The 115343-nt window shown below is 63.5% G+C and carries 99 protein-coding genes (1 of these 99 running past the window's edge); 59 read left to right on the forward strand and 40 right to left on the reverse strand.

The genetic code is table 11. The annotated features are described in order from the left end of the window. Positions 1–519: 519 nt before the first annotated feature. A complete protein-coding gene (locus C266_RS08810) occupies positions 520–1323 on the reverse strand; it encodes a basic amino acid ABC transporter substrate-binding protein (RefSeq protein ID WP_010808639.1) in 804 nt (267 codons plus the stop codon). 85 nt (positions 1324–1408) lie between these two features. Further along, positions 1409–2185 carry an enoyl-CoA hydratase gene (locus C266_RS08815; RefSeq protein WP_010808640.1) on the reverse strand — a complete coding sequence of 259 codons (777 nt, stop codon included), beginning with the start codon at positions 2183–2185 and terminating at the stop codon, positions 1409–1411. Positions 2186–2702: 517 nt separating this feature from the next. Between C266_RS08815 and paaN the strand changes: the two genes are divergently transcribed. The 5 genes from paaN (at position 2703) to paaK (ending at position 8520) form a co-directional block, all read left to right on the forward strand. Beyond that, positions 2703–4397, forward strand: a complete 1695-nt coding sequence (gene paaN, locus C266_RS08820; protein ID WP_010808641.1) for a phenylacetic acid degradation protein PaaN — start codon at positions 2703–2705, stop codon at positions 4395–4397. Positions 4398–4528: 131 nt separating this feature from the next. Further along, positions 4529–5731 carry a 3-oxoadipyl-CoA thiolase gene (gene pcaF, locus C266_RS08825; protein WP_010808642.1) on the forward strand — a complete coding sequence of 401 codons (1203 nt, stop codon included), beginning with the start codon at positions 4529–4531 and terminating at the stop codon, positions 5729–5731. Between the two features lie 48 nt (positions 5732–5779). After that, entirely contained in the window at positions 5780–6562 is a 783-nt protein-coding gene (gene paaG, locus C266_RS08830; RefSeq protein ID WP_010808643.1) for a 2-(1,2-epoxy-1,2-dihydrophenyl)acetyl-CoA isomerase PaaG, read from the forward strand. A 118-nt stretch (positions 6563–6680) separates the two neighbouring features. Then, positions 6681–7139, forward strand: coding sequence for a hydroxyphenylacetyl-CoA thioesterase PaaI (gene paaI / locus C266_RS08835; RefSeq protein WP_010808644.1), 459 nt, complete (start codon positions 6681–6683; stop codon positions 7137–7139). Positions 7140–7224: 85 nt separating this feature from the next. Further along, the gene (gene paaK, locus C266_RS08840) at positions 7225–8520 is read left to right on the forward strand and encodes a phenylacetate--CoA ligase PaaK (protein WP_010808645.1); all 1296 of its coding nucleotides are present in this window, start codon (positions 7225–7227) and stop codon (positions 8518–8520) included. Between the two features lie 102 nt (positions 8521–8622). On the opposite strand, the gene C266_RS08845 is transcribed toward paaK, so the two are convergent. Beyond that, the gene (locus C266_RS08845; RefSeq protein ID WP_010808646.1) at positions 8623–9765 is read right to left on the reverse strand and encodes a murein transglycosylase A; all 1143 of its coding nucleotides are present in this window, start codon (positions 9763–9765) and stop codon (positions 8623–8625) included. Between C266_RS08845 and C266_RS27330 the strand changes: the two genes are divergently transcribed. After that, entirely contained in the window at positions 9764–10015 is a 252-nt protein-coding gene (locus C266_RS27330) for a hypothetical protein (protein WP_010808647.1), read from the forward strand. The two genes, C266_RS08845 and C266_RS27330, sit on opposite strands and share 2 nt — an antisense overlap. Before the next feature lie 27 nt (positions 10016–10042). Here the strand turns inward: C266_RS27330 and apaG are convergent, their stop codons facing one another. Continuing rightward, positions 10043–10417 (reverse strand): Co2+/Mg2+ efflux protein ApaG, encoded by a 375-nt coding sequence (gene apaG, locus C266_RS08850; protein ID WP_010808648.1) that lies wholly within the window; start codon positions 10415–10417, stop codon positions 10043–10045. Positions 10418–10705: 288 nt separating this feature from the next. Here apaG and rpe point away from each other — a divergent pair, with 288 nt between their 5' ends. From rpe to C266_RS08890, 8 genes are all read left to right on the forward strand, one after another. After that, positions 10706–11386: a ribulose-phosphate 3-epimerase gene (rpe, locus tag C266_RS08855; protein ID WP_010808649.1), complete on the forward strand. Its 681-nt coding sequence runs from the start codon at positions 10706–10708 to the stop codon at positions 11384–11386. After that, a complete protein-coding gene (locus C266_RS08860; protein ID WP_010808650.1) occupies positions 11383–12099 on the forward strand; it encodes a phosphoglycolate phosphatase in 717 nt (238 codons plus the stop codon). The genes rpe and C266_RS08860 overlap by 4 nt, the downstream gene beginning before the upstream one ends. 386 nt (positions 12100–12485) lie before the next feature. Then, the gene (gene trpE / locus C266_RS08865) at positions 12486–13991 is read left to right on the forward strand and encodes an anthranilate synthase component I (protein ID WP_010808651.1); all 1506 of its coding nucleotides are present in this window, start codon (positions 12486–12488) and stop codon (positions 13989–13991) included. 357 nt (positions 13992–14348) lie between these two features. Beyond that, positions 14349–15821 (forward strand): efflux transporter outer membrane subunit, encoded by a 1473-nt coding sequence (locus C266_RS08870; RefSeq protein WP_370855842.1) that lies wholly within the window; start codon positions 14349–14351, stop codon positions 15819–15821. A 17-nt stretch (positions 15822–15838) separates the two neighbouring features. Further along, on the forward strand, positions 15839–16912 hold the full coding sequence (locus C266_RS08875) for an HlyD family secretion protein (RefSeq protein WP_010808653.1): 1074 nt from the start codon (positions 15839–15841) through the stop codon (positions 16910–16912). Between the two features lie 10 nt (positions 16913–16922). Further along, positions 16923–19700 carry a ribosome-associated ATPase/putative transporter RbbA gene (gene rbbA / locus C266_RS08880; RefSeq protein WP_010808654.1) on the forward strand — a complete coding sequence of 926 codons (2778 nt, stop codon included), beginning with the start codon at positions 16923–16925 and terminating at the stop codon, positions 19698–19700. After that, positions 19700–20914, forward strand: a complete 1215-nt coding sequence (locus C266_RS08885) for an ABC transporter permease (protein ID WP_010808655.1) — start codon at positions 19700–19702, stop codon at positions 20912–20914. Before rbbA ends, C266_RS08885 begins: the two co-directional genes overlap by 1 nt. 185 nt (positions 20915–21099) lie before the next feature. Next, positions 21100–23388, forward strand: a complete 2289-nt coding sequence (locus C266_RS08890) for a DUF3141 domain-containing protein (RefSeq protein WP_144265772.1) — start codon at positions 21100–21102, stop codon at positions 23386–23388. A 36-nt stretch (positions 23389–23424) separates the two neighbouring features. Here the strand turns inward: C266_RS08890 and C266_RS08895 are convergent, their stop codons facing one another. Then, entirely contained in the window at positions 23425–24837 is a 1413-nt protein-coding gene (locus C266_RS08895) for an ATP-binding protein (RefSeq protein WP_010808657.1), read from the reverse strand. Next, positions 24834–25499, reverse strand: coding sequence for a response regulator transcription factor (locus C266_RS08900; RefSeq protein WP_010808658.1), 666 nt, complete (start codon positions 25497–25499; stop codon positions 24834–24836). The genes C266_RS08895 and C266_RS08900 overlap by 4 nt, the downstream gene beginning before the upstream one ends. Before the next feature lie 182 nt (positions 25500–25681). Here C266_RS08900 and dsbD point away from each other — a divergent pair, with 182 nt between their 5' ends. The 11 genes from dsbD to C266_RS08955 all read left to right on the forward strand — a co-directional run bounded on the left by dsbD (position 25682) and on the right by C266_RS08955 (position 39222). Further along, entirely contained in the window at positions 25682–27496 is a 1815-nt protein-coding gene (gene dsbD / locus C266_RS08905; protein WP_010808659.1) for a protein-disulfide reductase DsbD, read from the forward strand. After that, a complete protein-coding gene (locus tag C266_RS08910; protein ID WP_010808660.1) occupies positions 27493–28323 on the forward strand; it encodes a TlpA disulfide reductase family protein in 831 nt (276 codons plus the stop codon). The genes dsbD and C266_RS08910 overlap by 4 nt, the downstream gene beginning before the upstream one ends. 9 nt (positions 28324–28332) lie before the next feature. After that, entirely contained in the window at positions 28333–29139 is an 807-nt protein-coding gene (gene dsbG, locus C266_RS08915; RefSeq protein ID WP_010808661.1) for a thiol:disulfide interchange protein DsbG, read from the forward strand. Between the two features lie 394 nt (positions 29140–29533). Next, on the forward strand, positions 29534–30121 hold the full coding sequence (locus C266_RS08920; RefSeq protein ID WP_010808662.1) for an aminodeoxychorismate/anthranilate synthase component II: 588 nt from the start codon (positions 29534–29536) through the stop codon (positions 30119–30121). Positions 30122–30174: 53 nt separating this feature from the next. Continuing rightward, positions 30175–31203, forward strand: a complete 1029-nt coding sequence (trpD, locus tag C266_RS08925) for an anthranilate phosphoribosyltransferase (protein ID WP_010808663.1) — start codon at positions 30175–30177, stop codon at positions 31201–31203. A 70-nt stretch (positions 31204–31273) separates the two neighbouring features. Beyond that, complete coding sequence (gene trpC / locus C266_RS08930; RefSeq protein ID WP_010808664.1) at positions 31274–32086, forward strand: indole-3-glycerol phosphate synthase TrpC; 813 nt, start codon at positions 31274–31276, stop codon at positions 32084–32086. Positions 32087–32227: 141 nt separating this feature from the next. Then, positions 32228–32923 (forward strand): CYTH domain-containing protein, encoded by a 696-nt coding sequence (locus tag C266_RS08935; protein WP_010808665.1) that lies wholly within the window; start codon positions 32228–32230, stop codon positions 32921–32923. Between the two features lie 75 nt (positions 32924–32998). Continuing rightward, on the forward strand, positions 32999–33937 hold the full coding sequence (locus C266_RS08940; RefSeq protein WP_010808666.1) for a uracil-DNA glycosylase: 939 nt from the start codon (positions 32999–33001) through the stop codon (positions 33935–33937). A gap of 335 nt (positions 33938–34272) precedes the next feature. Then, complete coding sequence (locus C266_RS08945) at positions 34273–36546, forward strand: TonB-dependent siderophore receptor (protein WP_010808667.1); 2274 nt, start codon at positions 34273–34275, stop codon at positions 36544–36546. Positions 36547–36886: 340 nt separating this feature from the next. Beyond that, entirely contained in the window at positions 36887–38005 is a 1119-nt protein-coding gene (locus tag C266_RS08950; protein WP_010808668.1) for a hypothetical protein, read from the forward strand. Next, positions 38002–39222, forward strand: a complete 1221-nt coding sequence (locus C266_RS08955) for a serine protease (RefSeq protein ID WP_010808669.1) — start codon at positions 38002–38004, stop codon at positions 39220–39222. The genes C266_RS08950 and C266_RS08955 overlap by 4 nt, the downstream gene beginning before the upstream one ends. On the opposite strand, the gene C266_RS08960 is transcribed toward C266_RS08955, so the two are convergent. Further along, positions 39212–40123: a pirin family protein gene (locus C266_RS08960; RefSeq protein ID WP_010808670.1), complete on the reverse strand. Its 912-nt coding sequence runs from the start codon at positions 40121–40123 to the stop codon at positions 39212–39214. The genes C266_RS08955 and C266_RS08960 overlap by 11 nt on opposite strands. Before the next feature lie 41 nt (positions 40124–40164). Further along, complete coding sequence (locus C266_RS08965; protein ID WP_010808671.1) at positions 40165–40764, reverse strand: FMN-dependent NADH-azoreductase; 600 nt, start codon at positions 40762–40764, stop codon at positions 40165–40167. A 215-nt stretch (positions 40765–40979) separates the two neighbouring features. Here C266_RS08965 and C266_RS08970 point away from each other — a divergent pair, with 215 nt between their 5' ends. Next, the gene (locus tag C266_RS08970; protein ID WP_010808672.1) at positions 40980–41918 is read left to right on the forward strand and encodes a LysR family transcriptional regulator; all 939 of its coding nucleotides are present in this window, start codon (positions 40980–40982) and stop codon (positions 41916–41918) included. Positions 41919–41958: 40 nt separating this feature from the next. On the opposite strand, the gene C266_RS08975 is transcribed toward C266_RS08970, so the two are convergent. From C266_RS08975 to C266_RS08985, 3 genes are all read right to left on the reverse strand, one after another. Beyond that, entirely contained in the window at positions 41959–43755 is a 1797-nt protein-coding gene (locus C266_RS08975) for a M61 family metallopeptidase (protein WP_010808673.1), read from the reverse strand. A gap of 66 nt (positions 43756–43821) precedes the next feature. Then, entirely contained in the window at positions 43822–44586 is a 765-nt protein-coding gene (locus C266_RS08980; RefSeq protein WP_010808674.1) for a DsbC family protein, read from the reverse strand. An 87-nt stretch (positions 44587–44673) separates the two neighbouring features. Beyond that, positions 44674–45873 (reverse strand): UbiH/UbiF family hydroxylase, encoded by a 1200-nt coding sequence (locus C266_RS08985; RefSeq protein WP_010808675.1) that lies wholly within the window; start codon positions 45871–45873, stop codon positions 44674–44676. 186 nt (positions 45874–46059) lie between these two features. Here C266_RS08985 and C266_RS08990 point away from each other — a divergent pair, with 186 nt between their 5' ends. Beyond that, positions 46060–46929, forward strand: a complete 870-nt coding sequence (locus C266_RS08990) for a neutral zinc metallopeptidase (RefSeq protein ID WP_010808676.1) — start codon at positions 46060–46062, stop codon at positions 46927–46929. A 161-nt stretch (positions 46930–47090) separates the two neighbouring features. Beyond that, positions 47091–48185 (forward strand): redox-regulated ATPase YchF, encoded by a 1095-nt coding sequence (ychF, locus tag C266_RS08995; protein WP_010808677.1) that lies wholly within the window; start codon positions 47091–47093, stop codon positions 48183–48185. 47 nt (positions 48186–48232) lie between these two features. On the opposite strand, the gene C266_RS09000 is transcribed toward ychF, so the two are convergent. After that, on the reverse strand, positions 48233–49156 hold the full coding sequence (locus C266_RS09000; RefSeq protein ID WP_010808678.1) for a LysR family transcriptional regulator: 924 nt from the start codon (positions 49154–49156) through the stop codon (positions 48233–48235). A 123-nt stretch (positions 49157–49279) separates the two neighbouring features. Here C266_RS09000 and C266_RS09005 point away from each other — a divergent pair, with 123 nt between their 5' ends. Together C266_RS09005 and C266_RS09010 are read left to right on the forward strand one after the other, a co-directional pair. Then, positions 49280–50563: an MFS transporter gene (locus C266_RS09005; RefSeq protein ID WP_010808679.1), complete on the forward strand. Its 1284-nt coding sequence runs from the start codon at positions 49280–49282 to the stop codon at positions 50561–50563. 49 nt (positions 50564–50612) lie between these two features. Continuing rightward, complete coding sequence (locus tag C266_RS09010) at positions 50613–52115, forward strand: M81 family metallopeptidase (protein WP_010808680.1); 1503 nt, start codon at positions 50613–50615, stop codon at positions 52113–52115. A 63-nt stretch (positions 52116–52178) separates the two neighbouring features. Here C266_RS09010 and C266_RS09015 read toward each other — a convergent pair whose 3' ends face one another. Then, positions 52179–52850 (reverse strand): GntR family transcriptional regulator, encoded by a 672-nt coding sequence (locus C266_RS09015; protein WP_010808681.1) that lies wholly within the window; start codon positions 52848–52850, stop codon positions 52179–52181. Positions 52851–52919: 69 nt separating this feature from the next. Between C266_RS09015 and C266_RS09020 the strand changes: the two genes are divergently transcribed. The 3 genes from C266_RS09020 to C266_RS09030 all read left to right on the forward strand — a co-directional run bounded on the left by C266_RS09020 (position 52920) and on the right by C266_RS09030 (position 57213). Continuing rightward, a complete protein-coding gene (locus C266_RS09020; protein ID WP_010808682.1) occupies positions 52920–54392 on the forward strand; it encodes an SLC13 family permease in 1473 nt (490 codons plus the stop codon). Positions 54393–54778: 386 nt separating this feature from the next. Further along, positions 54779–56092, forward strand: a complete 1314-nt coding sequence (locus tag C266_RS09025) for a glycosyltransferase family 87 protein (RefSeq protein WP_010808683.1) — start codon at positions 54779–54781, stop codon at positions 56090–56092. A 5-nt stretch (positions 56093–56097) separates the two neighbouring features. Continuing rightward, positions 56098–57213 carry a glycosyltransferase family 2 protein gene (locus C266_RS09030; RefSeq protein ID WP_010808684.1) on the forward strand — a complete coding sequence of 372 codons (1116 nt, stop codon included), beginning with the start codon at positions 56098–56100 and terminating at the stop codon, positions 57211–57213. Between the two features lie 27 nt (positions 57214–57240). Here C266_RS09030 and C266_RS09035 read toward each other — a convergent pair whose 3' ends face one another. Then, a complete protein-coding gene (locus C266_RS09035; RefSeq protein WP_010808685.1) occupies positions 57241–57690 on the reverse strand; it encodes a GtrA family protein in 450 nt (149 codons plus the stop codon). 238 nt (positions 57691–57928) lie between these two features. Between C266_RS09035 and C266_RS09040 the strand changes: the two genes are divergently transcribed. Beyond that, positions 57929–60367 (forward strand): penicillin acylase family protein, encoded by a 2439-nt coding sequence (locus tag C266_RS09040; protein WP_010808686.1) that lies wholly within the window; start codon positions 57929–57931, stop codon positions 60365–60367. A 91-nt stretch (positions 60368–60458) separates the two neighbouring features. Here the strand turns inward: C266_RS09040 and C266_RS09045 are convergent, their stop codons facing one another. The 3 genes from C266_RS09045 to C266_RS09055 all read right to left on the reverse strand — a co-directional run bounded on the left by C266_RS09045 (position 60459) and on the right by C266_RS09055 (position 62860). Beyond that, positions 60459–61958, reverse strand: coding sequence for an MDR family MFS transporter (locus tag C266_RS09045; RefSeq protein ID WP_036662271.1), 1500 nt, complete (start codon positions 61956–61958; stop codon positions 60459–60461). 387 nt (positions 61959–62345) lie between these two features. Beyond that, positions 62346–62585: a GlsB/YeaQ/YmgE family stress response membrane protein gene (locus C266_RS09050; protein WP_010808688.1), complete on the reverse strand. Its 240-nt coding sequence runs from the start codon at positions 62583–62585 to the stop codon at positions 62346–62348. Between the two features lie 20 nt (positions 62586–62605). Next, entirely contained in the window at positions 62606–62860 is a 255-nt protein-coding gene (locus C266_RS09055; RefSeq protein ID WP_010808689.1) for a GlsB/YeaQ/YmgE family stress response membrane protein, read from the reverse strand. 284 nt (positions 62861–63144) lie between these two features. Between C266_RS09055 and hemA the strand changes: the two genes are divergently transcribed. From hemA to C266_RS09080, 5 genes are all read left to right on the forward strand, one after another. Next, on the forward strand, positions 63145–64437 hold the full coding sequence (gene hemA, locus C266_RS09060) for a glutamyl-tRNA reductase (protein WP_010808690.1): 1293 nt from the start codon (positions 63145–63147) through the stop codon (positions 64435–64437). Then, a complete protein-coding gene (prfA, locus tag C266_RS09065; protein WP_010808691.1) occupies positions 64438–65520 on the forward strand; it encodes a peptide chain release factor 1 in 1083 nt (360 codons plus the stop codon). Next, complete coding sequence (prmC, locus tag C266_RS09070; protein WP_010808692.1) at positions 65520–66386, forward strand: peptide chain release factor N(5)-glutamine methyltransferase; 867 nt, start codon at positions 65520–65522, stop codon at positions 66384–66386. Before prfA ends, prmC begins: the two co-directional genes overlap by 1 nt. 81 nt (positions 66387–66467) lie before the next feature. Next, positions 66468–66782: a Grx4 family monothiol glutaredoxin gene (grxD, locus tag C266_RS09075; protein WP_010808693.1), complete on the forward strand. Its 315-nt coding sequence runs from the start codon at positions 66468–66470 to the stop codon at positions 66780–66782. Positions 66783–66792: 10 nt separating this feature from the next. Further along, the gene (locus C266_RS09080; protein WP_010808694.1) at positions 66793–67401 is read left to right on the forward strand and encodes a UbiX family flavin prenyltransferase; all 609 of its coding nucleotides are present in this window, start codon (positions 66793–66795) and stop codon (positions 67399–67401) included. Between the two features lie 38 nt (positions 67402–67439). On the opposite strand, the gene C266_RS27680 is transcribed toward C266_RS09080, so the two are convergent. After that, on the reverse strand, positions 67440–67595 hold the full coding sequence (locus C266_RS27680; protein WP_168162884.1) for a hypothetical protein: 156 nt from the start codon (positions 67593–67595) through the stop codon (positions 67440–67442). Positions 67596–67710: 115 nt separating this feature from the next. Here C266_RS27680 and C266_RS09085 point away from each other — a divergent pair, with 115 nt between their 5' ends. The 6 genes from C266_RS09085 (at position 67711) to C266_RS09110 (ending at position 74418) form a co-directional block, all read left to right on the forward strand. Then, complete coding sequence (locus C266_RS09085) at positions 67711–68004, forward strand: hypothetical protein (RefSeq protein WP_010808695.1); 294 nt, start codon at positions 67711–67713, stop codon at positions 68002–68004. 172 nt (positions 68005–68176) lie between these two features. Beyond that, complete coding sequence (locus C266_RS09090; protein WP_010808696.1) at positions 68177–68491, forward strand: hypothetical protein; 315 nt, start codon at positions 68177–68179, stop codon at positions 68489–68491. A gap of 1040 nt (positions 68492–69531) precedes the next feature. Then, entirely contained in the window at positions 69532–71229 is a 1698-nt protein-coding gene (locus C266_RS09095; protein ID WP_010808697.1) for a methyl-accepting chemotaxis protein, read from the forward strand. Positions 71230–71343: 114 nt separating this feature from the next. Continuing rightward, positions 71344–72192: a protein-glutamate O-methyltransferase CheR gene (locus C266_RS09100; protein WP_010808698.1), complete on the forward strand. Its 849-nt coding sequence runs from the start codon at positions 71344–71346 to the stop codon at positions 72190–72192. Further along, on the forward strand, positions 72176–72703 hold the full coding sequence (locus C266_RS09105; protein WP_010808699.1) for a chemotaxis protein CheD: 528 nt from the start codon (positions 72176–72178) through the stop codon (positions 72701–72703). The genes C266_RS09100 and C266_RS09105 overlap by 17 nt, the downstream gene beginning before the upstream one ends. Next, positions 72700–74418: a chemotaxis protein CheW gene (locus C266_RS09110; protein WP_010808700.1), complete on the forward strand. Its 1719-nt coding sequence runs from the start codon at positions 72700–72702 to the stop codon at positions 74416–74418. The genes C266_RS09105 and C266_RS09110 overlap by 4 nt, the downstream gene beginning before the upstream one ends. An 81-nt stretch (positions 74419–74499) precedes the next feature. Here the strand turns inward: C266_RS09110 and C266_RS09115 are convergent, their stop codons facing one another. The 4 genes from C266_RS09115 to C266_RS09130 form a co-directional block, all read right to left on the reverse strand. Beyond that, positions 74500–75681 (reverse strand): patatin-like phospholipase family protein, encoded by a 1182-nt coding sequence (locus C266_RS09115; RefSeq protein WP_010808701.1) that lies wholly within the window; start codon positions 75679–75681, stop codon positions 74500–74502. Between the two features lie 77 nt (positions 75682–75758). Continuing rightward, complete coding sequence (locus tag C266_RS09120) at positions 75759–76556, reverse strand: 3-hydroxybutyrate dehydrogenase (RefSeq protein ID WP_036662277.1); 798 nt, start codon at positions 76554–76556, stop codon at positions 75759–75761. A 156-nt stretch (positions 76557–76712) separates the two neighbouring features. Then, the gene (gene ettA, locus C266_RS09125; protein ID WP_010808703.1) at positions 76713–78380 is read right to left on the reverse strand and encodes an energy-dependent translational throttle protein EttA; all 1668 of its coding nucleotides are present in this window, start codon (positions 78378–78380) and stop codon (positions 76713–76715) included. 63 nt (positions 78381–78443) lie between these two features. After that, positions 78444–78794, reverse strand: a complete 351-nt coding sequence (locus C266_RS09130; RefSeq protein WP_306439169.1) for a 2Fe-2S iron-sulfur cluster-binding protein — start codon at positions 78792–78794, stop codon at positions 78444–78446. Positions 78795–78928: 134 nt separating this feature from the next. Between C266_RS09130 and C266_RS09135 the strand changes: the two genes are divergently transcribed. From C266_RS09135 to C266_RS09150, 4 genes are all read left to right on the forward strand, one after another. Then, positions 78929–79315, forward strand: a complete 387-nt coding sequence (locus C266_RS09135) for a nucleotide pyrophosphohydrolase (RefSeq protein WP_010808705.1) — start codon at positions 78929–78931, stop codon at positions 79313–79315. Positions 79316–79501: 186 nt separating this feature from the next. Beyond that, complete coding sequence (locus C266_RS09140) at positions 79502–80614, forward strand: metallophosphoesterase (RefSeq protein WP_010808706.1); 1113 nt, start codon at positions 79502–79504, stop codon at positions 80612–80614. A 121-nt stretch (positions 80615–80735) separates the two neighbouring features. Continuing rightward, on the forward strand, positions 80736–81032 hold the full coding sequence (locus C266_RS09145; protein WP_010808707.1) for an acylphosphatase: 297 nt from the start codon (positions 80736–80738) through the stop codon (positions 81030–81032). A 1-nt stretch (position 81033) separates the two neighbouring features. Next, the gene (locus C266_RS09150) at positions 81034–81492 is read left to right on the forward strand and encodes a GNAT family N-acetyltransferase (RefSeq protein ID WP_010808708.1); all 459 of its coding nucleotides are present in this window, start codon (positions 81034–81036) and stop codon (positions 81490–81492) included. Here the strand turns inward: C266_RS09150 and infA are convergent. Further along, entirely contained in the window at positions 81489–81710 is a 222-nt protein-coding gene (infA, locus tag C266_RS09155; RefSeq protein WP_010808709.1) for a translation initiation factor IF-1, read from the reverse strand. The genes C266_RS09150 and infA overlap by 4 nt on opposite strands. 575 nt (positions 81711–82285) lie before the next feature. Here infA and C266_RS09160 point away from each other — a divergent pair. Both C266_RS09160 and C266_RS27335 read left to right on the forward strand, forming a co-directional pair. Continuing rightward, positions 82286–82762, forward strand: coding sequence for a CBS domain-containing protein (locus C266_RS09160; RefSeq protein WP_010808710.1), 477 nt, complete (start codon positions 82286–82288; stop codon positions 82760–82762). Positions 82763–83034: 272 nt separating this feature from the next. Further along, on the forward strand, positions 83035–83751 hold the full coding sequence (locus C266_RS27335) for a hypothetical protein (protein ID WP_144265760.1): 717 nt from the start codon (positions 83035–83037) through the stop codon (positions 83749–83751). 100 nt (positions 83752–83851) lie between these two features. Here C266_RS27335 and C266_RS09170 read toward each other — a convergent pair whose 3' ends face one another. Beyond that, positions 83852–85339 (reverse strand): MFS transporter, encoded by a 1488-nt coding sequence (locus tag C266_RS09170; RefSeq protein WP_036662356.1) that lies wholly within the window; start codon positions 85337–85339, stop codon positions 83852–83854. Between the two features lie 455 nt (positions 85340–85794). Between C266_RS09170 and C266_RS09175 the strand changes: the two genes are divergently transcribed. Next, complete coding sequence (locus tag C266_RS09175; protein WP_010808713.1) at positions 85795–86310, forward strand: glycine zipper 2TM domain-containing protein; 516 nt, start codon at positions 85795–85797, stop codon at positions 86308–86310. Between the two features lie 240 nt (positions 86311–86550). Next, the gene (locus tag C266_RS09180) at positions 86551–87966 is read left to right on the forward strand and encodes an undecaprenyl-phosphate glucose phosphotransferase (RefSeq protein WP_010808714.1); all 1416 of its coding nucleotides are present in this window, start codon (positions 86551–86553) and stop codon (positions 87964–87966) included. A gap of 57 nt (positions 87967–88023) precedes the next feature. Here the strand turns inward: C266_RS09180 and C266_RS09185 are convergent, their stop codons facing one another. Beyond that, positions 88024–88854: a WecB/TagA/CpsF family glycosyltransferase gene (locus tag C266_RS09185; protein ID WP_010808715.1), complete on the reverse strand. Its 831-nt coding sequence runs from the start codon at positions 88852–88854 to the stop codon at positions 88024–88026. Between the two features lie 233 nt (positions 88855–89087). On the opposite strand from C266_RS09185, the gene C266_RS09190 reads away from it, so the two are divergent. Together C266_RS09190 and C266_RS09195 are read left to right on the forward strand one after the other, a co-directional pair. After that, a complete protein-coding gene (locus C266_RS09190) occupies positions 89088–90812 on the forward strand; it encodes an FAD-dependent oxidoreductase (protein ID WP_010808716.1) in 1725 nt (574 codons plus the stop codon). Positions 90813–90825: 13 nt separating this feature from the next. Further along, positions 90826–91755 (forward strand): NAD(P)-dependent oxidoreductase, encoded by a 930-nt coding sequence (locus C266_RS09195; RefSeq protein WP_010808717.1) that lies wholly within the window; start codon positions 90826–90828, stop codon positions 91753–91755. On the opposite strand, the gene C266_RS09200 is transcribed toward C266_RS09195, so the two are convergent. From C266_RS09200 to C266_RS09215, 4 genes are all read right to left on the reverse strand, one after another. Next, complete coding sequence (locus C266_RS09200) at positions 91756–93096, reverse strand: oligosaccharide flippase family protein (protein ID WP_010808718.1); 1341 nt, start codon at positions 93094–93096, stop codon at positions 91756–91758. It lies immediately after the preceding gene. A gap of 1 nt (position 93097) precedes the next feature. Further along, on the reverse strand, positions 93098–94765 hold the full coding sequence (locus tag C266_RS09205; RefSeq protein WP_010808719.1) for a glycoside hydrolase family 44 protein: 1668 nt from the start codon (positions 94763–94765) through the stop codon (positions 93098–93100). Next, positions 94740–96035: a hypothetical protein gene (locus tag C266_RS09210; RefSeq protein WP_010808720.1), complete on the reverse strand. Its 1296-nt coding sequence runs from the start codon at positions 96033–96035 to the stop codon at positions 94740–94742. Before C266_RS09210 ends, C266_RS09205 begins: the two co-directional genes overlap by 26 nt. Positions 96036–96141: 106 nt before the next feature. Further along, entirely contained in the window at positions 96142–96858 is a 717-nt protein-coding gene (locus tag C266_RS09215) for a polysaccharide biosynthesis/export family protein (RefSeq protein ID WP_010808721.1), read from the reverse strand. Between the two features lie 206 nt (positions 96859–97064). Between C266_RS09215 and C266_RS09220 the strand changes: the two genes are divergently transcribed. The 3 genes from C266_RS09220 to C266_RS09230 are packed head-to-tail and all read left to right on the forward strand — an operon-like array spanning position 97065 to position 101439. Beyond that, positions 97065–99284, forward strand: coding sequence for a hypothetical protein (locus tag C266_RS09220; RefSeq protein ID WP_081636226.1), 2220 nt, complete (start codon positions 97065–97067; stop codon positions 99282–99284). A 20-nt stretch (positions 99285–99304) separates the two neighbouring features. Further along, positions 99305–100294 (forward strand): DUF6492 family protein, encoded by a 990-nt coding sequence (locus C266_RS09225; protein WP_010808723.1) that lies wholly within the window; start codon positions 99305–99307, stop codon positions 100292–100294. A gap of 5 nt (positions 100295–100299) precedes the next feature. Next, on the forward strand, positions 100300–101439 hold the full coding sequence (locus tag C266_RS09230; RefSeq protein WP_010808724.1) for an acyltransferase: 1140 nt from the start codon (positions 100300–100302) through the stop codon (positions 101437–101439). A 121-nt stretch (positions 101440–101560) separates the two neighbouring features. Here the strand turns inward: C266_RS09230 and C266_RS09235 are convergent, their stop codons facing one another. Then, positions 101561–101785, reverse strand: a complete 225-nt coding sequence (locus tag C266_RS09235) for a hypothetical protein (RefSeq protein ID WP_010808725.1) — start codon at positions 101783–101785, stop codon at positions 101561–101563. A 216-nt stretch (positions 101786–102001) separates the two neighbouring features. Between C266_RS09235 and C266_RS09240 the strand changes: the two genes are divergently transcribed. Continuing rightward, positions 102002–102988: a DUF4434 domain-containing protein gene (locus tag C266_RS09240; protein ID WP_036662284.1), complete on the forward strand. Its 987-nt coding sequence runs from the start codon at positions 102002–102004 to the stop codon at positions 102986–102988. Positions 102989–103024: 36 nt separating this feature from the next. Here C266_RS09240 and C266_RS09245 read toward each other — a convergent pair whose 3' ends face one another. From C266_RS09245 to C266_RS09290, 10 genes are all read right to left on the reverse strand, one after another. After that, the gene (locus tag C266_RS09245) at positions 103025–103432 is read right to left on the reverse strand and encodes a VOC family protein (RefSeq protein ID WP_010808727.1); all 408 of its coding nucleotides are present in this window, start codon (positions 103430–103432) and stop codon (positions 103025–103027) included. Positions 103433–103441: 9 nt separating this feature from the next. Further along, entirely contained in the window at positions 103442–105034 is a 1593-nt protein-coding gene (locus C266_RS09250) for an MBOAT family protein (protein WP_010808728.1), read from the reverse strand. 50 nt (positions 105035–105084) lie between these two features. After that, positions 105085–105336 carry an acyl carrier protein gene (locus C266_RS09255; protein WP_010808729.1) on the reverse strand — a complete coding sequence of 84 codons (252 nt, stop codon included), beginning with the start codon at positions 105334–105336 and terminating at the stop codon, positions 105085–105087. Further along, positions 105333–107234, reverse strand: coding sequence for an HAD family hydrolase (locus tag C266_RS09260; protein WP_010808730.1), 1902 nt, complete (start codon positions 107232–107234; stop codon positions 105333–105335). The genes C266_RS09255 and C266_RS09260 overlap by 4 nt, the downstream gene beginning before the upstream one ends. 141 nt (positions 107235–107375) lie before the next feature. Next, entirely contained in the window at positions 107376–108488 is a 1113-nt protein-coding gene (locus tag C266_RS09265) for a cell morphology protein (protein ID WP_010808731.1), read from the reverse strand. A gap of 7 nt (positions 108489–108495) precedes the next feature. After that, positions 108496–109479, reverse strand: a complete 984-nt coding sequence (locus tag C266_RS09270; RefSeq protein WP_010808732.1) for a twin-arginine translocation pathway signal — start codon at positions 109477–109479, stop codon at positions 108496–108498. 88 nt (positions 109480–109567) lie between these two features. After that, positions 109568–110269: an alginate O-acetyltransferase AlgF gene (locus C266_RS09275; protein WP_168162885.1), complete on the reverse strand. Its 702-nt coding sequence runs from the start codon at positions 110267–110269 to the stop codon at positions 109568–109570. Between the two features lie 8 nt (positions 110270–110277). After that, positions 110278–112512: a tetratricopeptide repeat protein gene (locus tag C266_RS09280; RefSeq protein WP_010808734.1), complete on the reverse strand. Its 2235-nt coding sequence runs from the start codon at positions 112510–112512 to the stop codon at positions 110278–110280. Further along, positions 112509–114215, reverse strand: coding sequence for a glycosyl transferase family protein (locus C266_RS09285; protein WP_010808735.1), 1707 nt, complete (start codon positions 114213–114215; stop codon positions 112509–112511). The genes C266_RS09280 and C266_RS09285 overlap by 4 nt, the downstream gene beginning before the upstream one ends. A gap of 19 nt (positions 114216–114234) precedes the next feature. Then, a protein-coding gene (locus C266_RS09290) for a hypothetical protein (RefSeq protein ID WP_010808736.1) crosses the window boundary here: on the reverse strand, positions 114235–115343 show its 3' portion. It continues 1258 nt past the right edge of the window; only the last 1109 of its 2367 coding nucleotides appear in the window; the start codon falls outside the window, past its right edge — the gene reads right to left on this strand; the stop codon is at positions 114235–114237.

The raw sequence follows: 115343 nt of genomic DNA on the forward strand, positions 1-115343 counted from the left end.
CTTAACTTACCTATTACTATGTGAGCCTCAATAAATTTAAAGCTAATCTGCCGTAGCAGACGCACCATTCATCGAGTGCCCACACTTATCGGTTGTTTAATTTTTAAAGATCAATCGCATCCAACTTCGCTTCGTCGCACACTTACCGCGCCGTCGCTTCGTTTTCTGCGTCGCTGCATCAGCAGCAGAGAAGTGAGATTATGTCGCAGCTTCTCGTCGTCGTCAACAGTTTTTTTCGCTTTCTTCGCTCGCCGCCGTAGCAACTCACAAGCGCCAAACCCTCTGACCACCGGGCTTTCCAGCCCGTTGCTCCAATCCGCTTCGCCGCTTTCGCTGCGTCGCCGTCGTTGCGAGAGACGAGATATTAGTGAAAACCCCGAACCCTGGCAAGCCTTTTGTGAAAATAATTTGAAAACCTATAAAAAAGCGCCCCGAGAGGCTCCCTTTATGACGGGGCTTCTTTATCAAGCATCGGCACCTGCGGATGCCAATGCCCTATATCCAACGAGCAAGAGCATGTCAGGACTTCTTGCCGAAATAGCGCTCGAAGATGGCGTCGTACGTGCCATCCGCCTTGATCGCATCAATGCCCTTATTGATCTTGGCCAATAGCTCGACATCGCCCTTGCGTACCGCAATGCCGTAATACTCCTTCGGGAAGTTGCTATCGGCGACCGTACGCAACTTGGCATTCGGATTATTCGCAATGAAGTTCACCACGACGCCATTGTCGGCCACCACCGCATCGACACCGCCCGCCTCAAGCTCTTTCATCGCGAGCGGCGTGCCTTCGAAGCGTTTGACCGCCGGATTGTTCTTGCCCATGAGCTTTTGCACGACTTCATCGCCCGTGGTCGCCGTCTGCACGCCCACCTTCATGGCCTTCAGATCTTCAAACTTCTGCACAGTCGAGTTGGCCGGGACGGCAATCAACTGCGACGCCTCGAAGTAAGGCGTCGAGAAGTTCATCTGCTTGCGACGCTCGTTCGTAATCGTGATCGCCGAAATCAGAATGTCCCGATCCCCCTGCACCAGCGAATTGAAGATGCCCTCGAACGGCGTATTGATAAACCGGATGGAGATGCCCGCCTTGTCGGCGACGGCCTTCATCACATCGATATCGAAGCCGGCGACCTGCCGGGTATCGGTCTCATACTCGAACGGTGCATAGGCGGCATCCGAACCGACGACGTACACAGGTTGCGAGCCATCCGGCCCGACCGACCGGCCCGCGGCCGATTCTTCCTTCTTCCCGCAGGCGCTCAACAACAGCCCGGAGGCCGCAACCAAAGCCAGCGCAAATGCACGTCGTTTCATCGCCATCGATTCGTCCCTTGCTGAAAAAATCGGCAGCCTATCATAGGACGACCCCCGCATCCGGAGGTCATCCCGGTTTTCTGCAACAGGCTCAGCGATGCTTGAAAACCGGCTTTCGCTTCTCGACGAACGCCGCCATGCCTTCCTTCTGATCCTCGAGCGCGAACAGCGAATGGAATATGCGGCGCTCGAACTGCACCCCTTCGTCGAGCGTCGACTCGAATGCGCGATTGACGGCTTCCTTGGCAGCCATCACAACCGGCAGCGAATATTCGCAGATGGTGTTGGCGGCACCAATGGCCTCGTCGAGCAGCTTGTCGGCAGGCACCACGCGCGACACGAGACCCGCCCGCTCCGCTTCCGTCGCATCCATGAAACGTGCCGTCAGACACATGTCCATCGCCTTGGCCTTCGACACCGCGCGCGTGAGACGCTGCGTGCCGCCCGCGCCCGGAATCACGCCGAGCTTGATTTCCGGCTGGCCGAACTTTGCGGTGTCGGCCGCGATGATGAAGTCGCACATCATCGCCAGTTCACACCCGCCACCGAGGGCGAAACCCGACACGGCCGCGATCACCGGTTTTCGGATTCGACGCACGGTTTCCCAGTTGCGCGTGATGTAGTCGCCCTTGAATACGTCGGCAAAGGTGTACTTCGACATCATGCCGATGTCCGCCCCTGCCGCAAACGCCTTCTCGCTGCCGGTAATTACCATGCAACCGATGGCCTCGTCAGCGTCGAAGGCGGTCAGCGCGGCGCCCAGTTCGTCCATCAGCGCATCGTTCAGCGCGTTGAGCGCCTTGGGACGATTCAGCGTGATCAGACCGACGCGGCCACGCGTCTCCACCAGAATGTTCTCGTACGTCATCCTCTTCTTCCTCCAGTCAAAGTCGTCTTGTGGTTCGGGGGCAGCGCGGCTAAGGCGTCACACCTTCGCCGTCGCCGGAAACAGGCATAAGGCGATGGACACGCCGTTGATTTACAGCGGCGCTGCGGCGCACGCGGCAAACCGAGGTAAAAAGGGCTTGCCGGGCGTCGACTGCAGTGGTTAGGCATGATGCCATCGATCTCCCGGCCACGCACCTCTCGTTGCGCCAAGCAAACGTCCAACCGTCCGCGCCGCGCCGGCCGTAGCGCGAGGCATGCCGCCGCGCATACCCGGATGCCGCGCAATCCGTCGGGGAAAACCCGGCGTCATCGCGTGCCACGCCCGGAAGATTTGATGCTATATTAACAAACCAACCGGTCGGTCAATTAATGTTCATGAGACATGCCGACCACGACCCGGTGCCGTTTCCTGCGTCTTGCCGCGCGCCTGCACAAACGTGCCCGCCGGCAGACAGCGAATCCGCCAGCCGCATCCCGACACGGACAAACCCACAACCATGACTCATCCCCTCTTCGCCAAACACCAAGAGACTCTCGAGCGCGCCCTTCAGGCCATCGCCACGCGTGGTTACTGGAGCCCGTTCACGGAAATGCCGAGCCCGCGTGCGTATGGCGAGACGGCCGCAGCAGACGGCGAAGCCGCTTTCAAGCAGTACCTGAACGCGGCCTTCCCGCTGGAACAGCGCGGCAGCACGGGCAGCGTGGGCCAGGAGGCTTCGCCCTTCGGCTTCGCGCTCGGCACGACCTATCCCGGTTTCGAGATCGACGCCCTGCTCGCCCGCGTGAGCGACGCCCACAAGTCGTGGCGCGCCGCCACCCCGGACGCCTGGGTCGGTGTGTCGCTGGAAATCCTCAAGCGCCTGAACGCGCGCAGCTTCGAAATGGCCAACGCGGTGATGCACACGACGGGCCAGGCGTTCATGATGGCCTTCCAGGCCGGTGGCCCGCACGCACAGGATCGCGGCCTCGAAGCCGTGGCGTACGCCTGGGACGAACTGCGCCGCATCCCGGCGGATGCTTACTGGGAAAAGCCGCAAGGCAAGAACCCGCCGCTGGCGATGGAAAAGCGTTACACCGTCGTGCCGCGCGGCGTGGCACTGGTGCTCGGTTGCTGCACGTTCCCGACGTGGAACGGCTACCCGGGCCTGTTCGCCAGCCTCGCCACGGGCAACGCCGTGATCGTCAAACCGCACCCGGGCGCGATCCTTCCGCTCGCCATCACCGTCAAGATTGCTCGCGACGTTCTCAAGGAAGCCGGCTTCGATCCGGATGTCGTCACGCTCGCGGCCACCAACCCGAACGACGGCGCCATCGTCCAGCAACTGGCCAAGCGCAATGAAGTGCGCGTGATCGACTTCACCGGCAGCACCGCCAACGGCGACTGGCTGGAGACCCATGCCCGCCAGGCACAGGTCTACACCGAGAAGGCCGGCGTGAACCAGATCGTGATCGATTCGACGGACGACCTGAAGGGCATGGCCCGCAACATCGGCTTCTCGCTGGCGCTGTACTCGGGGCAGATGTGCACTGCGCCGCAGAACATCTACATTCCGCGCGACGGCATCCAGACGCCGGACGGCAAAGTGTCGTTCGATGAAGTGGTCGCCGCCATCGCCGGCAGCGTCCAGAAGACGTGCAGCGACCCGGCCAAGGCTGTCGAACTGCTCGGTGCGATTCAGAACGAAGGCGTGCTCGCCCGTATCGACGAAGCCCGCAAGGTCGGCCGCGTTGTGCTCGACAGCCAGACGCTCCAGCACCCGGCCTTCGCCGATGCCCGCGTGCGCACGCCGCTGATCGTCGCCCTCGACGTCGCCGACGAAGCGGCCTACACCCGCGAGTGGTTCGGCCCGATCGCCTTCGTGATTGCCGTCGACAACAGCGCGCAAGCTTTCGCACTGGCCGGCCGCACCGCAGCCGAACATGGCGCGCTCACGCTGTCGGCCTACACGACGACGGCCGAAGGTGAAGCCCAGGCGCTCGACGCCGCCATCGAAGGTCGCGTCGCGTTGTCGCTCAACCTGACCGGTGGCGTTTTCGTGAACCAGTCCGCCGCCTTCTCGGATTATCACGGCACGGGCGGCAATCCTGCCGCGAACGCGAGCCTCGCCGACGCCGCCTTCGTCGCGAATCGTTTCCGCGTCGTACAGAGCCGCCACCACGTGCCGGCCAAGTCCGACACCGGCGCCGCTTGAACACCGCGACCCATTTATATAGAGAGAGGGCGGCAAACACCTCACGGCATGTCAGCGCGACGCTCGGCCACTCACCGTCGCGCGGCCGCCGCCGTGCCCTCCGCCCCACGAAAAGACAGGAACGAGACATCATGACCGAAGCTTTCATCTGCGACGCGATCCGTACGCCCATCGGCCGCTACGGCGGCGCCCTGAAGGACGTTCGCGCCGACAACCTCGGTGCGATCCCCCTCAAGGCGCTCATGGCGCGTAACCCGAACGTCGACTGGACACTGATCGACGACGTCATCTACGGTTGCGCCAACCAGGCCGGCGAAGATAACCGTAACGTGGCCCGCATGGCCGCACTGCTCGCCGAACTACCGATCGAAGTGCCGGGCGCCACACTCAACCGCCTGTGCGGCTCGGGCATGGACGCCATCGGCAGCGCCGCGCGCGCCATCAAGGCAGGCGAAGCCGGACTGATGATCGCCGGCGGCGTCGAGTCGATGACCCGCGCACCGTTCGTCATGGGCAAGGCCGACAGCGCGTTCGCCCGTCAGGCCGCGATTTTCGACACGACCATCGGCTGGCGCTTCATCAACCCGCTGATGAAGGCGCAATACGGCGTGGACTCGATGCCGGAGACGGCCGAGAACGTGGCCGACGACTTCAAGATCAACCGCGAAGATCAGGACCGCTTCGCCCTGCGCAGCCAGGAGAAAGCCGCACGCGCGCAAGCCGACGGCACACTCGCCCAGGAGATCACGCCGGTATCGATCGCGCAGAAGAAGGGCGATCCGGTCGTCGTCGAGCGCGACGAGCACCCGCGCGCGACGAGCCTCGAATCGCTGGCCAAGCTCAAGGGCGTGGTGCGCCCGGACGGCACCGTCACCGCGGGCAACGCTTCGGGTGTGAACGACGGCGCCTGCGCCCTGCTGCTCGCGAGCGAAAGCGCCGCCAAGCTGCACGGTCTCACCCCGCGTGCGCGCGTGCTCGGCATGGCCACCGCCGGCGTCGCCCCGCGCATCATGGGCATCGGCCCGGCCCCAGCCACGGTCAAGCTGCTCAAGCAATTGAACATGACGCTGGATCAGTTCGACGTGATCGAGCTGAACGAAGCCTTCGCGAGCCAGGGTCTGGCGGTGTTGCGTCAACTCGGCGTTGCCGACGACGACGCCCGCGTGAACCCGAACGGCGGCGCCATTGCGCTGGGCCACCCGCTGGGCGCGTCGGGCGCGCGTCTGGTGACCACCGCGATGTACCAATTGCACCGGACCGGTGGACGCTTCGCGCTGTGCACGATGTGCATCGGCGTGGGCCAGGGCATTGCGATCGCCATCGAGCGCGTCTGAGCGCCCGGCACCGCCACGACATCACAAGACACCCGGAGGAAGACACCGATGACCGCCACGGTTCAACTGACGCTGAACGCCAACGTTGCAACGATCACGCTCAACCGTCCCGAGAAGCTGAACAGCTTCACGCGGCAGATGCATGCGGCGCTGCGCGACGCCCTCGATAGCGCGCAGGCGCAAGGGGCGCGAGCCATTGTGCTGACCGGTGCCGGACGCGGCTTTTGCGCCGGTCAGGATCTGGCGGATCTCGACTTCACCCCGGGCGCCTCGACCGATCTCGGGGCACTGATCGACGAGAACTTCAACCCGCTCGTGCGCAAGCTGCGCGCAATGCCGCTGCCGGTGATCGCTGCGGTGAACGGCATCGCCGCAGGCGCGGGGGCCAATCTGGCCCTCGCCTGCGACATCGTGCTTGCCGGTGCGTCGGCCAACTTCGTGCAGGCGTTCGTCAAGATCGGCCTGGTGCCCGACACGGGCGGCACGTGGTTCCTGCCGCAACGCGTCGGCATGGCCCGCGCGATGGGGCTTGCGATGCTCGGCGACAAGTTGTCGGCCGAACAAGCCGAGCATTGGGGACTGATCTGGCGCTGCGTCAACGACGACGTCTTGCTTGGCGAAGCGCAGAAGCTCGCCGCACAACTGGCGACGCAGCCGACCAAGGCCATCGCGAACATCAAGGAAGCGCTGTACGCCTCGGCGACCAACACGCTCGACCAGCAGCTCGATGTCGAGCGCGACGCACAGCGCGCACTGGGCGCGTCGTATGACTATGCCGAAGGCGTGAACGCGTTCCTCGAGAAACGCGCGCCGAAGTTCGAAGGCCGCTGAGCGCAGACGCTGCGCGGGCCAGGGAAAAGCCGAGACAAGCACAGTAACGACGCACGAAGCACGCCAAAACCACGCGCGCCGCACGAGAGACCGACACCATAACAAGACGAGAGACACGATGAGCCTGACCTCCCCCGCCGCCAAGGCAACCAGTGAGATGACCCCGGAAGAACTCGCCCGCGCCACGGGCGAGGCCATGTACCGCAGCGACCGTGCGAGCCAGTGGCTGGGCATGGAGTTGCAGGATGTGCGTCCGGGCTACGCGCGCATGACGATGCGCATTCGCGATGAATTCCTCAACGGTCACGCCATCTGCCACGGCGGCCTGATGTTCACGCTCGCCGACTCGACTTTTGCTTTCGCGTGCAACAGCTACAACATCAATACGGTCGCAGCCGGATGCAGCATCGAATTCCTGAAGCCGGTCTCGGGGGGCGACACGCTCACGGCCGAGGCACAGGAGCAGGTGCTCTCGGGGCGTCATGGCATTTACGACATTCGCCTGACGAATTCAGCGGGCGAAGTCGTCGCGATGTTCCGCGGCAAGTCCGCACAGATCAAGGGCAATGTCGTCTGACACGCCCGGCAACACGCGAGTCCGGGCACGGGTTCGCGAGACACATGCGTAACAGTGAGAAGTAGCAAGTCCCAAGGAGACAGTCATGACCACCGCCCTGCCGCTCGAGCCGATCGAGAAAGCGAGCCTCGACGAACTGCGCAGCCTTCAGCTCGACCGTCTGAAGACGACGTTGCGGCATGCTTATGAAAATTCGCCGGTGTATCGCCGGAAGTTCGACGAGGCCGGCGTCCATCCGGACGATCTGACCTCGCTGGCCGATCTGGCCAAGTTCCCATTCACAACGAAGCAGGATCTGCGCGACAGCTATCCGTTCGGCATGTTCGCCGTGCCGATGGAACAGGTCTCGCGCGTGCATGCGTCTTCGGGCACGACGGGCAAGCCGACGGTCGTGGGCTACACCGCCAACGACATCAGCACGTGGGCCGATCTGGTCGCACGCTCGATCCGTGCTTCGGGTGCGCGTCGCGGCGACAAGGTGCACATCAGCTACGGTTACGGCCTGTTCACGGGCGGCCTGGGTGCGCACTACGGCGCCGAGCGAGCCGGCCTGACGGTGATCCCGTTCGGCGGCGGGCAGACCGAGAAGCAGGTACAACTGATTCGGGACTTCAAGCCCGACATCATCATGGTCACGCCGAGCTACATGCTCGCGATTGCCGACGAACTCGAGCGCCAGGGCGTGGTGGCGGCCGACGCCTCGCTGCGTATCGGTATCTTCGGCGCGGAGCCGTGGACGAACGACATGCGCTCGGCCATCGAGAAGCGCATGGGCATCGATGCGGTCGACATCTACGGTCTGTCGGAAGTGATGGGCCCCGGTGTAGCTTGCGAATGTGCCGAGACGAAAGACGGCCCGACGATCTGGGAAGATCACTTCTTCCCCGAAATCATCGATCCGGAGACGGGCGAAGTGCTGCCCGACGGCGAGTTCGGCGAACTGGTGTTCACGTCGCTCACCAAGGAAGCGCTGCCGATCATCCGCTATCGCACGCGCGACCTCACGCGTCTGCTGCCGGGCACGGCGCGCACCATGCGCCGCATGGAGAAGATCACCGGCCGCTCGGACGACATGATGATCATTCGCGGGGTGAACGTTTTCCCGTCGCAAATCGAGGAACTGCTGCTGCGTCAGCCGGTGCTCTCGCCGCACTATCAGATCATTCTGGACAAGGAAGGTCCGATGGACACGATGGCGGTGGAAGTCGAAGCGGCCGTCGGCTGCGACGACGCCGCCGCGCTGCAATCGGCGGGCGGCGAACTCAAGCGCGACATCAAGACCCTCATCGGCGTGTCGTGCGCCGTGCGCGTGAAGCCGGTCGGCGCCATCGAGCGTTCGGTGGGCAAAGCGCGACGGGTTTTGGACAAGCGTCCGCGCTAATGCCACGCTAATGCCGCATTAATTCCGCATTCAGCGCTGCCAGCGTCCGTCGCCATGAAAAAAGCCCGCGAATTTCGCGGGCTTTTTCGTTGGCGCCAGACCTCACTGATTGGGCAGGAACACCCACATCCGGCCGCTCTGACGCATGCGTCCGGCCAAATCGCCGGCATCGTCGCCCAGGCCCCAGAAGAAGTCGGCACGCACACCGCCCTTGATCGCGCTGCCCGTGTCCTGCGCGAACATCAGCCGGTTGATCGGCGCGTTCGCCTGCGCGCCGAAGGGCGGGCGCGTCGTCGAGAGGAACACCGGGCTGCCCAGCGGGATCGACGCCGGATCGACGGCAATCGAGCGTTCGGCCGTGAGCGGCACGCCCAGCGCGCCAATCGGCCCCTCGATACCGCCCACGCCGTGGTTCGGCATTTCGCGGAAGAAGACGAAGCGCGGGTTCACGTCGAGCAAGGCGTCGACACGCGACGGATTGGCGCGCGCCCAGGCGCGAATGCCCTGCATCGTCGCCTGGGCGGCCGTAATTTCGCCACGATCGATCAGCCAGCGTCCGATCGACTTGTAAGGCTGGTCGTTGTTACCGCCATAGCCCACACGCATGATCGAGCCGTCGTCGAGCAGCACCTGGCCGGAGCCCTGCACTTGCAGGAAGAACGCCTCGATGGGGTCATCCACGTATACCAGTTCATAACCGCGCAGCATGCCGCTGCGCATGAGTTCGGCGCGCGCGGGCAGCGATCCGGCCTTACGGCCGGCGGGCCACTTGTAGAGCGGCGTCTGATAAACACCCCCGCGCACACGCGAGCCGTGCAGCAGCGGCTCGTAGTAACCGGTGATCAGGCCCGACTGCGTACCGTCGGAGTTCGCGATACGAAACGGCGTAAAGTACTGTTCGAAGAACAGCCTCACCGATGCCGGGTCCAGATCGTCGAGATGCTCGGCCGCGCGGCAGGCAGGCTGCCAGTTGTTCTGGCGGCCCAGCTTCATACAGCTCTGGGCAAGCGCGAGACGCGCGCCGATGAGTGAGTCGTCCTGCCAGCCGTCGACCTGCGACCACGACACGGGCTGCATGCGGCCCGCACCGGAAGGCGGTGTTGCGACGGTGGACGGCGGCGTGCCTGGACGATAGGTGCCGGAAGGAGGCACACTCGAACAACCGTAGAGCAATGCGGCAAACGCGGCGAGCGCCAGGCCCCGGCCGGCGCGCCACCGCCCGAACATAGTCAGGAAGAGCGTCATGGGTAATCTGTTCGATGAATATCCGGCCTTGCTGGTCTTGCCGGAAGTGTTGCTGGCGATCGTGATCGTCGCCGCTATTGTAGTGATGCGACGCAAGCCGTCGCCCAAACGCAGGGTTCGCCAGACGCGCGCGATCCGGCCGATGCCGAGCGATACCGTAGACCCGATCGATCCTTCGAGCCCGGACCCGGCCGCTCGCGCAGCCGACGATCCGCTCAAGCGGGAAGACTGGTCCGACGATCGTCGCTGAGGTTCGAACATCGCGCGCCTCCTCGGCTCAGTGCAGGGTACGCGGCATGGTGAGCGCGAACTCGGCGATGGGCGCTTCGAAGCGCGTGCCGTCTTCGGCGACGCAGAAGTACTCGCCGCGCATGGTGCCGACCGGCGTGGCGACCATCGCCCAGCTCGTGTACTCGAACTGCTCACCGGGTTGCAGGAACGGCTGATGGCCGATCACGCCCAGACCGTTGACTTCCTGCACATGGTTGTCGCCGTCGGTGATCACCCAGTGACGCGAGATCAGTTGGGCCGGCACTTCCCCGCTGTTGCGAATCGTGATCGTGTAGGCAAAGGCGAATTGCCGGCGGTCCGGTTCCGATTGCTCCGGGAGATATTGCGGGCGCACCGTGACGGTAAATTCATACTGGCTCATCGGGTGTTCCTGTTGCGCATGGTGCTCTCTGATGACGTTCTGGTCTGACAGCTCAGCGCTGCCTAAGGAGTAACGATGCCCGCTACCGGCATCGTGACGGACGTGCGGCACAGGCGCCATCCCGTTTTGCAAGGCATTCTGCGGCAAGTCGTCGCAGGTCGCAACCGGCAAACACGCTGGGACGGTGCCCGCTCAGGGCGCATTCACACCCGCACATTCGGTTCACTACGGGCAGGGGTCATGCGAAAGCTTTAAAATATCGCTTTTGACGCCATTCCCGGTCCCGCCATGACGCAATTCTGTATCGCCCCCAGCATCCTGTCCGCCGACTTTGCCCGGCTGGGCGAAGAAGTCCGTAACGTTGTGGCGGCTGGCGCCGACTGGATTCACTTCGACGTGATGGATAACCATTATGTTCCCAACCTGACCATCGGCCCGATGGTGTGCGAGGCGATCCGCCCGCACGTCGACGTGCCCATCGACGTACATCTGATGGTACGCCCGGTCGACCGCATCGTGCCCGACTTCGCCAAAGCCGGCGCCAACCTGATCACTTTCCACCCGGAAGCCTCGGAACACGTCGATCGCACGCTGAGCCTGATTCGTGACAACGGCTGCAAGGCTGGCCTTGTGTTCAACCCCGGTACGCCGCTGCACTATCTCGATCACGTGATGGATCGTCTCGACATGGTGCTCATCATGTCGGTGAACCCCGGCTTCGGCGGTCAGTCGTTCATTCCCGAGGCGCTCAACAAGCTGCGCGCCGTGCGCGCACGCATCGACGCCTACACGGCCGAGACCGGCCGCGAGATCCGTCTGGAAATCGATGGCGGCGTCAAGGTCGACAACATTGCCGAAATCGCCGCCGCCGGCGCCGACACGTTCGTCGCCGGTTCGGCGATCTTCGGCAAACCCGACTACAAGGCGGTGATCGACCAGATGCGCGCCCAACTGGCGAGCGTGGCATGACCCATACCGCCCCACTCCAACTGGACGGCATCCGCGCAGTGCTGATCGACCTCGACGGCACGCTCGTCGACACGGCAGGCGACTTCGGCGTGGCGCTCAACGCCATGCTGGCCGATCTGGGCGCAGCGCCCGTGCCGACAGCGCGTCTGATGACGTTTGTCGGCAAAGGCACGGCCAATCTGGTGCGCAAAACCCTCGCCGAGCGCTTCGCCGAGGCCGAAATCGACAGCCTGTTCGAGCGTGCGCAAGACAAGTACGAAGCCGTCTACACGTCGATCAACGGCAAGCACACGGCGCTCTACCCGGAAGTGCGCGAAGGACTGACGGCCTTGCGCGACGCCGGGCTGCCCGTGGCGTGCATCACCAACAAGCAGCACCGCTTCGCCGTGACGCTGCTTGAGCACTACGACCTGTCCGGCCAGTTCGACCTCGTGTACGGCGGCGATTCGTGGCCCAAGCGCAAGCCCGACCCGATGCCGCTCGTCAAAGCCTGCGAAGCGTTCGGCGTGTTGCCGGCGCAAGCCGTGCTGGTCGGCGACTCGGGCAACGACGCGCTAGCCGCCCGCGCAGCGGGTTGCCGGTCGCTCACGGTGCCGTATGGCTACAACCATGGCGAATCTGTACAAACGATCGACACGGATGGTATAGTCGCCTCAATTCTGGGCGCCGCCCGGGCCATTCTGCCCAAGGCAACGCCCGCGCTGGCGAGCTGAATTCGCCGTCTTCCACACTGCATTCAAGCGCATGTTCCTGAACAAGAAACGGAGTCTTAGCGTGATCGACCGGGGGGCCTGGCCCTGGCGACGCTGGTCCTGCTGAACCCTTCCAAGGGGTGGCCGGGACCGCTGAAGTTCGTCTTCAGTAACCCGTTTCTTGCATCGTTGTTGTTCCCAAGAAGTTACACATCGGCACGCCATGTCGCATGGCGCGCGGATTCACCGAGACACGGTAATCGCCGTCGCATCGCAGGTGCGCGCGCGTTCGCCGTGATCCGGTGTGGGTCAGCACATCCACCCCGACACGACTCAGGTATTCTCAACGCCAATCCACGCCGATTCCGCGGGACTACCCGCCGGCAAACTTGCAGGCAGAGTGCAACATGACCGAACTCGAATTCAAATCGCTGGCCAATCAAGGCTTCAATCGCATTCCGCTGATCGCCGAGGCTTTCGCCGATCTCGACACCCCACTCTCGCTGTATCTCAAGCTGGCGCTGGGCGACCGGCGTGGCGCGAACACCTTCCTGCTCGAATCGGTCGTCGGCGGCGAGCGCTTCGGCCGCTACTCGTTCATCGGCCTGTCCGCCCGCACGTTGCTGCGCAGCTTCGGTCCGAAGACCGAGGTCGTGCGCGACGGTGCCGTCGTCGAGACGCACCACGGCGATCCACTCGAATTCATCACCCAGTTCCAGGCGCGCTTCAAAGTGGCACTGCGCCCCGGCATGCCGCGTTTTTGCGGTGGCCTGGCCGGCTACTTCGGCTACGACGCCGTGCGCTACATCGAGAAGAAGCTCGCGCACACCACCCCGCGCGACGATCTGAATCTGCCCGACATCCAGTTGCTGCTCACGGAAGAACTCGCCGTGATCGACAACCTGACCGGCAAGCTCTACCTCATCATTTACGCGGACCCCACGCAGCCGGAAGCGTATTCGAAGGCGCGCCTGCGTCTGCGCGAGTTGCGCACTCGTCTGAAGGCGCCGGTCGATGCCCCCGTCACGTCCGGCAGCGTGCGCACCGACACCTTCCGCGAGTTCGCCAAGCCGGATTACCTCGCGGCCGTCGCGAAGGCCAAGGAAGCCATCGAAGCCGGCGAACTGATGCAAGTGCAAGTCGGCCAACGCCTCATCAAGCCGTATCGCGACGCCCCACTGTCGCTCTATCGCGCGTTGCGCTCGCTCAACCCGTCGCCGTACATGTATTTCTACAACTTCGGCGATTTTCAGGTCGTCGGCGCGTCGCCCGAAATCCTCGTGCGTCAGGAGCGTCGCCAGACACCGGACGGCGAGCACGAAATCGTCACGATTCGCCCGCTTGCCGGCACGCGCCCGCGTGGCGCCACGCCCGAGCGCGATGCGGAACTGGCCACCGAATTGCTTTGCGATCCAAAAGAAGTTGCCGAGCACGTCATGCTCATCGATCTGGCACGTAACGACGTGGGCCGCATTGCACAGACGGGCACCGTCGAAGTCACCGACAAGATGGTCATCGAGAAGTACTCGCATGTGCAGCACATCGTGAGTTCGGTGGAAGGCCGTCTGCAACCGGGGCTGTCCAACATCGACGTGCTGCGCGCCACGTTCCCGGCCGGCACGCTCACCGGCGCGCCGAAAGTTCGCGCCATGGAACTGATCGACGAACTCGAGCCGGTCAAGCGCGGCCTGTATGGCGGCGCCGTAGGCTATCTGTCGTTCGGCGGCGAAATGGATGTCGCCATCGCGATTCGCACCGGCGTCATCAAGGACGGCAATCTGTATGTGCAAGCCGCTGCCGGTATCGTGGCCGACTCGGTGCCCGAATCCGAATGGCAAGAGACGGAAAACAAGGCCCGCGCCGTGCTGCGTGCGGCCGAACAGGTGCAGGACGGTCTAGACGCCGAGTTCTGATCCGCACGGCGGCGCCATCCACGTCTCGCGCCGCCGCACCAATATGACGCACGCCGCGGTTTGAAACGCTCACGCGTTCCCTATATGGCATTGGCGTGACATCGATATTCGCAGGGCCCTGAATCGATCCTCTACTCGATTCGGGGCCCTTGTTGATTTAGCACAACCGTTCGCTTTTTTTAGCGCCTCCGGTATACGCCGATTGACGTCACCACGCTATAGTTAGGCGTCCGTCGGGAGGTCGAAGCTTTTATGGCGAAATCATGCATTTCACCTATGCGTTCCGGCGTCGCAAACTCCTTTGCGATTGCCACGATAGCCGCACTTGTTACTACCCTGCTTAGCGGTTGTCTTTCGATGGCGCCGACTTATGAGCGCCCTGCGGCCCCGGTGGCCGATGTGTGGACACCCGATGTCAGTACATCCCCCGCCACTGCGGCGGCGCAGCCTGCGTCCATGCTCGATTGGCGAGAGTATTTCGCCGATCCGCAGTTGCGCACGCTCATCGAAACCGCGTTGGCCAACAATCGCGATCTGCGCGTCGCACTTGCTCGTGTCGAACAGGCGCGGGCGGCCTATGGCATTCAACGCGCCGATCTGTTTCCGTCGCTGGGTGCCGGCGCGAGCGAGACACGTCAGCGGGTACCCGGCGATCTGAGCCTCACCGGCAAGCCCTATATCAGCAGCCAATATCAGGTCGGTCTCGGCCTGTCGACGTGGGAACTGGACTTCTGGGGCCGCATCCGCAACCTGAAGGACGCCGCGCTAGACGAATATTTGGCCTCCGATGCATCTCGCCGCGCCCTCGAGCTGAGCCTGATCTCGCAAGTCGCACAGACGTGGCTGAGCCTGCGCGAGTTGGACGAACGCATTGCCCTGGCGCAGCAAACGGTCGATAGCCGTGCAGAGTCGCTGCGCATCTTCACGCGTCGCGAGCAGGTCGGCTCGACGTCGAAGCTCGATCTCACCGAAGTCACCACCCTCTGGCAGCAAGCGCGTGCGCTCGTCACGCAACTCCAGCAACAACGCGCCACGCAGGCCCACACATTGCAAGTGCTGGTGGGCACACCGATCGACACCTCGCCGCTGGCGCTCGACCACACGGCCGACGACGCCCGCCTGATGCGCGATCTCCAACCCGGCCTGCCGTCGTCGTTGCTCGAAGACCGGCCGGACATCATGGCTGCCGAGTATCAATTGCGCGCCGCCCACGCGAACATCGGCGCAGCCCGCGCGGCCTTCTTCCCGCAGATCACGCTTACCGGCTCGGTCGGCACGGCGAGCAGCGCACTTGACGGCTTGTTCACCGCCGGCAGCGCCGCATGGACGTTCACGCCGAGCATCAATATCCCGATCTTCCAGGGCGGACGCCTCGTGAACAACCTCGATCTCGCCGAAGCCCGTCGCGTCGAATCCGTCGCGAACTACGAGAAGACGATTCAGGAGGCATTCCGCGATGTCGCCGACGCCCTGAGCGCGCGCCGCTGGCTGGCCGATCAGGTCACGATCCTGCAAGCCACGCAGGATGCCCAGGCCGAGCGCGCGCGGCTCGCGAAGCTGCGTTACGACCACGGCGCGGCCGCGTTCCTCGAAGTGCTCGACGCCCAGCGCGATCTTCTCGCCATCGAACAACAAACGGTGCAGACGCGCCGCGCACTGCTGTCCGCGCGCGTGGCGCTCTACACGGCGCTCGGGGGCGGCAGCCGCCTCATGCCCGCCGCCGACGCCCCCGGTGGACCGTTCGCCCGCACGCCTCGCGTCGTCGAGCCATCGCCGCCCGGCGCGGTTGGCGCAGCGAGTCCGGCGAACGCCGTACCGGCCGTCCAATAAAGTCAAAAAGGCTAAATATGACGCTTCCCAATGCCAAGAAGCTGGTTCCCGCACTGATCGTGCTAGCGGTCGTCGGGCTGGGTTGGTACGGATGGAAAACCTATAGCCACTCCGGCCCCGGCGCCGGTTTCGCAAGCGGCAACGGCCGCATCGAAGCCACTGAGGTCGACGTGGCCACCAAGCTCGCCGGACGTGTCGAAGCCATCTACGTCCGGGAGGGCGATTTCGTGAAGGCGGGTCAGGTACTCGCCAAGATGCAGATCGACACGCTCAACGCCCAGCGCGATGAAGCCCGCGCGCAGTACCAGCAGGCCGTGACCAACGTCGCGGCGATTCAGGCGCAGGCGGCAGCAAGGTTGTCCGACAAGGCGACGGCCGAAGCCAATGTCGCCGCACGCGAGGCCGAACTCGACGCGGCCCAGCGCCGACTGTCGCGCTCGGAGACGCTATCGAAGGAAGGCGCCTCGTCGGTGCAAGAGTTGGACGACGACCGAGCGCGGGTTCGCAGCACACGTGCCGCCGTCACTGCCGCGCGCGCGCAGGTGGCTGCCGCGCAGTCTGCGGTCGAGGCCGCCAACGCGCAGGTCACGGGCGCGAAGTCGACGGTGCAGGCCGTGCAGGCCACCGTCACTCGCATCGAAGCCGATATCGCGGACAGCGACCTCAAAGCGCCGCGCGACGGCCGGGTGCAATACCGCGTGGCCCAACCGGGTGAGGTGCTCGCGGCCGGCGGCAAGGTTCTCAATCTCGTCGACCTGTCGGATGTATACATGACGTTTTTCCTGCCCGAAACGGTGGCAGGGCGTCTGGCCATCGGCGCCGAAGCGCACATCATTCTCGACGCGGCGCCGCAGTATGTGATTCCCGCGAGCATCTCGTTCGTCTCCAGCACGGCGCAGTTCACGCCCAAGACGGTGGAGACCGAGAGCGAGCGCCAGAAGCTGATGTTCCGCGTGCGCGCTCAGATCGCGCCGGCGTTGCTGCAACAGCATTTGTCGCTCGTGAAGACGGGCCTGCCCGGTGTGACGTGGGTGAAGACCGATAGTCAGGCAGCCTGGCCCGCCCAGTTGCAGACCAAGCTGCCGCAGTGAGCCTCGCAACATGACGGCGCCCCCCTCGCTTTCGTCCCCGCCGGGCCACGACGTGCCGCCGGTCGTACACATGGCCGGCGTGACGCTGCGTTACGGCCGCAAGACCGTTGCTCTGAACGACGTCAGCATCGACATTCCGGCCAACGGCATGGTCGGCCTGATCGGGCCGGACGGTGTGGGCAAGTCCACGCTGCTCTCGCTCATTGCTGGCGCGCGCGCGGTGCAGACGGGCACGGTCGAAGCGCTCGGCGGCAATATGGCGAGCAAGGCGCACCGCGATCTCGTGTGCCCGCGCATCGCTTACATGCCGCAAGGACTCGGCAGGAATCTCTACCCGACGCTCTCTGTCGAAGAGAACCTGCAGTTCTTCGCACGCCTGTTCGGCCACGACACCGCCGAGCGTCGCCGCCGCATCGACGACCTTACGCGCAGCACCGGCCTGTATCCATTTCTCGATCGGCCGGCGGGCAAGCTCTCGGGCGGCATGAAGCAAAAGCTCGGCCTGTGCTGCGCGTTGATTCACGACCCGGATCTGTTGATTCTCGACGAGCCGACGACGGGCGTCGATCCGCTCGCCCGCGCGCAGTTCTGGGATCTGATCGCACGCATTCGCCGGGAGCGACCGGCCATGAGCGTGATCGTCGCCACCGCCTACATGGACGAAGCGCAGCGTTTCGACTGGCTCGTGGCGATGGATGCGGGCCATGTGCTCGCGACCGGCACGCCGGCCGAGTTGCTGGCGCGCACGCACTGCGCCACCCTCGAAGCCGCTTTTATCGCGCTGTTGCCGGACGAAGAGAAGACCGGCTATGAACCGGTCTCGATTCCGCCACTGCAGGTCGACGAGCACACGGAGATCGCCATCGAGGCCAAGCGTCTGACGATGCGTTTCGGCGATTTCGTGGCGGTGGATCACGTGGATTTTCGTATCCGTCGCGGCGAGATCTTCGGCTTTCTCGGCTCGAACGGCTGCGGCAAGTCGACCACGATGAAGATGCTCACCGGCTTGCTGCAAGCAAGCGAGGGGCAGGCGTGGCTGTTCGGCAACGAAGTCGATCCGAAGGACATCGACACCCGTCGCCGCGTGGGTTACATGTCGCAAGCGTTCTCGCTCTATACCGAGCTGACGGTGCATCAGAACCTCGTGCTGCACGCGCGGCTGTTCCACGTGCCCGAGGCAGACGTCGACGCCCGCGTGGCGGAGATGGTGCAACGCTTCGGCCTCGCCGATGAGCTTGACGCCCTGCCCGACAGCATTCCGCTGGGCATGCGCCAGCGTCTGTCGCTCGCCGTGGCAATGGTGCACCGACCCGAATTGCTGATTCTCGACGAGCCGACGTCGGGCGTCGATCCGGTGGCACGCGACAACTTCTGGCGGCTGCTGGTGGAGTTGTCGCGCCGGGACCGCGTGACGATCTTCATTTCCACTCACTTCATGAACGAGGCCGAGCGCTGCGACCGCATTTCGCTGATGCACGCGGGCAAGGTACTTGTGTCCGATCCGCCTGCGAAGATCACGCAAGATAAGGGCGCGGCCACGCTCGAGCAGGCTTTCATCGAATACCTTGTCGAAGCGGGCGGCGGCAAGACTGAAACGCCCGAGACGCCCACGCCGGCAGTGCCCGGACCCGTGCCCGCCGAAGCGACGCAAGCGCAGCACAAGGCGTTCTCGCTCAACCGCATGATCAGCTATCTCTGGCGCGAAACGCTGGAGCTGCAACGCGATCCGGTACGCGCCACACTCGCGCTGGTTGGCTCGCTCGTGTTGATGCTCGTGATGGGCTACGGCATCAGTCTGGATGTGGAAGACTTGCGCTACGCCGTGCTCGACCGCGATCAGACCACGCTGAGTCAGAACTACGCGCTCAATATCTCGGGGTCGCGCTACTTCATCGAACAACCTCCGATCACCGACTACGAGGACATGGACAAGCGGCTGCGCAGCGGCGAACTGTCGCTGGCTATCGAGATTCCGCCGGGGTTCGCCCGTGACGTGTCGCACGGCAAGACCGTACAGATCGGCGCGTGGATCGACGGCGCGATGCCGTTGCGCGCGGAGACGGTGCAGGGCTACGTGCAGGGCATGCACCAGAACTGGCTGGCCGATGAGGCCCTGCGCCGGCTCGGTGTGCGCCTGACGGCATCGCTCGATATCGTGACGCGCTATCGTTACAACCCCGACGTGAAGAGTCTGCCGGCGATGGTGCCTGCGGTGATTCCGCTGCTCTTGCTAATGCTGCCCGCGATGCTCACGGCGTTGTCCGTGGTGCGGGAGAAGGAACTCGGCTCGATTCTGAATCTGTACGTGACCCCGGTAACGCGAACGGAATTCCTGATCGGCAAGCAGATCCCGTATGTCGCGCTGGCGATGTTGAATTTCCTGCTCATGGCATTGATCGCCGTGACGCTGTTCGGCGTGCCGATCAAGGGCAGCTTCCTCACGCTGACGACCGCCATCTTTATTTTCAACGTCGTCGCCACCGGCATTGGCCTGCTCGCGTCGACGTTTACCCGCAGTCAGATCGCGGCTTTGTTCTTCACGATGATCGGCACGATGATTCCGGCGATCCAGTTCTGTGGAATGCTCACGCCAGTGCCGTCGATGGAGGGCTCAGGCCGGCTTATCGGCGAGATCTATCCGGCGACTTACATGCTCATCATCAGCCGCGGCGTCTTCAACAAGGCGCTCGGGTTTGCCGATCTCGGCAGCGCCTTCTGGCCGATGCTCGTCGCCGTACCGGTCATTCTGGGCGTCACGATCCTGATGCTCAAGAAACAGGACAAGTGATGACGAGCCCGAGCGCACCACAAGCCTCTCCCCCGCCGGCGCCACCGGCAAAGGCCAGCGTCGCGACGCCGCGCCGCGCGCATCTGTGGCGGCGGCATCTGGCAAACATCTACCGGCTCGGGGTGAAGGAGCTTTGGAGCCTGGTGCGCGACCCGATGATGCTGGTGCTCATCGTCTACACGTTCACGGCGTCGGTGTATTCGGCGGCCACGGCCCAGCCCGATACGTTGCACGTCGCGCCGATTGCCATCGTGGACGAAGACGTGTCGCCGCTCTCGCAGCGTATCGTCTCGGCCTTCTATCCGCCGCAGTTCACGCTGCCGCGCATGATTACGGCGAACGCCGTCGACCAGGGGATGGACGAGGGGGCATACACGTTCGCGTTGAACATTCCGCCAAATTTCCAGCGCGACATTCTGGCGGGACGCACGGCGGAGGTGCAGCTCAATGTCGACGCGACTCGCATGAGTCAGGCGTTCTCGGGCAGTGGTTATGTGCAACAGATCGTGTCGGCGGAGGTGAGCGAATTCCTTCAGCGATACCGGTCGACGCCGGAATTGCCGGTGGATCTGGCGTTGCGGGTGCGCTTTAACCCGACGCTGGAACGCGCGTGGTTCGGTGCGTTGATGCAGATCATCAACAACATCACGATGCTCTCGATCATTCTCACGGGTGCCGCGCTCATTCGCGAGCGTGAGCACGGCACGATCGAGCATTTGCTCGTCATGCCGGTGACACCGGCCGAGATCATGCTGGCGAAGGTCTGGTCGATGGGGCTGGTGGTGCTGATCGCGGCAGGCATGTCGCTCTGGTTGATCGTGAGCGGCGCGCTGCATGTGCCGATTGGCGGTTCGGTGGCGCTGTTCATGCTGGGCGCGACGCTGCATCTGTTCGCCACCACGTCGATGGGCATCTATCTGGCGACGCTCGCCCGCTCGATGCCGCAGTTCGGTATGTTGATGATTCTTGTACTGCTGCCGCTGCAAATGCTCTCCGGCGGAATCACCCCGCGCGAGAGCATGCCGAAGGCGGTGCAAGACGTCATGCTCGCCGCACCCACGACGCATTTCGTGGAGTTGGGTCAGGCGATTCTGTTCCGTGGCGCCGGCATCGGCGTCGTGTGGGTGCAGTTCGTGGCGCTGACCGTCATCGGCGCCGTGTTCTTTGCTTTCTCGCTGCGACGTTTTCGCCGCACGCTCAGTTCGATGGCGTAGTGCCTGCGCCTGCGCGCCGTTCGCCAACCCTGTCATGCCGGATTCGTGAGGTCGTTGCCATGCCTGCCAAGTCGTCTGCCGCACTCGAACGTCGGTCTTCCCGCGCCACGGCGTCTGCTGGTGCAGCCAAAGCTGCCGATGCCCCGTGGCTTGCCGCCAACCCGTGGCTGGCCAACGTGCCGTGGATGGCCGCCGCCGCCGAGTATGCCGTCGATGCCTGGCAACGCAGCGTGCTGTACGCCGACGTCATGCGTCAGCGCGGCAACCAGTATCAGGCGCACCTCGCCGAATCGGCGCCGAACGTGCTCGACTTCGCCGCGGAGGTGGTGCTCGATGCGCACGACTTGCCGCGTCCGTGCAACTACGCGCTGGTGCGCATTCTGCCGCCGGACGATACGCCGACGCGGCCGAATGCTCGCCCGTTTGTCGTGGTCGATCCACGCGCAGGTCACGGCCCGGGCATCGGCGGCTTTAAGCCGGACAGCGAGATCGGTGCCGCCCTGCGAGCGGGGCATCCGTGCTATTTCGTGGGCTTTCTGCCCGATCCTGTTCCCGGCCAGACGGTTGAAGATGTGATGCACGCGGAGGCCGCGTTTCTGGAGAAGGTGATTTCTCTGCATCCCGAGAGTGCGGGCAAACCGGCGGTCATCGGTAATTGTCAGGCGGGCTGGCAGGTGTTGATGACGGCGGCGATGCGTCCGGAACTGTTCGGGCCGATCATCGTGGCCGGGGCACCGCTGTCCTATTGGGCGGGGTGGCGCGGGCGCAATCCGATGCGATATTCGGGAGGACTGCTCGGTGGCAGTTGGCTGACGGCGCTCACGAGCGATCTGGGCGACGGGCGCTTCGACGGCGCCTGGCTGGTGCAGAACTTCGAGAATCTCGACCCGGCCAATACGCTGTGGCACAAGAAGTATCACCTTTACGCCAACGTGGACACGGAAGCGCCGCGCTATCTCGGTTTTGAGAAGTACTGGGGCGGGCATGTGTTTCTGAACGCGCAGGAGATGCAGTACATCGTCGACAATCTGTTTGTCGGCAACCGGCTGACGAGCGCGGAGTTGATCACGAGCGACGGCATCCGGATCGATCTGCGAAATATCCGCTCGCCTATCGTGGTGTTTTGCTCGTACGGCGACAACATTACGCCGCCGCCACAGGCGTTGGGCTTCGTGACGGATATGTATCGCGACGACTCGGAAGTGCTCAGTCACGATCAGACGATTGTGTACGCCACGCATGACAGCATCGGCCACCTCGGCATTTTCGTGTCGGGCAGCACCGGGCGTAAGGAGCACCGCGAGTTCGTCAACAATATCGATCTGATTGACGTGCTGCCTGCCGGGATCTATCAAGCACAGATCGCCGACAAGACGGAAGATACGCCGCATCGGGAGTTGATCGACGGCGATTACGTGATGTCGATTCAGCAACGCAGCGTCGAGGATGTGCGCGCCATTGTCCAACCGGACGCCGAGAGCGATCGGCGTTTTGCAGCGGTGGCACATCTCTCTGACATCAATCTCGGGTTGTATCGCAGTCTCGTGCAGCCGTGGGTGCGCGCGATGGTCACGCCGAATTCGGCATACTGGATGCGCGTGCTGCATCCGCTGCGCGTGAGTTACGAGCTTTGGTCGGATCGCAATCCATTTGCCGTGCCGTTCGCCGCGAAAGCGGCGCGCGTGCGCGAGACGCGCCATCCGGTGCCGTCGGACAATCCGTTCCTTGCGCTGGAATCGGCGGTGTCGAGCGCCATCGAGCAATCGCTCAATTTCTATCGCGATACACGCGACGATGGCTTTGAGAAGGCCTTCGAACTGATTTACGGACAGCAATGGGTGCAAGCGCTCGCCGGGTTGCGCGGCAGCGACGGTGCGGCGGTTCGGGTGCATCCCGGCACATCGCCGGAGCACATCGCGTTCGTCAAGGACACGCTGACGCATCGCCGTCACGAACTACACCAGGGCGGATTGCTCGAAGCCGGCATTCGCGCACTGCTCTGGGTGCATCGTCTGCACGGTGAAGCCGACGAACGGCAATTCAACCTCGCTCGCTCGCTGGTACGCGGCGAGAGCGATATTTCGATCGAGCGCTTCCGCGAAGTGATCCGCCGTCAGGCCGGGTTGCTGCGCATGGCACCCGACGCAGCGATGGCCGCGATTCCCGGCATGCTCTCCCATTCGACACCGGCGAACATCCGGCGCGTGGCGAAGGCCGTGAAGGATCTCAGCCTCGCCGTTCCGCTCGATGGCGGCGAGCAAAACGATCTGCAACAAGTGCTGGCGGTCTTTGAAAACGCCGCTTTGCAGCAGAAGGCCTCCACGGAGCACGCTCCCGCGCCAAGGAAAACCGGCGCACGCGCCGCAACGCCCGACGCCGCACCACGCAAGCGCTCCCCAGCCGCAAAGACTAGCACCACCGCCGCGAAAACCATTCGCTCAGCGAGTGCCCCAAAAACCAGGAAGGCCCGCTGAACTCTCACCACGGGCGATGCACCGGTCAACCCCCAGTCATCGCCCAATCGGCACATAGAGCCTTGCCATCAAACCACCACCCTCGCGTGCCGCAAACTCCACAGTAGCGCCGAAGCGCGACGCTATCGCCCTCACTATCGATATCCCCAATCCCGCCCCCTCTCCCCCCCGCCAGCCCCGATCCCCTCGCCAGAATCGCTGCCCCATTTGCTCCGCCTGCTCAGGCGTAAGACCCGGCCCCCAATCCCCCACCTCTATGCAATACCGCCGCCGATGCTCGTCCATCTCCACCGTCACATCCACACGACTCCCCTCAGGCGAGTAACGCATCGCGTTGTCCACAAGGTTTCTCACCGCCGTGCCCAGCATCGAATGTGGCACCACCGTGCCACGGTCTTCACACGCCATGCTAAAAACCACCCGTGGCCCCCCACGACGGACCGGAGCCCCATTCCTCCACTCAGACATAGACCCAACTCGCGGCGGAACGGGGCCCCGATCCGTCTCCTCCCATTCGATCAATACCTCCTCTATCACCTCGCGCACCGACCCGCACATGTCCTGCTCATGTGCCGGCGCCTCAGCACGCGCCAACGTCATCATCTGATCCAGCGTATGCCGTAATCGTCGTACACCTACGCCCGCCATATATATCGCCCGTCTGGCCGGCTCTCCCCCCGTTATCTCCGCTACCTGCAAGTGGGTGTCCACCGCCGTCAGCGGCGTGCGCAGTTCATGCGCCGCCGCATCCGTGAACGCCCTCTGGTACGCCAATGCCTGCGTCAAACGATCCAATAATCCATTTAATGCCGACACTACCGGACGTAACTCCGTCGGGGCACGCCCCAAATCAATCGGCGCCGTGTCGTCCGCACGCTTGTCGCGCAACGTCGCACGTAATGTCTCCAACGGCGATAAACCCCGGCCTATGCCTATCCACAACGCAATCAATCCACCCACGACAGCAATCAGAAACGGTACGCCCGCCGCTCTCAACAATGCATGGCTCAGGCCCGCTCGCTTCTCCAACCAATCCGCCGTCATGACCTGATACCCCCGGTCATCCTGCAACACATATATTCGCCAACGCTTTCCATCAATCTCCATCGTGCTGAAACCCATCGGGAACGCCTTTTCTTCCGCCTGCGGCCCACCATCGGTCCGCGCCAACACCACGCCCTGCACCGAACGTATTTCACACGCTATGCCGTCGTCGGTGCCCACGCGTATCACCTCTCCCCAATCCGACTGCCCCGCACTCGGCCCCAACGGCGATAACGCTACCCGCGCCAACAAACCCGATACCATCCGGGCCGACATCGCCAAACGTTGATCCAGTGCCCTGTCGAGATTGGCCTCCACCCCTCGCATCATCCATCCCGCCGCCACCACCCAAAGCACTATCAACGCAATACCGGCAATCAATACCGCTCTCAGTCGAAGGCTCATGACAACTTCCACCCCAATCGATATCCCAAACCACGCGCCGTTTGAATGACCTCACACCCCAATTTGCGACGCACGTTGTGGATGTGAACGTTCAACGCATTACTGTTGACCCGCTCCGACAAACCATACATCCGCTCGTGCAACATGTCCGGCGTCAACCATCGCCCCCGTGTACTCGCCAAATGCGTCAGCAAGTCAACCTCCTTGCGCGACAATTCGACCGGCTCACCATCAAGCCACGCCAAACCACTCGCCGGCTCCAATCGCAACGGGCCAGCGTCTATGACCTGCGAAGCCCGCCCCTGCACGCGACGCATCAACGCATGCAATCGCGCCCCCAACTCGCGCAAATCGAACGGCTTGACCATGTAGTCATCCGCCCCGCCATTCAATCCCGCAATCCGATGTTCGATGGCATCGCGCGCAGTCAGGATGAGGACAGGTACATCAGGCTCCACCGCCCGGATCTTTGCCAAAACCCCGAGACCGTCACCGTCTGGCAAACCCAGATCAAGCACCAACGCATCGAACGTGTTTTCCGCATGCGCAGACACCGCCGCCAACCCGCTCGCCGCATGCTCAACAGCAATGCCCAACGCCTCCAACCCCGCGACAGTGCCGCTCGCAATCAACGCATCATCCTCAACCAGCAACACTCGCATGAATCCGTACCTCCCTTGAATACCGCTTCATGTTACGTAATTTGCGTAACTCACCGAGCATCATTCCGCGCGGTGAACGCGTGGCTCGGCGCATAACCAACAGACACCGCGGGCGTTAACTCTCGGTTAATCGGCGCAGGGCACGCTCTAGCCTGCTTTGGAACGCCTTCAGGAGAAGAGATTTGCTACGCCGATTTTTCTACATCTTTGTGATTTTTCTCGGCACGCTCGGCGGGATGCGCGCCGCCGATGCGTTTCCCTGGCAAAGCGAGTCGAAGTTCCTCGACGCGTCTCAGGTACTCACACTCTCCCCTGTCACCGAGGTGGACGGTCATATCGAAATCGTTGGCAACATTGCTAAGGATTACTACGTTTACCGGCATTCGCTACGCGCGGAAGATGTCTCCGGCCAGCCGCTCGATCTGACGCTCTCCGACGGAGCGAAGCATACGGACGAGTTCTTCGGCGACACCGAGATCTATACCCGTGACGCCCTGCGCATTCGTCTGCCCTTGGCAACGTCAGGCCCCGTGACGCTGCACTGGCAAGGCTGCTCAGAAGCAGGCATCTGCTATCCACCCCAGACGATGCAAGTCGCGTTGCCTGCCGGCTCGACATCAGTTATCAATGCCCCCGCAGTCTCCGTGGCGCCCCCCGCCGCCTCCATCGATGCCGTCGATGCCCCGCTCGCTGAAGATCAGGCCGCAGCGCAGCGGCTCGCCACGGTCGGCCCCGTCGCTGCCACGCTGCTGTTTTTCGGCTTCGGCTTGCTGCTGGCCTTCACGCCATGCACGTTGCCGATGATCCCCATCGTCTCGACGATGGTCGTGGGCAATCGTCCCGCGCCGTTGCGAGCGCTGGCACTCTCGCTGTCATACGTGCTGGCGATGGCACTCACTTATGCCTCGGTCGGCGTCGCGGCCGGCCTGGCCGGCGCCAATTTACAGGCCGCGCTGCAATCTCCATGGCTGCTCGGCGCCTTCGCGGGCCTCTTTCTCGTGCTGGCAGCCTCGCTGTTCGGTCTGTTCGAACTGCGCCTGCCCGCGTTCGTGACGAATCGACTCGACGCCGCCGGACAACAACGTACCGGTGGCAGTCTCGTCGGCGCCGCCGCACTCGGTTTTCTCTCCGCACTGCTCGTCGGCCCGTGCATGACCGCCCCGCTGGCCGGCGCTCTGCTCTATATCGGCCAGACAGGCAACGCGTGGATAGGCGGCATCGCGCTGTTCGCGCTGGGACTCGGCATGGGACTGCCGCTACTCGTCATCGCCATGTTCGGCTCGCGGGTTCTGCCCCGTCCGGGCCCGTGGATGGTACGCGTGCGCATTGCATTCGCCTACGTGATGACGGGTATGGCCGTTCTGATGTTGAGCCGCTTCCTGCCCGGCAACGTCAGCCTCCTGCTCTGGGGTACCCTCGGCCTCGGACTGGCCGTCGGATTCGCCGCATGGGCATGGACGCTGCGCGGGAAACCGTCCGGCTGGACACTGATGTTCGCGTCGGCGTTCGCCGGTGTCTGGTCGGTGTTCATGCTCGTGGGGGCAGCGTCCGGCAACGATTCCGCACTGCGTCCGCTGGAACGCGCGGCCCCCGCAATCATGAACAGCGCAAATGCGCACAGCGCGAAGGCGTTCGAGTATGTGAGCGTCAAATCGGCGGAGGATGTGGACGCACGCATCGCGCAAGCTGCCGCGAAAGGGCAATGGACGTTGATCGATTTCTACGCTGACTGGTGCGTAAGTTGCCATGTCATCGAACGCAATGTGTTCGGCGATCCGACTGTCGCCGCGCGGCTCGCACGTATGCAGGTGCTGCGCCCGGACGTGACGAAGAACGACAAGATCGATCAGGCCCTGATGAAACGCTGGGGTGTGCTCGGCCCGCCCACGCTCATTCTCATCGACGCAAATGGCGAGGAGGTGCGCGCGCAGCGCTCGGTCGGCGAACTCGATGCGCGTAGCTTCCTGCGCCGCCTCGACACCGCGGGGATGGTATGACCGGTCTCGGCCCCTTCTCGATACAGACGGTCGCCGTGGCGGCAGCGATGGGGGTGGCGTGGCTCGTCGCGCGCTATCTCCTGCGCAGCACTGACACCACGTCGCGCCGCACCGCCGCCAGCACGCTCCTCGACGCGCTCTTCATCGGCCTGCTCGCCGCGCGCATCGCCTACGTGCTGCGCTGGTGGCCGGAATACTTCGCGACCCCGCTGTCCATCATCGCGATTGGCGACGGCGGATTCAATGTCTGGGCCGGCCTGCCCGCCGCCCTCGGCTGGGCGTTGTGGCGCATGAAACGTCAGCCCTCCGGGCGCCGCCCGATGCTGTACGGCTTCGCCGCAGGCGTAGCGATCTGGGCCGCCGCACAGGCAGGCTTGAGCGTCCTGCAACGCACCGCGCCGCCGCTGCCGTCATTGACACTCTCCACAACGGATGGCCGCACCGTCTCACTCGACACCTATCGCGGCAGTCCCGTCGTGATGAATCTGTGGGCAAGCTGGTGCCCGCCGTGCCGACGCGAAATGCCGGTGCTGGAAAAAGCGCAGGCCGACTACCCCGACGTGCGGTTCCTGTTGATCAATCAGGGCGAGTCCGCGCATACGGTTGAAGCGTTCATTCAGTCGCAGGGCCTTCAGTTCGACGATCTGCTGCTCGATCCTGCGTCGCAAGGCATGCAGGCGGCCGGTGCACGCGGGCTGCCCACCACGTTGTTCTTCGATGCCCACGGCCGTCTGGTTGACACTCATCTGGGCGAACTCACAGCGGCGCGTCTGCGCGCCACGCTGCAAGGCCGTCTTCACCAATCCCCGGCACCTCGTACGCCATAGGAGTCATCGATGTCTGTTCGTAAGTTTCTTATTTCCGCTCTGATCGCCGTGCCGGCGCTCGCCGCCGCGGCCTATGCGATTGTCTCCGGCAACGCCGGTACCTCGGGCAAGGCGGCGGCCGACCAGGACACCCCAGCCGTTGTTCAGGCGCTGGTACGCGAAGGTTTGGCGGATTTACGTCCGTTCGACACCGGTACGGAGCTTCGCGGCTTCGCCGGGACGGCGGAACAACATCCCGTCGCCCTCTACGTGCTGCGCGACGGCACAGCCATCGTCGGCACCCGCATCGACGCCGACGGCAAGCCGATGGATATGGAGCGCATCAGTCACCTCATCGCCGAGCCGACCAGCGAAGCCGTCTGGTCGAAACTCGCCGCCTCGACCTGGGTGCAGGACGGCAAAGCGGACGCCCCGCGCGTGGTGTACACGTTCAGCGACCCGAATTGCCCCTACTGCAATCGTTTCTGGGAAGCGGCACGCCCTTGGGTCGATTCGGGCAAGGTGCAGTTGCGCCACATCATGGTCGGTGTCATCAAGGCCGACAGCAGCGCGAAGGCAGCCGCCATTCTCGGCGCTCCCGATCCCGCCGCCGCGTTGTTGCAAAACGAACGGCAGCTCGCCAGCGGCGGCATCGCGCCAGCGCCGAGCGTGTCACCCGATATCGCCCGCACGCTCGACGCTCATCAACAACTGATGACGGAGCTTGGGTTTCGCGGTACGCCCGGCATCGTCTATCGCGACGACGAGGGCCTGATTCAACGCGTGAATGGCATGCCGCGCCCCGCAGCGTTGGCATCGGTACTCGGCCCTCGCTGAAGCGCCCCGGCGGGCGGCCCCCAATAGACGGGGCCGTCCATGCCGCCGTTGCAGAATCGTCGAAGGACGGCCACTGTGGCGCACACATTCTTGCAAGAAATGCCTCGTTCGCGCGCGAAACCCGACGATTACCTCCTTTTTGCGACGCTCCGCCCACGGCACCCGGCAGATGCTGCTACAATCGGCATCACCATGAAGTCGCATCAGTCTTCCTCCCTCCTCTGGTCGCCCCTGACCGCCGCCCTGCGCTGGTGGCGGTAACCCGCCACGTCTATCTCATCCCCATAGCGCCCTCCCCCGCGGATCGCGAACTCAATGTGGGGGCACGCTCAGGGGGAATTCGCAAATCTCATGCGTTCGACAATCCTTTGTCACCAGACGAACAGGGACCATCATGCTGCTGATGATCGACAACTACGACTCGTTTACCTACAACATCGTCCAGTACTTCGGTGAATTGGGCGAAGACGTGCGGGTCTTTCGTAACGACGAAATCACTCTCGACGCCATCGCGGCACTCGCCCCCGACCGTATCTGCCTCTCGCCCGGCCCAAGCTGCCCGGCCAACGCAGGTATCACGCTCGACGTGCTCAAGCGCTTCTCCGGCGAAATTCCGATTCTCGGTGTCTGCCTCGGCCATCAGGCCATCGGCGAAGCCTTCGGCGGCAAGGTCGTCCGCGCCCAGCAAATCATGCACGGCAAGGTGAGCGAGATCGAAACCACGCAACAGGGCGTGTTCGCGAATCTGCCCAGACGCTTTACCGTCACGCGCTATCACTCACTGGCGATCGAGCGCGCTTCGCTGCCCGACTGCCTCGAAGTCACCGCGTGGACGGACGACGGCGAGATCATGGGCGTGCGCCACAAGACGCTAGACGTCGAAGGCGTGCAGTTCCACCCCGAGTCGATTCTGTCGGAACACGGCCACGACGTGCTGCGCAACTTCCTGCAAGCCGCCCCGCGCGTGGCCCAAGCGGCCTGAGCCCCCCGCCACAGAAGAAACGACAGAAGAAACGACAGAAGAGAGAAACCGCAATGATTACCCCGCAAGAAGCCCTGCAGCGCACGATCGAACACCGTGAAATCTTCCACGACGAGATGCTGCACCTGATGCGCCTCATCATGAAGGGTGAGCTTTCCCCGGTCATGTCCGCCGCCATCATCACCGGCCTGCGCGTGAAGAAGGAAACCATCGGCGAAATCGCCGCCGCCGCCCAGGTCATGCGCGAGTTCGCAAATCACGTCGAGGCACCGGCCGATGAACATTTCGTCGATATCGTGGGCACCGGCGGCGACGTGTCGCATACGTTCAACATTTCCACCGCTTCGATGTTCGTCGCCGCAGGCGCCGGCGCAAAGGTCGCCAAGCACGGCAACCGCGGCGTGAGTTCGAAGTCGGGCAGCGCCGACGTGCTCGAAGCGCTCGGCGTCAACATCATGCTCTCGCCCGAACAGGTGGCCGAGTGTTTGCGCGACATCGGCATCGGCTTCATGTTCGCACCGAACCATCACCCGGCCATGAAGAACGTTGCCGCCATCCGTAAGGAAATGGGCGTGCGCACGATCTTCAATATCCTCGGACCGCTCACGAATCCGGCGGGAGCCCCCAACCAGTTGATGGGTGTGTTCCACCCCGATCTGGTCGGCATTCAGGTTCGCGTGATGGAGCGTCTGGGCGCCGAACACGTTTTGGTGGTCTACGGCAAGGACGGCATGGACGAAGTGTCGCTTGGTGCCGCCACGCTGGTCGGTGAACTCAAGGACGGCAAGGTCACCGAATACGAAATTCATCCGGAAGACTTCGGCCTGCAAATGATGAGCAACCGTAGCCTGAAGGTCGGCAGCGCCGAGGAATCGAAGACGATGCTGATCGAGGCGCTCGGGAACAAGGCAGGCACGGCACGCGAGATCGTGGCGCTCAACGCCGGTACCGCCCTGTATGCCGCCAACCGCGCGGCATCGATCGGCGACGGCATCGCGATGGCACGCGAATCGATCGCCAGCGGCGCGGCACGCGCGAAGCTCGATGCATTCGTCACGTTCACGCAGCGATACAAGGCCTGAAGTTCGACACGACCACGGCGGGCCCCGATCACGCCCGCCCCCTTCCGTAGCCCCCGATTCATCCATCGATATGTCTACCGTTCTCGACAAGATCCTGGCCGTGAAGGCCGAAGAAGTCGCAGTTGCCAAGCGTGTGCGCGACCTCGCCAGTCTGCGCCGCGATGCCGAAGCCACTGTCGGCGACAGCGCACTGCGCACGCGTGATTTCGTGGGCGCGTTGCGCACGAAGATCGACGGCGGTCTGCCCGGCGTAATCGCCGAGATCAAGAAGGCCAGCCCATCCAAGGGCGTGATTCGCGAGCACTTCGTCCCGCCCCAGATCGCCGAGTCGTATCAGCAAGGCGGCGCCGCCTGTCTGTCGGTACTGACCGACAGACAGTTCTTTCAGGGCGCGCCCGAGTATCTGAAGGCGGCGCGCGCCGCCTGCGATCTGCCCGTACTGCGCAAGGACTTCATGATCGACGCCTATCAGGTCTACGAAGCGCGCGACATGGGGGCCGACTGCATTCTGCTCATCGCCGCTGCGCTGGAACTGGCCCATATGCGCGACCTTGAAGCGCAAGCCCACGAACTGGGCATGGCGGTGCTCGTCGAAGTGCACAACGGCCGTGAACTGGACGCAGGGCTCGAGTTAAGCACGCCGCTGCTGGGCATCAACAATCGCAACCTGCACAACTTCGAAGTGTCGCTCGACACGACGCTCGGCCTGCTCAAACACATTCCGCACGATCGTCTGGTCGTCACGGAGTCGGGTATCCTGTCGCGTGACGACGTGACGCGCATGCGCGCGGCCAACGTCAATGCCTTTCTCGTCGGCGAAGCCTTCATGCGTGCGCCCGAGCCGGGCGATGCACTCGCCACGCTGTTCGACATGCCCCGCTGACGCGCTATCCCTCGTCACACAGGCGATCGATGGCACGGTGTCCCGCACGGGACACCGCCCAAGCACCGGCAAGGCACATCGCTCCTGCCCGGTGTTGCGGCGCACGGCGCGTCCGGCGTCCCCCCTCAAAGGAGCGGCCCGATGGCCATCGAACGCGAACTCAAACTTGCTCTTCCGGGCGACTTGCCCGCCGCACGCGCCGACGCGCTGATCTCCCACCTCGACCGCCTGCCCGGTGCCGAAGCCCGTGGCGAGCGTCGTCTCGTCAATCGCTACTTCGACACGCCATCGCTCGCCCTCGCCAGCGCCAAGGCCGCGCTGCGGCTGCGTTTCGTGGCACGCGACGGGCACGCCGGGCAATGGTTGCAAACGCTCAAGTCGGTCGGTGAAGCGCGCGACGGACTGCACGTTCGCCATGAATGGGAGCAGGCGGTGCAAGGCGAAGCGCTCGAACTCCCGAAACTGATCGCCGCTTGCGACGTGCCCGCCACCGCCGACCTGTTGCGCGCCGAAGGCGCGAATGTCGTCGCGCAGTTCGAGACGAATTTCGTGCGACGCCTGTGGCGCTATATCGCCGGTGACGGCACGACCGTGGAGATTGCTTTCGATCGGGGCGAGGTGGCCGTCGAGGCCGATGGCAAGCGTCATACGGCGCCGCTCATCGAAGTCGAACTGGAATTGCTCGACGCGCCGGACGACGACCGCGAAGACCAGGGTGAACACATTCTCCACGCCCTTGCACTGAATTTGCGCGACGTGTTGCCCGAGTTGCAAAGCGACAACGTGAGCAAGGCGCAACGTGGCTATCGTCTGCGGCAAACGGTACTCGGCCGCTGATCGCTGCGCGTCGCAGCCAAACATCACAGCCCCTTTCATCGCGCGCCCTTTCGGCTCATTCGACTGACCTATTGCATGACATCACGCTCACGCGCCGCGTCCCCGGCGAAACACGATGAACGGCAAGGCTCGCTGTTCGACGAACCTGCCTCGGCAGCCAGCGCAGCCGAGGCGGCATTGCCCGCGCAAACACCGCCCGCAACGTCCGACGCACTGCCACGCCGCCGCGGACGTCCGCCGAAGCCGGCCGCCGCCACCGCCAAGCCCGGCGCAGACAACGCCAACGCCGCAGGCCCGCTCAAAGGACGCGTCGAAGATCAGTTCGACGCATTGCCCAACGACTGGAAAACGCTGGTGTCGCCGTTTGTCCAGAGCGAGGCGTACGCGCCGCTATGTCATTTCGTGGACGCCGAAGTCGCCGCCGGCAAGACCGTCTACCCGGCAGACATCTTCCATGCGCTTCGCATGACGTCGCCCAAGGACGTCAAGGTCGTCATCCTCGGGCAAGATCCCTATCACGGCGACGATCACGGCATCGCGCAAGCGCATGGCATGGCATTCTCGGTGCAACGCGGCGTGCGCGTGCCGCCTTCGCTGCGCAACATCTACAAAGAAATCGAGCGCGACCTCGGCATTCCCGCCCCGTCGCACGGCAATCTCGACGCCTGGGCGAAACAGGGCGTGCTGCTGCTCAACACCACACTGACGGTGGAAGCCGCCAACGCGGCAAGTCATGCGAAGCCGTTCAAGACCGGCGGATGGCAAGCCTGTACGGACACCTTGCTCTCGGGTCTCGCCGCGCGGCAAGGTCCGCTGGTCTTTCTTCTGTGGGGAAGCCATGCGCAGGCAAAAGCGCCGTTGCTCGCCGGTCACGGCCATCTGCTGCTCGAAGCCCCGCACCCGTCCCCCCTCTCGGCGCATCGCGGCTTTCTCGGCTGCGGCCACTTCAGCGCCGCCAACACCTTCCTCGTGCAACACGGCAAGACGCCCATCGACTGGCGAGTGCCGGATTGAGCCGGCGCGGGACTCCCCGCGTTTTCTGTCGTCCCCCAATCCCCCATTCGCCCGCCTGACGCCCTGATGCGGCGACCGTGATCGTTGAGGCGATCACGGTCGCACGCGTGCCGATGCTTCGTCGCCGAGCCAATCAGGGCCTGTGCGCGTCGTCACAGTAAATTTCACACTGTGAGATACGCGGCGGCACGCACACGGTCAAGCATTTACAGAAATGTTCCGGAACATTACACTTCCGTTCCGTAATGAGAATCCATCTCATTATCAAAAACGATAACCGTGCGTTACCCGGCCTGCGAAGTGTCCGACGGTGACGCCACTGCCGGAACACACGTATGTCCACCGCTTTCCAGACGCGCCAGCGCCTGCTTGCCTCCGCCTGCGCCCTTGTGGCTGCCGGCAGCTTCACCAGCCTGAACGCTCACGCACAAACGTCCGTGTCGCCCCCGGCCGCATCGTCGGATTCGTCGGCCAATGGGCAGACGTCCGCAGCCCCGGCGGTCACGCTGCCGACCACGCAGGTCAACGACAACGCGGTGGCGTCGCCCATGCAGACGAAGACGCTGCCGTCGTACAAGTTCGTCGCCCCGCTGCGCGACACGCCCCGCTCGATTACGGTCATTCCGGAAGAGCTGATCAAGCAGACAAATGCCACGACGTTTGCCGACGCGCTAAAGACCGTGCCGGGCATCACGTTCATCGGTGGCGACGCCGCGGCGAACCCGTCGGCAGACCGCCCCGTCATTCGCGGCTTCGAATCGCGCAACTCGATCTTCGTCGACGGCATGCGCGACTCGGGCGTGCAGAATCGCGAGACGTTCGCCATCGAGAACATCAGCGTCATCAAGGGACCGGATTCGGTCTACGCCGGTCGCGGCGCCGTTGGTGGCAGCATCGACATCACCACCAAGACGCCGCGTCTGGAAGACTTCACCAACGCGAGCCTCGGCCTCGGCACCAACAGCTTCAAGCGTCTGACCATGGACGTAAACCGTCAGGTCAACGATCAGACGGCCGTGCGCCTGAACGTGATGGGTCACGACGCCGATCAGGCCGGCCGCAACAACGTCTACAGCAAGCGCTGGGGCGTAGCGCCCTCGGTGGCGTTCGGTTTGAATAGCCCGACCACCGTCACGGTCAGCTATTACCACCTGAATTCGTATGACATGCCGGACTTCAGCGCACCGTTCCGCTCGGCAGGCGGCACGCCGGACGGCGGCTTCCAGCGCAATCAGTTCTACGGCCTGAACAACCGCGACTATCGCCGTGGCCAGACCGACACCGGCGAAATCAAGGTCGAGCACCGCATCAACGACACATGGAAGATCAAGAACACGACCATGGTCGGCCGCGCCACACTCGATTACATCGCCACAAACCCGCAGTTCGTCAACGCGAACTCGAACGTCATCGCGTTGCAGGCGAAGAGCGGCAAATACGCCACCAACAGCATCGCCAACCAAACCGAACTCACGGGCAAGGCCACGCTTTTCGGCTTCGAGCACACGCTCACCGGCGGCGTCGAATTCAGCAACGAGCAAAGCCGCTACGAGGGCTACCTCGTCACGGACAGTGCGGGCAACAACATCCGTTCGACGAACTCGCTCCCACTGTGCGCCGTACCCTACAACTGCACGACCCTCGGCAACTGGAATCCGGACAACCCCTGGACCGGCAGCCTCGCGCTGAACGGCGACAAGGGCTTCCCCGGCGCAGCGACCAACACGCGTACTAACGTGGCATCGGCCTACCTGTTCGACAGCGTGAAGCTCTCGGATCGCTGGCTCGTCAACGCCGGTGCGCGCATCGATCACTTCGATGTGCACGCCGTGCAAGCCGGTGCGCCCGATCTGAAGAATATCTCGAACCTGTTCAGCTTCCAGTTGGGTGTGATTTACAAGGTCCTGCCGTCGCTGAGCCTGTATGCGTCGTATGGCACGTCGGCCAACCCGCCGGGCGCAAACAGCGGCCTGGGCGGCGGTACCGACCAACTCACGACGACGAACAACAACCTCGCGCCGGAGCGTAGCCGCAACATCGAAGTCGGGGCGAAGTGGGACGTGATCGATCAGCGTCTGTCGCTGACCGCCGCCCTGTTCCAGACGGACAAGACGAATGCGCGCGTATCGGATGGCCTCGGCGGCACGATCAACGCGGGCAGCCAACGCGTGCGCGGCGCCGAACTCGGCTGGGCCGGCAGTCTGACGAACCATTGGCGCGTATTCGGCGGTTACTCGTACCTCAATGCCATCACGACGGACGCAGGGCCGGCAGCCGCCCCGGGCTCGAATGGCCTGCCGATGGTGATGGTGCCGAAGCACAACCTGACGCTGTGGACTGACTACGAAGTCATGCCTAAATTCACCGTCGGCGCCGGCATGACGCTCTCTAGCCTCACTTACGCGTCGGTGTCGTCAACCACCCGCAAGTGGACGCCGGGTTACGCACGCTTCGACGCCATGGCAACATACCGCGTGTCGCGCGCCGTCGATCTGCAACTGAACGTGCAGAACATCTTCGACAAGAAGTACTACGCAAGCGCCTATCCGATCTACGCCACGTGGGCCCCCGGTCGCACCGCCATGCTGACGCTGAACTTCCATCAGTGATCGCCTTCGACAAACCCTGAAGACGGGGAGGCCGGCGATTGTGCCGCCTCCCCAATTTGACTTCCGCCCGCCGCACCTGCCTCCTTCCGTCCGCCGCGCGCTCATGCCGGGTTGCGCCCCGATGGGTCATAAAGCGAGACCTGATTTCAAACAACCGCTTCATTTAGGTCTCCTTCCTTGCGTGCCCATGATGCCCGTGCCATGATGGCGCCGCGATGCCGGTCAAGCGCCGTTCGAGCGCGCCGCCTCCCGGCGATCGGCAATCAAGAAAATAACGTTTTCTTCACGCAGCTTTGCCTTTTTCGTACGGGGGTTCGAGATGGCAAATCGGGGAGTCGTTGTGACCGCGGGTGTTACCGCCGCACGGTCGTTCATCGTGGTTGCCGTCATCGCCGCACTCGCGGGATGCTCTACCGTCCAGCTCCGTAGCAAAGACTCGCTGCAGGGTGCCGCCGACGGCTTCGATGCCGCGGTCAAGGCGTCTCAAGGCGCGCTGGATACCGAACTCAACTCGCGCGCGCGGGTGCGGCGCGCCGAGGCCGTCGAGTACTATGTGCAAACCCGCCGGGTCAAACCGGGCGAGGTCCGTATCCTCGACATCGACGCTGACGACGAACTGGGCTCCTTCGCCCGCTTTGTGTGCGCGGGCACCGACGACTTCGTGAGTCAACGCGCCGCCATGACCTTCGCCACCGCCTATTCCGGTGGCCTCAAACAGGTGCTCGCCGAAGGCGACGACTCGATTGGCGGGCAGTGGTCGAGATTTCAGGCGCAGCGCAAACCCATAGAAGTCCCCGGCCTGCCGGACGACACCGTGCCGAAAAACGCGGTTCGCGCGTGCGCCAACGACCTGAAAAAGCGCCTGACGGAATGGAAAGTCCGCCCTTCCACGGAAGTCAGCGCCGAGAGTATTACCGCAGTCGTGCCCGCCGCCATTGCCGCTTACAAGGCAATTGCCGCTCTTTTTCAGACCGGGCTGACGGCATACAACGATCTGGCCGCCAAGGAGCGATTCGCGAAGTACGTTCACGAATTCCATCCGAAATTCGAGACGGTGATGAACAACGACTTCAAGGCGGCGACCCTCGCAAGCGCGTGGAACCGCCGTCAGATCGTGTCGTTGCAACGCCCGTTGGCGACGTTCCGCAAACTGTTGATCACCCCGGCTAACATCACGCCTGCCGATGACGACATCCGCATCCGCGAACTCGGCATGCTGGCGAACGAACAACTCGCCGTATACGACGCCCTGCACGCCAGCCCGTCGCCGGCAGCGTTGCGCGATAAGCTCGTTGCCGCGGAACAGCAACTCGTCACGCTCGTGGACGACAAGCACGTGTCGATTTCCGATCTGGTCGCCTTCTTCAAGGAATTGAAGGATGACTTCGACAAAGCGAAGTCGCAATACGCGGCCGTCGACGCCGCAGCGCGCAACGTTCCGGAGGCATGGAAGCAATGATTCGCGTACCTCATCTGATCGCGGTGAGCCTGCTGATCTCGGGCGCCACGGGTCGCGGCATCGCGCAAACGCAAGCACCGAGCGTGGCCACGCCCGCGACGTCGCAAGCGTTGCATGAAGCGGAATCCGTCAACGTCAAGGCGCTGCTGCAAAAGCAGGATCAGGCGTTGAAAAAGGAGCAGGCGGTGCTGCTCAAAGCCTCTCAGACCTCGCTGGTCGCCGCGCGCGTGCAGGACATCGGGCAAGCGCGCGAGAACATCGCTGCCGCCGCACGCATGCTCGACGGCGAGCCGCCGCGATCGCTCAAAGATATGAAAGAGAAAACGGAGACGATCCGGGTCGTCACGCGCCCGGTCTACGGCCTATGCTCCGGCGCGCCGTGGGCGAATGAACAAATGACGGCATGGAATAGCTGGCGCGACTACATCAACGCCGTGTCGACCCCGCTGGCGGCCGTCGCCCGCAGTGTGGGCGTGATCTTCCAGTACTACCAGGCGGATGCCGGCAGCAAGCCGCGGTATATGAGCCTCGGCGCGACGGCGTTCGTCGTGGGCAAATCGCACGTCATCACCAATCGGCACGTGCTGCAGAACTACGCATATCTCGACAACACAGGGGCTTGGCGACTCTATGACAAGCAGGTGCTCATCGTGTCGTTTCCGTGGGAATACTCGAGTTGCTCCGTACGCACGACGCCGCGAGAGGTTCGCATCGTTGGCATCGAAGCCGTGGGGAGCGATGACGAGAACGATGACTACGCCATTCTGCGCACGCAAGACAATGCCCTGCCGCCCGCCGCCCCGATGGCAGCGAGATTCGATCTGACCGAGGGATCGCGCGTTGCGGTGATCGGCTATCCGTCGCGTCCGGTCAGTTGCACGGGCGCGGCGGGCGCGAACGACGACTGCACCTACCTGTCAGAACAGCAGATCGATACGATGTTCAAGCTCCCGGACAGCCAGATTCCCTTCCCGGCCGAGCGTCTCGCACCAGGCATGCTGCTGGTCAACCCCAGCCTAGATCCTCAACAGTTCTCGTACGATTCGTCGACATGGGGCGGCAACTCCGGCTCGCCCGTCGTGCGTCTGTCGGACGGCATGATCGTCGGACTGCATTACGGTGGCTACGGGGGAGACAGCGAAAGAGCGACCTACAACAACGCGATCAAGGTCGACCGCATTCGCAAGGCGCTGACGGACGCGGGCGTCACTCAGTGATGGGCGCCAGTGTGCCCATCGCGCCCTGCTGATAGCGCCGCGTGAGTGCGACGAGATCGCTCTCGTCGCGCGCCGCGAAGTTGCCGCGATAGACCACGGGCTCCGCGAGTGGCTCGCCACCGGCAAGCATCAAACGGGCACCGGCGCGTCCGGCCAGTTGCCACGCACCGGGGGGCAGCAAGATCGCTTCCGCCCCGCCACCTTCCGCACGTAAGGCGTGACCGGCAAGCGCCGCCTCGCCCTGTGCAATCAATGCCATCCAACGACGGCCATCGCACGGAATGGTCAGCGTACACACATCGTCGTCGCGCCAGTCGAGCTGCAACAACGTAGTGCGCTCACCTTCCGCACGCGCCACCTGATGCTCGTTCCACTGCCCGCAGACCAATGTCAGATCGACTGCCCCTTCGCACCAGCGTGGCATGGCGTCGGCGCGGACTACCGTTTGCGCGGGCGCCCCATGGGCGTGGCGGCCCGCACGGTTGACGATCATCCGCACGCCACGCGCTGTGGCACGTGCGTGATCAGGAAGCTCCTCGTGCACCGTGCCGCAGTTCGCCTCCAGCCAGAGCAGATCGCCCGGGCGCAGAACGTCGTCGCCACCGTGGGCATGACGGCAGCGCAACGAGGTCGTCGATTCGGGAAACAGATAGGTCGCCACGACACATCCCGCATGGGGGTGCGGAGGTATGCACGCGCCGTGACGGCGGAAGATATCGATCGACAGAAACGGGTCCGTCTCGTCGACCTGATCGAAAACGCCTGCCCCCACGGCTGCGGCACAACGGCCGAGCCGGGAAACAGGAAGCACGCGGGGAAGCACGCGCGGCATGGCGCTCGCGTCGGCATGAGCCGCCGAACGCTTCGTCTGACGCGGATGCAAGGGCGTCGGATTGACCATGGAGAGCCTGCGCGTGCGGTGAAACAGCGTTACCCGAGCGCTTACAGCGCAGCGATGGCTTCGCGAGCGTTCGCGAAACCAGCCGCTGCCGATTCCGGACCCCGTGCCAGACCTTCGGCATAGATGAACGTCACATCCGTCATGCCGAGGAAGCCGAGAATCGTCTTGACGTACGGGGTCTGGCTGTCAGCCGGGGTGTCCTTGTAGTTGCCGCCGCGTGCAAACGCCACGATCACCTTCTTGCCTTGAATCAGGCCTTCCACGCTGCCGTCTTCGCGGTAACGGAAGGTCACACGGGCACGGGTGATCCAGTCGAAGTACGCCTTGAGTTGCGTCGGCACCTGGAAGTTGTACAGCGGCACACCGAACACGACATAGTCGGCGGCCTGAATTTCGGCGATCAGTTCGTCGCTGCGCGCGATGATGGCCTTTTGCTCGGCCGAGCGCTGGTCTTCCGGCGTGAAGAACGCACCGATCACGGCTTCGTCGAGATGCGGCACGCCATCGGCCAGCAGATCACGCAGGACAACCTTGGCACCGGGGTTCTTCGAGACCAGTTGCGCCACCGTTTCGTTGGCGAGCGTGGTCGAGTTGGCGCCTTGCGAGCGGGCGGCGGAATTGATTTGCAGAATCGTGGTCATTTCAGTGGCTCCTGAGCCTGGGGGTTCGATATTCCGTGCGCACCGGCCCCCATCTCAGGAGTGCCGTGAATTGTGCGTCGGCTTGAGATGCATTCTAGTTACCCCCAAAAATGAAACAAGCCGGTAAAATCGAATTGTTTGTTCCCATTTTGGAACAATGCCTAGCCGGCCCGCTGTTCTTGCCGGACGACCCGCGTCACCGAGGAGCGCACGCGATGATTGACGATCTGAATGACATGCTGATCTTCGCGGAGGTTGTGCGCACGGGCAGTATCACGCGTGCCGGCGAGCGGCTCGATCTGCCCAAGGCAACGGTGAGCCGGCGACTGTCGCGACTGGAGATTCGTCTCGGCACGAAGCTGCTGCACAAGACAACGCGCCGCCTCGAGCTGACCGAAGTGGGCGAGGCGTACTACGAGCGTTGCCTGCCGATTCTCGAAGAAGTGGAAGAGACGCGGGACTTCGCCTCGCAATTGTCGAGCAAGCCGCGCGGACGTCTGCGGATCACCGCGCCCGGCGACTTCGCGGCACAGTGGCTGGCAGTCCCCCTCGCCACCTTCTGCGCCGCCTATCCCGAGATCACGGTGGACGTCGATCTGAGCTCACGGCATGTCGATTTGATTGCCGAGCGCGTCGATGTCGCCATCCGTGCCGGGCAACTCTCCGACTCCACGCTCGTCGCGCGGCCGCTGCTCAAGCTCACACGCAGCCTGTACGCGAGCCCGCTTTACCTGAGCGCGACGGGCTTGCCTGCCTCGCCCGACGAACTGGCGGGACATCGTTTCGTGATCCTCCAGGGCGCGCGGCGACTGTTCAACTCGGACACACTGCACAAGGGCCGCCAGCGCATGGACATTACCATGCACGGGGCAATTCAGGTCAACAGCATGGGAATGGTCAAGGAGATGGCGCTGGCGGGCAGCGGCATCGCCGCGCTCACGGACATTCTGGCCGAAGACGCCCTGCGAACGGGCCGTCTCGTGAAGGTGCTGCCGGAGTGGTCGTTGCCGGAAAGCCCGGTGCATCTGGTTACGCCGTCGCGACGCTTCCTCCCTCGCAAAACGCAGGCCTTCATCGAGCATATGCTCGCGGTCGCGAGGTCGTGTCCGGACGAGAACCGGGACCCGACGGTGCCGGGTCCGGCAGCAGACTAAACCTCGCGCACGCAGCCCGCACGCGAGGCAATATGACGCGTCAGGCCGACAGCCACTTCTCGCGGCGCTGTGCGGCGGCGCGATCGCGCGTCTCGGCGATGCGGTACTGCGAGATCTCCGGCGTGTCGAGCGTGAGGGTCGCCTCGCGCAGTTCGTCACGGCGAAAAGCGTGAACCGTCACCCGGTCGCCCGGACGATAACGGTCGAGCAGCTTGTCGATGTTGCCCGACGTCACGCGCAGACCGTCGATGGCGACGAGTGCATCGCCCGCCGACAGGCCCGCGGCTTGTGCTGCGCCACCGTCGAGCACCTGGGCAAGCGTGAGATCGTCACCGCGCTTGGCCGTCTTCGCACCAAGCGCCGGACGGCCATTCTCCGGCGTCACCGGTGCCAGCGTGAGGCCAACGCGTTCGAGCAGCGCCGCGAGCGGCAGATCGCGCGTGCCGTTGATCGCCGTGGCGAAAAATTCCGACAGATCGAGTCCCGAGACCTCCTCGAAGAACGGCTGCACAGCGTCTTCGTCGATGCCCACGGGCGAGCCGCGATAGAAGTCGCGGCCATAGCGTTGCCACAGTGCACGCATGATGTCGTCGAGCGACTTCTGGCCGTGTGTGCGTGACCGGATGGTCAGATCGAGCGCGAGCGCGACCAGCGAGCCCTTCGTGTAGTAGCTGACGAGCGCGTTCGGCGCATTTTCATCCTGACGGTAGTACTTCGTCCACGCATCGAACGAACTCTCGGCCACGGTTTGCTTGAGACGGCCGCTGCCGCGCAGCACGCTTGCCACCGTCTTCGCAACGAGGTCGTAATACGCCGCCGGATCGATCACGCCACTGCGCACGAGCATCAAATCGTCGTAATACGACGTGAAGCCTTCGAACAACCACAACAGCCGCGTGTAACTCTCCCGATCGAGCGTGTACGGCGCGAACATCGCCGGCTTGATACGCTTGACGTTCCACGTATGGAAGTATTCGTGGCTCACCAGGCCGAGAAAGCCGCGATAGGTGTCGCTCATGCTTGCCTGCCCCTGCACCGGCAGATCGTTGCGGCTGGCGAGCAAAGCCGTGGAAGCCCGGTGCTCCAGACCACCGTAGCCGTCGCCCACCGTCATCAGCAGGAAGACGTAGCGCGACATCGGCACGCGCGAACGCGAACTGGCGCCGGGTTCGAACAACCGGATCTGCGACTCGCAGATCTTCTTCATGTCGCGCAGCAGACGGTCCAGATCGAGATTCGGCACCGGGCCGGTGATCGCGACTTCGTGCGTCACGCCGCAGGCCTTGAATGTGCCGTGCACAAATGTGCCCATCTCGACCGGCGAGTCGATCAGTTCATCGTAATCGACCGCCAGATAGCGGCCGAAGTCGAGCGCTGCCGTTCCCTGCGCCGGTTCGAGCGCGGTGGCAACACGCCACGCCTTGTACGCGGCGCCGCGCGGACGCAGCACGTCGACCTCGCACGGCGCCTGTGCCTGACCTTCCACGCGCAGGAACACACTCGTGCCGTTGAAGAAGCCGTGCGTGTCGTCGAGATGCGCGGCACGCACCGATAGATCCCATGCGTACACCTCATAGGTCACGATCAGGGTGCCCTTGCAGGGTGCAGCCTGCCAGGTGTGTTTGTCGAGCTTGTCGAGCGCGACCTTTCGGCCACGGCACGTCGCGCCGATCGTCACGATATTGCGGGCGAACTCGCGCACCATGTAGCTGCCCGGAATCCACGCAGGCAAGGTGAAGCGCTGCCCTTCTGGCGCAGGACTCGAGACCGTAACCGTGACTTCGAACAGGTGGGCGGCGGGCGACTTCGGAACGATCGCGTACCGAATGGCGGGCAAGACAGACGTGGCTTTCATGACGTGGCGACTTCTTGTTATCGGAAACATCCGGCGTTGACCGGACGGTTACTTGACCGTGCTGAGTTCCTTCTCCAACTGCTCGGCGGGAACGGCACCCGGCAAGCGGCGGCCGTCCGACAGGATGATGGTCGGCGTGCCTGTCACGTTGTATTCATGACCGAGCGCCACGTTCTGCTTGACCGCGTTGTCGTCGCACTTGGCCGAAGAAGTCGGCGGCGCCTTCTTGTCGAGCATCCAGTCATGCCACGCCTTGAGCGGGTCGGAGGCACACCAGATCGCCTTCGACTTGGCGTCCGAGTCCGGGCCGAGTACCGGGTACAGGAAGGTGTAGACGGTGATGTTGTCGAGCTTCGAGTTCTTGAGCGAGTCTTCGAAGCGTTTGCAGTACGGGCAGTTCGGGTCGGAGAAGACAGCGATCTTGCGGCTGCCGTTGCCCTTCACGTACTTGATGGCGCGATCCAACGGCAACTTGGCGAAGTCGACCTTGTTCAGCACCGACTGGCGCGCTTCGGTCAGATTCTGACGCGTCTTCGTATCGATGATGTTGCCGCCGAGAATCACGTATTGCCCCTTCTCGTCGGTATACATGATCTCGCCCCCGATAGACACTTCGTAGAGCCCCGGAATCGGCGTGCGCGCCACCGACTTGATCGGGGCATCTGCGCCGAGCGTTTTCTGCACGGCAGCCTTCACGCGGTCGAGCAACGCATCGGGCTTGTTTTGCGCGACAGCGGATGTCGTGAAAATGGCGGCGCAGACGGCTGCCGAACCTAGCGTTGCGAGCGCCGTAGCGCGATAACGTTGCAACATCGAATTTCTCCAGAAGTGTGTCGAGCGAGAGGCCCGGCCGGCAGGTCCGATGTCGGACGGCATGGCCGGCGCATACGTCCAATGGGGTCAGCCCAGGGCGCGGCCAATCAGGAATTTCTTCACCAGGGGCAGCATGTTCACGCTGTCGAGCCCCGCGTTGCGAACGAACTTCGCGAGCGGGCTGCTCGTCGAAAACAGCTTGTGCAGGCCGTCCGTCGTCAGCGCCATGCTGCCGATATCCTCCTTGCGGGCTCGCTCGTAGCGACGCAATACCGCCGCATCGCCACAGTCGCGGAACGATTCGCGGGCGGCGAGCGCATCGCCGAGCGCCGCCACGTCGCGCAGACCGAGGTTCATGCCTTGCCCCGCGAGCGGATGCACCACGTGCGCCGCGTCGCCGACCAGCGCCACGCGCGGTGCGATCAGGCGCTTGGCCTGTGCCAGCACCAGCGGGAAACCCTGAGCCCGCGCTGAGACCGGTGTGAGACGGCCAAGTTCACCGCTCGAGAACGTGCCGATGCGATCGGCCAGCGCTTGAGGGTCGAGCGCGAGCAGATGTCTGGCGTGATCCTCTGCGGCCGACCAGACCAGCGACACATGCTGATCGGGCAGCGGCAGCAGCGCGATGATCTCGCCATCGTGGAACCACTGGAAGGCGGTATCGCGGTGCGCACGCTCTGCCCGGAAGTTGCACACCACGCCGAGTTGTTTGTACGGACGTACGGTGCCGTCGAGGCCCGCAGTACTGCGCACCCACGAGTGCGCACCGTCGGCACCGACCACGAGCGAGGCGCGCAGGGTCTTGCCGTCAGACAGACGCACCGAAGCGGCGGCGGCGTCGACTTCGAGCGCATCGGCGCGGGCGTCGAGCCATTGCACTTGCGGAGAGAACCGAAGCGCCGCATCGAGCGCACGTTCGAGATTCGACGATTCGGCGATCCAGGCGAGTTGCGGCACGGCGGCCTGATACGCGGAGAAGTGGAGACTGCCTCGGTCGTCGCCGAAGACTTCCATGTCGTAGACAGGATTCAGGCGCGCGGGGTCGACTGCCTGCCATACGCGCATGCGCTCGAAGAGCGCCTGCGAGCTGGCGCAGAGCGAGTAGATGCGGGCGTCCCATCGATCGCTGTCCGTGCCGCCCGTGCCGGATGCAGCAGCGGCCGGCTGGGCGAGCAGTGCGACGGACAGGCGAGCCTGCGAGAGCAGCAGGGCGGCAGCCTTGCCGACGAGACCGCCACCGACGACTACAACGTCGTGCGTTTGGCTGGAGGTTTGCGTTTGAGACATGCGGCGAATGCAGCGCCAGCGCCTGAATCGCGCGAGCCGGCTGGTTCAGAAAACGAGATGACGTATTGTCGCACGCCTGCCGCGCCTGCGACGTCCGGCCACCGGCGCGCTGCTGCGACGCAGCGTCGCGTGTCATGGCCCGGCGCTATACTTTCGCGAACATCGATTACCCACACGGAGCCCCCTATGCGTCTCGACAATGAATCCGAAAGCCAGAACGTCGAAGATCGGCGGGGCGGCGGTTTCGGTGGGCGCACCACGATCGGTATCGGCACGATTGTGGTCGCACTGGCCGCTTCGTACTTCTTCGGGATCGACCCGCGCGTCATCATTCAGAGTTCGCAGATGATTCAGGGGCAAACGCAGTCGCAGCCCCAGTCCGCCCCGAACGCCACACCGGCCAACGATCCGAAGACGGTTTTCACCCGCAAGGTGCTGGGCAATATCGAGCGCACCTGGGAAACCGTGTTCCCGCAGCAACTGAATCGTCAGTACGTGCCGCCGAAACTGGTGCTGTTCTCGGGCGAAACGCCCACGGCCTGCGGTACAGGACAAACCGCGATGGGGCCGTTCTACTGCCCCGGCGATAGCAAGGTCTACATCGATCTCGCGTTCTACGACGAGTTACGGCAGCGCTTCGGTGCGGGCGGCGACTTCGCACAGGCGTACGTGATTGCACACGAAGTGGGTCATCACATCCAGAATCTGCTGGGCATTTCAGAGAAGTTCGACGAAATTCGCCGCCGCACCAGTGAGGCGCAGGCCAACGCGCTGTCGGTGCGTCTGGAGTTGCAGGCCGATTGCTTCGCCGGGGTCTGGGCGAACAATGCGGCCAAGGCGAATCAGCAGTTGTTGGAGCCGGGCGACATCGAACAGGGCCTGAAGACAGCGGCGGCCATTGGCGACGACCGCTTGCAGCAGCAGTCGCAGGGCCGCGTGGTGCCCGAGTCGTTCACGCACGGCACGAGTGCCCAGCGGGTGTACTGGCTGCGTCAGGGGCTGCAAAACGGCGACGTGCGCAAGTGCGACACGTTCTCGGCGAAGCAACTGAGTTGAGTGCGGCGCCGGGGCCGGGGCCGCGCCCAAGGTGGATGGGGTGGGGCCAAGGGCGTTGTTGGAAGCAGAACGAGTACAATAGCGGACTTTCCGCGACGCAATCACCGACGCAACGACCGGCGAATGCAACGGCGCATATATCGGATTAGACAGGATTTAGCATGAGCCTCAAATGCGGCATCGTCGGCTTGCCCAACGTCGGCAAGTCGACCCTTTTCAACGCACTGACCAAAGCAGGCATCGCTGCCGAGAACTACCCGTTCTGCACCATCGAGCCGAACGTCGGCGTGGTGGAAGTGCCTGACCCGCGTCTGGGCAAGCTGGCCGAGATCGTCAAGCCCGAGCGCATCCTGCCGGCGACGGTCGAATTCGTGGACATCGCCGGCCTGGTGGCTGGCGCGTCGAAGGGCGAAGGGCTGGGCAACCAGTTCCTCGCCAACATCCGCGAAACGGACGCCATCACGCACGTCGTGCGCTGCTTCGAAGATGAGAACGTCATCCATGTGGCGGGCAAGGTGCACCCGATTTCGGATATCGAAGTCATCAACACCGAACTCGCGCTGGCGGATCTGGGCACCGTCGAAAAGGCGCTGCAACGCTACACGAAGGCCGCCAAGTCGGGCAACGACAAGGAAGCGGCGAAGCTCGTAGCCGTGCTCGAGAAGATCGTGCCGGTGCTCAACGAAGCGCGCCCGGTGCGCTCGCTCAAGCTCTCGGACGACGAGCAGGCGCTCATCAAGCCGTTCTGCCTGATTACGGCCAAGCCGACCATGTACGTCGCCAACGTGAAGGACGACGGCTTCGAAAACAACCCGCATCTGGACGCCGTGCGCAAGTACGCCGAATCGGAGAATGCGCCGGTGGTGGCGGTGTGTGCGGCGATCGAAGCGGAAATTGCCGACATGGAAGACGCCGACAAGGCGGAATTCCTGGCCGACATGGGCATGGAAGAACCGGGGCTGGATCGTGTGATCCGTGCGGGCTTCAAGCTGCTCGGTCTGCAGACGTACTTCACCGCGGGTGTGAAGGAAGTGCGCGCCTGGACGATCCACGTGGGCGACACCGCCCCGCAAGCCGCCGGCGTGATCCACACCGACTTCGAACGCGGCTTCATCCGCGCGCAGACCATCGCCTTCGACGACTTCATTCAGTACAAGGGTGAACAGGGCGCGAAGGAAGCTGGCAAGATGCGCGCCGAAGGCAAGGAATACGTCGTGCACGACGGCGACGTGATGAACTTCCTGTTCAACGTCTGAGTCGACACGAACATTCACAAGCGCGGCTACCGGATCCCGGCCTCCCCTCAGGAGGCCTGATCCGCCGAGAACATCAGCATTCTTTGCAGAATCCACGTCAGCAGTTCGTCGGCGGCCGCCGGCAACGGACGCCCCGACTTGACGAGCACCCGTGCCTTCGCCGCTTCGAATAGCGGGTGTGTCACGGGTAGCGCCACGAATTCGCCGGAATCGATTTCCCGATACACGGAGAATTCACCGATCAGCGTCGCCCCATTGCCGCGCGCGACAAAGTGGCGCAACACCTGAAGCGAGTTCGTCAGGAGCGTCGGCCGGATCGTCACGTTCTCCGCGAAAGCCACCATCTCTATGACCTGTCCCAGCCCGAAGGCAGGCGGCATCAGCGCCAGCGGGTAATTCAGCATCTCGTCGACCGTCACGCTGCCGCCTCGTACCGCCAGCGGATGGTGCGCATTGACGAGCAGAACAACCGGCTGCGACGACGTTGCCCGAAATTCGATGTCCTGGTGCACGGGCGGGTTATACGCCAGCCCGATGTGCGCACGGCTTTGCGCCACGTCGTCGAGCACATTGCTCACGGGCAGCACCTCGACGACCACGTCGAGCTTAGGGTACTGGGCGCAGAAGTCGGTGAGCACGTTTTCCATCAATCCGTCGATATAGCCCTCGCTGATCGCCAGCCGCACACTGCCGCGCTGTAGCCCGCGCAATGCCTGAATCCGATCTTCGAGCTGCTCCTGCTGCGACTGACAGCCCCGCCAATACTCGAGCAAATGCGCCGCCGCCTCGGTCGGCTGTACGCCCCGCGCCCTGCGTTCGAACAGCGTGGCGCCGATCTCCTCCTCCAGCAGCCGAATCTGCCGCGTAATGACCGACGCCGCCGTGTTCAGACTGTCCGCCGCCGCACGGATCGATCCGTGGGTAAGCACTTCATGGAAATACCGCAAGCGCCGTTGATTCAGTTCGCGCACCGTTCCCCTCCCCTCAACTTTCAGCGTTGCCTTGCAGGCAACGATATCTGACATTAGTTACTCTTGCTCGTCGGATTTTGGCTGTCGATGATCGGCCGAGTCAACCCACAACGGAGAACGATCTTGGCTGCCATTCCCTCCACGTTCGTCGCCGAACGCAAAGCCGCGCTATATCGCAAACTCAACTGGCGACTGCTTCCGTTCCTGCTCGCCTGCTACACCTTCGCCTTTCTCGACCGGGTGAACATCGGCTTTGCCAAGTTGCAGATGCAAAGCGATCTCGGCTTCTCCGACGCCGTGTACGGGCTCGGCGCGGGCATCTTTTTCCTCGGCTACGTGTTGTTCGAAATTCCCAGCAACCTGTTGCTGCCGAGGGTCGGTGCGCGCAAGACCATCAGCCGCATCATGGTGCTATGGGGGGCAACCTCTGCCGGCATGATGTTCGTGAATTCGGAACCCATGTTCTACACGCTGCGCTTTCTGCTCGGCGTCTTCGAAGCGGGCTTCGCGCCCGGCATGATCTTCTACCTCACCTACTGGTACGGCCGTGCACGCATGGCTCAGGTCATGGCGATCGTGATGCTTGCCGGGCCGATCGGCGGCATGTTCGGCGGGCCGCTGTCGACCTGGATCATGACCTCGTTCTCCGGCGCGCACGGTCTGGGCGGCTGGCAATGGATGTTCCTGATCGAAGGTCTGCCATGCGTGGTGTTTGGGGTGGTAGCCCTGTTCTTTCTCGACGATCGTCCCGCCGACGCGCGCTGGCTCAGCGCCGACGAGAAGCGCATGCTGGCTGCCGAAACCGATTTGCCGAGCAAGCATCACTCGTTCGCGCAGGTTCTGAGGGATCCGCGCGTCTATCTGCTGGCGCTGCCGTACTTCTGCTTTATCTGCGGCATCTACGCGGTAAGTTTCTGGCTACCGTCGATCATCAAGTCGGCCGGCGTGCGCGACACGATGCAGATCGGCCTGTACTCGTCGATTCCCTATGTCGTTGCGGCAATCGCCATGGTATTGGTCGGACGTAGTTCGGATCGCCGCGACGAGCGTCGTTTCCACGCTGCCGTCCCTGCGCTCATCGGCTCGGCAACGCTCGCCCTCGCCACCCTCTTCGGCGGCAATCTGGCGTTAGCGCTGACCTGCATGACCATTTCCACTGCCGCGATGTGGACCGCTTATACGGTGTTCTGGGCGATGCCGTCCGACTACCTGAAGGGCGACGCGGCGGCAGGCGGTATCGCGCTCATCAACACCATCGGGCTGATCGGCGGCTTCCTGAGCCCGACGATCATCGGCTGGGCGCAAGGCTTGACCGGCAGCCTGCACGCCGGCCTTTACGTCATGGTGGCGCTGCTCGCCCTCGGTGGATTCGCACTGATTGCCATGCGCGAGGCTCGCACCGCCTGATGCCAGCGCGTATGTATCGGATTTCAATCTTCAAAGAAGAGGTCTCATCTTGTCCCGTTCCTATCGCACGATCCTGATCGCGGGGTTTCAGCATGAAACCAATACCTTTGCGCCTTCGAAAGCGACTTACGAGAACTTCGAGCGCGGCGAGGGTTTTCCCATGATGGCGCGTGGCGCCGACGTGCTCGCGCTGCGTGACGTCAACATTCCCGCCGGTGGCTTTATCCGCGCAGCGGAAGCCGCCGGCCACACGCTGATACCGGTCATCTGGGCAGGCGCAAGCCCGTCGGCCCATGTGACGCGCGACGCCTTCGAGCGGATTAGCGGCGAAATCGTCGAAGCCGCCCGCACGCAGACCTTCGATGCGGTGTATCTCGATCTGCACGGGGCGATGGTCGCCGAACATGTCGACGATGGCGAAGGCGAAGTGCTTGCCCGAGTGCGTGAAGTGGTGGGGGCGCATGTGCCGATCGTCGCGTCGCTGGACCTGCATGCGAACGTCACGGAGCGGATGCTGAGCGCGGCTGACGCGCTCGTCGCTTACCGGACGTATCCTCACGTCGACATGGCGCAAACCGGTGCACGCTCGGCCGAACTGCTCGAGCGCTTGATGAAGGGAGAAACACTGCATCGCTCATCGCGGCGGTTGCCGTTTCTGATTCCGATCAATGGCATGTGCACGATGCTGGAGCCGGCACGCGGGATGTATGAACGCGTGGCGGAGGTCGAATGCGGGGAAGTGCTGTCCGCATCGTTCGCGCCGGGATTTCCCGCAGCAGATTTTCCTGAGTGCGGGCCGGTCGTATGGGCTTACGGCAGCACGGCTGACGCCGCGAATGCTGCGGTCGAGACACTGTATGCCAGCATGATCGACAACGAGCTGGAGTGGCGAGTCCCATTCCTGTCGCCAGACGATGCCGTGAGTGAAGCGATACGGTTGTCCGAAGGCGCGCCCCGTCCGGTAGTCATCGCCGACACCCAGGACAATCCCGGCGCGGGAGGCGATGCCAACACGATGGGGATGCTTCGTGCGCTCGTGCGTCACGGTGCCAAACGGGCGGCAATCGGACTGATTTGCGATCCGGAAGTTGCGGCAGCGGCACATCAGGCAGGCCTTGGCGCTCAGATCGACGTAGCGCTTGGCGGACAGTCGGGCGTGTCCGGCGATCTCGCATTCGCCGGGCGCTTCGAAGTCGTGTTTCTCTCTGACGGTCGTTGCCGGTATGACGGACCGATGATGAACGGGATGCAGGCCGACCTCGGCCCTGTTGCCTGCCTGCGCATCGACGATGTGCTAATCGCAGTGAGTTCCGGCAAAGCGCAAATGCTCGATCGAAATCTCTACCGCGTGGCAGGTATCCAGCCGGAAGAGATGAAAATCCTGGTGAACAAGAGTTCGGTGCATTTTCGGGCCGACTTCGAACCGATTGCCGAAGCGGTACTCGTCGCCAAGGCGCCCGGACCGATGACAGCCGACCCGGCCGATCTCCCATGGACGCGTCTTGCCACCGGTATCCGCACGCGCCCCGGTGGGGAAGCGTTTGTTGGCTAAAGCCAACGGCAGATCGAATCGGGCGAGGAACCCGCCACACATCCCGCCGCCATGGCGGGTTCCTCACGATCCACGATTCAGGGCCGCCCATCCTTCTCGAATGATCGTGGCGATCTGTTCGCCCGTCGCGCGATTGTGGGCTTGTACCAGCGCCACGGCGCCGGCGTCGTCGCCCGCCTCGCACAAGCGCAGCAACTCACGATGCTCCTCGTGCGAGCGCTGCGCGTTGCCCACCTTCTGCCATGTGAGGAACAGATAGCGTCCGAGGTTGAGCCGTGCCGTCGCCACGGCGCGCTGGAAGTATGGACGCTCCGCCTTCGCGTACAGCATGGCGTGAAACGCCGCGTTGCGGGTCACCATGTCCGCAAGGTCGGTCGCCGCCTCCAACGCGTCGAGTGCCGCCCGCGCCCGTGCGAGATCCGCGCGCGACAGATTCGGCATCGCCAGCGCCATCATCCGCCCCTCCAGCAGCGCGCGAAAATCCGCCAGTTCCAGCGCATCCTCCACCGTGAGCGCCGCCACCACCGTGCCACGATTGACCCGGCTCACCGCCAGCCCATCCGCCGCCAGCATCGTCAACGCCTCGCGCACCGGCACGTGACTCACGCCCAGCGCCGCCGCCAGATGGTCTTGACGCAAGGCCTCACCCGGCTTCAACTCGCCACGGCCGATCTGCTCGCGCAGCGTTTCATATGTGCGCTCCACCGCCGTGCCCGTGCCCGATTCCTGGCGCATTGACTGTCTCCCCAGTTAACTATATATAATCTTTGATAATTATATATTATTTAACGACTGGTGACGTCCATGCCTACGGTCAACCCCTCCTCGTCCGCTCGCGCGCCCGTCGCAACGGCAACTGCTGCCGACACCTTCGCGCCGCGCCACCTTTGGCGTCACGCCCTGCTCGCCGGGATCAGCGCTGCCGCCGGTCTCGGCTTATACGCCGCTGGATTGCGTGGCGACACGCTTGCCGTGGCGGTGATCGTTCTGTTCTGCCTCGGCTACTGGGCGACCGGCTGGTTACCGGATTTCCTCGTATCGCTCGCATTGATGTTCCTGCTCGCCACCTGTACGTCGCTTGGCGCGAGCGTGGTGTTCTCGGGCTTTACATCGAGCGCGTTCTGGCTGGTTTTCAGCGGCGCCGTCATCGGCATGGCACTCGGTGTCACAGGGCTCGGTGAGCGCGTCGCTTCGCGGCTCGCCGATCATTGCGGTCATGCCTACGGCATCGCGCTCGCGGGTTTCGTCACCATCGCTTTCGTCCTCGGCATCGTGATGCCGTCGACGCTTGGCCGCATCGCCATCCTCACGCCTATCGTGCTGAGTTTCTGTGAACGCATCGGACTGACGCGCGGCCGCCCTGGCCGCACCGGACTTCTGCTGGCGACCGCGCTGGCCAGTTGCGAATTGTCGACGGCCATTCTTCCCGCCAACCTGCCCAACCTCGTGATGGCCGGCACCGCCGAGACCGTGCTCGGTCTGCGACTCGGATATGGCGAGTACGCGATTGCGCTGGTGCCCGTGCTCGCCCTCGTGCGCGGTGTGGTGCTGGTGGCCGTGGCGATGCGGCTCTTTCCCGACCGGCTGACGCCCCTCGCCGAAGCCACGATGCTCGATAACGTCGATAACGTGAATAACGCCTGCACGGCGATGCGCCCCGCCGAGTGGCGCCTGCTCGCCGCGCTGGCGCTGATGCTCGGCCTTTGGCTGACGGAGCCGTGGCATCACATCGCCGCCGGGTGGGTCGGACTCGGCGTGGCGCTGCTGTGCCTCGGACCGTTGCGACTGGTGAACCCCGATGCGTTTCTGAAACAGGTGAAGCTCGCCCCACTGTGGTTCGTCGCCGCCATCATCGGGTTGACGGCCGCCGTCGATCACGCCGGACTCGCCAATGCGCTGCGCCCGGTGCTGTCCCGGCTCGATCTGGCGCAGATGTCGGGCGCGTCGGCCTATCTGGTGCTCGTCGCGCTATCGGTGGCGCTGACGTTCCTCGTTACCTCGAACGCCGCTCCCGCGCTCTACACCCCCCTGGTGCCTGCACTCGCACTCGGCGCGCCGCTCGGCGTGAAGGCGGTCTTGCTGACGCAGGCCGTCGGCATCTCTACCATCGCACTGCCTTATCAGGCGCCACCGCTCGTGTTGGCCATGGCGCTGGCCGGCATCGGCATTCGCGACGCCACCCGCTACTGTGTGGCGAGCGCGCTCATCGCGCTGGTGACGGTCGTCCCGCTGACCGCGCTCTGGTGGCAACTCATCGGTCTGCTGCGTCTTCACTGAAGCAGTGGCGCGCGACGGACTGCGGTCCATCGCCCGATCCCTTGACTGGAATTTCCCCTTCAAACGCCGGTTTGCCACATCCGCCAGGGGAATTGGGGCAGACGAGCACCGAAGCGACTTGTCTCGATCCTTTCGGAGACCGTCTCGTCTACTATGGAATCGTGCGCGCGGCGCCGGAGAATGCCTCGCGGTTCGAAGCAATCGCCCTTGCGCGCCCTGTGCATAAGGCAGCACGGCGCGCCATACAGGGAATGCCCTGCTTGAGATCGCCGTGCACGACCCGCGACAATCGCGCATAAGACAAAACAAGAAGCTACTCGCGTCACCCCATGCAGTCGCCGTAGTCGAACATCGCCGTTTTCATGCAGCCAAGGGGAGGTTCATGCATGACATCGAAGCCGTCGACCGTCGTTGAAGCGGCGCCACGCGAGCGCCGGCACTGGTCCGACGACCGCGCACGCATTCGGCTCTACAGCGGCGCCGGTCTGCTCTTCGCCATCGCCGTGAGCTTCGCCTGGTGGTATCAGCACTCGTTCCTGCCGACACCGAAGGTCGGCCCGGTCGGCCTCGACTTCCTGCCGTTCTGGGGGGCTTCGCATTTCGTGTTGCACGGGCATCCGCTCGACGCCTACAACATCGAACTGATGACCCGCGCGCAGATTGCCGAGCAACCGTGGGCCGAGAAGTTGGGCGGCGTCATGCCCTGGCTTTATCCGCCCTTCGTCATGCTTCTGCTCGCGCCGATCGCGCTGCTCCCATTCACCTACGCCTACACGGTGTATGCCTGCGTCGGCTTCGGTCTGTATTACGCAGCCCTGCGACGCACCGCCCCGTGGCGCGATGCGCGCCTGGCCACCGTCGGCTTTCCCGGCGTACTGCTGGTGATCCTGGCAGGACAGATCTCGCTCTACGTCACCGCGCTCGCGGGCTTCGCGCTCGTCATGCTACGCAAACGGCCGGTGTGGGCGGGCATTCTCACCGGGCTGCTCTTCGTCAAACCGCACATCGCCCTGCTCTTCCCGCTGGCCTTTCTCTGCGCCCGCCAATGGCGCGCGCTGGCCGCCTGCGTTGTGACGGTCATCGCGACAACGGCGCTTGCCGCTGCGGTCTTCGGCCCCGATGCCTATCCGACGTTCCTGCACGCAACGGTATTCGCGCAGCAAAGCATCGTCGACGGCACCGCACAGATCATCCGCGTGCCGACATTCTTCGTCACGGCGCGCATGCTGGGTGCACCGCCCCTGGTTGCAGCCGTCATTCACGCCGCGGTGGCACTTTGCGCCGTGGCGGCCATGATCGACTTCTGGCGGCGTCCGAGCCCATTTGCGTTGCGCGCGGCCATGCTGGTTTGCTCGACCACGCTCGTGAGCCCCTATCTCTACGACTACGACCTCACGATTCTCTCGCTCGTCATCGCCTGGTATGTGCGCGACGGCATCGCGCGCGGGTGGCTGCGCGGCGAGCGCGAATGGCTGGTCGTGTTATGGCTCACGCCGATATACGGCCTGCTCGTCGTGCAATACATCGGCTTCCAGTTCATGCCGTTCATCACGCTGGCAACGCTCGTGCTGTTGTGGCGCCGCCGTCGCCGCCTCGCGCATGTCCCCGACGTATCCGATGTGCCGGATACCCCGGACACCCCCGGCAGCGTCATCCCCCGTCGCCGCTCGCCCGTCACCGCGCCCGCGCTCACGAGGTAATCACCATGCCCCGCGCCGTCGATACCCGCCATTGGCCGTCTGCGCAGCGCCCGCCGCTCGTCTCGCTCGTCGTGCCTTGTCACAACGAAGCGCCGGCACTCGACAAGTTCTACCGCGCCGTGGCTCCCGTGCTCAACGGCGTGACCGGTGTGCGCTTCGAGATCGTGTGCGTGAACGACGGCAGCACCGACGACACGCTGGACGCTCTGCTCGCGTTGCGCCGGGCCGACGCACGCATCCGTGTGATCGACTTCACCCGCAACTTCGGCAAGGAAGCGGCCCTGAGCGCTGGCATCGACGAAGCGCAGGGCGACGCCGTCATCCCCATCGATGCCGACCTGCAAGATCCGCCCGCCCTCATCCCCGTGATGATCGAGCGCTGGCGCAACGGTGCCGAAGTCGTGCTGGCCAAACGCACGAACCGCGCGAGCGACAGCTTCGCCAAAAGGGTGGCCGCAGGCCTCTATTACCGTGTACACAACCGTCTCTCGGAAGTGAAGCTGCCCGAGAACGTCGGCGACTTCCGTCTGATCGACCGGCGTGTGGTGAGCGCGCTCAAACGGCTGCCCGAACGCCGCCGCTTCATGAAGGGATTGTTCGCGTGGGTCGGATTCCACACCGAAATCGTGGAGTACGTGCGCGAGACGCGCAGTGCGGGCGAATCGAAGTTCTCGGGCTGGCGGCTGTGGAATTTCGCGCTCGAAGGCATCACCAGCTTCAGCACCGTGCCACTGCGTTGCTGGACGTATATCGGCGTGTCGCTCGCCCTCGTCTCGCTCACGTACGGCAGCTATATCGTGCTGCGCACCCTCATCCGCGGCATCGACGTGCCCGGCTATGCCTCGCTGCTCGTCGGCATTCTGTTCCTCGGCGGCATCCAGCTTGTCGGCATCGGCGTCATCGGCGAGTACGTCGGACGAATCTACTACGAGTCGAAGGGGCGTCCGCTGTATCTGGTGCGGCGTCGCTACCAGTCCAGCGTCAAGGTGAGCCATTTGCCCTCGCGCGCACCGTCGCATGCCTTTGGGGCTCGGCTGCCGTCCGCGCGAAAGACGCTCCGGGCACAAGCCGGTGGCGGCAAGTCGCTTGCCTCGCGCGCCCACCGTTTCGTCGTGCGTTGAGGCAACGGCAAGCGCGTCAGATATGGTTCACGCGTGCCGATACGTCCAGTAGCGATGCAACAAGAATGTGGTCGGCGGCACAATCAGTACGACGGCAGCGATGCCCGCCCAGTGATTACCGCCAAGATGCTCCACCGTGCGCGCGACGACCGTCGTGAGTAACAGCCCGAAGATCGCCACCGGCACGAAACGCGTGAGACTCGTGCGATGCACCCGCGCGGAGAAGCTCCACAGGGTATTGAGCAGATAGGAACAGGGGGTCGCCGTGCAGAACGCCACGGCATTCGCCAGCACCGGCCCCGCCCCGAAAGCTTCGATGAGCGTGACCGCCACGATCACGTGCACGGCCGTCGAAATCACCCCCGAGACCCCGAAGCGCATGAGCGGTACGACCAGCGTGCGCATGTGCGGCGACGCGCGCCAGCGCTGCCCAGGGGGGGCGGGTTCGGTTGAAGACGTCTGACGCGTGTCCGGCATTGACGTAGTCCCAGAAGTGACCAACGAAAGCGACGGCGGGTTCGCCTGGCAATACGGGCACACCCACCGGCATGTGCAGTGGTTGGCCATGCCGTCTCGGCACAGTGTCTCGCCACGGCTCGACGATTAGGAATTTATTCCATTTCCCGGAATATAGGTTGCACGTCTGTGCGATGCGTCTAGGATTGCGTGGTACTCCACGGCATCAAGCCCCCCCAACAAGAACAGGAGGAAGACAATGCAACGCCCCAATGCCGTCCACGCCGCCAGTGTGCTGGCCTTTGCCGTCACGACGTGGAGCGCGTCCCTGCATGCCGCCGATGGTGCGGCGGCTACGCCATCGCAAACACTTACCGTCGCCGGTCTGTCGCAACCGGCCGACATCCTGATCGATCATAACGGCGTGCCGCATATCTTCGCCGCCAACGAGCGCGACGGTTTCTTCGTGCAGGGCTTCAACGCCGCACGCGACCGGCTGTTCCAGATCGACCTGTGGCGGCGCCGCGGACTCGGCCAGTTATCCGAAGTGTTCGGGCGCGCCTACGTCGCTCAGGACGACGCCGCACGCCGCTTCGTCTACCGGGGCGACATGGCCACCGAGTGGCGCCGCTATGGCCCCGACGCGAAACCCGCCGCCGAGGCGTTCGCCGCAGGCGTGAACGCCTATATCGGCTGGCTCGCCTCGCACCCCGACCAAATGCCGTACGAGTTCCGCAAGGTCGGCTATTGGCCGGCGAAGTGGTCGGCTGAGGACATCGTGCGCATTCGCAGCCACGGTCTGACACGGAATCTGAAGAGCGAAGTCGCCCGCGCCAAGGTCGTATGCCGCGCCTCGCTCGACGCCGACGGTGTGCGCGTGGGCCTGCAACCGACGTGGAAAACGCAAGTGCCCGACGGTCTCGATCCGTGCCTGCCCGACGATCTGCTGAAGGTCTTCGATCTCGCCACGCAAGGCGTGAAGATCACCAAGGACTCCCTGCAACAGGCTGACGCCGATATCGTGCAACTCGCGGACAACGGCCCGTACGACGTCTCGACCGAATCGGCCGAAGGCAGCAACAACTGGGTGATCTCGCCGCAAAAGTCGGCCACGGGCCGCGCCATCATGGCGAACGACCCGCATCGCGCCTATGCTGCGCCGAGCCTGCGCTACATCGTGCAGGTGAGCACGCCCACGCTCAATCTGATTGGCGCGGGTGAGCCGGCCATTCCCGGCGTGGCGATCGGCCACAACGGCACCATCGCTTTCGGTCTCACGATCTTCAACATCGATCAGGAAGATCTGTACGTCTACGCGTTGAACCCCGCCAACCCCGATCAGTATCGTTATCGCGGCAAGTGGGTGCCGATGCGCACCGTGCGCGAGACCATCGAGGTGCGCGACGGCACCCCGGTGCAGACCGATCTCAAGTTCACGAAGCATGGGCCGGTGATCTACGTCGACGCAGACAAGCATCGCGCGTACGCCGTGCGCACGGCGTGGCTGGAGCCGGGCATGTCGCCCTACTTCGACGCCATGCGCTACATGCGCGCGAAAACCTATGCCGAGTTTCAGACGGCGCTCAATACGTGGGGCGCGCCGACCGTCAATCAGGTCTATGCGGATACGGCCGGCAATATTGGCTGGGTGCCCAGCGGCATGGCCCCGATCCGTCCCAACTGGGACGGCCTGATGCCCGTGCCGGGCGACGGTCGTTACGAATGGGCCGGCTTCTGGCGGGGCGATCAATTGCCGTCGGCGTATAACCCGGCGGCCGGCTATTTCACGACGTCCAACGAGATGAACCTGCCGGCCGGCTATCCGTACGCCGAGCGCAAGCTCGGCTTCGAATGGACCAACGGCTCACGGCATGCTCGCATCGACGAGGTGCTCAAGGCGAAAGACAAAGTCTCGATCGAGGACTCGGAGCGGCTGCAAAACGACATCGTGTCGATTCCGGCGCGGCGTCTCATGGCGCTGCTCGCCCCGCTCTCGAGCAACGACCCGCAAACTGACGCCGCACTCAAGTTGCTCAAGGGCTGGAATGCCGACATGCAGGCGGACTCCGCCCAGGCCGCGCTCGAGGAAGTCTGGTTCAGCCGCCATCTGGGCCGTGCCTACAAGAACGCGGTGCTGCCCAAGGCCGCCGCCGAGAGTTTCGGCGCGCCCGACCCGGCCGCCATGCTCGTCGCCCTCGAACAACCCGCCGCACGCTTCGGCGAGAACGCCAACGCGAAGCGTGACGCCGTGTTGCTCACGAGTCTGGGCGAAGCGTGGGGCGAGATGGTCAAGCTGCAAGGCAGCGATCCCGGCGCATGGCAGTGGGGCAAGCTCCAGACGAATCTGAACGCCCACCCGCTCGCCGACGCCGTAGACGCCGATATGCGCGCCAAACTCAACGTCGGCCCGCTGCCCAAAGGCGGCAGTCCTTTCACGCCGAACCAGTCGACCTATCGAGTGAGCGACTTCCGGCAAACGAACGGCCCGTCGTTCCGGATCGTGGTCGATGTGGGCAACTGGGACAACACGCGCGCGATGAATCTGCCGGGCGAGTCGGGCAACCCGGACAGCCCGCACTATCGCGATCTGGCACAGAAGTGGCTCGACGGCGAGTACTTCAAGCTGCCGTACTCGCGTGCGGCAGTCGAGGCGGACACCGAGTCGCGTCTGCATCTGGTGCCGGAGGAGTCACGTTGAGCCATCGTTAGATCCAGTATCGAAGACGTCAAAACGGCCGATGGGAGACGCCCACCGGCCGTTTTTCATGTCGCGAGCACGGATACTTTGATCAGTGACCGCCCGGCACGAATTCCGGCTTCTCACGCTTGGCGTCGCGCGAGCGGTCCACCGCGTTGGTCGGTACCAGCAGCAGCAGCAGCACGACACCGATCGAAATCGCCAGGATCGACAGGAATGTGAGGTGCAGCGAATGTTGCAGCACCGCGCGAATCGCCTGATCGGCCACCGTCGACACGCCCCGGTCTTCCAGCACGTGACGCAACTGATCGGACGTGACGACGCCCACGTCGCTCGAGTGCGTCAGCCCGAAGTTGAGCACGGCGCCGAAGAGCGTCGCGCCCAACGTGCTGCCGAGATTGCGCGAGAAGATGTTCGACGCCGTGGCGCTGCCACGCTGCGACGGGTCGACCAGTTCCTGAATCAGCACGAGCGCACTCACGCTGCCCGTGCCCATCGAGAAGCCCATAAGTAACGAGCCGAACCCGGCGAGCAGCGGCGAACTGCTCGGCCCCAGCAACGCGAAAACGATCCCGCCGACCGGCATCAGCAAGCTGCCGCCCACGAGAATGCGGCGCAGGCCGAAACGCGTGAACGTCTTGGCGGCGAGCGTCGCGCCAATCGGCCAGCCCACCATGATCATCGTGAGCGCCATGCCCGCCACGACCGGGGTCTGACGCAGCACGCCCTGCGCGTACATCGGCAGGAAGGTTGTCAACCCCATGAGCACCATGCCCGAGAGCAGCGTCGCCGCATTGGCCGCCGCAATCGGACGACGGCTCCACAGCGCGAACGAGATCATCGGGTCTTTGGCGCGGCGTTCCTGCCAGACGAACAGCAGCGACGCGATGGCGCACGCGAGCACTCCGGCCCAGACATGCGTGTCCGAGAAGGCGTTGGCATCGGTGAGCGCGATCATAAGCGCCGCCACGGCAATCGTGAAGCACACGGCGCCGAGTATGTCGATGCTCGGGCGCTGACGCGGGGCGTCTTCGTGCAGATACGCGATGAAACCCGCCGCCGCCAGCAGACCGATGGGGATGTTGATCCAGAAGATCCACGCCCACGACAGATCGCGGATGATGATGCCGCCGAGCATCGGGCCGAGCACGGCCGAGATAGCCCACACGCTCGCCAGATAGCCCTGCACCTTGCCGCGCTCGCTGATCGGATAGTAGTCGGCGATGATGGTCAGGCTGACCGGCTGAATGCACGCGGCGCCCATGCCCTGCAACAGACGAAACGCGATCATCGCGGGCATGGACCACGCCAGCCCGCCGCCGAGCGAGGCCACCAGGAAGACGGCGATCCCCACGAGGATGACCGGCTTGCGGCCATAGAGATCGGCCAGCTTGCCGAACACCACGGTCATGGCGGTCTGCGCGAGCAGGAAAGCGGAGAAGACCCAGCTATACAGATTCAGGCCGCCGAGCTGGGCGACGATTTGCGGCATGGCCGTCGAAATGATCGTGGCCTCGATGGCAACCATGGAGGTCGCTGCCATGACGGATGCCACGATGAATGGCCGCATGGAATGGCGTGTCGCAGACATGTGTTCTTTTAGTGTGGGGAATCGAGCGCACCAACTTGCGATGAGTGCCGTCGCACCCCTGTCAGGTGCAGCAGCCACGCCAGAGGACGGAAGACGGGGATCGAACGTGGCGGCAATGCCGCATGCGTAGTCAAGACGACTTGGGTCTGGCGATGGCGACAAGCATAGCCGAACGTGGAAAAACGCGTACGGCACTCACGGCGCCATCAGCCCTTGCGCCGCCAACCCTTACGCCATGGGGCTTGGCACCTCGCAAAAGACCTTTCTTCGAGACAGGTTTTAGAAGGTTTTGGACGACGAAAAGACCCCCGCGCGACGCGCGTCCGACATTCCGCCGTTGCCACGGCGCGACATCGAGCGTCCCGATTTTCGGCGCGCTTGTGCGGCCTATCGTCGCACTAAGCGCAACAACGCGAGCAGTACGATGGCGCCGACAGTGGCGGTGATAATTCGCCCGAGCGTGCCGTATCCCACGGCAATGCCCAGATGCCGCAGCAGCCACGCACCGACGAACGCGCCGATCACACCGACGACCATGTCGCCGACAAGACCGAAGCCGCCGCCGACCACCATCCCGGCGAGCCAACCCGCCACGAGTCCCACCAGCAAGAGCACCACAATGTCCATGATCTGTCTCGTGTGTGGCGTCAGGCCGCGCGGCTGCGCTTGATGGTGCCGTAAATCACCAGCAGCACGATCGCACCGATGATGGAGGCGATCCAGCCGGCCGACTGCCCTTCGGTGTAGAGGTGGAGGAACTGTCCGGCATAGCGGGCAAACAGCGCGCCGGCAATGCCGAGGATGATGGTCATGATGATGCCCATGCTATCCCGCCCAGGATGCAGGGCGCGTGCGATGAGGCCGACAATCAGACCGACGACGATGGTGCCGATAATGCCCATGACGTGTCTCCAAGGACGGGAACCCGATGGCAGTATAGCCTCGAAACCGGCCGTTTCGACAATCGCCACCAACCGCCCCGCCGGCCGTGGCAGCCACCTGATATATCAACAAATACGATGGTGGTGGTCCGCGCTATATGGGATATAAGGGATGCCTATTTGTCAAAATCGGACGGCTGCGCGATGATGGCATACGCTGTTCCACCGCGCGGGACATGCGGCGCCACCGAAACGGGCATCGCGTCGACGCGCTATAATTGGGGGCTATCAGATCCCCCCACATCATGCAACTGCTCGCTCTCGGCCTGAACCATCACACGGCGCCCGTCTCGCTGCGCGAACGGGTGGCGTTTCCGTTCGAGCGAATCGAGCCGGCGCTGGCGGGCCTCAAAAGCCTGTGGACCGGTAGCGATAGTGGCAAATTGAGCGCCCCCGAGGCAGCCATTCTGTCGACGTGCAATCGCACCGAGATCTACTGCGTCACCGACGATACCGCCGCGCGCGAGCGCGCGGTGCACTGGCTGGCCGAGTTTCACAATATCCCGGCGGGCGACCTCGCCCCTCACCTGTATGCCCTTCCCCAGTCCGACGCCGTGCGTCACGCCTTTCGCGTGGCGAGCGGGCTCGACTCGATGGTGCTCGGTGAGACACAGATCCTCGGTCAGTTGAAGGATGCCGTGCGCACAGCCGCCGAAGCTGGCGCACTGGGCACGTATCTGAACCAGCTTTTCCAGCGCACGTTCGCGGTCGCCAAGGAAGTTCGCGGCCAGACCGAGATCGGTGCGCATTCGGTGTCGATGGCCGCCGCAGCGGTACGGCTCGCCCAGCGCATTTTCGAGAGTATCGACACGCAGAAGGTGCTGTTCATCGGTGCAGGCGAGATGATCGAGCTGTGCGCCACGCACTTCGCCGCGCAGAACCCGAAAGCACTGTTCATCGCCAACCGGACTGCCGAGCGCGGCGAAAAACTCGCCGAGCGTCTGGGCGGCACAGCCATCCGTCTGTCGGAGTTGCCGCAGCGTCTGCATGAGTTCGACATCGTCGTGTCGTGCACGGCGAGCACCTTGCCGCTGATCGGACTCGGCGCGGTCGAGCGCGCCATCAAGGCCCGCAAGCACAAGCCGATGTTCATGGTCGATCTGGCCGTGCCGCGCGACATCGAACCGGAAGTCGGCCGTCTGGCCGACGTCTTCCTGTACACCGTCGACGATCTCGGTGCGGTCGTGCGCGAAGGCAATGCACTGCGTCAGGCAGCGGTCGCGCAGGCCGAGGCGATTATCGAGACGCGCGTCCAGAACTTCATGCAATGGCTCGACGCCCGCAGCGTCGTGCCGGTCATCCGCGACATTCACGGCTCGGCAGAGGCCATGCGCCTGACTGAACTCGAGCGTGCCCAGCGCATGCTCGCGCGTGGCGACGATCCCGCCGCCGTGCTCGAAGCCCTGTCCCAGTCCCTCACCAAGAAATTCCTGCACGGCCCGACCCACGCGCTGAACACGGCGCGCGGCGATTCGCGCGAGCAAATCATTCACCTCATTCCCGAACTGTTCCGCACCTCGGGAAACGCCGAAAAATAGATGAAAGCGAGCATGCAAGCCAAGCTCGACCAGTTGACGCAACGTCTGGTCGAGCTTGATGGGCTATTGAGCCAGAGCGATGTCACGCGCGATCTGGACAACTACCGCAAGCTCACGCGCGAACACGCCGAGCTGGCGCCGGTCGTCGAACAATATCGCCAGTACCGCGACGCCCAGGACGATGTCGCGGCGGCGCAAGAGATGGCGGCCGACCCCGAGATGCGCGAGTTCGCGGAAGACGAAGCCGCGAATGCCCGCGCTCGCATGGACGACATGGAAGGCACGCTGCAACGCATGCTGTTGCCGCGCGACCCGAACGACGACCGCAACATCTATCTGGAAATCCGTGCGGGCACCGGCGGCGACGAGTCGGCGCTGTTCGCCGGCGATCTGCTGCGCATGTACACACGTTACGCGGAACGCCAGCGCTGGCAGGCCGAGATCGTTTCGGCGAGCGAATCGGATCTGGGCGGCTACAAGGAAGTGATCGTGCGGCTGATCGGCCAGGGCGCGTATTCCCGTCTCAAGTTCGAATCGGGCGGTCATCGCGTACAACGCGTGCCGGCCACGGAAACACAGGGCCGCATTCACACGTCTGCCTGCACGGTGGCGGTGATGCCGGAAGCCGACGATGTCGCCGACGTCGAAATCAACCCGGCCGACATTCGCATCGACACGTTCCGCGCGTCGGGGGCTGGCGGGCAGCACGTCAACAAGACGGACTCGGCGGTGCGTATCACGCATTTGCCGACGGGCATCGTCGTCGAGTGTCAGGACGACCGCTCGCAGCATCGCAACAAAGACAAGGCGCTCAAGGTGCTGGCCGCGCGCATCAAGGACAGTCAAATGCGTGCCCAGCAAGCCAAGGAAGCCGCCACACGCAAGAGCCTGATCGGCTCGGGCGACCGCTCGGAGCGCATTCGCACGTACAACTTCCCGCAGGGGCGGATGACGGACCATCGCATCAACCTTACGCTCTACAAGCTCGAGTACATCATGGACGGCGATCTCGACGAGATGATCAATGCCCTCGTCACCGAGCATCAGGCCGAACTGCTGGCGTCGCTGGGCGAGGCCGCCTGATGACGCCCGATGCCGGCGCCGCGCCGCACGCGGACGCCACGGTCTGCACCGTCGCGTCGTTGCTGCGCGAACCGGGGCTGCCACTGCCGGAGTCGCGCATCCTGCTCTCGCATGTGCTCGGCTGGCCCCGCACGCAACTGATTACCCGCGACCGCGAGCCGCTTGCGCCCGAGACGCTCGCCGTCTATCGCGCGCTGCATGCGCGTCGCGTGGCGGGCGAGCCCATCGCCTATCTGACAGGTGCGCGGGAATTCTTCGGCCTGACACTGACGGTTAGCCCTTCCGTCCTCATTCCCCGGCCGGAAACCGAATTGCTCGTGGAGCTGGCGCTTGCGCGTCTGGAAGCTCGCACGGCACCGCGCGTGCTCGATCTGGGTACCGGCAGCGGTGCGATTGCGCTGGCCATTGCCCACAGCCGGCCCGACGCTCAGGTCACTGCGCTCGACCGCTCAGCCGACGCGCTCGACGTTGCCCGTGAAAACGCGCGGCGACTCGGTCTGGACGAGCGCGTTGCGTTCGTCGCGAGCGACTGGTACGCGGCATTGCCCGGCAACGCTGCACCGTTCGACATCATCGTCTCGAATCCGCCGTATATCGTGTCGGGGGACGAACATCTCTCGCAAGGCGATCTGCGCTTCGAGCCGGTCGACGCCCTGACCGATCACGCAGACGGCCTCGCCGCTTTGCGCACGATCGTGGCCGGGGCGCCCTCGCGCCTGCTGCCGGATAGCTGGCTGCTGTGCGAGCATGGTTACCATCAAGCCGCCGACGTACGCGAACTTTGCCAGGCGGCGGGCTTTGCCGACGTTTTCTCCGAACGCGATCTGGCGGGCATCGAGCGCACCACAGGTGGCCGGCGCGTCTGAGCGCGTGCCGACAGGCGAAGCCGAAAACCGCTAAAATGCCGGATACGCCGAATTTCCGGCATCCCCACGGGCTTTTTCACCATGACCACCCAGCAACGTATCCAGCAAATCGTCACCGAACATCCCGTCGTGCTCTTCATGAAGGGCAACGCGCAATTCCCGATGTGTGGCTTCTCGGGCCGCGCCGTGCAGATCCTGAAGGCCTGCGGCGTCGACAATCTGTTCACGGTGGACGTACTGCAAGACGAAGAAATCCGCCAGGGCGTGAAGGAATTCGCCAACTGGCCGACCATTCCCCAGCTCTATATCGGCGGCGAATTCGTCGGCGGCTCGGACATCATGATGGAGATGTACCAGAGCGGCGAACTCAAGCAGGTTCTCGCCGACCTCGCGTAGCACCGTCTCGATGACAGTGTCGACGGGAGCGCCGCAGCCCGCGCGTCTGATCGTTGCCATGACCGGCGCGACCGGTGCAATCTACGGCGTACGCTTGCTTGAACGGCTGCGCGCCATGGGTGGCGTCGAGACGCATCTGATCGTGTCGAGCGCAGCCTGGCTGACCCTGCGTCACGAACTCGGGCTGGAGCGTGCCGACGTGCAGGCGCTGGCCGATCAGTACCACAGCGTGCGCGAGATCGGCGCGAACATCGCCAGCGGCTCGTTCGCGACGGCGGGCATGATCGTCGCCCCCTGCTCGATGAGAACGCTCGCGAGCGTCGCGCACGGGCTCTCGGACAACCTGATCGCCCGCGCCGCCGACGTCACCCTGAAGGAGCGCCGCCGCCTTGTGCTGATGGTGCGCGAAACGCCCTTCAATCTTGCGCACCTGCGCAATATGACCGCTGTCACCGAAATGGGCGGCATCGTCTATCCGCCTCTGCCTGCGTTCTACAACCGCCCGGAATCGCTCGATGCGATGGTCGACGACACGGTCGCGCGGGTGATCGACCTGTTCGGCATTGCGCCGCCCATCTCCATGAGTTGGGACGGCCTTGGCAAGGACACCGAAGCCTGAGTCCGCAGCGAGCCGGCTGAGCGCCCTCATGCGGCCGCTCACTTCACGCCGTCGACCCAGCGCTGCAACGTGTCGAGCGCGCCTTGCCACTGCCCGGCCGCCGACTGCGAAGTCGCGGTTGACGCCAGCGTGGCCGCCGCGCAGCATGGCGGGGGCATTCGGAAAACGGCGTCTGTCGTGTAGACCCGCAACATGCGTAGTCTCCAACCGAGTGCCAGCAAGACCCGCATGGACTATAGTGAAAACGCCACACTTTGCGTGCCAAGCCGCATTCCCCGTGGTGTGACATGTTCGCGACCGGAGTTTGTCATGGAGACCGCCCTCTCGCCTGTTGTCGTCTACGCCGTCGTGACGCTCGTTTTCGTCATGCTGGTACTCGTCGTGCCGGCTGGCGCCCGCTGGCGTCAGGTGGCATGGCCCGCGTCGATGCCGACGCTGTCGCCACATCGCCCGGGAGACCTGCTCGGCACCCCGCGCACCCCCTACTGGCGCTCGCCGAACGAGACGCAGGACTTGCGGCGCCCGTCGTACTTCACAACTTCGGCACGGCGCGGACGTCGTCCCGCGAGTTTTCTCGCCCCGCGAGATCACGAACGACGCTGAGTCGCCGCCGCGCCTCGCCTGCGAACGCCATCGCAGGATTCCTTACGCCTTGTTACATATGTAGTGCCGCCGTAGCACAGGCCGGTACGTGTGCTCCGTAAAATCGGGACCACGAATCGCGCGTCAGTGCGCGTCCGGACAATGCGCACCGGCAGGCAAACAAGGAGAACGGATGAAGGGTCAATACCGGGCCGCTGCTGCGGCCATCACGACAACCGCAGCGGTACTCATTTCAAGCAATGCGTTCGCACGCACCGACGTCTCGGTGAACATCGGCATTCCGGGGCCGGCCATCGTGGCGCCCGGCCCGGTCTACGCACCGCCGCCGGTCTATGCTGCTCCAGCGCCGATGGTCATGGCGCCGCCGCCGGTAGTCTACGCACCGCGACCTCAATATTGGCGTGGCCCGCCGCCGGGGCATTGGCGTCACGACCGCGACTGGGATCGCCGCTATTACGATCGTCGCGACTGGCATCACCGACATTGAGTCCGTTCACCGCGAACGCCGTCCCGACAGTGACACAGGTTCGCGGCAACCGATAAAAAAGCCCCGCAAGGTAAAACCTGCGGGGCTTTTTTATCGCGTTTTGAAAATGCTTCGCTTCCTTGCTTCCTTGCTCTCTCGCCCCCTTTTAGGACGATGCAATTTCATCGCCACTTTCTCTATCCGGCCTTCACGCCTTTACGACTTTACGCCCCAAAACGCTGTTCACACATTAATACCGATAGCAGCACGGATGCCCATAATAACCGCCGTAATACGGCCGGGCCGGGACAACCACACACCCTGCAAGCGTGACGGCAAGTAGCGCAGCAACGACGAGCTTCATGATCTGACTCCTGAAAGTGGAACGTGAATCCGTTCGCTTTCTTTATATCGTTGCGCCTACAGGAAGCCCATCACGCGTCTGTAAGTCGTGTAAGCGAAGGTTGCCAAATCGGAAATGTGTCGCACTTTGTTACGTTACATCCGGCGAACGCGGCCGTGACGTCGCACCGGCCAGAGTCGCAGGAAGTCAACAACGACAAGGGTTTTCGGCGATCAACCGGTCTGGCATGGGGATTGCGTGGCGACAGGTGTCGCCCTTTCAACTGCCCCGAAGCGTGCGACTTTGCGTCAAGCCTCCCCTCGTTTCAGACGCGGGGGGAGGTCTTTTTCCCGCAGTTCCGATCTGCTGTGCCGAGCGTTCCCGTCAACGGATCGCGCCAATGTCCTGCACCGCTCCCGCGCAGGCACACACCAATTGCGCGCTTCATTTGCGTGTTTGAAATGTATTGACGCAATAACAGCGCCGACTTCACGTGCCATTCCTCTATCTTTAAATCCTTATTTGACGCGGCTTTCGAAGCATTTTTACGTTTCGATGCAAAAACAACATGCGGGTAGGCACTGATCTCAAGTTGCGTTTTGCGCTGTCGTAATCGGGTCTATAGAGGACTGCGCACCCATGATTGAACTCGCGCAGCATCCCTTTCGTGACGGCCGCACGACACGCGCCGGGGGCTAGCCTATAAGGGGAGAAGGTCATGGAAATCGCCACGCCTGAATTCCAAATGGAGCAGCAGGAACTACAAGCGGTCAGCGCCGCGCTCAATCGCGTGCAGGCCGTCATCGAATTCGACTTGCAGGGCCGCGTCCTGCATGCCAACGAGAATTTCCTGCGGACACTCGGCTACCGGCTCGATGAAATTCAGGGCCAGCACCACCGCATGTTCTGTGCGAGCGATTACGCGGCGTCTGGCGCGTATCTCGAATTCTGGTCCAAACTCGGTCGCGGCGAGTTCGACGCCGGCGAATACAAGCGCATCGGCAAAGGCGGCCGCGAGGTATGGATTCGCGCGTCGTACAACCCGGTATTCGACACCAACGGCGTGCCCTATAAGGTCATCAAGTTCGCCACCGACGTCACCGCCGACCGGGGACGTCAGGCCGAATTCGAAGGCAAGGTGCGCGCGATGGACCTCGCGCAGGCGGTCATCGAGTTCGATCTCGACGGCGCCGTCATCACGGCCAACGACAACTTCCTGAAGACACTGGGCTACTCGCTCGACGAAATTCGCGGCAAGCACCACCGTCTGTTTTGCGAGCCGGAGTATGCCGCCTCGCAGACGTATCACGACTTCTGGGCAAAGCTCAATCGCGGCGAGTTCGACGCCGGACGCTACAAACGCATCGGGCGCGGCGGCCGTGAAATCTGGATTCAGGCGACGTACAACCCGATTCTCAATGCGAACGCACGCCCCTACAAAGTGGTGAAGTTCGCCACCGACATCACACAGCAGGTCGAACTGGAGGCAAGCGTCAAGCGTCGCGCCGAAGACGACCAGCGCAAGGTCGCGCTGTTGCTCGACACGGTCAATCGTGCGGCAGCGGGCGATCTGACCGGAGACATCGCCGTCTCGGGCACCGAACCGATCGATCAGTTGGCCGGCGGCATTCGCCACATGATGGACGATTTGCGCGGCGTGATCGGCAAGGTGGTCAATTCGGCGGGCGAGTTCTCGGGCGCGTCGCGCGATATTGCCGAGCGCGCCAATACCGTGGCCACGGGTGCGCAGGCGCTCGGTGCGACGGTCGAAGAGATGAACGCGTCCATCGAAGAACTGACGGCGTCGATCAACTCGATTGCCGACAACACCAAGGGCGCCGATCAACTCGCCAAAGCGACTCAGCAGGAAGCCGAAACCGGCGCACGCGCCATCGCACGCTCGGTCGAGGCCATGGAACTGATCAACAAGTCGTCGGAAGACATCAGCGAGATCGTGAAGGTGATCGGCGAGATCGCCGGGCAGACCAACCTGCTCGCCTTCAATGCGGCCATCGAGGCCGCTCGTGCGGGTGAGCACGGACTCGGCTTCTCGGTAGTGGCCGACGAAGTGCGCAAGCTTGCCGAGCGCTCCTCGCAAGCCACGAAGGAGATTTCCAAACTCATCAACGAGTCGACCAAACGTGTGGCCCAGGGTAGCGAAGTATCACGGCAGGCGGGTGAGGCGTTCGAGAAGATCGTGGGCGGCGTGTCACGCACCACGCAGGCGATCTCCGAGATCTCGTGCGCGGCCGAAGAGCAACTCGTCGCCGCACGCGAAGTGAGCCTCGCCATTCAGCACGTCGCGGAAGAAACGGAAAAGTCCGCCGGCGCGTGCGAGACAATCGCGCAGGCAACGACCGGCCTCAATCAGGGCGCGGAGGAACTCGACCTCACCGTATCGCGATTCAAGGTGTAAGCACGATCTGGCGGTGACCTCGGGGCTTACGCCCCAGCCGCCCCCCCCAGCATCTTCCGGTTCTGACCGGCCGAGCGCACAGAGCCGGATCAACCGTCCGCCAAGAGGGCCCATATGGCAATGGAAATCGAAGCCGAGGCCGATCCCGGTACCCAGTTGGCACTTCTGCGTGCCGTTCACCGGTACACCGGCATCTCGATGAACGAGAAGAAGTGGACGATGTTGCAGGGACGGCTGCGCCCTCGCCTGCGCACGCTCTCGCTGCGCTGCTACCGCGACTATCTCTCGCTGCTCGAAAACACGCCCGATGAAGTGCGCAACTTCGTGAATCTGGTCACGACGAACGAGACCACGTTCTTTCGCACGCCGCGCGTCTGGGACTATTTCTCTGCGCATTACCTGCCGCGTTGGCACGCGTCCAATCCCGGGCGCCCCTTCCGGATGTGGTCGGCCGCCGCCGCTTCCGGCGAGGAGCCGTACTCTGCCGCGATGCTCTGCGAGGAATTTCGCGCACGGCACACCGGCTTTCAGTATCAGATTCACGCTACAGACATTTCGAGTCAGGTGCTGGCGGCGGCGATGGCCGGCAACTACTGCGGACGCAGCATCGACGGACTGAAACAGCAACGCCCGCCAATGCTGGCGAGGTACTTCCGCCCGAATGCCGGCGGCTTCGCCGTGGTTGCGGAATTGCGTTCGCACATGACATTTGCCGAACACAACCTGTACCAGCGCATGGCGCGTCGTGAGGCGTTCGATCTCGTGATGCTGCGCAATGTGCTCATCTATTTCGAAACGGCCGATCAGGAACGTGTTCTCGAGAACGTACGCCGCACGCTTGCCCCCGAAGGCGTGCTGATTGTCGGTGAATCCGAGTCGCTTGCGCGGCTCTCGACCGGCTATCGGTTTGAGCAACCGCTCATTTACCGGAATCAGGGAGCGTCAAATGGGGCCGTCGCATGACATTCAAGTGTTGATGGGCGAGGTGCGCATCGGGCGCGGCGAAGACGTGCTGCGCGCCACCCTGGGCTCGTGTGTGGGCATCGGTCTGATGTGGCGCGCGCGCGGGCTATATGGACTTGCCCACTGCCTGTTACCGGAAGCGCCGAATCCAACACTCGTCATCGGTGCGAAGTACGTCACGCAAGCGGTGCCTTCGCTGCTTGCGTTGATGAAGGCCGACGGCGCACGCCGCTGCGAGATCGAAGCCGTGATCGCGGGCGGCGGCAACATGATGCCGCACCAGCCGGCCGCCCGGCACGGGCTGATCGGCGTCGCCAACGCCAACATGGCGCAGGCGTTGATTGCCGAGACCGGTATTCCGATCGTGCATGTCGAGGTTGGCGGCGAGATCGGACGGCAACTCACCATCGACTGTGCGCATCACACGTTCTATGTGCGCACGATCGGCGCCAACGGGGGCGCTGCGGTGCCGCGTCGCCCCTCGCTTCGACTCGTGGGACGGGAATCATGAATGCACGCACGCCGGAATTTCCTTTGCTGCGTCACGACGCCATCGCGGGCACGACCGTGCTGCCGCCCACGGCGTCGCCCTATCGGGGATATGCAGGCTTCGGGCACGGTGTCGACGGCGGAGGCAACCGTAGTGCGGATTACGGCGCACCGTCCGCGCCTCGTCACGCTAACCCGGACGACATCGAAGTCTTCGGCTCGTTTCATCTGGGCGACGTCGAGTTCGCGCTGCCCATCGCCCCATTGCAGGAAGTGGTGAACTACCCAGAGCGCGTGACACCCGTACCGCTCTCGCCGCCGTTTTTACTCGGCCTCTTCAACTTGCGCGGCACCCTCATTCCCATCGTCGATCTGAAGCCGTTGCTCGCCATCGCGCCGGAGGCATCGACCGGAAACTTGCCCGTGAACGGGAAGATTGCCGTTGTCGACGTCGACGGCGTGCGCGTAGGGCTGCTGTTCGACGCGACGAGCGAGATCCTTCGCGTGCGCGCCTCGCAACGCACCGGGTTCGAGTACGCCCCGTCTCACACCGCGCCGCAGGTGATCTCGGGGGCAATCAAACTCGACGGCGGCGAGCGCATTCTCCAGATCCTCGCGCCGGGTGCGCTCGTCCATATCGAGAACATGCCGCAGTTGCTTGCGCGTCAGACGCTCGCCGCGCCGCAGCGCCGCCAGCAACGCCAGCGATTGCAGTGCGTGTCGTTCACGGTCGAACACTCACGCCTCGCGTTGCCGATGGGCGCGATTCGCGAAATCATCCGCATTCCCGAATTGCAGAAGTCGGCGCTCGCCGGTGTGTTTTGCGTTGGCATGCTCAATCTGCGCGGCACGGTCGTACCGGTCATCGACTTCGCTCAGTTCCTCGGGCTGCATGCGAGCCGCCCGGAGGCCGGCATCGCGGGCACGGCATCGGACCCGCGCCGGATTCTCATCGTCAAACAGGAACATGTGCACTTCGGTCTGCTGGTGGATGCCGTAGACAGCATCGTGACGTCCTTCGCCGACGAATTGCTCGCCATGCCGTCTTTCAGCGCCTCGCACGCGCAGCTTTTCTCGGGCTGCATCGTGCACGAACAGGCAGATGCAGACGATATCATGCTGCTCAACGCCGACCAGCTCTTCACGCACTCACAGGTGCTCGAACTTACTCACGGGCACCGCGAACTGTATCGGGAGACAGACAACGCGCCGCGCGCCAAAGCGGGCGATTCGGCCTGGAGCGGCACCGGCGCGAAATCGTCGCGCGGCACGCGCCACGCTTACGTATCGTTCCGATTGCAGCACATGCTGGCGGTGCGGCTGGACCAATTGCGCGAGATCATCCACGACTCGCCGGACGTGATGCCCGCCCCAGGCGCGCCGCCGTTCGTGCGCGGCATGCTCAATCTGCGACGCGAGTTGGTCACCATCGTCGATCTGCGGGCGCTGTACGGCATGCCGCCGCAAGACGATGCCCAAGCGCGCAAGATTCTCGTCATCGAACACGGCAGGGACAAATTCGGGCTGCTCGTCGACGCCATCGAGAACATCGTCACACTGGACGAAGCCGACAAGCTGCCGATGCCCGCCATGCTGCTCGGCCGGGCCACGCACGAAATGCGCAACGACATGCGCGAAGCCGTCGAGTTGCCTGCGGCAGACGGCGCCCAGCGCACGGCCATGCTGCTCGATCTGCAACCGCTCAAGTCGCGGCTGGAGGCAGCGCTCGCACAGTAGACGACGGCAATGCCTTGGCAGACGTGTTCAGCATGGTGCGGGCGCGGGGATCGTACGAGGTGGATGAGAACGCGGGCGGCGTCAGACGACTTCGTGACGATGAATGTCGTGCGTAATGAAGCCCGAGGCGCCGTTGGGCATCGCCAGCCACTCGGGATGCACAAGCGTACGCCGCACGTCATCGAGACCGCTCGCCCAGTGATCGAGCATGGTGGAGAGTCCGAACTGATAGTCCTTGTAGTGCCCCTCGTATTCCTTGTTGCGATAGATCAGTTGGATGACGTTATAGCGTTTGCTGCAAGCGATTTCTTCCGCCGCGTGGCACCACGGATCGCGCGCACGCACCTCCGCAGGCACTCGTTCCAGGACTTCGCGCAACACGCGACGATAGTGCTGCGCACGTTGGAGATTGTCGGTCACGAGACGCGTGCGGCTCGAGAACTGGATGTCTTTCTGCCGGTCGGCGACATCGTTCAGATTGTCGGGCAGCGGCCCGCGTGCACTCCATAAATCGACCTGAAACACCAGCGTGTCGCGACGCGGCGACGTGCCGAGCACTTCCGAGAGCGGCGTGTTCGACACGAGGCCGCCGTCCCAGAAATATTGGCCGTCGATCTCCACGGCGGGGAACCCCGGCGGCAACGCACCGGACGCCATGAAGTGCTCCACACGCAGCACTTCGCGTGTGTTGTCGAAATAGACGAAGTTGCCCGTGTGCACGTTGACGGCGCCCACGGACACCCGAATCTCGCGCGAATTGATACGGTCGAAGTCGACGAAGCGCTCCAGCGTACTGCGCAACGCCGACGTGTCGTAGTAGCTCGCATGCGCCGGATCGCCCATGGCGGTGGGCAGCGGTTGTGGCCAACGCGGCGTGAAAAAGCCCTTCTGACCTTCGACCATGGCGCGCCACGCCTGCCATGCACTGTAGGCAATGCGCCCCGACTCGGGGCCATTGAGGATGGCCGCTTCGAGCGGTGCCGGTAGTGGCGGGAATACGGCGGGCTCGCAGATCGCGCGCCAGAACGCCTCGAGCTGCGCCACGCGACGCTCCGGCGCATTGCCCGCAATGACGGCAGTATTGAGTGCGCCGATGGAAATACCCGCGACCCAGTTGGGTGCAATGCCGGCTTCGAACAATCCGGCATACACGCCCGCCTGATAAGCCCCGAGTGCCCCGCCGCCCTGCAAGACGAGTGCAACCGTCTCGTAAGGCGGCAGATCGATGGCGCGTTTGGGGACTGTCGGCGGATTGGCCGTCATGACCGTTCTCCTGAGACTTGCTGCTGACTTGGGGGCAGCGCCGGCACGAGACGGCCGGCGCGGGTGAAACCTGCGGCTTACTGCATGAACCAGCCGTGGCTCACCACGAACGACTGGCCCGTGAACGCGGCTGTCGGGAAGGTGGCGAGGAAAAGCGCGGTTTGCGCAACGTCGTCGACCGTGGTGAACACGCCGTCGACCGTGCCGCCGAGCATGACCTTCTTGACGACCTCGTCTTCCGAAATGCCCAGTTCCTTGGCCTGCTCCGGAATCTGCTTGTCGACGAGCGGCGTGCGCACGAAGCCCGGGCAGATGACGTGCGAGCGCACGTTATGCTTCGCGCCTTCCTTGGCGAGCACGCGGGCGAGTCCCAGCAAGGCGTGCTTGGCCGCCACATAGGCCGACTTCAGCGGCGACGCCTCATGCGAGTGCACCGAGCCCATGTAGATGACGATGCCGCCCCGGTCGTCCTTGTACATGTGCTTGAGCGCCGCCTTGGTGGTGAGGAATGCACCGTCCACGTGAATGGCCTGCATCTTCTTCCAGTCGGAAAACGCGTAGCTCTCGATGGGATTGACGATCTGGATGCCCGCGTTCGAGATCAGGATGTCGACCGAACCGAAGGTGGCGGCCACCTTGTCGATGCCGCTGTTCACCGCCTCTTCGCTGGTCACGTCCATCGCCACGCCGATGGCGCGGCCGCCGGCCGCCTTGATCTCTTCGGCCACGGCGTCGGCCCCCTGCTGGTTCAGATCGGCAATCGCCACGGCCGCGCCGGCGCGCGCGAGCGTGAGTGCGATTTCCTTCCCGATGCCACTGGCCGCACCGGTGACCACGGCGACTTTCCCATTCAACTGATTCACTGACTGGCTCATTTGCACACTCCTGATTCGTCAAGATGGCGGTTCATGCCGCGCACTGCGCGTCGGCATGGCACGTCGAACACGGGTTGCGGCCGGCAGGCCTGATGCGGCGAACCTGCCGAGCCACCGTTCAAACAGAAAAGGCGCCTTGCGGCGCCTTTTCCTGCGTTACCGCGCGATCGGCTTGTAGCGGATTCGCTTCGGTTTTGCTCCCTCCTCGCCGAGGCGTTTCTTCTTGTCCGCCTCGTACTCCTGATAGTTGCCGGGGAAGAACTCGACGTGCGAGTCGCCTTCGAAGGCCAGAATATGCGTGGCGATACGGTCGAGGAACCAGCGATCGTGCGAGATGACCATCACACAACCGGCGAACTCGAGCAGCGCGTCCTCGAGTGCACGCAAGGTTTCGACGTCCAGATCGTTCGACGGTTCATCGAGCAGCAACACGTTGCCGCCGGAGATCAGCGTCTTGGCCATATGCAGACGGCCACGCTCGCCGCCCGAGAGCGAACCGACCTGCTTCTGCTGGTCGGAGCCCTTGAAGTTGAAGCGGCCGATATAGGCACGCGACGGCGTTTCGTACTTGCCCACCGTCAGCACGTCGGCACCGCCCGAGATCTCTTCGAACACGGTCTTGCTGCCGTCCAGTGCGTCGCGGCTCTGGTCGACGTAAGCCATCTTGACCGTCGGCCCGACCTTGATCTCGCCGCTGTCCGGTTGTTCGCGGCCCGTGAGCATCTTGAAGAAAGTCGACTTACCGGCGCCGTTCGGGCCGATGATGCCGACGATCGCGCCCGGCGGCACGGTGAAGCTCAGGTCGTCGATCAGCAAACGGTCGCCGAAGGCCTTCGACACGTTCTTGAACTCGACGACTTCGTTGCCCAGACGCTCACCCACCGGGATGAAGATTTCCTGGGTTTCGTTGCGCTTCTGATATTCCTGGCTGTTGAGTTCGTCGAAACGGGCAAGGCGCGCCTTCGACTTCGCCTGACGGCCCTTCGGATTCTGACGCACCCACTCCAATTCCTTCTTGAGCGCCTTCTGACGAGCCGACTCGGTCGACTCTTCCTGCTTCAGGCGCTGTTCCTTCTGGTCGAGCCAGGAGCTGTAATTGCCCTTCCAGGGAATGCCGTGACCGCGGTCGAGTTCGAGAATCCACTCGGCGGCGTTGTCGAGGAAGTAGCGATCGTGGGTGACGGCCACCACGGTGCCCGGGAAGCGTGTGAGGAATTGTTCGAGCCAGTCGACCGATTCGGCGTCCAGGTGGTTGGTCGGTTCGTCGAGCAAGAGCATGTCCGGCTTCGAGAGCAGCAGACGGGCCAATGCCACACGACGCTTTTCACCGCCCGAGAGCACACCGATCTTGGCGTCCCACGGCGGCAGGCGCAGCGCGTCGGCGGCGACTTCCAGCGTTTGCTCGATGTTGTTGCCGTCGCTCGCGGCGAGAATCGCTTCGTACTTGGCTTGTTCGGCGGCTAGCGCATCGAAGTCGGCGTCCGGTTCGGCGTATGCCGCGTAGATCTCGTCGAGCTTCGTGCGCGCTTCGAACACTTCGCCCATGCCGCCTTCCACCGCTTCGCGCACCGTCTGTTCCGGATCGAGTTGCGGTTCCTGCGGCAGATAACCGATATTCAGGTTCGCCATCGGGATCGCTTCACCCTCGATCTCCTTGTCCACGCCCGCCATGATCTTGAGCAGCGTCGATTTGCCCGAACCGTTCAGGCCCAGCACGCCGATCTTGGCACCCGGGAAGAACGACAGAGAGATGTCCTTGAGGATGTGACGCTTGGGCGGCACGATCTTGCCCACGCGGTTCATGCTGAATACGTACTGTGCCATTCGGCTTTCCTGATCCTGAAACGGTTATGACGGCTCGAAGGCGAGCGCCAGATAGCGGCAAGTTTAACAAAGCGCGGCGTCAGGCGCGTCGATGACGAGGTCGGCACGCGCATACGCGCAGCACGGCAGCAGCCAGCCCTGTCCCTTCTCTTCACGCGACAACCCTGGCCATTCGATGCGGTAGGCCACCGGCGCTGGCTCACCGCCGGTTTGCGCCTGACACAAACACGCGCGGCAGGTGCCGTTGCGGCATAGGCTCGGCAGCTTGAAACCGGCGGCTTGCGCCGCGAGCAGAATCGGTGTGCCGGCCGGGGCGTCGAACTGCCAGCCCGACGGCATGAGCGTGACACGGTAACGGGCCGGCTCGGGCGTTTCGATAGGCGGGGCGACGGGGCCGGGGGAAGCGCTGTCCAAAGGAAACGGGGTCGGAAGTGATCGGGAGGGTGCACGGCGCGTCTTGCGCCAACGCGCTACCATACCTCGTTCCAGCGGCTTTTTGTCGCGTCCCCGAGCCCGCCTGCGGCCGTCACCTCCGAATACCGTCTCCCATGTCCGCTGCCCCCAAGGATTCTGCCGTCTCCGGCGACGCCGATGGCCAAGCCGGGCCCGCCCGCCTCGTCGATACGACCGGGCTGGAAGCCGCCCTGCACACGTTCGCCGACGCGCGCGACTGGCATCGATTCCACACGCCGAAGAACCTTGCGATGGCGTTATCCGTCGAAGTCGCAGAGCTGGTCGAAATCTTTCAATGGCAAACGGACGCCGAGGCCAAGGCCGTCATGCAAACGAGCGAGGCCCGGCATGTGGAGCAGGAACTGGCGGATATCGCCATGTATCTCGTGCGGCTGTCGTCGGTTCTGGGCGTCGATCTGAACCGCGCCGTATCCGAGAAGCTCGTGATGAACGCGCAGAAGTACCCGGCGCCGCAAGGGTAATGTCTCGCGCGCCCTTGCAATTGCGCCCCGCGCCCGCATAACGGCTACGTCGGCCTCGAACGCCTATCAGACAACACTATGTCGCAACCCTTACACGCCTCGCAGGTATCGCAGCCCTCGTCCGGTGGCGCTCACGCGCACGGCAAGTCGTCGCGACGCACATTACCCGCACGCCCTCGCTGGTTGATGCTCGCTATCATCGCGTTGTTGCATGCATACATCGGCTGGCGCCTGCTCCCGCCGCTACCGGTTGGGCTCGGCTGGAAGGTGCTGGGCGGCATGTGGCTCGCCGCCTCGACCGTCCTGATTCCGCTGGGCCTGATGAGCCGTGCCATCCAGCGAGAGCCGCTCGCGACATTGCTGACATGGACCGGCATGACGGCCATCGGCGTCTTCTCGACGCTATTCGTCCTCACGCTGCTGCGCGATGTCGTGCTGGGCGTGGCGATGGCCCTCTCGGCACTCGACGCACAGCTCGTCACCCGTTCTGCGGTCATCGTGCTGGGGCTCACCGCGTTGTCCACCCTGCTGGGCTTCTACAACGCGCGACGCCTCGCGCGCGTGGTCGACGTCGACGTTCCCATCGCGAACCTGCCGCCCGAACTCAAGGGTTTCACCATCGTCCAGTTGAGCGACATTCACGTCAGTTCGACGATTCGCCGCCGTTACATCACGGCCATCGTCGAAGCCACCAACGAACTCAAGCCGGATCTCGTCGCCATCACCGGCGATCTGGTCGACGGCGGCGTGCCTGCCTTGCGCGATCACATTGCGCCACTCGCCCAGCTCACCTCGCGCCACGGCACCTACGTGTGCACAGGCAACCACGAGTACTACTCGGGCGCACCCGCCTGGGTCGAGGAGTTGCGACGCATCGGCCTGACCGTGCTCGAAAACGAACACGTCGTGCTCGACCACGAAGGCGCGTCGCTCACCGTAGCGGGCGTGACGGACTTCACCGCACACCATTTCGACCCGGAAAAACGCAGCGACCCGCTCGCTGCCATCGCCGGAGCCCCCGACGGGGTGCCCCGCCTGTTGCTCGCCCATCAGCCGCGCAGTGCGTCGGCGGCACAGGAAGCCGGCTTCGATCTGCAACTCTCCGGACACACACATGGCGGACAATTCTGGCCGTGGATGTACTTCGTGCCGCTGCAACAGCCGTACGTGCACGGCCTGCACCGGCTCGGCCGCCTGGCGATCTATGTGAGCCGGGGCACGGGCTACTGGGGACCGCCCAAGCGGTTCGGTGCGCCCTCGGAGATCACACGCCTGCGTCTGGTGCCCGGCACGGCGTGAGCGGCAACGCCGCATTCGTGAATCAGGGCGAGGGCAACCGTCACGCGATGACGCTACAATCGCCCAGCCCCGAAAACCCGTCTTTCGCTTTCTCGTACCCGTTCTCCCGCTGCTCGCTGCCATGAAGTCACTCCTGCCCAGTACCTCGCTCGAAACCGTAGTCGTCCGTTTGCGCGGCAAGATTCAGGGCGTCGGCTATCGTCAGGCGGCGGTGCGTGAGGGTCACCTGATCGGCGTACGCGGCTGGGTGCAGGCCCTGCCCGAGGGCGACGTTCTCGCCACAGTGCAAGGTACGCCCGATCAGGTCGACAAGATGCTCGAATGGATGCGGCACGGGCCGCCCGGCGCGCACGTAATGGAATTCGAAAGCGAGGTGGAATACACCGGCCGCCGTTTCGACCGCTTCGAACAGCTCTGACATGAAAACACCTACGCCCAGCACTCGTCAGGCCATCGACAGCGATGCACCGCGTATCGTCGCGCTGCTCGCGCAACTGGGCTACGACACGCCTCTGGACATCGTTCGGCGGAATATCGCCCTGTCAGCGGCGAATGGCGACGACGCAGCCTTCGTCGCAGTCGACGAGAACGCTCAGATCGTGGGATGCATGGGTCTGCACGCACTCACCATGTTTCATCTGGCGGGGCGGCTGGGGCGCATTACGGCGCTGGTGGTAGAGGAGAATGTGCGAGGCTCGGGCGTCGGGCACGCGCTGATGGCGGCCGCTCACGCATGGTTCAACGAGCGGGGGTGTGAGAAATTCGAAGTGACGAGCAGCGACCACCGGGTCGCCGCGCATCGCTTCTATGCGCGGCATGGCTATGCCCGCGATGGGCAACGACTTGCGCGCAAAAGCCAGACGTCTTCGCTGACTTAATTCTTGTGACGGTAGTTGATGCGGCCCTTGCTCAGGTCATAGGGCGACATTTCCAGCGTCACGCGGTCACCCGCCAGAATGCGGATGCGGTTCTTCTGCATGCGGCCGCTCGCATATGCCATCACTTCCACGCCGTTTTCGAGCGTGACGCGAAAGCGATTGTCCGGCAGCACATCCGAGACGTGTCCGCTGAATTCGATCAGTTCTTCCTTGGCCAATATCGTATCCTCTTGTGGGTGCCGCTCGCGAGGGCGCAGCACCGGTGTTACTGAAGGTTCGTTCGCCAATACCTTCGCCGCACCCTGTCTTTGACGGAGTGCACATCGAACGCCAAAAGGAGCCTACCCAGTGGACCGGCCATGAAGGCATGACGGCGCACCGAAAAGCGGCGATGGTTCGAAGGAGCAAGGCACATTGCGGCAGTGCCACAATGACGAGCAGTGCGTGTCGGGAGGGCGAAGACCGTGGGGTCCGCGTCACCGGCACAGCGAGTGATCCGGCTCGCAGGACATGGCTGTCAGCGGCGCCGATAAAGCATTTCGCGATCGTCAGGCGATGATCGGCGAATTTTCGCCGATCCCGTTAGGATACGCCTTTCTACATCGCCCGTGGAAAAAATATGACTCCGGCAAGCCCTTTTGGAGGCTTTTGCCGTGTATTCGTGGCGCAATGCATCAACGAAGGCGCCCGCGTCGGTCTGCCGCCGCGGGATTCACTCGGGGACAACGCGAACATGACGCGCGACGAGCGCTCAACTATGCTGTAGGTATCCGTAGCCCGCAGGAGGAAGACCATGAAGACAGTCGCTCAGATCCTGAAGTCCAAATCGGCCGACACGGTGTATCAGGTGCGCCCGACCGATTCGGTCCTCGATGCCTTGACCCTGATGGCCGAAGCGCGGATCGGCGCGGTACTGGTCAGTGACGACGACGGCAAAATCGTCGGCATCTTCACCGAACGCGATTACGCCCGCAAGGTGGCGCTCATGGGGCGCACCTCGGTCAATACACCGGTGCGCGACGTGATGACCTCAGCCGTGCGCTACGTAAGCCCCGATCAGACCAACGAGGAATGCATGTCGCTGATGACGGAACACCGCATCCGGCACCTGCCTGTCATGAAAGACGGTGAACTGGTCGGCCTGCTGTCCATTGGCGATCTGGTCAAGACCATCATCACGGAACAGCAGTTCACCATCGATCAGCTCGAGACTTACATTATGGGCGGGGGTGCCGCGCTGGTAGGCCGCACACCGCCGCGCCCCAGTTAAGTAAATACTCACTACCAACATTCTTGCCACCGGGCATTGCATCGCATTCATACCGGCAGCGCAATCAGGGACACGGCGTTTCGCTCGAAGCGCCGTTTTTTCGAGCATGTGACGCAAAGTGACGTAACGGGGCTGCCTCACGCGAAGGGGTGTGCCAAAATGCGAACACCCCTCCCGGCTTTCGACAGCATTCATGCCTGCCCTTGTCGCCTACATCCCTTAGCTCACCCGATCCGGTCTTCGCACGTCACGCACTTTCGATCACTGGGCGCTTGCCGTCCCAGTCCCTTGGCGCTCGCCTGCCGCGCAGCATCTGGGGGGTTGCCATTGCGGTACTCGCGCTGCATTGGCTGGTATGGATCGCCACTCCCGTACCGCTCGCCGGCCTCGGCGACAAATCACCCGAGCGCACGGCCATGCAGGTCACCATCATCACGCCGCCGGCCCCAAGGCGTTCGGCGCTTCAGCCCCCCTTCCCCACCGAATCGCCACGTGAGAACAGGACAACACCCACAGCGCGTATTCCAGCGCCAGCGCCGGAGCCACGGCTAACGTCGCCGTCGGCAAAGCCCGCCGAGCCGCGGGTATCGCCTCCAGCGGCATTGAGTGCCCCAACCCTAACCCCAGCCCTTGACTGGCGCGCGGACGTTGCGCGGGAAGCTGGCACACAAGCGGCATCGAAAGCCTCGTCACCGGTCGCAAGTGCCGAACGCGCGATCACCGAGCAGTCGCAACGCGCCGCGCCACACGATACGCCCCCGGCGCAGGGCAGCGTGGCACAACGCGCCTTCGAGCGCGAATTCGGGCCAGGTCAGTCGGCGGTGAGTGGCCCCAAGGCCACGCGCGAGGGCGGCAATCCGGTAGGTACCCGGGAATGTATCGAGATGAATGGGAAGAAGGCGTGCTCGCGCCAGCGCAATCTGGCAAACGACATCGACCCCTTCATGAAGCGCGAGCGCCTGTTCGCGCCCGAGATCGGCTCGCGCTGATTGTCGGACATCTATTTCACGGCGCCGGCCGCACGATGCCGGCTGGCGCCGTTGCAGCGCCGCCGCTTCGCCCGCTCGCAGGCGGGCCATGCTCAGAAACTCAGAAGTCTTCGGCGTCGACGTCGTAGTTCGACGGCTCCCAACGAATCGCCAGCAGCGCCAGCAAGCCGATGGCCGGCGCGGCAGCGATCACCCAGAACACCTTCGTCGCGAGCGCGGCTGCCAGCACCGGGAACAGAAACAGCGAGACGGTCGAGCTGGCACGCATGAGCGTCTGGTTAAATCCGACGCCAACGCCACGCAGCGACGTCGGGTAGCTCAGCGACGCGAAGGTCATCGAATGCGCCCCCGGGCCGAAGCCCTGGCCCAGCAGGAACAGCGCGAGAAAACCCAGCGCCCAGGCGACTTGCGCGGCGCCGTCGGGCTTGCCGACGAGTGCAAGGCCGACAAGCGCAGTCAGCTGGCATGCGTAACCGAGTACCGTCAGCTTCCACGCACCGACCTTCGGTACCAGACGCACGCCGAGCAAACCGCCCGTGAACGCGAACAGCAGGTTCAGCGCGAGCGACATCAGAATCGTGGTGAGCATCGACTGCGCGAGAAAGCTCGCGATGATCACCGGCAACCCGAACGCCACCGCGTTATAGGCAAACGACGACGCCACTGCGATGATGGTCGCGAGCGTCGTGCGACGCAGGTACACACCTTTGAGCAGCGCACCGTAGTTGCTCCATGCGGCGGGACGCTTCGGCGCCACGCGCTCAGCGTCGGCCGCCACGACGGCATCGATACCGTAGGAACGCTTCAGAATCTTCGCGGCGGCTTCGAGATCGCCCTGATTGGCGGCCCACACCGGCGATTCGCTCATGTAGCGGCTACGCACGGCGATGATCGCCAGCGCAGGGATGGCACCGAAACCGAGGATGATTCGCCACAACAGCGCACTATGCGACGACGGCAGCACCGAATAGCACAGCAGCACGAGCAGATACGACGCGCAGATCGCCGCGTACCAGGTTGGGCACCACATCGCGACCCGCGCGGCCTTGTTGCCTCGCCCCTTGAGTTTCGAGAATTCGGCGAGGAATGCCATCGCCACCGGCAAGTCGATGCCAACCCCCAGCCCCATCACGAAGCGCGCGCCGGCGAGCACATACTCGTTCGGTGCGAACGCACAGGCGATGGCAGCGATCACGAAGCACAGCATATCGGCCATGAATACGCGATAGCGGCCGATGCGGTCGGTGAAGTAGCCGCCGAGGAAGGCCCCCACGATGGCGCCGAACGTGATGGCCGACGCCACCATGCCCGTGCCTGCCGGCGTGAGATGAAATTCGCGGGCCACGTCTTTCAGACCGAAGGCGAGCGCCCCAAGGTCGTACGCGTCGAGGAACACACCGCCGAGCGCGATGGCCACGATCCAACGCGCATTGGACACACGGGCGCCGCCCTCGTTGACGAGTTGCGCGACATCGGCAGCCGAGCGGATCACGGCAGGACCGGCGGCACCTTGGGCATGAGAAGCGGACGAAGCCGCAGGACTCGCGTATGCAGGCGCGGCGGAGGACAAGGAGACGTCAACGGACATGATGCGGAACAAGGAAGAAAACGATGGCCGGCCAATCCAGCGCCAAAGCCCGCGATGTTACCGCTTGGTACCGAGGCATCCAAGTGCTTTGTGGTTATATGCTTAGACGATTCCCGCGCCGCACGGCATGTTTTCTCAGAAAAATCGCATAACACTCGAATTTCCCTCAAAAAAGCAGCGGATTTCCCCAATGCGTTACGCGCTCACAGGGCATACCTCCATATCTCACCTGATGGGAATATCATCGAAAAGCGCATCGAATCGGGTGGGGCCTCCGCCAACCGGCGTCATAGTGGCACCTCCGCCATTACAAACGCTTACCTTTTCTTACAGCACAAAGGGCTGCGGAACCCTACATTCCGCGTCGTGGTCGCAATGGATGCGATACATTGTGCGCAACGTCCCCCGAATAAGGCGACGACGCATTTACCTCACGCTCACGAGGACGAACCAAAATGAACATCAAAGCACTTACGGGAATCAGCGCGGCACTGGCCGCCGCCATGTTGGCCGGCTGCGTTGCACCGGGCCCGCAATACGGGTACCAGCAGCCGGGCTACCAGCAGGGCTATCAACAACCGGGGTATCAACAGGGCTACCAGCAACCGCCGCAACAACAGCAGCAGATTCCGGGCGCACTGTACGGCCGTGTCGAATCGATTGAACAAATGAACGGCGCCAACAACAGCCCGAACATTCTCGGGACAGTGCTCGGCGGCGCCGCCGGCGGTCTTCTCGGCAACACGATGGGCGGCGGACGCGGACGCACCGCCACCACCATCGGCGGTGCCGTGATCGGCGCCATCGCGGGCAACCGTATCGAGAACGGCATGGGCCAACCGAACGTGCTTTACCGCATCACGGTGCGTCTGGATGACGGCCGCGTGGCAACCGTGACGCAAGCGCCGCCGCTGCGCGTCCAGCAGGGCCAGCGTGCTGCGGTCGCGAACGATACGGTGTATCCGTACTAATCGGGACCTGCACCAAAACGAACGCCCGCCGGGTTGTCCCCCGGCGGGCTTTTTTTTCTGGATCGATCACATTTTGACGGGGGGACGCCGGGGGGACGAAACGCGGCAATAATGCGGCGCCTGCGCGTTCACACGCAAAGCGAATTTAGCCTGATAAGATACGCGCGACCATCGGAGGGCTCTCGCCGTTCCGGAACTTTGTCGAGTCCCGCCAGTTACTGCTACCCTTCGAATTCCGTCATGTCGACCCAGACGACCTACCACCATCGGCTTTTCATGGCGATGGTCGGCGGCTTCAGCGCCGTGCTCAACGCAGGCGCGTTCTTCACCGTCCTACACTTAAACGGACACGACCCCAATACCCCTTATGGTCTGACACTCGTCGGCGCTTTGGCCGCTGCGGCGTTCATCGTATTCGCGCGCTTCCACCTGCTGGCAAGCGCTCGCAACGTCGGGTGGATGCTCGGGCGCGGCGCCATGCGCTGGTGCCGGCTGCTGCTCACGACGATCGTCCTGCTGTTTCTGACATACGAGCGCACGGAAGACGTGCGCCTGATAGTGGCAGAGTGGGTGCTGCTTGCCTTGCCGTTGCAGATGATCGGACTGGCCATCTTGCGCGGCATGGCGCACAGCATCAACAACGCCCCGGGCAATCAGCGGCGCGCCGCATTTTTCGGTCTTGGCCCCGAGGCGCGCAAGCTGCATATGCGCCTGCGCCGCTCCCCGATTCTCGGCATCCAGATTTCGGGCTATTACAACGACACACCGGTCACGCCGGACGATGGCGAAGTCCTGCCCCTGTACCTTGGCCGCTACGACGACGCCGCAGCACACATTCAGGCCAACGCCTACGAGATCGTCTTCATCGCCATCGGGCAACAGGACAACAAGGAGCTCACCAGCGACATCGTCAATCGCCTGTACGATTCGACGGCCGCCATCTACCTGCTGCCCGAGTTCCGCTTTCCCGGCGACCTGCCGATGACCAGCACGGACCTCGCAGGTGTGCCCTTGCTCGCACTGCACGACATCACGGTGCAGGGCATGTTGCGCATGATCAAGCGCAGCATCGATCTTGTAGGCGCGACGCTGCTGCTGATGCTACTGAGTCCGGTGATGATCGCCATTGCCATCGCGGTGCGATTCGATTCCCCCGGCCCGGTCCTTTTCCGTCAACGCCGCTACGGCGAACGCGGCGAGCCGATCGTCGTGCGCAAATTCCGTTCGATGCGCGTTGTCCAGCCGGAAGATGCTGCCGCCGCCGCAACGGGCGGACTGCGACAGGCGCACGCGGGCGACAGCCGCATTACGCCGCTCGGCAGGCATTTACGGCGCACGTCGCTCGACGAGCTACCGCAATTGTTCGATGTGCTAAGCGGTTCGATGAGCCTCGTCGGCCCCCGTCCGCACGCCGAAGAACACAACGAAATGTACCGGCGAGTGATCCCCGGCTACATGCTGCGCCACAGTGTCAAGCCGGGCATTACGGGATGGGCGCAGATCAATGGTCTGCGCGGAGAGACCGACACGCCCGACAAGATGCGGCGCCGTGTGGAATACGACCGTTACTACATCACCCATTGGTCGCTGTGGCTCGACATCAAGATCCTGCTCAAAACGATCCCCGTGATGGTGACGGGGCACAACGCCATCTGAGCGACATCGCTCGCCGCGCACGCGAGGCGCCCCTCATGGAGACCCCTCATCGAGACATTACGCACACGGACGTCCTTCGCGGGCGAAAGCGCGCCACTGCCGCCAACAGATGCCGATGAAACGGCGGTCGTCGACGAGATAGCGACGCCACATGCGGCCCGGGTTCTGCAGGATGCGGAAGACCCATTCGAGGCCCGTGCGCTGCATCCACCTCGGTGCCCGCTTCTGCATGCCGGCAGAAAACTCGATGGCCGCGCCAACGCACAACATCACACCGCCCGGCATGGTGCCCGCGTAAGCCATCGCCCAACGCTCCTGCTTCGGCATGCCAAGACACACGAAGATGAGGTCGGGCGCAGCCGCACGAACGCGTTGCGCGATCGCCTCTCCTTCAGGTCCCGTCGGGTCGAACGTCATGGAGGGAATCAACACGGTGAAGTCGAGACCAGGGAAACGGCGCGACAGTCCTTCGGCCAACTGCGCTTCCTGCCCTGGCCGTCCGCCCACGAAGATCGCGCGGCGTCCCGATGCCCGCGCCCTGTCGCACAACGCCGGCAGCAGATCGGCCCCGGTCACGCGTCCCGGCAACGGCATGCCGAAAAGACGGCTCGCCCAAATGATGGGCATGCCGTCGGCGAAGAGATAATCGGCTTCACGGTACTCCTGCTTGAACTCGGGCAGCTTGTCGAGCCGCACGATGTGATCGACGTTCGGTGTCACAACGATGCGCGCTCGTCCGTCGCGTTGCGCGGCGGCATGAGCGAGCACGTCGACCGCCGTATCGAACGGCACGGCAGCGATATCCAATCCGAACAGAGAAATGCTCGGCTCGAATCGATTGCGAAGGGAAGTGTCTGGCGCTGCTTTCGGATCGGTGTCACGGGTCATGACTTGTCGTATTCCTGTCACCCGGCGGTGCCGGATACGTTCGATGGCAGACACGATAGTAGCAGCGTGTCCCCCGTCCGTCAGCGACACTTTTCACCACATCGTGCGCACCTGTCGTTAAAAGTCGTCATGCCGGCATTGTGGATCGGCTACCATCGCAGCGGCTGCTCGCACCGCCTCTTTTCACCCATTTTTTTCTTTACGGTCAGCTACGCTGCCGGTTGCCGCAGACGATGATCCTCGACGCTCACGACATTCCCTCCGGCACCTGTCTGCAAGCCGACCTGTGTATCGCAGGTGCAGGCGCCGCCGGCATTACGCTCGCCCTCGCACTCGAAGCGAGCGGGCTCGATGTCATCCTGCTCGAGAGCGGCAGCGACGCGCCCGAGCCGGCCGTCCAGCAACTCTATGCGGGCACCGTTGCCGACACCCGGCTCCATCCGCCCGCCGACAGTTACCGGGTGCGCCGCTTCGGCGGGTCGACCACCCTGTGGGGCGGACGCTGCATGCCGCTCGATGCCATCGACTTCGAAACACGCGACTACGTGCCGCACAGTGGCTGGCCCATCGGCCTTGACGACCTGATGCCCTGGTATGGGCAAGCCAATGCGTTGTGCGAGGCCGGCGAATTCGCCTACACCGCCGAACAGGCATTTTCGCCATCGCACCCGTCGCCGCCGATGATCGGCAACTTCGACAGCGATGTGTTTTCGACGAACACACTCGAGAGATTTAGCTGTCCGACGGATTTTGGAGGACGTTACCGGAACCGTCTGGCCAAGGGACGAGTGCGCGTCGTACAGCACGCCAATCTCTGCCGCCTGCCGATGCAGGAAGGTCAAACGCGTCTCGTCGGCCCGGCCGACGTCAGAACGCTCGATGGCAACACCTTTACCGTTGCCGCACGCGCCTACGTGCTGGCCACCGGCGGCCTCGAAGTGCCCCGTTTGCTGTTGAGCAGCCCCGGTGTCAGCGGCCGCGGCCTCGGGAACGCGCACGACATCGTCGGCCGCTATTACATGAGCCACCTGGCCGGGACCATCGGCACGCTCGATCTCTCGAAGGCAACCTCGGTCTGGCATGGCTACGACGTGTCGGACGAAGGCATCTATTGCCGCCGCCGGCTGGCGCTTCGCCCGCAAGCACAGCGCAACCTTCACACGGGCAACTTCATCGCCCGCCTGCACCATCCGCGCATTCCTGACGCAGGACACGGGAACGGCATTCTCTCGGCACTGTATCTGGCGAGGCCCATCGTGCCGTACGAGTACGCGAAGCGCCTCTACGGGGATGCGCCGGGTGGCGTTGGGAACTGGCTCGCACACGCACGCAACGTCGTCACGGATGTGCCCAACACCGTGCGTTTCCTCACGCATTGGCTGTTGCACCGGACGCTGGCTGCCCGAAAATTCCCCTCTGTGATCGTGCGGCCGGCCAACCTTCGCTTCAGTCTGGATTTCCACGCCGAACAAGTCCCCAACGCCCACAGCCGCGTGACACTGGGTGACGACGTGGATGCGCTGGGCATGCGCCGCCTCCACATCGACTGGCACTACACGGCGCAGGATGTCGCCACGGTCACCCGTGCCCTTGCCGCGCTTGCGCAGGAAGTCGAACGCACGGGCGTCGGGCACTTCTCGTACGACCCCGCCAGCGTAGAGTCCGAAATGACGCGCTACGGCGCCTATGGCGGCCACCATATCGGCACCGCGCGCATGGGCAGCGATCCTGCGAGCAGCGTGGTCAACGCCGACAGCCGCCTGCACGAGGCCGACAATGTATTCGTCGCAGGTGCGGCAGTCTTTCCGACCTCCGGTCAGGCGAACCCAACCCTGAGCATCGTGGCGCTGGCGCTGCGGCTTGCCGATCATTTGCAGGGGCACGCCAACGTGTCCACCCTGCCCCTGCCAACGGCTTCGACCGCCTCGACGGCTTCCCTTCCATCCACCTCCACCTGATTCCGCCCGCCACATGAAAGCCCGCATCCTCGTCACCGGCGCAACCGGCTTCATCGGCCGCCACGTCGTCAACGCCCTTGCTGCCACCGATTGGGCCGAACCGATTGCCGCGTCCCGCCGCGTCGACACCGGCCTGCGCGCCGTCGACGCGCTCAGCGCCACCTCCTTCGGCGCAGCACTCGCCGATGCCGACGGTGTGGTGAACTGCGTCGCCGGTTCGCCGGATACCATCGTTGCCAACGCCCGCGCGCTGCGCGGCGCGCTCGACGCACACAGCACTCCGTTACCGGTGGTGTATTTCAGTTCGATGGCGGTGTATGGCACGGCCGAAGGCCGAATCGACGAGACGGCGGCACTCGCGGGGGCAAGTCCTTACGGCATGGCGAAGGTGGAAGCCGAGCAAGTGCTCGCGGGCCTGCCGGCGGTCTCGCTGTTCCGCCCGGGATGCGTCTACGGCGGTGGCAGCCCGCAGTGGTCGGCGCGCATCGCGCAACTTCTGCGCGCGGGCCGCCTCGGCGATCTCGGTGCGGCGGGCGACGCGCACAGCAATCTGGTGCACGTCGACGATGTCGTTGCCGCCGCGCTCAGCGCGTTGCGCCAACCCGAGGCCGGTGGCCGCGCATATAACCTCGCCATGGCGAACGCGCCACGCTGGAACGAGTATTTCATCGCCTACGCGAAGGCGCTGGGCGCGACGCCCGTCAAACGCATCGGTGGACGTCGTCTGAAGATCGAGACGAAACTGCTCGCGCCCGCGCTCAAGATTGCCGAGATCGCAGGCCGCAAGATCGGCCTGAGGGCATTGCCGCCGGCACTGCCGCCGTCGCTCGCTCGCCTCTGGCAGCAAGACATTTGCCTCGATGCCAGTCTGGCAGAAAAGACCTTCGGTTTGACGTGGACGCCGTGGCGCGAGGCCCTTCAGGCAGAAGCGGTACGGTCCTGATCAACGGCGGGCGACACGCCCCGCCGTCCAGTGCCAGAGCGTGGTGAACGGCGACACGCCGAGCAGACGGCGTGCCGCCCACGCTGCGGCGGCGCCGTTCACGGCAATCGCGAGCGACGCCGCCACCGACGCCCCAACGCTTCCGCCGATGGGCGTCAATACCGCAAGACCCAGCAACAGCACGCCGACCGATACCACGTTGATACGCATGAGTGCGCGCGTATGCGCCGTCATGCCCAGCAGTTCGGGCATCGCGGTGAAACAAGCCGCGGCAATCTGCCCGAGGGCCAGCACGCGCAATGCGCTTGCGCCGTCGTCATAGCCGTGGCCGAACAGACCCAGCAGGTGCTGCGGCATGACCAACATGCCCAGCGTCACCGGCAGCGCCAGACACAGCACCAGTCCGATGGCTTGTGCAGCACTTCGTTCGAGCCCCGGCAAATCATGACGCGCATAGAGGCTCGCGAATCGCGGAGCGGCCATCCCGGTCACGCCGCTGATCAAAATGTTGACGACCAGCGCCAGACGCCACGCGAGCGCGAAAAGCCCCGTCTCGCGCGAGGTGGCGACAATCCCGAGAACGATGGCGGGCGCCGAGGTAATCAGCAGCTTGGTCAGCTCCAGCGAGAAGAGCGACAGGCCGGGCTTTAGCAAGCCAGGGAGGACACCGTGCGGCATGTCTGCCGGAATCTCGCGCAGGAACCGTCGCAGCAGCACAGCACCGGCAATCGCAGCAAGCGTGAAGCTCACGGCGATCAGGACAAGAGCATTCGCCACTGTCAGGTGCCCTGTGACCACCAGCGGGATGACTGCCACGCAAAACACCGCGGGCCAGAGCCACGAATAGATCATCTGGCTGTAGCCCACGCGCTGCAATCCGGCGAGCGCGCCAGCGAGCGCCGCCCCCACGTTCTGAGGAACGAACGAGAGCGCCCCCAGCATAAGCGGTACCGTCAGCTCCGGCTTCCTCAGCACGTCGTGCGCAAACAGCGCGGCTGCGGCGGCCAGCAAGACCGATACCGCCACCGACGCGAAGAAGACCAGCCCCAGCGCGCGTCGAATCGTAGGACGAACGGCGCCGAACTGCCCTGACGCGACGTCCATCGCCAACTGACGCGTGAGCGCCTGATCGATCCCCAATCGCCCGAACCCCGCGAGCGCTACCATCGTGCTGAAGACGATGTAGAAGTTGCCGGTATCGACAACGCCGAGCGCCGCTGCGATCAGCAGGTGAAAACCGTAGCGGCTGGGCAGGTCGAGCAAGCGAACGCCCAGGCTGACCACGCTGCCGCGAATCATCGAAGCGCCCGTCTTGCCCGGCGGCGTGCGCGTCTGCGTCATATCACTTCACCGGCTTGCGCAATACGAAGAGCATGATGCTCTGGGCCGGCAAATCGGCACGCAACTCGCCGCCGGAATACGTGGCATCCGGTTGGCGCGTCAATTGATTGTCTGCCAAACGCCAGACTTCCCCCGTGCCCGTCTGTGCGAAGTTGGCCAGCGAAATCGTGGCCTGAGCGGCGCGTTCGAGTTGCTTGTTGATGACAACGACGGTCAAGGCGCCGTCCTTCTCTCGCAGCGCGGCAAACGCTGAAACGGTGTCGGGGTCCGGAGCAGTGGCAGCGACACTGGTCGAGCCGAATTCACCTCCCTGGCCATCGTAATTGCGATACAGCTTGATCGCCTTATAGACCGGCATTGACGGATCGAGCGTGCCCCAGCGAGTCGCCATATCCAGCCTTTCTCTGCCGAAAATGCCCAGAATGTCGGCCTGCGCCGTCGCCCCGTTCATGCGGGTATCCGCCCCCCAGTTGTACTCGGTCAGCGCAATGGGTGTGCCGGGGTAGTAATACGTGTCGACCCATTGACGCATCATCGGAATCAGCGCGACCACGCTGTTGATCCACGTCGGGTCTTTGTAATTCGGGTCCCACAGGTTGCGCGTAGAGCGGTTGCGCATGAGCGCGATAGCCTGCGAATTGCTGCCGGCCGGCTCCTCGTACTCCTTGCTCTGCGGGTAGAAGTGCAGACTGAAGATGTCGACCGGACGGCCGGCCTTCTTCCACTGCGTGAGCAGCCACGGGATATAAGGCATGCCGCCGGTTTCGTGTTGACGGTCCGGGGCTTGCGCATAGCCGTGTTTGATCGAATGCTGCTGATCGAACCCGCTATAGAGGTAACCGTTCCAGCCCCATTCTTCCGGCGCGAGCACCTTCGCACCCGGGTCTGCCGTCTTCACCGCATGCGAATAGGCGATCACCTTCGCGGCAATTTCGCTCGCGTGGGCGCCAACAGGATGCGAATTGTTGTGGATCAGTTGCCACATGCTGGGCTCGTTATCCATGGCGTAGTACCGCACGCCCCCCGCACGCGCCGGCCCGAACTGTTGCACCATCGCTGTGACACGGGCCTGCTGGCTCGCCGGATCGTCGGGCACGGTGGCGTCGTTCGGATCGTTGACGACGGGCGTGCCGTCTCGCAGGATGCCGTTGCCCGCGTCGGTCATGCCGTCCACGTCGTGGTTCTGTTGCGGACCGTACTTGGCAATCGAGAAACTGGCCAGCCGTTCTCGGGCGCGTGACAGTGTGGCTACGCGCCCCAGCATCGAAATCGTGATGATGGGGGTCGCGCCTCCGGCCTGCGTCAGCGCAACGAAGCGATCGCCGAACTGGTCATTGATATCGGCCGGATTCACCGGCAGGCTTTCGTAATACCAGTCGCGGCCCGCGTTACGCGCGTCGAGCCGCCAGTTGTAGGCCGATGCGCTGTTCCCGCCCGAGCGATTGAGCGGCGCACGCAAGTCCTGCAGCATCGCCGTCGTGCCGAAATTGATGCCGTAGACCAGCGGGTTGATTGGATGACGATTCGCGGCGGCGTCCACCGCAATGGCGACCGGCAGCGGTTCGCCAGGGGTCGCGTTCGTGCAAGCTGCCGCCGACAACAGCACGGCCGCGCCCACCAGATGAATCAATTTGGGACACGCACTACGGCGCGGCAACACGCGGCGCATGGAGACTCCGGAGATCTGCACGATGATCGAAACCGCCTGCGCGCCAGATGTAGGCAAATATGGCCAGAATGACGGCGGTCTCGCCTGGCGCAAGCGTTGGGGGGTAAAAGAACGAGGCCAGCAGGACAAAGACGAGATAGTCGTATAGCGCGCCAAGGAAATCGTCTTCCACTTCCACGCGTAAGCGCCGGTAGAAGAACAGCCCCCGCAGTTGCAGGCAAACGATGAGCAATGCGCCGATCAGGCCGAACTCGAACACAATGCCCAGCCAGGTAATGTCCGCCAGGAAGAAGAAATGGTGGAAGTAGGTCGTGAGCGTATCGCCGCTCGCCGGGCTGATGGTGCCCACGCCAAACAACCAGCGCATCCAGTCGTCACCGAGAAAGCGGGTGGCCAATTGCGCCGAAATGCGACGCGTATCGAACCCGGTTTCGGTACCGGCGCTGAAAATCGTCGCCAGATACCCCATCGAGAAAATTGCAGCCAGCGCGACAGGCGCGACGAGCAGCAACCCGATACGTGCACGCGGGCGTGCCCAAACGAACGTGTTGATGACCAGCACGCCCATGATACCGATGGCCAGCGCGCGAGACTTCACGATCAGCAGCGCGACGGCCAGTCCGACAAGCGCGCCGGCGAGATAGCCGAGGTGCCGCTCAAAAAATGCGCGGCGGTAACAAAAAAACAACAGGATGAACGGGAAATACATCGACATCCGGATGCGATGCCCGCGACTGTCGCTGGTGAAGAATGGCGCCTGACCGAAGACGTAGGTTTCCTTGTACCAACTGGCAGGCACCACGATCCACATGACGATCAGCGCGCCGACGATGGCCGCGCCCAGAATCAGGAAGCTGCGCGCCAACTCGTTCAACGTGGGCTTGAGCATCAGAAGCAGCGCGAGAAACGAGAAGAAATACAGAATCGGCAGCAGCTTCACTTGCGCCGTGACGCTCACGAAGACACTCTCGTGGAAATAGATGACGGCGGCGAAGCTCGGCACCAGTAGCAGCCAGGCGAAGCTCAGCAGCACTTGCCGGGTCATCGGAAAACGCGGCTGACTGCCCAGGCGCAGCACAAGCGGCAGCGTGAGTATCGGGAACGCCTTGGAGAGCGCCCATAACGGATACAGCGCCGTAATGTAATGGAAGGTCTGGCCGAACAACGGCAGGAGTATGACCAGACACCCGACGACAAACGTGCGCGGCAAGTCACCCGCGAAGACGGGCGGCAGTGCGTCCGTCGTATCGCTGGGTGCCGAGGAGTTCATGTCGAGGGTTTGCGGCCCGGCTGTCACGAAGTGGTTGAATTCGGTGGTTAGACTTGGCGAGTCCGGCTACCGCTGTGCGTTTGCGGCAACCGGACGAGAGGGGGCATCAGAAGCTGCGTGCGCCGTTGATGTCGTAATTCACGTTCTTCTGGAACGGCAGGCCCTTGTTGATGAACTGGTCGACCCACAGATCCACTTCGGCAATCGACGACTTCGGCACGAAGATCGTGTCGTTGGATTGCAGAACGATGTCCTGCGCCGGGTCGCCCTGCTGGGTGAGCGCCTTGACGTCGACCGTACGTAACATCGGACGACCGTCCGGGCTGCGGCGAATCAGCACGATTTCGCCGGTGCGAGCCGTATCGAGCAGACCCTGTGCGGTGATGACCGCCTGCATCACGCTCATGCCCGGCGTGAGCGCCAACTCGCCGGGCTTGCCCACTTCGCCGCCCACGAAAATGTGCGCGGCGGTCTGCGTCACAGCGACAATCGCGTGTGCGTTGGCCGTCATGCCGTTGGTCGCCAGGGCGCGGTTGACCGTCTCGCCGAATTGGGCGAGCGTCTGGCCTGCGGCCGGCAGATTACCGGCGAACGGCATGGCGATCGTGCCATCCGGGGCAACGCGGCCCTTGTAGTTGAGTTCGACGTTGAATGGCAGAACCACCGAGATGTCGTCGCCGGCCAGCAACCGGTACGGGCTCGGCGTGGCGTCGACCCAGGTGGCGAAGCGATCGGCTTGCTGGTATTTCGTGTCAACCCACGTGTGGGTGCATGCCGTCAGCATCGTCAGCACCAGTACGCAGGTCGGGCGGAGAATATTCATTGGACAGGTGGCAGGAAGCCGAGGAGTTTCACGGTTTGGAGCGTACTCTAGAGCAGTTCGGCCGTCTCGCCAAGCGCGATAAAACGGCGTCGGATTTATAGGACAATACAGGTTTCGGGGGGACTTTTCGGGGACTTTCTTCCGTAAGATATGCGCCTGGCAACCATCCGAAATGGCCGGGCAACCTTTCCGCTTCTTGCATCTCTATGGCAATTACGACTAGAACAAGGCCTGACCGGCGTGCCGCTGTCGTCGACGTGACGATCCGGGATTATCTCAATACATTCTTCTATTACCGCAAGATTGCGACAACCGTATTTCTCGCAATCGTTGCCATCGGCATTCTCGCCGCCCTGTTCGTGCCCATTCCGTACAAGGCGCAAGCCACGCTGCTGGTGCTCAACGCGGGTTATTACGACCAGACCAACAACCCGAATCCTGGCGTATCGATGCAGCCGCCGCCCGGCCAGTTGAACGGCGTCGAAGCCCAGATTCTGTCGAGCCCGGAACTGCACCGGGATGTGATTCTGTCGAAATTGGGTCCGGGGGCGACCGAAAGCGACATCAATCGCGAATTGCAGAATTTCGAGCGCCGCCTGCACATCGAGCAGAACGACCTCGCCAACACCATCTCGCTGACCTATTCGGACACTGATCCGAAAGTGGCGGCTGACGCCCTGGCGCGTCTGCTCGACAAGTATTTCCGCCAACGCGCGTCGATTTTCACCTCGGGCCGTGTCAATCTGCTGGTCAGCCAGCGCGACGACGTGGGCAAGCAACTCGACAAGGCCGACGCCGATTTGCTCGCGTTCCAGAAAAAGCACGGCATCGTCAAGATCGACGACCAGACATCGCGCGCCGTGCAGCTCGAGGCCGAACTCGTGCAACGCAAGCTGGAAACCGACGCCAAGCTGGCGCAGGACCGCAGCGAACTGAAGTCGTTGCAGACGTCGACCAAGGACGTGCGCTCGACCATTCCGATTTACGCGGATGATTCCGAATCCAGCCGTGCGATCAACGGCATGCAGGTCACGCTCATGGAGTTGGAGACCAAGCGTGCCGACTTTGCTTCGCGCTATTTGCCGACGTCGCCCTTCGTGCAGCAGCTCGACAAGCAGATTGCCGACATGCGCGCCAATATCGCGAACCAGAAGCAGCAGATGATGACGGCGACGCGTCTGGGCCACAACAACTACTACGACGTGGTGCAGGAACGTCTGGCGGTTCTCAACGCGAGCATTGCAGGCGGCCTCGCACAGCAAAGTGCGCTCGACGATCAGATCAAGCAAACGCGATCCAAACTGCAAGGGATGAGCGATGTTTCGAGCCAGTTGAGTCAGTTGCAGGCACGCCACGACATTCTTGCCGACAGCTTCAAGGACCGCTCGCGTCAGGTCGAACTCGCGCGCGTGCAGCAAGGGCAGGTGAGCCAGATCAACGGCACGAACGTGCGCGTGATTCAGGCACCGTTCCCGCCATCGCAGCGCAGCGTTTCGGCCAGCCTCCTGATTGCCGCATCGATCGTCGCCGGCCTGCTGATTTCCGCGCTGACGGTGCTGATTATGGCGAGCATGCGTGAGACTTTCCTGAGTCCAGAACAGGTGGAACGCGCGTTGCTTCTGCCGGTCGTCAACGCACCGGTGCTGCTCGGCGGCGACCGGCGAACCGGCGCGGCGGATGTTGCAGGCGCGGCGGGCGCGACAGGGGCGGCAGGTGCCGCTGCCGTGCATCCTGCGAACGCCGCGAGCGCCGACACCGAACCCGCTTTCGCGCGCCCGGCGCATCTGGCCTACGGCCGCATGATTGCAGCGATCAATAGCGCCACCGACGCACACGCCAAGGTCGTCATGGCTCTCTCGTCGGGCAAGAACGACGGTCTGCCGTCCGTCATTCAGGGTCTGACCACGGAACTCGAACATCGCACGGCCAAGCCGATCCTGATCCTCGACATCGCCTCCACACCGGATTCGCCGACGTATGGCAAACCCAATGCGCAGGGCCTCCTGGCATGGCCGTCGAACGGCGGCAGCGGCACGCTCAACGCCGACGCTACCGCGCCAGCCGACTCGGCCGCCATCGACGATCTCAAGTTCACGCGGGTGGAAGACCACAACATTGTCGTCGCGCAGCCGCGCAGCGGGGCGATCCCGTCGTCTTGGCAGCAGGTCAACCGTCTGTTCGAGGCGCTGCGCGAGTCGCACGATTACATCGTCGTCCATGCCCCGCCATCGAGCCAGTCGTTCACCGGTATCGAGAACGCCTCGCTGGCCGATGCCACGGTGCTTGTGGTGCGGGCCGAAGTGACGCGCAAACCGGTCGTCGCAGAACTCAAGGCACAAGTCGAAGACGCGGGCGGGCGACTGATCGGCGTGGCGCTCACACATCGTCGCGGGTATATCCCGAGCTTCGTCTATCGCTTCTTCTAACCGTCGGCATCAGACCCACCATGCAACAAATCAGTGCGATTCTGCCGATCAAGACACGGGGACGGCATTACGCCGACAATATCGGCCGCTGCGACATCCTGTTCTCGTCGCTGCGCCACTTCACGACGCCGGACCTGTTCCATCGCTTCGTGATCATCGTGCCGCACGACGAAGTCGACGAGGTCAGGGGCTATGCCAAGGCCTGGTCCGACTTCCCCATCGAGGTGATCGACGAATCGCTGTATATGGGGGCGTTTGCCGAGTTCTCGCAACGCCACCAGATCCGCAACTGGCATCGCCAGCAGATCATCAAGATCAACGCGCCGGAGTGGATCGAGACCGAGTATTTCCTGATCTTCGACCCGGATTGCTTCGCCACGCACGCCTTCGACTTCAATTCGCTGATTGTCGATGGCCGTGCGGTCACGCACCTCAAGGGGCGCAGCGTCGAGCCGTACTACTGGGAAGCGTCGGCCAAGCTCCTCGACGTCGACCCGCATCTGGACCGCGAGGGTGTCTGGTGGACGCCCGCGACGTTGTCTCGCTCGCTCTGCCTGTCGTTGCAGCAGCGGCTCGAAGCCGTGAACGGTACCGACTGGAAGCGCGTGCTGCTCGCCAACTACGCCATCGACTGGACGGAATACACGCTGTACTGGCTCAATGCCGAGCACGCGGGACTGCTCGATCGGTATCACACGCAGGCAGTGCCGCCGCAGCGCACGTTGCACGCGAGCGAGAGCGTGTGGTTCGCCGACAAGATGCAGGAGTGGGACGCCGCGCACTATTTCGCGCCCGAGAGCGATGGCATGTTCGCAGTCGTTCAGAGCAACACGAAAATTCCGATCGATCAGGTTGTCGCCAAGCTGTCGCCCTACTTCCCGATCACGATTCAGCCGTACGACCGGCATGTCGATCCGTTGCTCAAGGGCAAAGAGATATACTCTGCAGCCATACGCAAGGGGCTCAAAATGCTGCGAAAACTTCGCGGAGAGAAAGGAATCAAGGGATAAGACCGATGAGCCGTACCCAAGACCGGTTGGTCGGCATCGAGATCCTGCGATTCTTCAGCGCGTTCGCCGTTCTCATCTGGCATTACCAGCACTTCTTCTTTCAGCCGGCGACGGCGTCGATCGACGTCGTACGCAGCACTCAGCCCTTCTACGCCCTGCTCCATCCGTTCTACGACTACGGATGGCTCGGCGTGAATGTCTTCTGGACGATCTCCGGCTTCATCTTCTTCAACCGATATCTGGCGAAGATTGCCGCGCGCCGGGTGTCCGGCGGACTGTTCTTCCTGAACCGTTTCTCGCGGCTGTATCCGTTGCATATCGTCACGCTTGTCGCGGTTGCTGCGCTTCAGGCGGTCTACGTGCGCGAGAATCACGCGTTTTTCGTATACCCGTACAACACGCCCTACGATTTCTTCGTCAATGTGATCTTCGCATCGGGGTGGCTCACGCCTTACACCGACTCGTTCAACGGGCCAGTGTGGAGTGTGTCGACGGAAATCGTCATCTATCTCGTGTTCTTCCTGCTGGCGCGTTTTTTCCGCATCGGGCTGGTGTGGACGTTGTCGCTCATGGGCCTGTCGGCCATCGCCGGCGGGCTGTTGATCCACCACCAGATCAAGGGCAGCGAATCGAACATCGTTTTCTGCGCCTTCTATTTCTTCATGGGCGGCGGCGTGCATCTGGTGTATGACCGGCTGCGGCGCGTGATTGAGTCGCGGCGCCTTGCTACGGTGTTGCTATGCTGCGCTGCCTATCTGGGTTTGATCGGCTTTTGCATCGTGTTCGGCGGCACGAAGTATCTGGCGGCCACGGTCATTGCGCCCGTGTCGATTGTTCTGCTGCAAGTCGTCGAGCCGTGGATTCCCGAGCGGCTGGCCGGGCCGATTGCCAACCTTGGCAACACGACCTACTCAAGCTATCTCATCCACTTCCCGCTTCAGTTGACGACCGTGATCGTGCTGTCACTGTTCGGCATCGGCAGCGCGACGCTCGCCATGAGCCCGTGGTTCCTCGCGGCCTATCTCGTTGTGGTTTTCGCGCTGGCGCGTCTGGTCTATCGGGCGCTGGAAGCCCCTGCGCAAACCCTCATCCGCCGTCGCATGGCATGGCTCGGCGGACGCCAGACTGTCAATACCGCTCGCTGACAGCAACGGCGAACGCTATCGGAAGACGCTCCGTCCCCAGCCACATGGCCCCGCCGGGGGACGGGCCGGGGACGTGCCGAAGGCACTATGCGGGGATGAGGAGGTGGGCGGAACCGTGCCGTCAATGATGGTGATGGTGGTGATGCGACCACAGCGGGTCCATCGAATCGACGAACGACGCCACCGCTTGCGTATCACCCGTGGCGTGGCGCATCAATTGGCCGCACTTGCACCATCCCTGATACGGCGTGATATGCGAGCAGGCCGACGTCTTCTGCAAATACAGCGTGACCGGTTTGGCACACTTGGTGCACTTGAACTTGAGGGTGAGGGCAGGTTTGCTCATAAGGAAAACGTTCGAAGGGGATAACGCTGCCGGAGCCGCCTGAGGGTGGCGCCGTAAGGCACAGTGTCCCGAATTGTACCGGGGATCACCTCGACTTCGCTTGGACGCCGCAACCGCCAAACCTTGGCCTCGCGCCCGGCCACGGTAAGATGCCTGCATGACGCCGTTGGCGCTTGCGCCGCAAATGTTCCCTTCACTCCATTCGCCGATTCCGCAATGCTCGCCCCTCCTGCTTCCCCGATGCGCCGACGTCTGCTGCAAGCGGCCTCGCTCGCTATGTGCCTGCCGCTGGCCGCCTGCGATCGCGCCGTCGGCATCGGCGGCACGTTCCTGCAACTCTGGCGCGAACATCTGGACTGGGGCCCCGAGCAGTGGCGTGCACGCATTGCCATGACACGCGCGCTCGGGTGCCAGGAAGTCTTCGTTCAATGGATCGCCCTGTACGGCAATTCGGCGAGCGAATGGCAGGCTTCGGCGGCATTTCTCTCGCGTCTACTCGATGAATGTGCCGCCCAAGGTATGGGGGTGCATCTGGGGGTGCCCTACGACGAACGCTGGTGGGCCGTCCTCGGAAGCCCCGACGCCACCGCCCTCGACAGCTATCTGAACGACGCGCACGACCGTGTCGCCGCCACCTTGCGCGACTCGGCGTGGCCGCGTCATCCGGCGTTTCGCGGCTGGTATCTGCCCTACGAACTGGAGCAATACAGTTGGTCGGATCCGGTGCGACTCGACAAGATCGCCAGTTGGCTTGGCACGCTCTCGCGCCTGTCGCACGATTCCTGCGGACGTGCCCCGTCGATCTCCACGTTCTATAGCCATCTCCAGGGGCCGGGCACATTGCAGGACATGTGGCGCACACTGCTGAATCGAACCGACGTCTACCCCATGATTCAGGACGGCGTCGGCGAATGGGGGGTCGAGAACTACGACGCCCTTGCCCCGCTTCGCGAGCTTTTCCTCTCGGGCGGCACGAAGTTCGATCTGATTCTGGAACTGTTCCAGAGCGCGCCGGACGGCAAGAAGGATGGCACCGACTTCAAGGCACATGCCGCGAGCTTCTCACGCGTGCAGAAGCAGTGGGATATCGCACGCGACTATGGCGCGCAACGGGTGATCGCCTTCGCGGTGGATCCGTGGGTGCTTGGCGACACGCCGCAAGCGCGCACGCTGCTGCGCCGCTGGCAGTCGGCGATGCGCTAGAACGTTCTCAGGCGTCGTTCAGAGACGCCTGCACGTTCAGGCCGCTTCGACGATTTCGATGATGTTCCCGTTAGGCAGGAACAGGAAAACGATGCGGCGGCCGCCGAAGGCAATCGCCGGCGCGGGCTCCGCCGTACGGCGTGCGCCCGTATCCTCCAGCGCCGCCAGCGTGCGATCGAATTCGCGGGTCTCGAAGGCCTGGTGATACATCTTCGTACGGCGCTTGAGCACGCCCTCCACGGGCGATCCTTCTGCGCTGGGCGCGAGCAGTTCAAGACGCGGCCCCGGTCCCGTCAGAAAGCGTCCGCGCACGCGCTGAATCGGGTCTTCGAACTCAGGCGACTCCAACGAATAGCCCAGCACTTCCCAATAGGCCTGTTCGGCATCGAGATCGCGGCAGGCAATGCCGATGTGATGAAAGGTGCAACCAAGGTCGGTCAACATGATCGGGCGTCAGAACTGGAAATATAGGAAGCGGGCCGTCTTGTGCAGATTGAGCGCGGCATAGGCCAGCACGACCGTCGACAGCACGGTCCACACCAGCGTCGGACGCCATTGCAGCCAGCGCGGTGCGCCTGCGGCAGGCCCTTCCAGCGCAGGAGAGTACACGTTCATGATCTGATTCGAGTTTGGCGCGCACCAGACCACCACGAGCAGCACTGCGATCAGCAGGCCCTGACTCCAGCGGTCCAGGAACAGACGCAGAATGTCGCCTGCCGTCCAGCTCGGATCGGCGTGCGTCAACGCCTGCAACGGGTAAAACACCGGAGCGAGCGGCTCAAGGCCGTTCATGCCGAGCAAGTTGCCAACGAGCGTGAAAGCATCGTGCGTGCTATGCGCGCGGAAGAACAGCAGCGCGAACACCACACACAGGAAGGTAAGCACGACGTACCCTGCGCGTGCGAATCCCGTCGCCGGTTGCGCACGCTTCGGACCGAACTGGCGCCACGCGTGATTCACGCTCAGATACGTGCCATGCAGCAGACCGAAAATGAGGAACTGCAACCCGGCCCCGTGCCAGACACCGGCGAGTCCCATCGTGAAGACCGTCGGAAACAAGATCATGCTGCTAAAGCCGCGCGCCGTCCCCGTCGCCTTGCGCCCGACCGACAGCCCCTTGCGAGCGCGCGCGCGCGTGATGGTCATGGCAACCGGGTTGTAAAGATAGGCCGTCAGATAGCGCGTGAGCGTCATGTGAAAGCGCGTCCAGAACTCGATGATGCCGGTCGACTTGTAGGGCGAGTTGAAGTTGAGCGGGAAGCGGATGCCGAACATCTTCGCCAGCCCCATCGCCATATCCGAATAGCCGGAAAAATCGAAGTACAGTTGCAACGCGTAGGCCAGCGCCGTGCCCCATGCCGCGAAAAACTGCAACTCGCCGGGTGAATTGAAGCCTGCTTCGGCCCACGGCGCGATGCTGTCCGCGAGCAATACCTTCTTGGCAAGACCGATGATGAACAGCGTGGCGCCGATCGACAGATTCTCGGCCTTGAACCGGTAGCTCTCCCGGTCGGCGAACTGCGGCATCATCTCCTTGTGATGCAGAATCGGACCGGCGATCAGGTGCGGGAAGAACGTGACGAACAACACATAGCTCACGAAACCCCGCTCACGGACCACACCCGCGCGGCAATCGAGCAGAAAGCCGAGCTGCGTGAACGTGAAGAACGAGATTCCCAGCGGCAGGATCATCTCGCTCACGCTATGTGAGCCGAGGCCATATCCGGCGAGGAAGTCGAGTAACGCGACGAGATACTTGTAATAGAAGAGCAGCCCAAGATTCGCAACGATGCCCCCCGTCAGAATCCACGATTGGAGGCGCGGGCGGTTTTCCGTCGACAGAATGGCAAGGCTCACGACATAGTTGAACGCGATCGACCCGAGCAGCAGCGTCACAAATACCGGGTTCCACCAGCTATAGAACACCAGCGAGGTGATGCACAGCCATGCGGCGGCCGCGATGGGGCGCAACGCTCCAGCGAGGTAGTACCCGCCCAGCGAAATGGGCAGGAACAGCAGGAGAAATGGCAGGGAATTGAACAGCATACCGGGGAATCTGTATCGAATAGTCGCGAGACCTTACGGCTGACGTGCGCTCAGCGCTTGGCAGCCAGTTGTTTCTTGATCAACTCGATGAGTTCACCGACGTTTTTCAGTCCCTCGACTTCCGAAGTCTTGAAACGCACGCCGAAACGCATTTCGGTCGCGACCATGATGTTGACGTTCGAGAGCGAATCCCAGGCGTCGAAGTCCGCTGCGGACGATTGTGGCGTAATGGTCACGGCGTCGTCGTCGAAAATGTCGCGGAAGATATCGGTCAGCGCGTCGAGGATTTCGGTGTCGGTCATTTCATGCTCCTGATTTCCATGGGTGCACTTTGTGGAGAGAACTCGCCAAGGTCCAGCACCCATTCGGTGGCGTTCTCGTGTTCTGCAAGCGATGCGAAGCCAAGATTCTGGTAGTGATGCTTGACCATGCCGTTCTTCGCTGTCGGAATATACTCGCCAATCAGCCGTTTGGCCCCGGCGGCACGCGCCTGCTCGGCCAGCACGCCCAGCGTGGCCCGCTCGACCTCACGGCCGAGCACGCGGCAACTCATCAGCCACGTGTCGATACGCCAGTCGCCTTCGGCACCGGCTTTCGTGTCCGGCAATGCCGCAATGACCGCGATGATGCCGTTGTCGCCAAAACTGTCTTTCAGACGGAAGTGCAGCAGTACGGCGCGCGGATCGCGCATCATCTCCAGGACTTCATCTTCCGTGTGACGGCGCGTTGTCAGATTGAACTGATTCGTCTTGCCCATGAGCTGCACGACGCGCGGCAGATCGGTGGTGTTGAACGTGTTCCATTCGAGTACCATCTGCAAGCTGGCCAGATAAGACGCCAGATCCTTCTGGCTCGTACGCATCGCTTCACGCTGCAGGTTCGCCTGATACAGACCGGCACGCTCGCGATCTTCGGCGGTCAGCGTCACGCCTTCAAAGTACCCGCCACGTGCGATCGTCGACGCGTACAACGCCGGGTCCTCCGGCATCTCCGGCACGTTCACCATCGGCAGTTCTCGCCGCACCAGATTGCGCTCGAACGGATTGTCGTCGGCGAACACCAGCGCATCGAGACCGATATTGAGCTGCGAAGCGATCGTGCGCAAATTGCTCGCCTTGTCCTGCCAGTTCGCCACGAAGCATGCGATGTCGTCGCGCTTGAGCACCATCTCCGGATGAGACGTGAACGGTTGCAGCGCGTTGGCTTCGTCGTTCTTGGAGCACACGGCGAGGATCACACCCCGGCGCGTCAGATCGCGTGCATAGCGCTGGAACGCCGCGTAAGCTTCGCCTTCGCCGTTACCCTGGCCCAGCACAATACCCGCCAGACCGTCGTCGCCGATCACACCACCCCACAGCGTGTTGTCCAGATCGAGCACGAGGCACTTCGCACTCGCACCTCGGCGCGCAGCAATAAGACGCGCCACCAGATCGCCGTAGGCCGGCGCTGCCGCTGGCGTGACGTACTGTTTCGCGCGCAACCACAGACGCGGATCGTGCCACGCGTTCAGGCCGTCTTGCTCGCATGCGTCGTCGAGTGCAAGGATATCGACACCGGCCTCGTCGGCAGCCTGACGCATCGCCTTGTTCAAACGGTGCGTAAGCCAGCGCGCAGCGCCCGGCATGCGTTGCTCGTTGTTGCCCATGAGCGCCACCTGCGTCGGCATCAGCGTTTGCTGGATGACGTGAGCGCCAATATCCTCCCGCAGGCGACGCCACAGCTCACGCAGATTGTCGATCGCGCCCGCCACGATTGCGTCGGCATCGGTGGCCGTCATTGCCGCCGTCTCATTGCCGATCAGATGCTGCGAATCGAACGCGCACAGCGCCACGTTGGGCGCGAAAGCGTAAAGGCTGGACGACGGGTCCAGAGTTTCGCGCAGGTACTGGCCGTAGTCGGGCACGTACATCTGCATCCACAGATTGCGACGCAACGCGCCAACGCGCAGCCCTGGCAGCAACTGGTCCATCGTCGACGAACCGAGCACGGCCAGACGCACCGGCGGTGTCGTCAGCGCCGTAGGCGCCTGCGTGCCATAGGCCTTGATCAGACGCTTGTCGAGCTTCGCAGTCTGCACAAAGTCCAGGTTCTCGTTGGCGAGCCTCGTCAGCTCGCTCCATGCGGGCGCGACATCCCTCGGCAAGGCATCCACTTGCTGCGCCCAGTCGGGCGAGCAAGGCAACCAATTCAGTTCCGGCATGAGCGTATCCAGAGAGAAAAAATGACGGCGTGCAACGCGCGCCTGGCAATCTTTCGGGGCCGATATTCACCCTATCGGCCGCTATCACAACGTAGGCACGTCTGGCCTTGTCCTCGATGTACCCGATGTCGCTCGTGTGCTTCAACGGTCATCCAGCAGCGCCTTCTCCTGCTCCGTCAACGGCTGGAGCAGTGACATCTCCGACATCTCCCAAATCACCAGCTTCAGGCTCTTCGGCCAGCGCTCGCGCTCCTGCATGGCCTGAACGAGCGCATCGGCAAACTTGCCGCCGTCGCGACTCTGATTCCAGACAGACTGACCGAGCGACTGTCCCAATTGCTCGGCGAAGTTGCTGCGACGCGAATTCGAACTGCCGGCCAGCAACACTTCGACGGGTGGGCCATCGTCGAGCAACCCACCGCTGGCGGGTAACGTGAAGGTCTCCGGCACGTAACTATCCGGGGCCGGACGCCAACCGTCGGGGGCCTTCGCCAATCCGGCCAGCACCAGCAGATCGCCCACGCGCGGCACGGCGCGCGGCGCGCGCGATATGTCGTAGCGCAACTCGCCCTTCTCCCCCACCAGCGGCAGTGCCGCCTTCGCTACGGCCTGTGCTGCAACGGCCGCACCGGTCTGATTCATGTGCACGTCGGTGCGATAGAAAGCATCGGGCATGGGTTGCAGAACTTGCGCAAGATCCACATGCGCCACGTGGGCAACGTCGAGTGCCTGCTGCCACTGCGCGAGTCCCATCACGGTGCCGACGGGACGCGTCATGCCGCAAAGCGCGTTCGCAGCGATACGCGACTTGTCCGGGACGGTCACCACCAGCACCTTGACGTTATCGGCACGCAGTTGCGCGGTGAGCCTGCGCATCAACGCAATGCGCTTGTCAATCACGGCGCGCACATCCCCAACGGGTGCGCGCACGCCGTCGGTGTAGAACAACCACCCCGGGCACCCCTGCTGAACCTGGGTGCCCAGTTGTCCCAGCACTCGGTAGCGCCAGGCGGCGTCTGCCGTTTCCATCGTGTCGCGAAACGGCAGGGCCAGCGAAGCATCGAGGCGTTTTCCTGCCGTGCCGTCGAGCCACGCTTTCGGCGCAAAATCGCCCAGTCCGGCCTTGGCGGACTCATACACGCCGTAGATCAGGCCGATGACCATCATCAACCCGAAGCACCAGGCCGTCAGTCGATGCGAGACCTGCGCGAGCGGTGCTGTTACGGCATCCGGCGAAGAAGTCGACAAGCTCATGGGTGCATCACTTGGCGATAGCGGCCGCGACACGTTCGCGCCATGCAGCATCAGTCATGAGCGAAGCGGCGTCCCACTGGCCGCTCGTGTTCGGGCCGTACAGCATCTGCACTTCGTTGAGTTGCCACACCACCACTTGCGGACGCGCCTGCTGGAAAGCCGGCGATTCCAGATACTGCGCAAACACGGCCCACGGCCCGAAATTGCCGTACTTCCACGTGAGCCCGACCGGCCGGTCAATATCCGCCGAGAGCGCCTGCGGGAAGCCGAGGTACGGCTGAACGAAACTGTTGCCCACCACGTGAACCGGGGAAGCGACATCGTCCAGCAGACCGCCTTCTTCGGCCTTGTTCGAGCGCACGACGTAGATTTCCTGCCCCACCGCCTTACGCTGTGCGGCCGTCATCAAGTCTGCGAAATCGGCGAAACGACGTTCCTTGATCCAATTGCCCAGTTTCTTGCCGGTGCCCGGTTGGCCGGTCAGCGACCAGTTTTTCTTGATGACGTCGGCGGTCGCGGCGGCCGCCGCTTCGGCACTCCACGCGGTCCAGTGCGAGTCCTTCTGGAAAAACGCGGTCTGGTTGTCGTGCGCCACACCCTTGAGCACAGGCATCAGATCGACCGTCTGAATATCGGCGCGACGCAGGCTGTCGATCATCTGCGCATACCGATCGCGTACCGCCGGCGCCATGGCCGTTCCTGCGGGCAGCTTGTCTTCGTAGAAACGGGCCTTGAGCGGAGCCACGATCATGACCAGACCGATGCCCTTGGCCTTGAGCGCATCGCGCGCCGAGCGCATGAGATTCACCGAATTATCGATGCCGGCACGGCCTGCGTCGGTCATGTTGTCCTGCGCATAGAACAGCCAGTCGTCCTTACCGATGAGTACGGCTTGCGCCTGAGCGCTCACGGCGCCAAAGCAGGCGCAGGCGACCAGCAGGCCAGACACCAGCTTCCGGGCACTTCTCGGGAAATCAGCGTTCAGTTTCATGATGCTTACGATGATGGATTGTCGTGTTCTGACGATGACACCTGCGCGCGTCGGTTACCGCAACAGGTGCTATAGCTCAGGCCGAACCTCAGTTAGCCCGATAGGGCAGCACCCGATTAGTTGCCCCGACCAGCACGGGCGACTGTGCCGTCCCCACGAGGAACAGGCTGTAGCGGTCACCGCCCTTTAACGGCGGAAGCGCCAGCGGCACAGAGGCGTGTCCCGCACATTCGCCCACCAGCGACGCCGAGACGGGATTGATGGCACGCGCAGCGCGTGTGCCGTCGGCCACATTCGGGAAAACGGTCGGACCGTTCGCCACGCCGATCTTGGCGGTGCAGCCGGGCACGAGATTGTATATCGCCAACTCCGCCTTCAGACCGTCGACCACGGTGCTCACGTCGGTGATGACCTTGACCGGTGCGCTCGCTTGCGCGCCGTCCACCACCAGCGTCACGAAGCCGCCCTTCGGGGCCTTGCTCGCCACCTCTACGGTGCGCCCGTTCACCTTGAGGACATACGCCTGAGCGCCCGGTAGCACGCGGTAGTCGGACACGATCTTGTCGTTCGCTGCGAGCGACTCGGCCTTCGCGCCGGCGCCCAGTTGCACGCCGACGGCCGTGTTGGCGACGTTGAGCACACGCACGTAGACTGACCCGTCGGGCGGCAACGCATACAGCTTTGCGATATCGTCGGCAGGGGCGGCGTGCGCCGCTGTGCCGAGGGCCGCCAGTGCTGCTGCGGCCAGGGCTTTGCCTTCACCCGGCAAACGGTTGAGCAATGCGAACATATTCGTCATCAATAAGAGAAATAGAGGCCGGCAAAGATGCCCTGGGAGCGATCGTCGCCTGCGATGCGCACGCGGTACTGCACGTTCAGATCGATGAACGATTGCGGCGCATGATACTTATCTTCACGGAACCACCAGCGTGCCGTCACGCCCGGACCGACGCCCATCGTGAAGCGCTGCGCGAGCAGGCTGTCGAATCCGGCGGTGGCCCCCAGATACGGGGTGAGCACAAGATTGCTGTTGATGCTGTCCATGCGGAACGAGCGGCCGTAGCGGGCTTCGGCAGTGCCAAGCGTCTGCGGGTGGTCGATGAAGTAGTCGCCTTCGGCATATAACTGCCAGTACTGCCAATTCGACTTGTCGACACGCAGAGCGCCGCCCTCGCCTTCCGACCACGCCGCGCGCAGTAGCCAGTCGGTACGGCTGTTGCTGCCGGCGGGAATGAATTTTTCAACGGCAAACACGAAGTTCTGGCGACTGAACGGCTTCCAGCGCGCGCCAAGCACCCCCTGGTTCGTCGAGAGCCCGGTCACCCCTCCCGTGCCGTCGTACAGCGCCTGATTCATGCGTGCGTAGACTTCGAAAGTGCTGCCGTCACGGTTGCCGATCACGGGCGGACGCCAGTAGATCTCTTCCGAGGACTGCAAGGTCTTGCGTGCGCTCAGCGACGGTGAAAAGGCCGAGTTCATTACGCCGACGGTGCCGTAGCCAAGCGCCGCAACGAAGCCCCAGGTGCGATCGAGATCCGACACGGCCTGCCGCACGTTCTGCCGTGCCTGCGGTTCGAGTTCGATCTGGCCAGCGTCGGCGGCATCGATCGCGCGCGAGAACCAAAAGCTCGCCTGCTTGTTGTCATAGAGACGCTGGGCGCTGTAAGCCGCGTCGAGCAAGCTCTCCGGCGGCACATCGGTACGCGTGGCGATCGGCGCATAGACCTCGCGGGCTTCATCCTTGCGCCCGGCCAGGCTAAGGGCGTTGACGAGCAGCAGACGATACGCTTGATTGTCCGGTGCAGCATCGAGCGCCTCACGCGCGGACTTTGCCGCTGCATCGTAATCCTTCTTCGCCATCGAGGCATAGGCTTGCGCTGCCGCTTCGTAGCCGGGGCCGCTGCCTGCGAGGCTGGAGCCCGCCGGCAACAGGTTGCACAGCACGTCCTGCGAGTCCGACGTACAAAAGACGACCGGCGCTTCGTCGGCCGGGCCGCGCACGCGACGCGTGTCGACCGGGCGCAGCGTGTCGGACGCAATGCGCTTGACCGTCGCGAGTTGCGGCTCGGAGAGCCAGTCCTGTGCAACGGCTTTGTCGAGGTCCTTGCGCGCGTCGTCCGGGCGATTGAGTTTCTGCCGCGCAAAGCCGCGCATGGCGAGCGACAGCGCATCCTCACCGTCCTGCGAAAGCGCATCGGACGCGGCGGCGTCGGCCTCCGCATATTGCCCTTCGCTCAGCAGCGCGCCAGTGAGGAGATAGTGATAGCTCTGCACGTCGGGGGCCTGCCGGACAGCCTGACGCGCCAGACCGACGGCCTTGGTGTAGTCGCGCTCGCGGTAAGCGTCCCATGCCGCCATCGCGGGAGCCGGCGCGAGCCGCCGGTGCATGCGATCGCGCAACGCCTGAAACGCTTCGTCGTCAGGTGTGAGACGAAGAGCCGCATCGGCCTCATCGGCAGCAGCCTGCACCTTGTCCTGACGCTCGAGCGAATAGATCAGCAGGCTGCGCATGCCCGAATTGCCAGGCGCCAGACGAAGCGATTCCCGGGCGTTGCGTTCGGCCTCATCGTAGCGGCCGGCGGCATACGCCTTGTAGGCCGAATCGCCTGCCTTATACGCGGGTGACTGCATCGTGCCGCCAACGGCATCGCCCTTGCCTGTCGCCGCTTTCGGTGCGAGCGACGCACGCAGGTTCTCGCGGGCCGCGCTCAGCGCCGGATCGCGGTGCCCCTGAGCGATGGCCTGTTCTGCCATCTCCAGCGCCTGCTTCGTACGCCCCATGTTCTGCAAGGCGTAGATACGCAGCAACCACAATCTCGTGACGTCCGGGCGCAAGGCCAGCGCCTTGGCGGCCTGTGCCTCGGCGCCCTTGTAGTCCTTACGGTTGTACGCCTTGAATGCGGCGTCCCCGAATTGCCACGCCGGCCCTTCAAGCGGGGCTTCAACGGCCGCGCTGGCTGGCGCCGCAAGCGCGCCGGCCGACAGACTGGCCAGCACGGCGGTGTAGCAAAGGGAACGGGTGAAGAACATCATGTGGCCGTCTTACTCAGTTTAGGGGGTCCTGCTTGCGATGCCGGGACAATCGGCACGCCTTGTTGGAATGAAATCGCCTCGTGCAGCGTTGCCTCGTCCAGCCAGCCCTGCTCGATGAGAATCTCGCCAAGCTGGCGGCCTTCGCGCTTTTGCACGTCGAGTGCATACGCCAGCTTCGTCTCGTCGATGGCTTGCCATGACATGAGCAGCTCGCCCAGACGCTGACGCTGTTGCGAGAGCTGGTCGGTAGACGGGAAATCGTGCATCGTCTTGTCCCAGACCAGCCGCTTGCCCGTCACCAGGTGAACGATGAATAAGCGCCATGCCCGGGCGGCCGCCATCGCGTTGATGAAGTTGCCGATGACCATGCGCGGAAACGCCAGCAACGCGTGCTCCCAGCCGTACATGTGAAATACGAAGTAGCTGCGCTGAAAAACGCGCAGTGCGAGCGCTGCGGCGTTGATCCCCATGAGCGTCACGAGCCAGCCGTTCGCCGGGAACACCGAAGGGTAATAAATCTTCCACCAGCCCATCTTGTCCGCGAGCAGGAAGATCAGGAAGTTGAGCAGCAGCACATACGCGAGAATCGCCACGAACGATGTCGCCAGACCCTTGCGGTCGCGAAACAGCAGATACTTCGTGGCGAGCGACCCTTCCCAGCCGACCTGCGCCCAGCCCTGCAAGCCGATACCCAGCGTCCAGCGCGCCTTCTGACGGTAAGCGGTCTTGAACGTGTTGGGGAAGTATTCGCGAATGCCCAGCGGCATGCTAATCGTCGAAATCTTCTCCTTGCCGAAGCCGAACAGCGAAGTCCGCTTGGTCACATACTCGACCGGAAACTTGCCGAAGATCTGCTTCATGCCGCGCTGCGACAGACGCTGACCGATGTCATAGTCCTCGGTCAACGTGTCCGTGTTGAACGGCTGGTTGTTTGTCTCTGCCGCGAGTTCTTCGAGCGCTCTGCGGGAGAAGCAAGTTCCCACGCCTGCCGACGGCACCATCTTCGACATGCTCTCGCGCACCACCAGATCCTTGGTGTGCCACTCGGCGAACTCGTCCATGTACGTGCCGGCAACGAGTTCATACCACTCGCGCTCAAGCGATGTCACCGGCAACTGAATGAAGTCGATGCGCGGCATCAGGTAGTTGTAGTACTTCAGCTCCAACGGGTGAAGCACGTCCTCACTGTCATGCAAAATCACGCCCGCGAACGGCTCGGGCTGCGACTGGTTCTGCTTGAAAATTGCCTGCACGATCCAGTTCAGACAGTCGGCCTTGCAGGTTGGGCCGTCGTGCGGCACCTGCACGTGCACGAGCTGGCGATACCGGCGGCGCATACGCTCAACTTCGGTCTTCGTCTTGTCGTCGTTCTTGTACGTGCCGACGAAGATCATGTAGTTTTTGTATTCGAGTGTACCCACCATGCTCTCGAGCATGGCCGCGATCACGTCGTACTCCAGCCACGCGGGCACCATGATCGCGAGCGGCTGCTCGCGCACCGCACGCAACTGCGACGCCTGCAACGGCGTGTAGCGCCGCCGAATGAACAGCGACCGATAGATCTGGCGCACCCAGTACCAGAGATCGACGAACAGGTCGTCGAGACTCGATAGCAAAATGACGACGCCGACTACCGCGCTCACGATTTCGAGCGCGTGGTAGTAGTCGGCGACCAGATACGGCCAATAGAGCGAAGAGATCACGTCGACCTGCTGCGAGTGCTTAACGATCGTTCTTGTTCTTTCGGCCTGCACGCAGCGCCAGCACCAGCAGCGTCAGGAAGATGAGCAGCACGATGGCGATCGTCGGCACGCCCCACGAGACGTAACGGCGCCACTCGTAGAACGCACTTTCACCTGCGCCCGGCGGCAAGCTCGCGTCCGGGTTGCTGGTATCGATCCATGCCACGGGACCGGCCGGTCCGATGATTGCCAGATTGCCGCGGTTGAGCAGGAACGGCACGCCGACATCGGCCTTCGGTTCACCGATGGCGTACCACAGCAGACCGTCTTGACCGCCGCCGCGCACGACCTCTGCCGTCGACAGCTGTTGCAGACCCGTGATGTCGAGCCACTTGGCGTCCTTACCGCCGATCTCCAGACGCTTGCGATCGGTCACGACCGCAGACGGCTTCGCGCCATCGACCTGCACTTCCATCGCCACGAACGGCTTGCCCGGCTTCACGCTCTTGTCGGTGGGTGCCACCGTCAATTCGGCACGCGAGGGCGACAGACCGCTCGCCGCTGCGATACCGATCACACGGCGGATATTTTCGGGCGCCGATTGCAGATAGCGTTCCGGCACGATCAGTTGCGCGTTGCCCGCCATAAGCGGCAACAGGCCGACGAAGGTGCCGTCCGGCTCCGCTTTGCCCGGGCGGACATAGCTGGCAGCGGGCAGCACATTGACCGGATAAGCCTGCGGAATCTCGTTACAGTCGGCCGAATACGGCTGGCGTTGCACCGAGACCCGCAGATTGTTGGTCACGCCAAGCGCATAGCCCGGCACGCGAGCCTTGAGTTGTTCCGGACGGCCATTGGCATCCAATTGCTTCGCGGCCAGCAGAATGCCGTTCCAGAACACGGTCGCCACCGGCTTGGAAGTCGCCGGACCAGGCGCCGCCGACAGATACAGCGAGATCTCGCCGGGCATGCTGCCGCCCGAAGCCACGGCGGAGAGCGGGAAACTCACCACCCAGTCGCCGCGCGCCAGTACGTCGAAGCTATCTGCCGAGCCACCGAGGCTCGACAGACGCACGACTTGCTTGTCTTCGATATCCGGCGTGCGAGCGATCGGTGCGGTCACATTGCTCGACAGCAACACGCGGCGCA

The sequence above is a fragment of the Pandoraea sp. SD6-2 genome (assembly GCF_000389825.1).
Classification (GTDB): Bacteria; Pseudomonadota; Gammaproteobacteria; order Burkholderiales; family Burkholderiaceae; genus Pandoraea; species Pandoraea communis.

Bases quoted from the DNA above. Each gene is read 5' to 3' on its own strand.
- C266_RS08810 (WP_010808639.1), bottom strand. From the start codon at position 1,323: ATGGCGATGAAACGACGTGCATTTGCGCTGGCTTTGGTTGCGGCCTCC.
- C266_RS08815 (WP_010808640.1), bottom strand. From the start codon at position 2,185: ATGACGTACGAGAACATTCTGGTGGAGACGCGTGGCCGCGTCGGTCTG.
- paaN (WP_010808641.1), top strand. From the start codon at position 2,703: ATGACTCATCCCCTCTTCGCCAAACACCAAGAGACTCTCGAGCGCGCC.
- pcaF (WP_010808642.1), top strand. From the start codon at position 4,529: ATGACCGAAGCTTTCATCTGCGACGCGATCCGTACGCCCATCGGCCGC.
- paaG (WP_010808643.1), top strand. From the start codon at position 5,780: ATGACCGCCACGGTTCAACTGACGCTGAACGCCAACGTTGCAACGATC.
- paaI (WP_010808644.1), top strand. From the start codon at position 6,681: ATGAGCCTGACCTCCCCCGCCGCCAAGGCAACCAGTGAGATGACCCCG.
- paaK (WP_010808645.1), top strand. From the start codon at position 7,225: ATGACCACCGCCCTGCCGCTCGAGCCGATCGAGAAAGCGAGCCTCGAC.
- C266_RS27330 (WP_010808647.1), top strand. From the start codon at position 9,764: ATGGGTAATCTGTTCGATGAATATCCGGCCTTGCTGGTCTTGCCGGAA.
- C266_RS08845 (WP_010808646.1), bottom strand. From the start codon at position 9,765: ATGACGCTCTTCCTGACTATGTTCGGGCGGTGGCGCGCCGGCCGGGGC.
- apaG (WP_010808648.1), bottom strand. From the start codon at position 10,417: ATGAGCCAGTATGAATTTACCGTCACGGTGCGCCCGCAATATCTCCCG.
- rpe (WP_010808649.1), top strand. From the start codon at position 10,706: ATGACGCAATTCTGTATCGCCCCCAGCATCCTGTCCGCCGACTTTGCC.
- C266_RS08860 (WP_010808650.1), top strand. From the start codon at position 11,383: ATGACCCATACCGCCCCACTCCAACTGGACGGCATCCGCGCAGTGCTG.
- trpE (WP_010808651.1), top strand. From the start codon at position 12,486: ATGACCGAACTCGAATTCAAATCGCTGGCCAATCAAGGCTTCAATCGC.
- C266_RS08870 (WP_370855842.1), top strand. From the start codon at position 14,349: ATGGCGCCGACTTATGAGCGCCCTGCGGCCCCGGTGGCCGATGTGTGG.
- C266_RS08875 (WP_010808653.1), top strand. From the start codon at position 15,839: ATGACGCTTCCCAATGCCAAGAAGCTGGTTCCCGCACTGATCGTGCTA.
- rbbA (WP_010808654.1), top strand. From the start codon at position 16,923: ATGACGGCGCCCCCCTCGCTTTCGTCCCCGCCGGGCCACGACGTGCCG.
- C266_RS08885 (WP_010808655.1), top strand. From the start codon at position 19,700: ATGACGAGCCCGAGCGCACCACAAGCCTCTCCCCCGCCGGCGCCACCG.
- C266_RS08890 (WP_144265772.1), top strand. From the start codon at position 21,100: ATGGCCGCCGCCGCCGAGTATGCCGTCGATGCCTGGCAACGCAGCGTG.
- C266_RS08895 (WP_010808657.1), bottom strand. From the start codon at position 24,837: ATGAGCCTTCGACTGAGAGCGGTATTGATTGCCGGTATTGCGTTGATA.
- C266_RS08900 (WP_010808658.1), bottom strand. From the start codon at position 25,499: ATGCGAGTGTTGCTGGTTGAGGATGATGCGTTGATTGCGAGCGGCACT.
- C266_RS08910 (WP_010808660.1), top strand. From the start codon at position 27,493: ATGACCGGTCTCGGCCCCTTCTCGATACAGACGGTCGCCGTGGCGGCA.
- dsbG (WP_010808661.1), top strand. From the start codon at position 28,333: ATGTCTGTTCGTAAGTTTCTTATTTCCGCTCTGATCGCCGTGCCGGCG.
- C266_RS08920 (WP_010808662.1), top strand. From the start codon at position 29,534: ATGCTGCTGATGATCGACAACTACGACTCGTTTACCTACAACATCGTC.
- trpD (WP_010808663.1), top strand. From the start codon at position 30,175: ATGATTACCCCGCAAGAAGCCCTGCAGCGCACGATCGAACACCGTGAA.
- trpC (WP_010808664.1), top strand. From the start codon at position 31,274: ATGTCTACCGTTCTCGACAAGATCCTGGCCGTGAAGGCCGAAGAAGTC.
- C266_RS08935 (WP_010808665.1), top strand. From the start codon at position 32,228: ATGGCCATCGAACGCGAACTCAAACTTGCTCTTCCGGGCGACTTGCCC.
- C266_RS08940 (WP_010808666.1), top strand. From the start codon at position 32,999: ATGACATCACGCTCACGCGCCGCGTCCCCGGCGAAACACGATGAACGG.
- C266_RS08945 (WP_010808667.1), top strand. From the start codon at position 34,273: ATGTCCACCGCTTTCCAGACGCGCCAGCGCCTGCTTGCCTCCGCCTGC.
- C266_RS08955 (WP_010808669.1), top strand. From the start codon at position 38,002: ATGATTCGCGTACCTCATCTGATCGCGGTGAGCCTGCTGATCTCGGGC.
- C266_RS08960 (WP_010808670.1), bottom strand. From the start codon at position 40,123: ATGGTCAATCCGACGCCCTTGCATCCGCGTCAGACGAAGCGTTCGGCG.
- C266_RS08965 (WP_010808671.1), bottom strand. From the start codon at position 40,764: ATGACCACGATTCTGCAAATCAATTCCGCCGCCCGCTCGCAAGGCGCC.
- C266_RS08970 (WP_010808672.1), top strand. From the start codon at position 40,980: ATGATTGACGATCTGAATGACATGCTGATCTTCGCGGAGGTTGTGCGC.
- C266_RS08980 (WP_010808674.1), bottom strand. From the start codon at position 44,586: ATGTTGCAACGTTATCGCGCTACGGCGCTCGCAACGCTAGGTTCGGCA.
- C266_RS08985 (WP_010808675.1), bottom strand. From the start codon at position 45,873: ATGTCTCAAACGCAAACCTCCAGCCAAACGCACGACGTTGTAGTCGTC.
- C266_RS08990 (WP_010808676.1), top strand. From the start codon at position 46,060: ATGCGTCTCGACAATGAATCCGAAAGCCAGAACGTCGAAGATCGGCGG.
- ychF (WP_010808677.1), top strand. From the start codon at position 47,091: ATGAGCCTCAAATGCGGCATCGTCGGCTTGCCCAACGTCGGCAAGTCG.
- C266_RS09015 (WP_010808681.1), bottom strand. From the start codon at position 52,850: ATGCGCCAGGAATCGGGCACGGGCACGGCGGTGGAGCGCACATATGAA.
- C266_RS09020 (WP_010808682.1), top strand. From the start codon at position 52,920: ATGCCTACGGTCAACCCCTCCTCGTCCGCTCGCGCGCCCGTCGCAACG.
- C266_RS09025 (WP_010808683.1), top strand. From the start codon at position 54,779: ATGACATCGAAGCCGTCGACCGTCGTTGAAGCGGCGCCACGCGAGCGC.
- C266_RS09030 (WP_010808684.1), top strand. From the start codon at position 56,098: ATGCCCCGCGCCGTCGATACCCGCCATTGGCCGTCTGCGCAGCGCCCG.
- C266_RS09035 (WP_010808685.1), bottom strand. From the start codon at position 57,690: ATGCCGGACACGCGTCAGACGTCTTCAACCGAACCCGCCCCCCCTGGG.
- C266_RS09040 (WP_010808686.1), top strand. From the start codon at position 57,929: ATGCAACGCCCCAATGCCGTCCACGCCGCCAGTGTGCTGGCCTTTGCC.
- C266_RS09045 (WP_036662271.1), bottom strand. From the start codon at position 61,958: ATGTCTGCGACACGCCATTCCATGCGGCCATTCATCGTGGCATCCGTC.
- C266_RS09050 (WP_010808688.1), bottom strand. From the start codon at position 62,585: ATGGACATTGTGGTGCTCTTGCTGGTGGGACTCGTGGCGGGTTGGCTC.
- C266_RS09055 (WP_010808689.1), bottom strand. From the start codon at position 62,860: ATGGGCATTATCGGCACCATCGTCGTCGGTCTGATTGTCGGCCTCATC.
- hemA (WP_010808690.1), top strand. From the start codon at position 63,145: ATGCAACTGCTCGCTCTCGGCCTGAACCATCACACGGCGCCCGTCTCG.
- prfA (WP_010808691.1), top strand. From the start codon at position 64,438: ATGAAAGCGAGCATGCAAGCCAAGCTCGACCAGTTGACGCAACGTCTG.
- prmC (WP_010808692.1), top strand. From the start codon at position 65,520: ATGACGCCCGATGCCGGCGCCGCGCCGCACGCGGACGCCACGGTCTGC.
- grxD (WP_010808693.1), top strand. From the start codon at position 66,468: ATGACCACCCAGCAACGTATCCAGCAAATCGTCACCGAACATCCCGTC.
- C266_RS09080 (WP_010808694.1), top strand. From the start codon at position 66,793: ATGACAGTGTCGACGGGAGCGCCGCAGCCCGCGCGTCTGATCGTTGCC.
- C266_RS27680 (WP_168162884.1), bottom strand. From the start codon at position 67,595: ATGTTGCGGGTCTACACGACAGACGCCGTTTTCCGAATGCCCCCGCCA.
- C266_RS09085 (WP_010808695.1), top strand. From the start codon at position 67,711: ATGGAGACCGCCCTCTCGCCTGTTGTCGTCTACGCCGTCGTGACGCTC.
- C266_RS09090 (WP_010808696.1), top strand. From the start codon at position 68,177: ATGAAGGGTCAATACCGGGCCGCTGCTGCGGCCATCACGACAACCGCA.
- C266_RS09095 (WP_010808697.1), top strand. From the start codon at position 69,532: ATGGAAATCGCCACGCCTGAATTCCAAATGGAGCAGCAGGAACTACAA.
- C266_RS09100 (WP_010808698.1), top strand. From the start codon at position 71,344: ATGGCAATGGAAATCGAAGCCGAGGCCGATCCCGGTACCCAGTTGGCA.
- C266_RS09105 (WP_010808699.1), top strand. From the start codon at position 72,176: ATGGGGCCGTCGCATGACATTCAAGTGTTGATGGGCGAGGTGCGCATC.
- C266_RS09110 (WP_010808700.1), top strand. From the start codon at position 72,700: ATGAATGCACGCACGCCGGAATTTCCTTTGCTGCGTCACGACGCCATC.
- C266_RS09115 (WP_010808701.1), bottom strand. From the start codon at position 75,681: ATGACGGCCAATCCGCCGACAGTCCCCAAACGCGCCATCGATCTGCCG.
- C266_RS09120 (WP_036662277.1), bottom strand. From the start codon at position 76,556: ATGAGCCAGTCAGTGAATCAGTTGAATGGGAAAGTCGCCGTGGTCACC.
- ettA (WP_010808703.1), bottom strand. From the start codon at position 78,380: ATGGCACAGTACGTATTCAGCATGAACCGCGTGGGCAAGATCGTGCCG.
- C266_RS09135 (WP_010808705.1), top strand. From the start codon at position 78,929: ATGTCCGCTGCCCCCAAGGATTCTGCCGTCTCCGGCGACGCCGATGGC.
- C266_RS09140 (WP_010808706.1), top strand. From the start codon at position 79,502: ATGCTCGCTATCATCGCGTTGTTGCATGCATACATCGGCTGGCGCCTG.
- C266_RS09145 (WP_010808707.1), top strand. From the start codon at position 80,736: ATGAAGTCACTCCTGCCCAGTACCTCGCTCGAAACCGTAGTCGTCCGT.
- C266_RS09150 (WP_010808708.1), top strand. From the start codon at position 81,034: ATGAAAACACCTACGCCCAGCACTCGTCAGGCCATCGACAGCGATGCA.
- C266_RS09160 (WP_010808710.1), top strand. From the start codon at position 82,286: ATGAAGACAGTCGCTCAGATCCTGAAGTCCAAATCGGCCGACACGGTG.
- C266_RS09170 (WP_036662356.1), bottom strand. From the start codon at position 85,339: ATGTCCGTTGACGTCTCCTTGTCCTCCGCCGCGCCTGCATACGCGAGT.
- C266_RS09175 (WP_010808713.1), top strand. From the start codon at position 85,795: ATGAACATCAAAGCACTTACGGGAATCAGCGCGGCACTGGCCGCCGCC.
- C266_RS09180 (WP_010808714.1), top strand. From the start codon at position 86,551: ATGTCGACCCAGACGACCTACCACCATCGGCTTTTCATGGCGATGGTC.
- C266_RS09185 (WP_010808715.1), bottom strand. From the start codon at position 88,854: ATGACCCGTGACACCGATCCGAAAGCAGCGCCAGACACTTCCCTTCGC.
- C266_RS09190 (WP_010808716.1), top strand. From the start codon at position 89,088: ATGATCCTCGACGCTCACGACATTCCCTCCGGCACCTGTCTGCAAGCC.
- C266_RS09195 (WP_010808717.1), top strand. From the start codon at position 90,826: ATGAAAGCCCGCATCCTCGTCACCGGCGCAACCGGCTTCATCGGCCGC.
- C266_RS09200 (WP_010808718.1), bottom strand. From the start codon at position 93,096: ATGACGCAGACGCGCACGCCGCCGGGCAAGACGGGCGCTTCGATGATT.
- C266_RS09205 (WP_010808719.1), bottom strand. From the start codon at position 94,765: ATGCGCCGCGTGTTGCCGCGCCGTAGTGCGTGTCCCAAATTGATTCAT.
- C266_RS09210 (WP_010808720.1), bottom strand. From the start codon at position 96,035: ATGAACTCCTCGGCACCCAGCGATACGACGGACGCACTGCCGCCCGTC.
- C266_RS09215 (WP_010808721.1), bottom strand. From the start codon at position 96,858: ATGAATATTCTCCGCCCGACCTGCGTACTGGTGCTGACGATGCTGACG.
- C266_RS09220 (WP_081636226.1), top strand. From the start codon at position 97,065: ATGGCAATTACGACTAGAACAAGGCCTGACCGGCGTGCCGCTGTCGTC.
- C266_RS09225 (WP_010808723.1), top strand. From the start codon at position 99,305: ATGCAACAAATCAGTGCGATTCTGCCGATCAAGACACGGGGACGGCAT.
- C266_RS09230 (WP_010808724.1), top strand. From the start codon at position 100,300: ATGAGCCGTACCCAAGACCGGTTGGTCGGCATCGAGATCCTGCGATTC.
- C266_RS09235 (WP_010808725.1), bottom strand. From the start codon at position 101,785: ATGAGCAAACCTGCCCTCACCCTCAAGTTCAAGTGCACCAAGTGTGCC.
- C266_RS09240 (WP_036662284.1), top strand. From the start codon at position 102,002: ATGCTCGCCCCTCCTGCTTCCCCGATGCGCCGACGTCTGCTGCAAGCG.
- C266_RS09245 (WP_010808727.1), bottom strand. From the start codon at position 103,432: ATGTTGACCGACCTTGGTTGCACCTTTCATCACATCGGCATTGCCTGC.
- C266_RS09250 (WP_010808728.1), bottom strand. From the start codon at position 105,034: ATGCTGTTCAATTCCCTGCCATTTCTCCTGCTGTTCCTGCCCATTTCG.
- C266_RS09255 (WP_010808729.1), bottom strand. From the start codon at position 105,336: ATGACCGACACCGAAATCCTCGACGCGCTGACCGATATCTTCCGCGAC.
- C266_RS09260 (WP_010808730.1), bottom strand. From the start codon at position 107,234: ATGCCGGAACTGAATTGGTTGCCTTGCTCGCCCGACTGGGCGCAGCAA.
- C266_RS09265 (WP_010808731.1), bottom strand. From the start codon at position 108,488: ATGAGCTTGTCGACTTCTTCGCCGGATGCCGTAACAGCACCGCTCGCG.
- C266_RS09270 (WP_010808732.1), bottom strand. From the start codon at position 109,479: ATGAAACTGAACGCTGATTTCCCGAGAAGTGCCCGGAAGCTGGTGTCT.
- C266_RS09275 (WP_168162885.1), bottom strand. From the start codon at position 110,269: ATGTTCGCATTGCTCAACCGTTTGCCGGGTGAAGGCAAAGCCCTGGCC.
- C266_RS09280 (WP_010808734.1), bottom strand. From the start codon at position 112,512: ATGATGTTCTTCACCCGTTCCCTTTGCTACACCGCCGTGCTGGCCAGT.